Annotated in this window: 101 protein-coding genes, 5 pseudogenes and 1 riboswitch (1 of these 107 only partly in view); of the genes and pseudogenes, 44 read left to right on the forward strand and 62 right to left on the reverse strand. The window is 64.6% G+C overall.

Annotation, left to right across the window (positions count from 1 at the left end; genetic code table 11):
* The 8 genes from CAF78_RS20170 to CAF78_RS20210 form a co-directional block, all read left to right on the forward strand.
* A partial coding sequence (locus tag CAF78_RS20170) for a muconolactone Delta-isomerase family protein (RefSeq protein ID WP_305881761.1) occupies nt 1–99 on the forward strand: 99 nt, incomplete at its 5' end.
* Between the two features lie 39 nt (nt 100–138).
* The gene (catA, locus tag CAF78_RS20175; protein WP_085677427.1) at nt 139–1,053 is read left to right on the forward strand and encodes a catechol 1,2-dioxygenase; all 915 of its coding nucleotides are present in this window, start codon (nt 139–141) and stop codon (nt 1,051–1,053) included.
* Between the two features lie 158 nt (nt 1,054–1,211).
* Complete coding sequence (locus CAF78_RS20180) at nt 1,212–2,411, forward strand: benzoate/H(+) symporter BenE family transporter (protein ID WP_085677428.1); 1,200 nt, start codon at nt 1,212–1,214, stop codon at nt 2,409–2,411.
* Between the two features lie 54 nt (nt 2,412–2,465).
* The gene (locus CAF78_RS20185) at nt 2,466–3,716 is read left to right on the forward strand and encodes an OprD family porin (RefSeq protein ID WP_085677429.1); all 1,251 of its coding nucleotides are present in this window, start codon (nt 2,466–2,468) and stop codon (nt 3,714–3,716) included.
* Between the two features lie 200 nt (nt 3,717–3,916).
* Nucleotides 3,917–5,002 (forward strand): metal-dependent hydrolase, encoded by a 1,086-nt coding sequence (locus tag CAF78_RS20195; RefSeq protein ID WP_085677431.1) that lies wholly within the window; start codon nt 3,917–3,919, stop codon nt 5,000–5,002.
* 3 nt (nt 5,003–5,005) lie between these two features.
* Nucleotides 5,006–5,680, forward strand: a complete 675-nt coding sequence (locus CAF78_RS20200) for a TraX family protein (protein ID WP_085677432.1) — start codon at nt 5,006–5,008, stop codon at nt 5,678–5,680.
* A 63-nt stretch (nt 5,681–5,743) separates the two neighbouring features.
* A complete protein-coding gene (locus CAF78_RS20205; RefSeq protein WP_085677433.1) occupies nt 5,744–6,655 on the forward strand; it encodes a LysR family transcriptional regulator in 912 nt (303 codons plus the stop codon).
* Between the two features lie 99 nt (nt 6,656–6,754).
* Complete coding sequence (locus tag CAF78_RS20210) at nt 6,755–7,735, forward strand: LLM class flavin-dependent oxidoreductase (RefSeq protein WP_085677434.1); 981 nt, start codon at nt 6,755–6,757, stop codon at nt 7,733–7,735.
* 143 nt (nt 7,736–7,878) lie between these two features.
* Here CAF78_RS20210 and CAF78_RS20215 read toward each other — a convergent pair whose 3' ends face one another.
* Nucleotides 7,879–8,976, reverse strand: coding sequence for an alkene reductase (locus tag CAF78_RS20215; RefSeq protein WP_085677435.1), 1,098 nt, complete (start codon nt 8,974–8,976; stop codon nt 7,879–7,881).
* A gap of 214 nt (nt 8,977–9,190) precedes the next feature.
* Complete coding sequence (locus CAF78_RS20220; protein WP_085677436.1) at nt 9,191–10,201, reverse strand: aldo/keto reductase; 1,011 nt, start codon at nt 10,199–10,201, stop codon at nt 9,191–9,193.
* 262 nt (nt 10,202–10,463) lie between these two features.
* On the opposite strand from CAF78_RS20220, the gene CAF78_RS20225 reads away from it, so the two are divergent.
* Both CAF78_RS20225 and aldA read left to right on the forward strand, forming a co-directional pair.
* Nucleotides 10,464–12,629 (forward strand): PQQ-dependent dehydrogenase, methanol/ethanol family, encoded by a 2,166-nt coding sequence (locus tag CAF78_RS20225; protein ID WP_085677437.1) that lies wholly within the window; start codon nt 10,464–10,466, stop codon nt 12,627–12,629.
* A 7-nt stretch (nt 12,630–12,636) separates the two neighbouring features.
* Nucleotides 12,637–14,070: an aldehyde dehydrogenase gene (gene aldA, locus CAF78_RS20230; protein ID WP_085677438.1), complete on the forward strand. Its 1,434-nt coding sequence runs from the start codon at nt 12,637–12,639 to the stop codon at nt 14,068–14,070.
* Nucleotides 14,071–15,004: 934 nt separating this feature from the next.
* On the opposite strand, the gene CAF78_RS20235 is transcribed toward aldA, so the two are convergent.
* The 3 genes from CAF78_RS20235 to CAF78_RS20245 form a co-directional block, all read right to left on the reverse strand.
* On the reverse strand, nt 15,005–16,903 hold the full coding sequence (locus tag CAF78_RS20235; RefSeq protein ID WP_085677439.1) for a sigma-54-dependent Fis family transcriptional regulator: 1,899 nt from the start codon (nt 16,901–16,903) through the stop codon (nt 15,005–15,007).
* A gap of 85 nt (nt 16,904–16,988) precedes the next feature.
* Nucleotides 16,989–18,509, reverse strand: a complete 1,521-nt coding sequence (locus CAF78_RS20240; RefSeq protein WP_085677440.1) for an FAD-dependent oxidoreductase — start codon at nt 18,507–18,509, stop codon at nt 16,989–16,991.
* A 134-nt stretch (nt 18,510–18,643) separates the two neighbouring features.
* Nucleotides 18,644–19,972, reverse strand: a complete 1,329-nt coding sequence (locus tag CAF78_RS20245) for an MFS transporter (RefSeq protein WP_085677441.1) — start codon at nt 19,970–19,972, stop codon at nt 18,644–18,646.
* Nucleotides 19,973–20,135: 163 nt separating this feature from the next.
* Between CAF78_RS20245 and CAF78_RS20250 the strand changes: the two genes are divergently transcribed.
* The gene (locus tag CAF78_RS20250) at nt 20,136–21,233 is read left to right on the forward strand and encodes a sugar diacid recognition domain-containing protein (RefSeq protein WP_085677442.1); all 1,098 of its coding nucleotides are present in this window, start codon (nt 20,136–20,138) and stop codon (nt 21,231–21,233) included.
* A 112-nt stretch (nt 21,234–21,345) separates the two neighbouring features.
* Nucleotides 21,346–22,491 (forward strand): glycerate kinase, encoded by a 1,146-nt coding sequence (locus CAF78_RS20255; RefSeq protein WP_085677443.1) that lies wholly within the window; start codon nt 21,346–21,348, stop codon nt 22,489–22,491.
* Nucleotides 22,492–22,627: 136 nt separating this feature from the next.
* Here the strand turns inward: CAF78_RS20255 and CAF78_RS20260 are convergent, their stop codons facing one another.
* The 5 genes from CAF78_RS20260 to CAF78_RS20280 all read right to left on the reverse strand — a co-directional run bounded on the left by CAF78_RS20260 (nt 22,628) and on the right by CAF78_RS20280 (nt 31,504).
* Entirely contained in the window at nt 22,628–23,611 is a 984-nt protein-coding gene (locus CAF78_RS20260; protein ID WP_218189748.1) for a site-specific integrase, read from the reverse strand.
* Between the two features lie 155 nt (nt 23,612–23,766).
* On the reverse strand, nt 23,767–24,639 hold the full coding sequence (locus tag CAF78_RS20265; RefSeq protein WP_085677445.1) for a phosphate/phosphite/phosphonate ABC transporter substrate-binding protein: 873 nt from the start codon (nt 24,637–24,639) through the stop codon (nt 23,767–23,769).
* Nucleotides 24,627–26,954 (reverse strand): bifunctional diguanylate cyclase/phosphodiesterase, encoded by a 2,328-nt coding sequence (locus tag CAF78_RS20270; RefSeq protein ID WP_085677446.1) that lies wholly within the window; start codon nt 26,952–26,954, stop codon nt 24,627–24,629. The genes CAF78_RS20265 and CAF78_RS20270 overlap by 13 nt, the downstream gene beginning before the upstream one ends.
* An 80-nt stretch (nt 26,955–27,034) precedes the next feature.
* Complete coding sequence (locus tag CAF78_RS20275; RefSeq protein WP_085677447.1) at nt 27,035–28,021, reverse strand: SCO family protein; 987 nt, start codon at nt 28,019–28,021, stop codon at nt 27,035–27,037.
* A gap of 90 nt (nt 28,022–28,111) precedes the next feature.
* A complete protein-coding gene (locus tag CAF78_RS20280) occupies nt 28,112–31,504 on the reverse strand; it encodes an Ig-like domain-containing protein (RefSeq protein ID WP_085677448.1) in 3,393 nt (1,130 codons plus the stop codon).
* A 251-nt stretch (nt 31,505–31,755) separates the two neighbouring features.
* Nucleotides 31,756–31,870, forward strand: a riboswitch (TPP riboswitch).
* 31 nt (nt 31,871–31,901) lie between these two features.
* On the opposite strand from CAF78_RS20280, the gene CAF78_RS20285 reads away from it, so the two are divergent.
* Nucleotides 31,902–32,549, forward strand: coding sequence for a TenA family protein (locus CAF78_RS20285; protein ID WP_085677449.1), 648 nt, complete (start codon nt 31,902–31,904; stop codon nt 32,547–32,549).
* Entirely contained in the window at nt 32,546–33,211 is a 666-nt protein-coding gene (tenA, locus tag CAF78_RS20290) for a thiaminase II (protein WP_085677450.1), read from the forward strand. The genes CAF78_RS20285 and tenA overlap by 4 nt, the downstream gene beginning before the upstream one ends.
* A gap of 101 nt (nt 33,212–33,312) precedes the next feature.
* Here tenA and CAF78_RS29100 read toward each other — a convergent pair.
* The 11 genes and pseudogenes from CAF78_RS29100 to tssB form a co-directional block, all read right to left on the reverse strand.
* Nucleotides 33,313–33,426: pseudogene (locus tag CAF78_RS29100) on the reverse strand (hypothetical protein); the annotation flags it as partial.
* Nucleotides 33,427–33,455: 29 nt separating this feature from the next.
* The gene (locus CAF78_RS20300) at nt 33,456–33,992 is read right to left on the reverse strand and encodes an Hcp family type VI secretion system effector (protein WP_085677452.1); all 537 of its coding nucleotides are present in this window, start codon (nt 33,990–33,992) and stop codon (nt 33,456–33,458) included.
* A 132-nt stretch (nt 33,993–34,124) separates the two neighbouring features.
* Nucleotides 34,125–34,988, reverse strand: a complete 864-nt coding sequence (icmH, locus tag CAF78_RS20305) for a type IVB secretion system protein IcmH/DotU (protein WP_085677453.1) — start codon at nt 34,986–34,988, stop codon at nt 34,125–34,127.
* Nucleotide 34,989: 1 nt separating this feature from the next.
* Nucleotides 34,990–36,327 carry a type VI secretion system baseplate subunit TssK gene (tssK, locus tag CAF78_RS20310; protein WP_085677454.1) on the reverse strand — a complete coding sequence of 446 codons (1,338 nt, stop codon included), beginning with the start codon at nt 36,325–36,327 and terminating at the stop codon, nt 34,990–34,992.
* Between the two features lie 52 nt (nt 36,328–36,379).
* Entirely contained in the window at nt 36,380–37,174 is a 795-nt protein-coding gene (tssJ, locus tag CAF78_RS20315) for a type VI secretion system lipoprotein TssJ (protein WP_085677455.1), read from the reverse strand.
* Nucleotides 37,171–37,728: an FHA domain-containing protein gene (locus tag CAF78_RS20320; RefSeq protein WP_085677456.1), complete on the reverse strand. Its 558-nt coding sequence runs from the start codon at nt 37,726–37,728 to the stop codon at nt 37,171–37,173. The genes tssJ and CAF78_RS20320 overlap by 4 nt, the downstream gene beginning before the upstream one ends.
* The gene (gene tssG / locus CAF78_RS20325; protein ID WP_085677457.1) at nt 37,725–38,741 is read right to left on the reverse strand and encodes a type VI secretion system baseplate subunit TssG; all 1,017 of its coding nucleotides are present in this window, start codon (nt 38,739–38,741) and stop codon (nt 37,725–37,727) included. Before tssG ends, CAF78_RS20320 begins: the two co-directional genes overlap by 4 nt.
* A complete protein-coding gene (gene tssF, locus CAF78_RS20330; protein ID WP_085677458.1) occupies nt 38,705–40,471 on the reverse strand; it encodes a type VI secretion system baseplate subunit TssF in 1,767 nt (588 codons plus the stop codon). Before tssF ends, tssG begins: the two co-directional genes overlap by 37 nt.
* Nucleotides 40,472–40,475: 4 nt before the next feature.
* Complete coding sequence (gene tssE, locus CAF78_RS20335; RefSeq protein WP_085677459.1) at nt 40,476–40,886, reverse strand: type VI secretion system baseplate subunit TssE; 411 nt, start codon at nt 40,884–40,886, stop codon at nt 40,476–40,478.
* A complete protein-coding gene (gene tssC / locus CAF78_RS20340; protein ID WP_085677460.1) occupies nt 40,883–42,373 on the reverse strand; it encodes a type VI secretion system contractile sheath large subunit in 1,491 nt (496 codons plus the stop codon). The genes tssE and tssC overlap by 4 nt, the downstream gene beginning before the upstream one ends.
* Nucleotides 42,374–42,389: 16 nt before the next feature.
* The gene (gene tssB / locus CAF78_RS20345; RefSeq protein WP_085677461.1) at nt 42,390–42,893 is read right to left on the reverse strand and encodes a type VI secretion system contractile sheath small subunit; all 504 of its coding nucleotides are present in this window, start codon (nt 42,891–42,893) and stop codon (nt 42,390–42,392) included.
* A 106-nt stretch (nt 42,894–42,999) separates the two neighbouring features.
* Between tssB and vasI the strand changes: the two genes are divergently transcribed.
* From vasI to tssM, 3 genes are read left to right on the forward strand one after another with little or no spacing between them, the layout of a single operon-like run.
* Nucleotides 43,000–43,842, forward strand: a complete 843-nt coding sequence (gene vasI, locus CAF78_RS20350) for a type VI secretion system-associated protein VasI (protein ID WP_256573957.1) — start codon at nt 43,000–43,002, stop codon at nt 43,840–43,842.
* Nucleotides 43,830–45,293 (forward strand): type VI secretion system protein TssA, encoded by a 1,464-nt coding sequence (gene tssA / locus CAF78_RS20355; protein ID WP_085677463.1) that lies wholly within the window; start codon nt 43,830–43,832, stop codon nt 45,291–45,293. Before vasI ends, tssA begins: the two co-directional genes overlap by 13 nt.
* The gene (gene tssM, locus CAF78_RS20360) at nt 45,293–48,832 is read left to right on the forward strand and encodes a type VI secretion system membrane subunit TssM (RefSeq protein WP_085677464.1); all 3,540 of its coding nucleotides are present in this window, start codon (nt 45,293–45,295) and stop codon (nt 48,830–48,832) included. Before tssA ends, tssM begins: the two co-directional genes overlap by 1 nt.
* Before the next feature lie 11 nt (nt 48,833–48,843).
* Here the strand turns inward: tssM and CAF78_RS20365 are convergent.
* Nucleotides 48,844–49,041, reverse strand: a pseudogene (locus CAF78_RS20365) (channel protein TolC); the annotation flags it as partial.
* A 10-nt stretch (nt 49,042–49,051) separates the two neighbouring features.
* Here CAF78_RS20365 and CAF78_RS20370 point away from each other — a divergent pair.
* Nucleotides 49,052–50,605: pseudogene (locus tag CAF78_RS20370) on the forward strand (calcium-binding protein); the annotation flags it as partial.
* A 121-nt stretch (nt 50,606–50,726) separates the two neighbouring features.
* Here the strand turns inward: CAF78_RS20370 and CAF78_RS20375 are convergent.
* From CAF78_RS20375 to galB, 3 genes are read right to left on the reverse strand one after another with little or no spacing between them, the layout of a single operon-like run.
* Complete coding sequence (locus tag CAF78_RS20375) at nt 50,727–51,839, reverse strand: 4-oxalomesaconate tautomerase (protein WP_085677465.1); 1,113 nt, start codon at nt 51,837–51,839, stop codon at nt 50,727–50,729.
* 2 nt (nt 51,840–51,841) lie between these two features.
* A complete protein-coding gene (locus tag CAF78_RS20380) occupies nt 51,842–52,558 on the reverse strand; it encodes a 4-carboxy-4-hydroxy-2-oxoadipate aldolase/oxaloacetate decarboxylase (RefSeq protein ID WP_085677466.1) in 717 nt (238 codons plus the stop codon).
* Nucleotides 52,555–53,289, reverse strand: coding sequence for a 4-oxalmesaconate hydratase (gene galB / locus CAF78_RS20385; RefSeq protein WP_085677467.1), 735 nt, complete (start codon nt 53,287–53,289; stop codon nt 52,555–52,557). Before galB ends, CAF78_RS20380 begins: the two co-directional genes overlap by 4 nt.
* Before the next feature lie 157 nt (nt 53,290–53,446).
* Between galB and CAF78_RS20390 the strand changes: the two genes are divergently transcribed.
* Nucleotides 53,447–54,634: a LysR family transcriptional regulator gene (locus tag CAF78_RS20390; RefSeq protein ID WP_085677468.1), complete on the forward strand. Its 1,188-nt coding sequence runs from the start codon at nt 53,447–53,449 to the stop codon at nt 54,632–54,634.
* 6 nt (nt 54,635–54,640) lie between these two features.
* Here the strand turns inward: CAF78_RS20390 and CAF78_RS20395 are convergent, their stop codons facing one another.
* From CAF78_RS20395 to CAF78_RS20405, 3 genes are all read right to left on the reverse strand, one after another.
* Nucleotides 54,641–55,888, reverse strand: coding sequence for an OprD family porin (locus CAF78_RS20395; protein ID WP_085677469.1), 1,248 nt, complete (start codon nt 55,886–55,888; stop codon nt 54,641–54,643).
* A gap of 109 nt (nt 55,889–55,997) precedes the next feature.
* Entirely contained in the window at nt 55,998–57,260 is a 1,263-nt protein-coding gene (locus tag CAF78_RS20400; protein WP_085677470.1) for a gallate dioxygenase, read from the reverse strand.
* 21 nt (nt 57,261–57,281) lie between these two features.
* Entirely contained in the window at nt 57,282–58,631 is a 1,350-nt protein-coding gene (locus CAF78_RS20405) for an aromatic acid/H+ symport family MFS transporter (RefSeq protein ID WP_085677471.1), read from the reverse strand.
* Between the two features lie 331 nt (nt 58,632–58,962).
* On the opposite strand from CAF78_RS20405, the gene CAF78_RS20410 reads away from it, so the two are divergent.
* Together CAF78_RS20410 and CAF78_RS28585 are read left to right on the forward strand one after the other, a co-directional pair.
* Complete coding sequence (locus CAF78_RS20410) at nt 58,963–59,946, forward strand: DNA-binding protein (RefSeq protein WP_085677472.1); 984 nt, start codon at nt 58,963–58,965, stop codon at nt 59,944–59,946.
* 56 nt (nt 59,947–60,002) lie between these two features.
* Nucleotides 60,003–60,173 (forward strand): DUF6021 family protein, encoded by a 171-nt coding sequence (locus tag CAF78_RS28585; protein ID WP_177408554.1) that lies wholly within the window; start codon nt 60,003–60,005, stop codon nt 60,171–60,173.
* Between the two features lie 46 nt (nt 60,174–60,219).
* Here the strand turns inward: CAF78_RS28585 and CAF78_RS20415 are convergent, their stop codons facing one another.
* Nucleotides 60,220–60,471, reverse strand: coding sequence for a hypothetical protein (locus CAF78_RS20415; protein WP_085677473.1), 252 nt, complete (start codon nt 60,469–60,471; stop codon nt 60,220–60,222).
* A 24-nt stretch (nt 60,472–60,495) separates the two neighbouring features.
* Nucleotides 60,496–60,996 (reverse strand): DUF4142 domain-containing protein, encoded by a 501-nt coding sequence (locus tag CAF78_RS20420; RefSeq protein ID WP_027917295.1) that lies wholly within the window; start codon nt 60,994–60,996, stop codon nt 60,496–60,498.
* A 162-nt stretch (nt 60,997–61,158) separates the two neighbouring features.
* On the opposite strand from CAF78_RS20420, the gene CAF78_RS20425 reads away from it, so the two are divergent.
* The gene (locus CAF78_RS20425) at nt 61,159–62,724 is read left to right on the forward strand and encodes a sensor domain-containing diguanylate cyclase (RefSeq protein WP_085677474.1); all 1,566 of its coding nucleotides are present in this window, start codon (nt 61,159–61,161) and stop codon (nt 62,722–62,724) included.
* Nucleotides 62,725–62,728: 4 nt separating this feature from the next.
* On the opposite strand, the gene CAF78_RS20430 is transcribed toward CAF78_RS20425, so the two are convergent.
* Entirely contained in the window at nt 62,729–63,235 is a 507-nt protein-coding gene (locus CAF78_RS20430; protein ID WP_085677475.1) for a GNAT family N-acetyltransferase, read from the reverse strand.
* Nucleotides 63,236–63,344: 109 nt separating this feature from the next.
* Between CAF78_RS20430 and dksA the strand changes: the two genes are divergently transcribed.
* Nucleotides 63,345–63,752: an RNA polymerase-binding protein DksA gene (dksA, locus tag CAF78_RS20435; protein WP_085677579.1), complete on the forward strand. Its 408-nt coding sequence runs from the start codon at nt 63,345–63,347 to the stop codon at nt 63,750–63,752.
* Here dksA and CAF78_RS20440 read toward each other — a convergent pair.
* Entirely contained in the window at nt 63,749–64,462 is a 714-nt protein-coding gene (locus CAF78_RS20440; RefSeq protein WP_085677476.1) for an MgtC/SapB family protein, read from the reverse strand. The genes dksA and CAF78_RS20440 overlap by 4 nt on opposite strands.
* A 384-nt stretch (nt 64,463–64,846) precedes the next feature.
* Between CAF78_RS20440 and CAF78_RS20445 the strand changes: the two genes are divergently transcribed.
* Nucleotides 64,847–65,320: a sterol desaturase family protein gene (locus tag CAF78_RS20445; RefSeq protein ID WP_085677477.1), complete on the forward strand. Its 474-nt coding sequence runs from the start codon at nt 64,847–64,849 to the stop codon at nt 65,318–65,320.
* Here the strand turns inward: CAF78_RS20445 and CAF78_RS20450 are convergent.
* Nucleotides 65,277–66,164, reverse strand: a complete 888-nt coding sequence (locus CAF78_RS20450; protein ID WP_085677478.1) for a bile acid:sodium symporter family protein — start codon at nt 66,162–66,164, stop codon at nt 65,277–65,279. The genes CAF78_RS20445 and CAF78_RS20450 overlap by 44 nt on opposite strands.
* Before the next feature lie 193 nt (nt 66,165–66,357).
* Between CAF78_RS20450 and CAF78_RS20455 the strand changes: the two genes are divergently transcribed.
* From CAF78_RS20455 to CAF78_RS20500, 10 genes and pseudogenes are all read left to right on the forward strand, one after another.
* Nucleotides 66,358–67,239, forward strand: a complete 882-nt coding sequence (locus CAF78_RS20455; RefSeq protein ID WP_085677479.1) for a Dyp-type peroxidase — start codon at nt 66,358–66,360, stop codon at nt 67,237–67,239.
* An 89-nt stretch (nt 67,240–67,328) separates the two neighbouring features.
* Entirely contained in the window at nt 67,329–68,237 is a 909-nt protein-coding gene (locus CAF78_RS20460) for an aldo/keto reductase (protein WP_085677480.1), read from the forward strand.
* Between the two features lie 4 nt (nt 68,238–68,241).
* Nucleotides 68,242–69,546, forward strand: a complete 1,305-nt coding sequence (locus CAF78_RS20465; protein ID WP_085677481.1) for an NTP/NDP exchange transporter — start codon at nt 68,242–68,244, stop codon at nt 69,544–69,546.
* 159 nt (nt 69,547–69,705) lie between these two features.
* A pseudogene (locus tag CAF78_RS20470) lies at nt 69,706–69,828 on the forward strand (general stress protein); the annotation flags it as partial.
* Nucleotides 69,829–69,890: 62 nt separating this feature from the next.
* Nucleotides 69,891–70,088, forward strand: coding sequence for a hypothetical protein (locus tag CAF78_RS20475; protein ID WP_085677483.1), 198 nt, complete (start codon nt 69,891–69,893; stop codon nt 70,086–70,088).
* A gap of 18 nt (nt 70,089–70,106) precedes the next feature.
* Nucleotides 70,107–71,429: an iron-containing redox enzyme family protein gene (locus tag CAF78_RS20480; protein ID WP_085677484.1), complete on the forward strand. Its 1,323-nt coding sequence runs from the start codon at nt 70,107–70,109 to the stop codon at nt 71,427–71,429.
* Nucleotides 71,429–72,382, forward strand: a complete 954-nt coding sequence (locus CAF78_RS20485) for a class I SAM-dependent methyltransferase (protein ID WP_085677485.1) — start codon at nt 71,429–71,431, stop codon at nt 72,380–72,382. The genes CAF78_RS20480 and CAF78_RS20485 overlap by 1 nt, the downstream gene beginning before the upstream one ends.
* Nucleotides 72,383–72,388: 6 nt before the next feature.
* The gene (locus CAF78_RS20490; protein WP_085677486.1) at nt 72,389–73,546 is read left to right on the forward strand and encodes a carboxylate-amine ligase; all 1,158 of its coding nucleotides are present in this window, start codon (nt 72,389–72,391) and stop codon (nt 73,544–73,546) included.
* Between the two features lie 52 nt (nt 73,547–73,598).
* Nucleotides 73,599–74,189: a nucleosidase gene (locus CAF78_RS20495; RefSeq protein WP_085677487.1), complete on the forward strand. Its 591-nt coding sequence runs from the start codon at nt 73,599–73,601 to the stop codon at nt 74,187–74,189.
* Nucleotides 74,190–74,287: 98 nt separating this feature from the next.
* Nucleotides 74,288–75,136 carry a Ku protein gene (locus tag CAF78_RS20500; RefSeq protein WP_085677488.1) on the forward strand — a complete coding sequence of 283 codons (849 nt, stop codon included), beginning with the start codon at nt 74,288–74,290 and terminating at the stop codon, nt 75,134–75,136.
* 254 nt (nt 75,137–75,390) lie between these two features.
* Here CAF78_RS20500 and CAF78_RS20505 read toward each other — a convergent pair whose 3' ends face one another.
* Genes CAF78_RS20505 through ligD form a run of 5 tightly spaced genes read right to left on the reverse strand, consistent with a single transcriptional unit; the run spans nt 75,391 to nt 80,918 of the window.
* On the reverse strand, nt 75,391–76,038 hold the full coding sequence (locus tag CAF78_RS20505; RefSeq protein WP_085677489.1) for a glycosyltransferase family 2 protein: 648 nt from the start codon (nt 76,036–76,038) through the stop codon (nt 75,391–75,393).
* A complete protein-coding gene (locus tag CAF78_RS20510; RefSeq protein ID WP_085677490.1) occupies nt 76,035–76,634 on the reverse strand; it encodes a bifunctional 2-polyprenyl-6-hydroxyphenol methylase/3-demethylubiquinol 3-O-methyltransferase UbiG in 600 nt (199 codons plus the stop codon). Before CAF78_RS20510 ends, CAF78_RS20505 begins: the two co-directional genes overlap by 4 nt.
* 11 nt (nt 76,635–76,645) lie before the next feature.
* Nucleotides 76,646–77,401 (reverse strand): PIG-L deacetylase family protein, encoded by a 756-nt coding sequence (locus tag CAF78_RS20515; RefSeq protein WP_085677491.1) that lies wholly within the window; start codon nt 77,399–77,401, stop codon nt 76,646–76,648.
* Nucleotides 77,398–78,441 (reverse strand): acyl-CoA dehydrogenase, encoded by a 1,044-nt coding sequence (locus tag CAF78_RS20520; protein WP_085677492.1) that lies wholly within the window; start codon nt 78,439–78,441, stop codon nt 77,398–77,400. The genes CAF78_RS20515 and CAF78_RS20520 overlap by 4 nt, the downstream gene beginning before the upstream one ends.
* Nucleotides 78,438–80,918, reverse strand: a complete 2,481-nt coding sequence (gene ligD / locus CAF78_RS20525; RefSeq protein WP_085677493.1) for a DNA ligase D — start codon at nt 80,916–80,918, stop codon at nt 78,438–78,440. Before ligD ends, CAF78_RS20520 begins: the two co-directional genes overlap by 4 nt.
* Nucleotides 80,919–81,045: 127 nt before the next feature.
* Between ligD and CAF78_RS20530 the strand changes: the two genes are divergently transcribed.
* Both CAF78_RS20530 and CAF78_RS20535 read left to right on the forward strand, forming a co-directional pair.
* The gene (locus tag CAF78_RS20530; RefSeq protein ID WP_085677494.1) at nt 81,046–81,513 is read left to right on the forward strand and encodes a phosphotransferase system, HPr-related protein; all 468 of its coding nucleotides are present in this window, start codon (nt 81,046–81,048) and stop codon (nt 81,511–81,513) included.
* A complete protein-coding gene (locus tag CAF78_RS20535) occupies nt 81,510–81,740 on the forward strand; it encodes a metallothionein (RefSeq protein WP_085677495.1) in 231 nt (76 codons plus the stop codon). Before CAF78_RS20530 ends, CAF78_RS20535 begins: the two co-directional genes overlap by 4 nt.
* A gap of 1 nt (nt 81,741) precedes the next feature.
* Here the strand turns inward: CAF78_RS20535 and CAF78_RS20540 are convergent, their stop codons facing one another.
* Genes CAF78_RS20540 through CAF78_RS20560 form a run of 5 tightly spaced genes read right to left on the reverse strand, consistent with a single transcriptional unit; the run spans nt 81,742 to nt 86,034 of the window.
* Nucleotides 81,742–82,170, reverse strand: coding sequence for a hypothetical protein (locus CAF78_RS20540; protein WP_085677496.1), 429 nt, complete (start codon nt 82,168–82,170; stop codon nt 81,742–81,744).
* 18 nt (nt 82,171–82,188) lie between these two features.
* Nucleotides 82,189–83,136 (reverse strand): lysylphosphatidylglycerol synthase domain-containing protein, encoded by a 948-nt coding sequence (locus tag CAF78_RS20545; protein WP_085677497.1) that lies wholly within the window; start codon nt 83,134–83,136, stop codon nt 82,189–82,191.
* Nucleotides 83,136–84,338 carry a cardiolipin synthase ClsB gene (gene clsB, locus CAF78_RS20550; protein ID WP_085677498.1) on the reverse strand — a complete coding sequence of 401 codons (1,203 nt, stop codon included), beginning with the start codon at nt 84,336–84,338 and terminating at the stop codon, nt 83,136–83,138. Before clsB ends, CAF78_RS20545 begins: the two co-directional genes overlap by 1 nt.
* On the reverse strand, nt 84,335–85,120 hold the full coding sequence (locus tag CAF78_RS20555; RefSeq protein ID WP_085677499.1) for an endonuclease/exonuclease/phosphatase family protein: 786 nt from the start codon (nt 85,118–85,120) through the stop codon (nt 84,335–84,337). Before CAF78_RS20555 ends, clsB begins: the two co-directional genes overlap by 4 nt.
* Nucleotides 85,117–86,034, reverse strand: coding sequence for a DUF72 domain-containing protein (locus CAF78_RS20560; RefSeq protein ID WP_085677500.1), 918 nt, complete (start codon nt 86,032–86,034; stop codon nt 85,117–85,119). Before CAF78_RS20560 ends, CAF78_RS20555 begins: the two co-directional genes overlap by 4 nt.
* Nucleotides 86,035–86,204: 170 nt before the next feature.
* Here CAF78_RS20560 and CAF78_RS20565 point away from each other — a divergent pair, with 170 nt between their 5' ends.
* Entirely contained in the window at nt 86,205–86,573 is a 369-nt protein-coding gene (locus CAF78_RS20565; RefSeq protein WP_085677501.1) for a low affinity iron permease family protein, read from the forward strand.
* Between the two features lie 22 nt (nt 86,574–86,595).
* On the forward strand, nt 86,596–87,147 hold the full coding sequence (locus CAF78_RS20570) for an ATP-dependent Clp protease proteolytic subunit (RefSeq protein WP_085677502.1): 552 nt from the start codon (nt 86,596–86,598) through the stop codon (nt 87,145–87,147).
* Between the two features lie 141 nt (nt 87,148–87,288).
* Here the strand turns inward: CAF78_RS20570 and CAF78_RS20580 are convergent, their stop codons facing one another.
* The gene (locus CAF78_RS20580; protein ID WP_085677503.1) at nt 87,289–91,050 is read right to left on the reverse strand and encodes a CheR family methyltransferase; all 3,762 of its coding nucleotides are present in this window, start codon (nt 91,048–91,050) and stop codon (nt 87,289–87,291) included.
* 312 nt (nt 91,051–91,362) lie between these two features.
* Here CAF78_RS20580 and CAF78_RS20585 point away from each other — a divergent pair, with 312 nt between their 5' ends.
* From CAF78_RS20585 to CAF78_RS20595, 3 genes are all read left to right on the forward strand, one after another.
* Complete coding sequence (locus CAF78_RS20585) at nt 91,363–91,578, forward strand: general stress protein (protein WP_027917370.1); 216 nt, start codon at nt 91,363–91,365, stop codon at nt 91,576–91,578.
* Between the two features lie 67 nt (nt 91,579–91,645).
* A complete protein-coding gene (locus CAF78_RS20590; protein WP_085677504.1) occupies nt 91,646–92,836 on the forward strand; it encodes a zinc-dependent alcohol dehydrogenase in 1,191 nt (396 codons plus the stop codon).
* 83 nt (nt 92,837–92,919) lie between these two features.
* Entirely contained in the window at nt 92,920–93,189 is a 270-nt protein-coding gene (locus CAF78_RS20595) for a DUF6555 family protein (RefSeq protein WP_027917368.1), read from the forward strand.
* A gap of 4 nt (nt 93,190–93,193) precedes the next feature.
* On the opposite strand, the gene CAF78_RS28490 is transcribed toward CAF78_RS20595, so the two are convergent.
* Together CAF78_RS28490 and CAF78_RS20600 are read right to left on the reverse strand one after the other, a co-directional pair.
* Nucleotides 93,194–93,364: a hypothetical protein gene (locus tag CAF78_RS28490; protein ID WP_158090050.1), complete on the reverse strand. Its 171-nt coding sequence runs from the start codon at nt 93,362–93,364 to the stop codon at nt 93,194–93,196.
* 150 nt (nt 93,365–93,514) lie between these two features.
* Nucleotides 93,515–94,129 carry a response regulator transcription factor gene (locus tag CAF78_RS20600; RefSeq protein WP_085677505.1) on the reverse strand — a complete coding sequence of 205 codons (615 nt, stop codon included), beginning with the start codon at nt 94,127–94,129 and terminating at the stop codon, nt 93,515–93,517.
* A gap of 116 nt (nt 94,130–94,245) precedes the next feature.
* On the opposite strand from CAF78_RS20600, the gene CAF78_RS20605 reads away from it, so the two are divergent.
* Nucleotides 94,246–95,907 (forward strand): hybrid sensor histidine kinase/response regulator, encoded by a 1,662-nt coding sequence (locus CAF78_RS20605; protein ID WP_085677506.1) that lies wholly within the window; start codon nt 94,246–94,248, stop codon nt 95,905–95,907.
* Here CAF78_RS20605 and CAF78_RS20610 read toward each other — a convergent pair.
* The 16 genes and pseudogenes from CAF78_RS20610 to paaF form a co-directional block, all read right to left on the reverse strand.
* Entirely contained in the window at nt 95,894–96,193 is a 300-nt protein-coding gene (locus CAF78_RS20610; RefSeq protein ID WP_085677507.1) for a hypothetical protein, read from the reverse strand. The genes CAF78_RS20605 and CAF78_RS20610 overlap by 14 nt on opposite strands.
* Nucleotides 96,194–96,399: 206 nt before the next feature.
* Entirely contained in the window at nt 96,400–98,448 is a 2,049-nt protein-coding gene (gene paaZ, locus CAF78_RS20615; protein WP_085677508.1) for a phenylacetic acid degradation bifunctional protein PaaZ, read from the reverse strand.
* Nucleotides 98,449–98,472: 24 nt separating this feature from the next.
* The gene (locus tag CAF78_RS20620) at nt 98,473–99,705 is read right to left on the reverse strand and encodes an OprD family porin (protein ID WP_085677509.1); all 1,233 of its coding nucleotides are present in this window, start codon (nt 99,703–99,705) and stop codon (nt 98,473–98,475) included.
* Between the two features lie 27 nt (nt 99,706–99,732).
* Nucleotides 99,733–101,301: pseudogene (locus CAF78_RS20625) on the reverse strand (cation acetate symporter); the annotation flags it as partial.
* A complete protein-coding gene (locus CAF78_RS20630; RefSeq protein WP_085677511.1) occupies nt 101,292–101,600 on the reverse strand; it encodes a DUF485 domain-containing protein in 309 nt (102 codons plus the stop codon). The pseudogene CAF78_RS20625 and the gene CAF78_RS20630, both read right to left, overlap by 10 nt.
* A gap of 153 nt (nt 101,601–101,753) precedes the next feature.
* On the reverse strand, nt 101,754–102,830 hold the full coding sequence (paaE, locus tag CAF78_RS20635) for a 1,2-phenylacetyl-CoA epoxidase subunit PaaE (RefSeq protein ID WP_085677512.1): 1,077 nt from the start codon (nt 102,828–102,830) through the stop codon (nt 101,754–101,756).
* Nucleotides 102,831–102,845: 15 nt separating this feature from the next.
* Nucleotides 102,846–103,379: a 1,2-phenylacetyl-CoA epoxidase subunit PaaD gene (gene paaD, locus CAF78_RS20640; protein ID WP_085677513.1), complete on the reverse strand. Its 534-nt coding sequence runs from the start codon at nt 103,377–103,379 to the stop codon at nt 102,846–102,848.
* Nucleotides 103,366–104,124, reverse strand: coding sequence for a 1,2-phenylacetyl-CoA epoxidase subunit PaaC (gene paaC / locus CAF78_RS20645; protein WP_085677514.1), 759 nt, complete (start codon nt 104,122–104,124; stop codon nt 103,366–103,368). The genes paaD and paaC overlap by 14 nt, the downstream gene beginning before the upstream one ends.
* A gap of 8 nt (nt 104,125–104,132) precedes the next feature.
* A complete protein-coding gene (gene paaB / locus CAF78_RS20650) occupies nt 104,133–104,414 on the reverse strand; it encodes a 1,2-phenylacetyl-CoA epoxidase subunit PaaB (protein WP_004374528.1) in 282 nt (93 codons plus the stop codon).
* Between the two features lie 25 nt (nt 104,415–104,439).
* Complete coding sequence (paaA, locus tag CAF78_RS20655; RefSeq protein ID WP_085677515.1) at nt 104,440–105,429, reverse strand: 1,2-phenylacetyl-CoA epoxidase subunit PaaA; 990 nt, start codon at nt 105,427–105,429, stop codon at nt 104,440–104,442.
* Nucleotides 105,430–105,642: 213 nt separating this feature from the next.
* Nucleotides 105,643–106,962, reverse strand: coding sequence for a phenylacetate--CoA ligase PaaK (gene paaK, locus CAF78_RS20660; RefSeq protein WP_085677516.1), 1,320 nt, complete (start codon nt 106,960–106,962; stop codon nt 105,643–105,645).
* A gap of 125 nt (nt 106,963–107,087) precedes the next feature.
* Nucleotides 107,088–108,308 (reverse strand): 3-oxoadipyl-CoA thiolase, encoded by a 1,221-nt coding sequence (pcaF, locus tag CAF78_RS20665; protein WP_085677517.1) that lies wholly within the window; start codon nt 108,306–108,308, stop codon nt 107,088–107,090.
* The gene (gene paaI / locus CAF78_RS20670) at nt 108,301–108,756 is read right to left on the reverse strand and encodes a hydroxyphenylacetyl-CoA thioesterase PaaI (protein ID WP_085677518.1); all 456 of its coding nucleotides are present in this window, start codon (nt 108,754–108,756) and stop codon (nt 108,301–108,303) included. The genes pcaF and paaI overlap by 8 nt, the downstream gene beginning before the upstream one ends.
* The gene (gene paaH, locus CAF78_RS20675) at nt 108,749–110,266 is read right to left on the reverse strand and encodes a 3-hydroxyacyl-CoA dehydrogenase PaaH (protein WP_085677519.1); all 1,518 of its coding nucleotides are present in this window, start codon (nt 110,264–110,266) and stop codon (nt 108,749–108,751) included. Before paaH ends, paaI begins: the two co-directional genes overlap by 8 nt.
* 2 nt (nt 110,267–110,268) lie before the next feature.
* Nucleotides 110,269–111,060 (reverse strand): 2-(1,2-epoxy-1,2-dihydrophenyl)acetyl-CoA isomerase PaaG, encoded by a 792-nt coding sequence (gene paaG, locus CAF78_RS20680; protein ID WP_085677520.1) that lies wholly within the window; start codon nt 111,058–111,060, stop codon nt 110,269–110,271.
* A gap of 38 nt (nt 111,061–111,098) precedes the next feature.
* Nucleotides 111,099–111,872: a 2,3-dehydroadipyl-CoA hydratase PaaF gene (paaF, locus tag CAF78_RS20685; RefSeq protein ID WP_085677521.1), complete on the reverse strand. Its 774-nt coding sequence runs from the start codon at nt 111,870–111,872 to the stop codon at nt 111,099–111,101.
* A gap of 278 nt (nt 111,873–112,150) precedes the next feature.
* Between paaF and paaY the strand changes: the two genes are divergently transcribed.
* Both paaY and paaX read left to right on the forward strand, forming a co-directional pair.
* Nucleotides 112,151–112,750 carry a phenylacetic acid degradation protein PaaY gene (gene paaY, locus CAF78_RS20690; RefSeq protein WP_085677522.1) on the forward strand — a complete coding sequence of 200 codons (600 nt, stop codon included), beginning with the start codon at nt 112,151–112,153 and terminating at the stop codon, nt 112,748–112,750.
* A gap of 77 nt (nt 112,751–112,827) precedes the next feature.
* On the forward strand, nt 112,828–113,529 hold the 5' portion of the coding sequence (paaX, locus tag CAF78_RS20695) for a phenylacetic acid degradation operon negative regulatory protein PaaX (protein ID WP_177408555.1). The gene runs 222 nt beyond the window's last position; only the first 702 of its 924 coding nucleotides appear in the window; the start codon lies at nt 112,828–112,830; its stop codon lies off the right edge, out of view.

Raw genomic sequence — 113,529 nt, forward strand, 5'->3', positions numbered from 1 at the left:
CACGACACGCTGATGCAGCTGCCGCTGTTCCCGTACATGGACATCGAGGTCGACGGCCTGTGCCGCCACCCCTCGTCGATCCACAGCGACGACCGCTGACCCCAGCCTTTTGCACAAGAACAAGATGAGGTAACCACCATGACCGTGAAGATTTCCCACACTGCCGATATCCAGAAGTTCTTCGAAGAAGTCGCCGGCTTTGGCAATGACGAAGGCAGCCCGCGCCTGAAACGCATCATCCAGCGGGTGCTGCAGGACACCGCACGCCTGATCGAAGACCTGGAAGTCACCGAGGACGAGTTCTGGCATGCCGTCGACTACCTGAACCGCCTTGGCGGGCGCGGTGAAGCCGGGCTGCTGGTGGCGGGCCTGGGCATCGAGCACTTCCTCGACCTGCTGCAGGATGCCAAGGACGCCGAGGTCGGTTTGACCGGTGGCACACCGCGCACCATCGAAGGCCCGCTGTATGTGGCGGGTGCGCCGCTCGCCCAAGGCGAAGTGCGCATGGACGACGGCAGCGAGGAGGGCGTGGCGACCGTCATGTTCCTCGAGGGCCAGGTGCTCGACCCTCAGGGCCAGCCGCTGGCCGGCGCCATCGTTGACCTGTGGCATGCCAATACGCGTGGCACTTACTCGTTCTTCGATCAGAGCCAGTCCGAGTACAACCTGCGCCGGCGCATCGTCACCGATGCCGAAGGCCGCTACCGCGCCCGCTCCATCGTGCCGTCGGGGTATGGCTGTGACCCGCAGGGCCCGACCCAGGAATGCCTGGACCTGCTCGGCCGCCATGGCCAGCGCCCGGCCCATGTGCACTTCTTCATCTCGGCACCGGGGCACCGCCACCTGACCACGCAGATCAACCTGGCCGGGGACAAGTACCTGTGGGATGACTTTGCCTATGCCACCCGTGACGGGCTGGTGGGTGAGGTGGTGTTCCATGAAGGGGCTGATGGTCCCCATGCCGAGTTGAAGTTCGACTTCCAGCTGCAGACAGCCCAGGCCGATGGCGATGAGCAGCGCAGCGGGCGGCCACGAGCCTTGCAAGAGGCCTGATACACCGCGCTGGTGCCTTCGCGGGCAAGCCCGCTCCCACAGAAGTATCACAGGTCTGTAAGTGACGCAGTCTCTGTGGGAGCGGGCTTGCCCGCGAAGAAAGCAACACAGAACAAGAGCCAGCCACCAAGGCCGGCCGCTGCCTTGCGAGAAAGCACATGAAAACCCTGATCAAGGACTGCTCCCTGTCAGCCCTGGTCGCCGGCTGCATCGCGACCCTGATTTCCTACGCCGGCCCGCTGGTGATCATCTTCCATGCCGCCGACGCTGCCGGCCTGTCCCACGGCATGCTGTCGTCCTGGGTCTGGGCCGTGTCCATGGGCAGTGCCGTGCTCGGCGCCTTGCTCAGCCTGCATTACCGGGTGCCGGTGGTGATCGCCTGGTCGATCCCGGGTTCGGCGCTGCTCGTTACCGCCTTGCCCCAACTCGGCCTGGAGCAGGCCGTGGGTGCGTATCTGGTCGCCAACCTGGTCCTGCTGTTGATCGGCATCAGTGGGGCCTTCGACCGCATCATCGCGCACCTGCCAGGTTCCATTGCGGCCGGCATGCAGGCTGGCGTCCTGTTCAGCTTCGGCTCCGAGGTGTTCCGGGCACTGCCGGTGCAGCCACTGCTGGTGCTGGCGATGTTCGCGACCTATGTGCTGATGCGCAGGCTGCAACCGCGCTACGCCGTGGCTGCAGTGCTGGCTGTCGGCACCATGGTGACCGTGGCCAGTGGTGCCTTTCGCAGCGAAGCGCTGGTGCTGGAACTGGCCTCGCCACAGTGGATCGCCCCGCAGTTCAGCCTGGCGGCAACCTTCAGCCTGGCACTGCCGATGGTGCTGGTTGCACTGACCGGGCAGTTCATGCCGGGCATGGCGGTGTTGCGCAACGCAGGCTACGCCACGCCGGCCAGCCCGCTGATCAGCGCCAGCGCGATGGCCGGTGCGCTGCTCGCGCCGTTCGGTTGCCATGGCCTGAACCTCGCGGCCGTTACCGCCAGCCTGTGCACCGGCCACGAAGCCCATGAAAACCCGCGCCGGCGCTATGTCGCAGCCGTCGCTGGCAGCGCGTTGTACCTGCTGCTGGGTATCGCCGGGGCCACCTTGATGTCGCTGTTCGCCGCGTTCCCGGCGGCATTGATCGGGGCGCTGGCCGGCCTTGCCTTGTACGGGGCCATCAGTGAGGCCCTGGCGCGCAGCCTGGCCGAACCCAGCGAACGCGATGCCGGGCTGTTTACCTTCCTGGTCACCGCTTCGGGGGTGTCCTTCCTTGGCCTGTCGGCGGCGTTCTGGGGGCTGCTGTTCGGCCTGCTGGCCCATGCGCTGCTGCGGCTGCGTCGCCCGCAACCTCGCGAGGTGCTGCGCCGTACCCCCTGAAAACCCGTGTTCCCCGCGCTTTATCCATAAAAACAAGATCAAGAGAGCTTCGGAATGAACCACACCCCCTGCGTCGCCATCGGGCTGACCTTGCTCAGCCCCTCCTTGCTCGCCGCCGAAGGCGGCTTCTTCGAGGATGCCAAAGCCAGCCTCAGTGCCCGCAATTACTACTTCAGCCGTGATTTTTCCGACATCGTCGGGGCCAACCAGCAATCGAAGGCCGAGGAGTGGGCCCAGGGATTCATCCTCGATTTCAAATCCGGCTATACGCCTGGGCCCGTCGGCTTCGGCATCGATGCCCTGGGCCTGCTTGGCATCAAGCTCGACAGCAGCCCGGACCGGGTCAATACCGGCCTGCTGCCGGTGCACGGTGACGGCCGCGCGGCCGACGAGTACAGCCGCATCGCGCCCACCTTCAAGGCCAGGCTGTCGAAAACCGAGCTACGCGTGGGTGAGTTGCAGCCCAACCTGCCGGTGCTGACCTTCAGCGATATCCGCCTACTGCCGCCGACCTACCAGGGCACCAGCATCAGCTCGGCGGAAATCGACGGGCTCACCGTGCAGGCCGGGCACCTGACCAGCACGCACCTGCGCAACGAGGGCGGCGACGGCAAGATGAACGCCATGCTCGGCCATGTGCCCCAGCGCCAGGCCGAGAGTGATGCCTTCAACTACGTGGGCGGTGACTATGCGTTCAACGCCAACCAGAGCAGCGTCAGCCTCTGGTACGGGCAGCTTGAAGATATCTACCACCAGGGGTTCCTTGGCCTCAAGCACAGCAAGCCGGTGGGGGACTGGGTGCTGAGCGCCAACCTTGGCTACTTCACCGCTCGCGAGGATGGCGATGCGTTGCTGGGCAGGATCGACAACCAGGCGTTCTTCTCGATGTTCACCGCCCGGCATGGCGGCCACAGCTTCCACGCCGGCTACCAGGGCATCTATGGCGACAGCCCGTTCCCGCGGGTGTTCGCCAACATCTCGCCGTTGGGCAACGAAGTGCCGACCTATGAGTTCGCCTATACCGACGAGCGTTCCTACCAGGTGCGCTACGACTACAACTTTGCGGCGATGGGAATGCCTGGGCTGACGGCGACGGTGCGCTACATCACCGGCAACAACGTCGACACTGGCCAAGGGTTTGAAGGCAAGGATCGCGAGCGTGATCTGGACATTGGCTATGCCGTGCAGAGCGGGGTGCTCAAGGGGTTGGGCATCAGGGTGCGCAATGCCATGGCGCGGTCCAACTACCGCAGTGATATCGATGAGAACCGGCTGACCCTGGTGTACACCTGGCAGTTGTTGTGAAGTATCGCCGGCCTCTTCGCGGGCTTGCCCGCTCCCACAGGTACTGCGCAGTTCTTCAATATTGCGAAGGCCCTGTGGGAGCGGGCAAGCCCGCGAAGAGGCCGGTGCAGGTGCTTGCTATCTGTTGTCACACTCCAGCATTTGCAACCGCCGGGTTTACAGGGTTAGGTTTCCCCATTGTTCCACCAGGAAGCTGACCCTTGGACTCGATCACCCAAGCCGTACTTGGCGCCGCCTTGCAAGGCACGGCACTCGGCCGTATCCAGGGCCGCCGCTCGCTCATCTATGGCGCCGCACTGGGCACCGTACCCGACCTCGACGTGGTCATCCGCTACGCCGACCCGGTGTCGCAGATGACCTATCATCGCGGCTTTTCCCATTCGATCTTCGTCCTCACCGGGCTGGCCTTGCTGCTGGCCTGGCTGGTCAATGGCCTGGCCCGAACGCGATGGCCCGACAAGGGTTACACGTTTCCCCGGCTGTTCCTGGCGTTCTGGCTGGTGCTGGTGACCCACCCCATCCTCGATGCATTCACGGTCTATGGCACCCAGCTGTTCTGGCCGCTGCCCTTCACCCCGCTGAGCTGGGCGGCAGTGTTCATCATCGATCCGGTGTATACCGTGCCGCTGCTGGTGGCGGTTATCTACGCCGCATTCAGGGGCATTCAGGGAAGGGCGATACGGTTGTTGAGCCTGGCTCTGCTGTTCAGCACGGCCTATCTGGGCTTCGGCCTGGCCGGTCGCATGGCTGCCGAACAGCGCCTGCAGGCAGCACTCGATGCGCAGGGCATCGTGGTGACGCAGGTGCGTGCAGTGCCGATGGCCTTCAACAGCCTGGTCTGGCGGGTGCTGGCGAAGACCCCGGACGGCGACTACTACGAAGGCATCAGCAGCGTTTTCGACCGCGAAGCGCCGGAAATGCAGCGGCTGCCGTTGAACCTGGACGCGGCGAAGCCATTGGCCGGTTCTGCGTTGCTCCAGCGCTTGCGCTGGTTCACCGACGACTGGTTGCGCTATGACCAGATCGGTGATGCGCTGGTGGTCACTGACCTGCGCATGGGCATCCCCGGCAATTACACCTTCCGCTTCAACATGGCCCACCGCGACAGCCAGGGCTACTGGATCGTCGACCGGCCGAGCATGTGGAGAAGCGCCGGCGCGGGCTCGATGTTCAGCAGCGCTGACCTGGCACTGATCTGGCGGCGCATCCTCGACCAGCAACCACCGTTGCCACTGGCAGCCTGGACCCGCAAATACCTCGGGCAGGCCAGCGAGCCAGGGCACTAGCGCGTGCGCTCGGCGGGGCTGGACCTGGTCAAGTGGGTGGCGATCGTGACCATGGTCGCCGACCATGTGCGGTACATCTGGCCCCAGGCGCAAGGCCTGTTCATCGTTGGCCGGTTCGCGTTCCCCTTGTTCTGCCTGGCCATGGCGGTCAACGTCGCCCGTGCTGGCAACATCAACCTGCGCTACCTCGGCTGGATGCTGGCGTTCGCCATACTCTCCGAAGCACCTTATCGCTGGCTGGACCCCGACTCGCAGACCTTCAGCATCATTCCTACGCTGAGCTTGGGGCTGCTGGTTGCATGGGGTGTGCAATATCAGCAGGCCGGGCTGCGCCTGGTCGGGCTCGCAGCCGTATTGCTAGGTGCAGGCTACAGCGAGCGCTTGATGTACGGACTGCCCGGTGTGTTGCTACCGGCCGGCTGGTTGCTGGCACGTCGGCTGGGTGGGCTGAACTGGTTGCTGCCGTGCCTGCTCGCCGTGGCGGGCAACCTGACCAACAGCTGGCTGCGCGAACATCTCGGGGCCCCGATGACCGTGCTCACCATGGCTGCTGCGGCGCTGGCGATTCCCGTGGGCTGCTTGCTGCTGCGGGTCGCGCACTGGCCGGTGCCGGCGGTGCGGCGTTGGGGCTACCTGTTCTACCCTGTGCACCTGTTGCTCATCAAAGTCCTTGTCTGAGCCCTTGCAATGGCGCCGATCGCACCCATCTAAGCGGGTCTTCCGTACCCGCAGGAGCCCACCATGGAACCCAACCGCTTCGGCGACATCGCCGCCTTCGTCAGTGCCGTGAAGGCCGGCAGCTTCACCGCAGCGGCGGCCAGCCTTGGCCTGACGCGCTCGGCGGTGGGCAAGAGCATCGCCCGGCTGGAAGCGCGCATGGCGGTGCGCCTGCTCAACCGCACCACGCGCAAGTTGAGCCTGACCGACGAGGGCCTGGTGGCTTATGAGCGCTGGCGGCAGATCCTCGATGACCTGGACGAGGTGGAAAGCACCATGGCCCAGCGCCGTGGCAAACCCACCGGAACCCTGCGCCTGACCGCGCCGCTGTCGCTCGGCCAGCGCCATGTGCTGCCGATTCTCGACCAGTACCTCAAGCAATGGCCCGAGCTGCGCGCTGATATCCGTTTCACCGACCGCTTCGTCGACCTGGTCGAGGAGGGCGTCGACGTCGCCGTGCGCATCGGCGCACCCAAGGAAGATTCGCAACTGTTGACCCGTACTGTCGCCTGGCAGCAGTTCGTCACCTGCGCCTCGCCCGGGTACCTCAGCCAGCACGGCGTGCCGCAGGTACCCGCGGACCTTTACGGGCATGACAAGATCGCCTTCCTTGCTGGCGAGAAGTCGATGCCCTGGCGCTTCCACACCGCCGAAGGGCTGCACCTGTGCGAAGAGCCCGGGCGGCTGAACATCGACAGTTCCGAGGCGATGCTCGATGGCGCGCGGGCCGGCTTCGGCCTGATTCATCTGCCGACCTACATCACCGGCGACGACTTGCGGGCCGGTACCTTGGTGGAAGTGCTGCACGACTACCGCCCGCCAGCAGACCCGATCCGCGTGGTCTACCCGAGCAAGCGGCACCTGTCGCCACGGGTGCGCGGCTTCATCGACCTGCTGGTGGCGACTTGGGAGCAGGGCGTGCCCTGGGAGGGCTGATTGGGGACTGCCAGGCCCGTATATGGGGCCTGAGTTCGGGTTTATCCCTGGCCAAGCAGCGCAGACACTGGCGTCACTGATAATCCCTCTGGAGAACCCATGACTGCCTTGTCCGTTCTGGATCTGGTCATGATTGGCGAAGGCAAGACCTTCGCCGACGCGATCGAAGAATCCCGCCAGCTGGCTCGCCACGTCGAGCAGCATGACTACCGCCGCTACTGGATCGCCGAGCACCACGACATGCCCGGCATCGGTTCGGCCGCCACCTCGCTGGTGATCAACGAAATCGCCAATGCCACGAAGCACATCCGCGTCGGTGCCGGCGGCATCATGCTGCCCAACCATGCGCCGTTGGTGGTCGCCGAGCAGTTCGGCACCCTCGACACGCTGCATCCGGGGCGCATCGACCTGGGCCTGGGGCGTGCGCCCGGTACCTCGGGGCCCACCGTTCGCGCCTTGCGCGGTGCCGCGCCGGAGCGTGATTTCAGCCAGGACATCGCCGAACTGCGCGATTACCTGGCCGACAACGGCAAGCGTCAGGTCCGCGGTGTGCCGGGCGCGCACCCGGTGCCGGTGTGGATCCTCGGCTCCAGCCTCTTCGGTGCCGACCTGGCGGCCAAACTGGGGCTGCCGTATGCCTTTGCCTCGCATTTCGCACCGCGTTACCTGCTGCAGGCGATTGCCCATTATCGGGCGAACTTCCAGCCTTCCGCGCAACTGGCCAAGCCGTATGTGATGGTGGGCGTGAACCTGTTCGCCGCCGACAGCGATGCCGAAGCCGATTACCAGGCCAGCTCGCACCGCAAGTGGATGCTGGACCTGCACGTCGGGCGCTTCGGCTTGCTGCCCAAGCCGCAGGAAGGGTATGTGCAGAGCTTGCCCGGGCATGAGCGGGCGGTACTGGAGCAGGTGATGGCCTGTTCTGTTGCCGGTGGGCCGGAGCGGGTGCGGGAAGGGCTGCGGTCGCTGATCGAGCAGACCGGGGCGGATGAGCTGATGATCGACTGCCGGATCCATGATCCGTTGGCGCGGTTGCGCTCGCATGCTTATGCGGCGCGGGCTCTGGCTGAATTGAGTTAAACCTCACTGGCCCCTTCGCGGGCAAGCCCGCTCCCACAGGTATCGCACAACGCTTGAACTTTGTGCGATACCTGTGGGAGCGGGCTTGCCCGCGAAGGGGCCATGGCGATAAATAAGGGAGCCTTGTGGCTCCCCTTTTCGCTTCAGGCCTGCTTCAGGAACGGATAATCCGTATACCCCTCAGGCCCATTGGCATAGTCGAACTGCGTACGATGCTCGTTCAACGGCGCTTGCAGCCGCAGCCGCTCCACCAGGTCCGGGTTGGCGATGTAGCTGCGCCCGAACGCCACGGCATCGATCAGGCCACGCCCGATCAGGTCTTCGCCTTTCTCGGCGGTATAGGCACCTGCAGCGATGATCACGCCCGGGTACGCCGCACGAATCTGCTCACGGAATGCGTCCCGCAGTGGCTTGCCACCCGCCCAGTCCGGCTCGGACAGGTGCAGGTAGGCGAGGTTGCGCTTGGCCAGTTCCTTGATCAGGTACAAGCCAGCGGCTTCCTGGTCTTCGCCGTTGTCCACGCCATTGAAGCCACCCAGCGGGAACACGCGGATGCCGATGCGCTCGGCGCTCCAGTTGGCGATCGCCGCGTCCACCGCATCGAGCACGATACGCGCACGGTTTTCCACGCTGCCGCCGTAACGGTCTTCACGCTGGTTGGCGCTTGGGGTGAGGAACTGGTGCAGCAGGTAGCCGTGGGCAGCATGCAGCTCGATGAAGTCGAAACCGGCCTCGCGGGCGTTGGCGGCGGCCTGGCCGAAATCGGCAACGATCGCGGCAATCTCGTCTTCGCTCAGGGCGCGGGGTGCGGAGGTCTCCACCCGCATCAGGTTGCCTTGTTCATCACGCAGGGTGGTGCGGGCATTGGCTGGCAGGGCGGATGGCGCGACCGGTGCCTGGCCATCCGGCTGCAGCGAGGTGTGCGATACGCGGCCGGTGTGCCAGACCTGCACGGCGCTGTGACCGCCTGCGGCGTGAATGCCTTGGTTCACGACTTGCCAGGCGGCGATCTGCTCGGCGCTGTGGATACCAGGCGAGCCGGAGTAGCCCTTGGCCTGGAAGGAGATCTGCGTGGCTTCGGTGATGATCAGGCCGGCGCTGGCGCGCTGGCGGTAGTACTCGGCCATCATCGGCGTTGGCACGTCGCCAGGTTCGAGGCTGCGCAGACGGGTGAGCGGGGCCATGAACACGCGGTTGGGCAGGGTCAAGGGGCCGATCTGCAGGGGTTGCAAGAGTTTCATTGCTGCTCCAGAGGTGGGAAAACCAATGGCGCGAACGATACCGGGATGATTGGGGAAAGGGGGGACCGGGACCCCGGCGCAGAGCTCCCCAATGGCTTTTACATGTACTGGCCTCTTCGCGGGCAAGCCCGCTCCCACAGGGTCACCACCCTCTTCAAGGCAGTGATACCCCTGTGGGAGCGGGCTTGCCCGCGAAGAGGCCAGTGCAGGAGACTCAGCGACGAGCCAACCGCCCACTGACAAAATGCGCGACATCGTTGAAACCGGGCGTCGACGCATGCCCTGGCGTCACCAGCGAATCGACGAATGCTTCATCTTCCGCCGTGATCTTCACGTCCAGCGCCCCGCCATAGGTATCCCACTGCGCCTCGGTGCGCGGCCCGACGATGGCCGAGCTGACCAGTTGGCTGTTGAGCACCCAGGCAATCGCGAACTCGACCAACCCCACGCCCTTGGCCTGCACGTAATCCTGCAACTGCCGGGCAATGGCCAGCGACTCCTGGCGCCATTCCACCTCCATGATGCGCTTGTCCTGGCGCGCCGCGCGGCTGCCGGCCTCGGGCTCGGCGCCCGGCGCGTACTTGCCGCTGAGCACCCCGCGGGCCAGCGGGCTGAACGGCACCACGCCCAGGCCGTGATAGGCGGCGGCAGTCATCTGCTCCGGCTCGGCCTGGCGATTGACGATGTTGTACAGCGGCTGGCTCACCACCGGCTTGGCCACACCCAGGCGCTCGGCGACGTTGCAGATCTCGGCGATGCGCCAGCCGCGGTAGTTGGACACCCCCCAGTAACGGATCTTGCCCTGCTGCAGCAGGTCGCCGATGGCCCGCACGGTCTCTTCCAGCGGCACCTTGTGGTCTTCGCGGTGCAGGTAGTAGATGTCCAGGTAATCCAGGTGCATGCGTGTCAGCGTGGCATCGATGCCATTGAAGATGTGCTTGCGCGACAGCCCGCTGCGGTTGGGCAGGCCATCGGTGGGCCCCATGCCGACCTTGGAAGCGACCACCCAGTCCTGGCGATGGCGCGCCACCGCCTCACCGACGATCTCCTCGGAGCGGCCGGCGTTGTAAACGTCGGCGGTGTCGATGAAGTTGATGCCCTGGTCCCAGGCCTTGTCGATGATCCGCAGTGCATCCTCGGTGCTGGTCTGCTCGCCGAACATCATGCTGCCCAGGGTCAGGGCGGAGACTTGCAGGCCGGATTGGCCAAGGGGGCGGTAGAGCATGGCGAGTGTCCTTTGCGGGGAATGATACGGTTGTTTTACACAGAACCGGCGGGGTTTGAAAGGCTGACACAGCTGTGTCAGCACTGCGCCAGGTGTGTCGCCGATGCGGCAACGCGCGCAACCCTGCGGTTTCTCTCGCGTTGGGTGCGGAACGCTCTAATGCGGCGGTTTCGTGGTGTTTTCCAGGCGCTGGCACAGCCGTTGCTCTGTTCGCAGTCGACGCCTGCCGCGGTGTCGCCATAACAAGAACGGAGAACCGAGCATGAACCGAACCGGCCCACACCGTTTCATCAGCTGCCTGGCCTTGGCCCTGGCCTGCAGCGCCCCTGCCTTCGCCGCCGAAGTCGACGGCAAGCGCATCATCGACGCCGACAAGGAACCCGGCAACTGGATGAGCCATGGCCGTACCTACGACGAGCAACGCTACAGCCCGCTCAAGGCGATCGACCAGAGCAACGTCAACCAGCTGGGCCTGGCCTGGAGCTACAAGCTCGACCTCGACCGTGGCGTCGAGGCCACGCCGATCGTGGTCGACGGGGTGATGTACACCACCGGGCCGTTCTCGGTGGTGTATGCCCTGGATGCCCGCAACGGCGCATTGCTGTGGAAGTACGACCCGCAGTCGGACCGCAACCGCGCCGGCGAGGCCTGCTGCGATGCGGTCAACCGCGGTGTGGCGGTGTGGCAGGGCAAGGTCTATGTCGGCGTGCTGGATGGGCGCCTGGAAGCGATCGATGCCAAGAGCGGCAAACGCGTGTGGTCGGTGGATACCCGCGACGACCACAAGCGCAGCTACACCATCACCGGCGCGCCTCGGGTGGTCAACGGCAAGGTCATCATCGGCAATGGCGGCGCCGAGTTCGGCGTACGCGGCTACGTGACCGCCTACGATGCCGAAACCGGCAAGCAGGCCTGGCGCTTCTTCACCGTGCCAGGTGACCCGAAGCTGCCGCCGGAAGACAAGGCCATGGCAATCGCCAGCAAGACCTGGCACGGCGATGCCTATGTCGAATGGGGCGGCGGCGGTACCGCCTGGGACTCGTTCGCCTATGACCCGCAGCTGAACCTGTTGTACATCGGGGTTGGCAACGGCTCGATGTGGGACCCGAAGTGGCGCAGCCAGGCCAAGGGCGACAACCTGTTCCTGTCGTCAATCGTCGCAGTGAACGCCGATACCGGCGAATACGCCTGGCATTACCAGACCACGCCCGGCGATGCCTGGGACTTCACCGCCACCCAGCACATGATCCTCGCCGAGCTGCCGATCGACGGCAAGCCGCGCAAGGTGCTGATGCAGGCGCCGAAGAACGGCTTCTTCTATGTGCTCGACCGCACCACCGGCGAGCTGTTGTCGGCGAAGAACATCGTGCCGGTAAACTGGGCCAAGGGCATCGACATGAAGACCGGGCGGCCGATCCTCGACGACGAGGCCGCAGCCTACTGGAAGGACGGCAAGCGCAAGCTGGTGACCCCGGCATTCTGGGGCGCCCATGACTGGCACCCGATGTCCTACAACCCGCAGACCGGGCTGGTGTACATCCCGGCGCACATCATGTCGGCCTATTACGAGCACATTCCCGAAGCGCCCAGGCGCAACCCGTTCAAGAGCGTGTACCAACTGGGCCTGCGCACCGGCATGATGCCCGAAGGCGCCGACGGTTTGCTGGACATGGCCAAGACCTGGTCCGGCAAGCTGATCGCCTGGGACCCGGTCAAGCAGGCTCCGGCCTGGGAAGTGCCCTACATCACCATCTTCAACGGCGGCACCCTGAGCACCGCAGGCAACCTGGTGTTCGAGGGCAGCGCCGATGGCCGGGTGATCGCCTACGCCGCCGATTCGGGCAAGAAGCTCTGGGAGTCGCCAGCGGCCAGCGGCGTGATGGCGGCGCCGATCACCTATTCGGTGGATGGCGAGCAATACGTGACGTTCATGGCCGGCTGGGGCGGCGCGTTTTCCACCTTTGCCGGAGCCCTGTCGCTGCGCGCCGGCGTGCAGCCGTTCTCCCAGGTGCTGACCTACAAGCTCGGTGGCACCGCCAAGCTGCGTGAACCGGCACCACCGGCGAACGCCCCCGAACCGCCGCCGCTCACCGCCGACGCCCAGACCGTCGCCGCCGGTGCCGCGCTGTACGACGGCAACTGCTCGCAATGCCACGGCATCCACGCTGTCAGCGGCGGAGTGCTACCGGACCTGCGCAAGCTGAGCGCCGACAAGCACCAGATGTTCCTCGGCATTCTCTATGGCGGCCGGGTGCCGGACGGCATGCCGTCGTTCGCCGACAACCTCAAGCCCGAGCAAGTCGAACAGGTACACCAGTACCTGATCAAGCGCGCCCATGACCTCAAGCGCGAGGGCGATGCCTGGCAGCAGTTCAGCGCCAAGCCGGCTGCCCAGCCGCCGCTGGCCGACAACCACCCACAGGAGTGAAACGACCATGACCGATTCGGTTTACCAGAACTTCATCGACAACGCGTTCGTTGCCAGTGAATCTTTGCTCGAGGTGTACAACCCGGCCAATGGCCAGTTGCTCGGCCGAGTGCCCGAGTCGCCCACCGAACACGTGGAGCGGGCCATTGCCGCAGCGCGCCGGGCGCAAAAGGGCTGGGCTGCGAAAACCGCCATCGAGCGTGCCGGCTATCTGCGCCAGATCGCCGCCAAGGTCAGGGCCAATGCCGACCGCCTGGCGCGCATCATTACCGAGGAAGGGGGCAAGGTACCCGCGCTGGCCCAGGTCGAGGTCAACTTCACCGCCGATTACCTGGATTACATGGCCGAGTGGGCGCGGCGCCTGGAAGGTGAGGTGCTGACCAGCGACCGAGCCAACGAGCACATCTTCCTGATGCGCAAGCCGCTCGGCGTGGTGGCAGGCATCCTGCCGTGGAATTTCCCGTTCTTCCTGATCGCCCGCAAGATGGCCCCGGCCTTGCTGACGGGCAACACCATCGTCATCAAGCCCAGCGAAGAAACCCCGATCAACTGCTACGCCTTTGCCAGGCTGGTGGCCGAGACCGACCTGCCGGCAGGGGTCTTCAACGTTATCGGCGGCAAAGGCGCAAGCGTTGGCCATGGCCTGTCGAGCCACGCCGGGGTCGACCTGGTGAGCTTCACCGGCAGTGTGACCACCGGCGCGCGCATCATGGCGGCGGCGGCGCCGAACATCACCAAGCTCAACCTTGAACTGGGCGGCAAGGCCCCCGCCATCGTGCTGGCCGATGCCGACCTGTCGCTGGCGGTGAAGGCCATCGTCGCGTCGCGGGTGATCAACACCGGGCAGGTGTGCAACTGTGCCGAGCGCGTGTATGTGGAGCGCAAGGTCGCCGATGCCTTCATCGACAAGGTGGCCCAGGCGATGGCGGCCACGCGCTATGGCGACCCGTCAGCGCAAGCGGATCTGGACATGGGGCCGTTGATCAACCAGGCCGGGCTGGACAAGGTTGCACAGATGGTACGCACGGCAACCGGGCAGGGCGCGCAACTGGTCACCGGCGGGCAGGTGGCCGATCTGGGCGCCGGCTTCCACTATCAGCCGACTGTGCTGGCGGCTTGCAAGGCGGACATGGAGATCATGCGCAAGGAGATTTTCGGGCCGGTGTTGCCGATCCAGGTGGTGGACGATCTGGATGAGGCCATTGCGCTGGCCAATGACAGCGAGTATGGGCTGACCTCGTCGATCTATACCCGCGACCTGAATGCGACGTTGAAGGCCTGCCGCGAGATCGACTTTGGCGAGACCTACATCAACCGGGAGAACTTCGAGGCCATGCAGGGCTTCCATGCCGGGGCGCGCAAGTCGGGGGTTGGCGGCGCCGATGGCAAGCATGGGCTGTATGAGTACACCCGGACCCAGGTGGTCTACATCCAAGGCTGAGGGGTAAGCCTGTACCGGCCCCTTCGCGGGCAAGCCCGCTCCCACAGGGAGTGCACAGCCTTCAAGTGCTGTGCATCAGCCTTGGCACAGGGTGCACAGCCTTCAAGTGCTGTGCATCAGCCTTGGCACAGGGTGCACCGCCTTCAAGTGCTGTGCATCAGCCTTGGCACAGGGTGCACCGCCTTCAAGTGCTGTGCATCAGCCTTGGCACAGGGTGCACAGTCTTCAAGGGCTGTGCATCAGCCTTGGCACAGGGTGCACAGCCTTCAAGTGCTGTGCATCAGCCTTGGCACAGGTTGCACAGCCTTCAAGTGCTGTGCATCAGCCTTGGCACAGGTTGCACAGCCTTCAAGTGCTGTGCATCAGCCTTGGCACAGGGTGCACAGCCTTCAAGTGCTGTGCATCAGCCTTGGCACAGGGTGCACAGCCTTCAAGTGCTGTGCATCAGCCTTGGCACAGGGTGCACAGCCTTCAAGTGCTGTGCATCAGCCTTGGCACAGGGTGCACAGCCTTCAAGTGCTGTGCATCAGCCTTGGCACAGGGTGCACAGCCTTCAAGTGCTGTGCATCAGCCTTGGCACAGGGTGCACAGCCTTCAAGTGCTGTGCATCAGCCTTGGCACAGGTTGCACAGTCTTCAAGGGCTGTGCATAGCCTTGGCACAGGTTGCACAGTCTTCAAGGGCTGTGCATCAGCCTTGGCACAGGGTGCACAGTCTTCAAGGGCTGTGCATAGCCTTGGCACAGGTTGCACAGTCTTCAAGGGCTGTGCATCAGCCTTGGCACAGGGTGCACAGTCTTCAAGGGCTGTGCATAGCCTTGGCACAGGTTGCACAGTCTTCAAGGGCTGTGCATCAGCCTTGGCACAGGGTGCACAGTCTTCAAGGGCTGTGCATTACCTGTGGGAGCGGGCTTGCCCGCGAAGGGGGCGGCACGGTCAACCTAGCTGGTTCGGCTGGACGATCCCGTAGCGCTTCATCTTGCGGTACAACGTCGAACGCGAAACCCCCGCTGCCTGTGCTGCCGCGCTCATGTTCCAGCGTTCGCGCCGCAGCACCTCCAGCAAATGCCGCGCCTCGACATCCTCGACCTGCTGTTCCAGTGCCGTCGGTTTGCTGAGCGTTGCCCGCTCCTGCAGGTCTTCTGGCAGGTCAGCCAGTTCGATCACTGCATTTTCTGCCAGCGCCACCGCCTGGCGCAACGCGTTGAGCAACTGCCGCACATTGCCGGGCCAGGCATGCTTGAGCAAGCAGTCCCGCGCCTCATCGCTCAAGCGCAAACCACTCGACAGCCCGGCCAGCAGCTGTTCGATCAGCTCGCGCCGATCACTGCGCTCGCGCAATGCCGGCAGGTGCATGCGCAGGCCGCACAGGCGGTAGTAAAGGTCTTCACGAAAGCGCTTGGCGGCGATCATTGCCTGCAGGTCCTGGTGTGTTGCTGAAATCACCTGAACATCCAGCGCCACCGGTGTTTCAGCGCCCAATGGCACCAGCTCGCGCTCGGCCAGCACCCGCAGCAGCCGGGTTTGCAGGTGCGTCGGCATGTCGCCTATCTCATCGAGGAACAGCGTGCCGCCGTTGGCCTGCTCCAGCTTGCCTTTCATCCCCTTGCGGTTGGCCCCGGTGAAGCTGCCTGCGCGGTAGCCGAACAGCTCGCTCTCAATCAGCGATTCCGGTATCGCGGCACAGTTGAGTGCCACGAACGGTTTGCCATGCCGCTGGCTGGCCTGGTGCAGGGCGCGGGCGAAGGCTTCCTTGCCGGTGCCGGTCTCGCCGCTGAGGAGAATGGCGATGTCCTTGTCGAGCACCTTGCGCAGCCGCCGCACGCCATGTTGCAAGTGCACGTCGTTGCCGGCCAGCTGCGCAAGGCCGGGGTGGCCACTGCCGGGGGCTGAAGGGCGTACGGCTGCGGGTTGGCGGTAGCCGCCAGGCACGCGCAGGCCGACGTCCAGCAACTGCAGCCGGTGATGGCTGCGCAGTTGCGTACCCTGGGCACCACCACGGGTGAGGTCGAGCAACTGGTCGATGTCGGCGGGTAGCAACTGGTCGATGCGCAGGCCCAGCAGATTGCCGTCAAGGGCCAGGAACGCCGCACGGTTGGCGCCAATCACCCGGCCGCCTTCGTCCAGCGCCAGCAACTGTTCGGCGGCCAGGTCGGTGAATTCGTCGCGCGGTTTCAGCGCCAGGGTCAGGCGATCGCGGTAGCGCTGGCGGAAATGGGTGTTCTCGATCAGCCGGGCATACAGGGTCACCAGCTGCAGGGTCAGGTGCTGGGCCTGCTTGGGGCCATCGTTGTACAGGCAGGTTGCATTGAGGCAACCCAGCAATTGGTTGTGGGCGTCGAAGATGGGCGAAACCGAACAACTGAGGCGGGCGTTGGCGGCCAGGAAGTGTTCCTGGCGGTGGATGGTCAGCGCCTGTTGCGAGGCGAGCGCAGTGCCTATGCCGTTGGTGCCGGCGATGGATTCGTCCCAGCGGGCGCCGACGATCAGGCCGGAACGGGTGTAGCGCTGCTGATCGGCTGGCAGGCGGGCATCCAGGGTGATGCCCTCGGCGTCGCTGAGCAGCACCGCGAAACCAGCATCCACCACGCGCCGGGCCAGGCCGCTGACGCCCTGGCTGGCGATTGCCAGGTAGGCTTCGTGCTGGGCCTGGTGCTGGCGGATTTCGCCGGCGCTGAGGATGTTGTCGACATGGCGCAGGTCAGGGTCGAGGTGGTGCTGGTTGATGCTGCGGTACCAGGATTCGGCAATCACGGTTTCCGGCACCAGGCCTCGGTTGGCGAAATGGCTGTCGACGAAGGCGGCCAGTTCCCTGGCGCGAGTCTGAGCGGACATGGGCGCTCCATGGGTTCTTGTTATTGGGTGTGGGGAAACCATAGCTGGTTTTGCGTGGGCAGGGCCGGCCTCTTCGCGGGTGAACCTATCCAATCAACTCAAGGGCGTCATCCAGGCTCAAGGGCCGCTTCATGCGTTGCGAGAGCATCGCCATGGCATCCGAGTAACCCTTGGCGATCACCGCCTCGACCTGTTTCCCAACGCATTGCAAGGCAATGAAGTCACCTTTCTCCGGCTCCCCGACAAACTCGATGTGGTCCCAGTCGCGTGCATGGCCCAGCACCTCATAGGTGCGCCCGTGCTGGTAGGTCCAGAAGAACGGCACATCGTTGTACCGGCGTTGTTCACCCAACATGTTGGCCGCCGCGATCACCCCGTGCTGCTGGGCCAACCGCCAGTGCTCGATGCGCACCGGCCGGCCTGCATGGGGGAAGGTGGCGATGTCGCCGGCAGCCCATAGACCATCAGCGGCATGCAGTTCGGCATCGACCGCCAACGACTGATCCTTGGCCAGCGGCACGCCCTGCACGAAGGCAGTGGCGGGTTTGACCCCGGTGCCGAGCAGCACCAGTGCTGCGTCCAGTTTTTCGCCATTGGCCAGTTGCACGGCTTCAACCTTGTCTTCGCCCAGGAAGCGTTCGACCTCGGTCGGGCCATGAAAGACCACGCCCTTGCGTTCATGCAGGTCGCGAATGCAGCGACCGATACGCTCACCGAGCTGTTTGGCCAACGGCACTTCGTGACGGGTGACCACATGCACCTGCGCGCCGTACTTGCGCAGTGCCGAGGCGGCTTCCAGGCCAATGAACCCGTCGCCGACGATCACCACCGGCTGCCCAGGTTCGGCGGCATCGAGCAGGCGAGCGGCATCCTCGCGCGAGCGCAGGGTCATGATGCCGGGCAGGTCGACACCTGGCAGGTCCGGGCGCAGCGGTTTGCCGCCGGTGGCCAGCAGGGCGGCGTCGTAGTCGATGTGCTGGCCGTCGGCGAGGGTGATCTGGCGCTTTTTCGCATCCAGTGCACGTACCTTGCCGAAGCGTCGATCCAGATGACCTTTGCGCAGTTGATCAGGCTCGAGCAATGCTGATACTTCGTCCGGCGCCATCTCACCGGCGATGACGAATTTGCTCAGGGCAGTGCGGTCGTAAGCCGGCTGCCGCTCCTGGTCTAGCCAGATCAGGCGCCCGCCAAAGCCGTGGTCGAGCAGCGTGGCAACTGCCGCCGAGCCGGCGGCACCGGCACCGATCACCACGAAGGTACGGGCATCGCTGTGCCGAGGTGGCTCGCTCTTCGGCAACGGCTGGTCATCGACCCACACGTCACCGTCCTTGACCCACGCCCGGTACCGGCGCAGGTCGGTCAGCGCCGGGGGCTCGCACACCGCACCTTCATCGACGGCAAACGCGGCTTTGTGCCAGGGGCAGACCAGCAGGCCGCCGCAGATCACGCCTTCTTCCAGCGGCGCGCCTTCGTGCGGGCAGTTGCCCTGGTAGGCATGGACCTGATCGCCCTGGCGGACGAGGATCATCTCTTCGTTGCCGGCCTGGACGCGCAAGGGGCGCTTGGGATCGAGGTTTTCGAGGCGGGCCACGGCGTGCTGGGTCATGGGGCATCTCCAAAGGGGCTTTGGAACCATTTGACGCCTGAGGTGGGAGGGGGATGCGTTGATCTGACGATCGGCGGGGGTAGGGGATCTGCCGCTATCGCGGCGGTTCGGTGCGCCGAACCGCCGCGTATGCCTTAATTGGCCCGAGCAGTATTCAGTGCACCGGCCCGGGTAACCCGCAGGGCCACCAGGCTACCCAGCACGATCAACGCCGCCAGAGAGTACAACGCGGCATCGGTCGAACCGGTCTGGTCCTTGATGAAACCGACCAGGTACGGGCTGAGGAAACCGGCCATCTGGCCCACCGAGTTGATGATCGCCAGGCCCGCCACCGCCGCACTGGCGCTGAGCAGCGCGGTCGGCATCGGCCAGAACATCGGCAGGCCGGTGAGGGCGCCCATGGTGGCGATCGACAGGCCGAGGATGGCGATGCTCGGGTTGCCGGCGAAGTTGACTGCGATCAGCAGGCCGACGGCGCCCATCAGCATCGGTACCACAAGGTGCCAGCGGCGCTCGTTGCGCAGGTCTGCCGAGCGCCCGCAGAGGATCATGAACACGCCGGCCAGCAGGTACGGAATGGCGCTCAGCCAGCCGATCAGCAACGGGTTGTCGAAGCCCATGTTCTTGATGATCGACGGCAGCCAGAAGTTGATCGCGTACACGCCGCTCTGGATGCAGAAGTAGACGAAGCCGAAGGTCCAGATCAGCGGGTTTGTCAGCACGGCCAGCACGCTGTCGCCGGTGGTGTTCGGCTTGCTGGCGGCGTCGGCTTCAAGGTCGGCGGCGATCAGCTGGCGTTCGGCCGGGCTCAGCCAGGCGGCCTTCTGGTAGCCATCGCTGAGCAGCTTGATGGCCAGCACGCCGAGGGCCACGGTCGGCACGCCCTGGATCAGGAACATCCACTGCCAGCCGGCCAGGCCATGCTGGCCAGCGGCGAAGTGTTCGAGGATCCAGCCGGAGAACGGCCCGCCGAGCAGGCCCGACACCGGGATCGCCGACATGAACAGGGCCATGATGCGGCCACGGCGGTCAGCCGGGAACCAGCGCGAAAGGTACAGCACCACGCCGGGGAAGAAGCCTGCCTCGGCCGCACCGGTCAGCAGGCGCAGGCCGTAGAACTCGGCAGGGGTGGTGACGAACAGCAGGCAGGTCGACAGGCTGCCCCAGGCGATCATCATCGCCGCGATCCAGCGCCGCGGGCCGAAGCGGTTGAGGGCCAGGTTGCTCGGCAGGCCGCAGAGCACGTAGCCGATGAAGAAGATGCCGGCGCCGAGGCCGTACACGGTTTCGCTGAACTTCAGTGCATCGAGCATCTGCAGCTTGGCAAAGCCGACGTTGACGCGGTCCAGGTAGTTGAACAGGTAGCAGATGAAAATGAACGGGATCAGCCGCAGGGTGATGCGCCGGTACAGCGCGTTGCGGGTGATGTCGGTGCCTTGGTCAGGGGCAGGGCTGTGTGCCATGATCGTGGTCTCTGTTGTTATGGTTGTCGCCGCGTCGCCTGTGCCGGCGCTCGCCCTGACGAGTCTCGGGGAGTGCGACGCACCTGTCTTTGTGCGTTTGCACAGCGTATCGTGCACGGTGCTGTGCCGTAGTACAAAAGCTGACACGATTAAGGATCGCTGAATGTTCGAACTGGACCATGACCTGGCACAGGATATCGTCGATCGGGCGATGGCCATTTTGCCGTGCAACGTCAACGTCATGGACAGCCAGGGGCTGATCCTCGGCAGTGGCGAGCCGGAGCGCATCAACACCCGCCACGAGGGTGCGCAGCTGGTGTTGGCCAATGGCCGGGTGGTCGAGCTGGACGTCGACGCGGCCAAGTGCCTCAAGGGCGTGCAGCCTGGGGTCAACCTGCCGTTGATGCTCGATGGGCGCCTGATCGGAGTGCTCGGCCTGACCGGCGATCCGCAGCAACTGCGCACCTACGGCGAGTTGGTGCGCATGACCGCCGAGATGCTCCTGGCGCAACGGCACCTGCAGGTCGAGCAGCAGTGGCGGCGCCAGCGTTGCGACGACTTGCTGGCGCTGCTGCTCGGCGGCAGTGGTGATTCGCCGCGGCTGCTGGACGAGGCGCAGCAATTGGGCCTGAAACCTCAGCTGCCACGGGTGCCGTGCCTGTTCGAGCTGCAGTCCGGGCCGCCGGCCGAAACGCTGTCGGCCTGGTTGATGAGCCGCTACCCGGAAAGCTGGTGCGTGAGCCCATCGCGCGAGTCACTGCTGTGGTGCCGGCCGGCGGGGCTGGTGCTGGATGAAGCGCGCCTGATCGAGCGCCTGCAGCGCCATGGCTGGGAGGTCGAACGCCTGGCGCTGGGCAGCGCGGCGCAGAGCCTGGAGCAATTGCGCCGGGGTTACCGACGGGTGCGTGACTTGCTGGCCTACGGCCGTGAGGTGCTGCCGAAAGTACAACTGCTGAGCCTTGGCCGCTACCGCCTGCCGGCCTTGCTCTGGCGCCACCGCAACGAAGATGCGCTGGATGAACTGCTCGAGCCGCTGCAGCGCATTCGCGCCCGCGATGCCAGCGGCCAACTGCTGACCACGCTACGCGCCTGGTGCGCGCACGATGGCCAGAGCCAGGCCTGTGCCGACGCCCTGGGCATCCACCGCAACAGCCTGCGCTACCGCCTGGAGCGCATCGCCGAACTGGGCGAAGTAGACCCGTTGCGCCTGGAGGGCATGCTCAGCCTGTACCTGGGGCTGCAACTGCTGCCGGCCGATTGAACGCCGCCAAAGGCATTTGCCCAAACAACGCCGCCGGCATTTTGTGCATTCGACCGAGGCCGGCGCGCCACACAGCTGTCAGCATGCCAGGCATCAGGACAGGAGAATCCCCATGAAAATCGTCATCGCCCCCGACTCGTTCAAGGACAGCCTCGACGCTGCCGGTGTCGCCCGTGCCATCGCCCTTGGCCTGGGCGAGGCGTTGCCCGCCGCCGAACTGGTCGAATGCCCGATGGCCGATGGTGGCGAAGGCACCATGGAAGCGATCGTGGCGGCCAGCCATGGCGAACTGCGCCGGTTGACCGTGCGCGGGCCGCTGGGGCAGCAGGTGGAAGCCGGCTGGGGCTGGCTGGCAGAGAGCCGCACCGCCGTGATCGAAATGGCCCAGGCCAGCGGTATCCAGCTGGTACCCAGCGGCCAGCGCGATGCTTGCCGCAGCAGCACCTGGGGCACCGGCGAGCTGGTTGCCGCCGCCCTGGCGGCCGGGGCACAGCGTATCGTCCTGGCCATCGGCGGCAGTGCCACCAACGATGGCGGCAGCGGCATGCTGCGCGCCCTGGGCCTGCGCCTGCTGGACGCCGACGGGCAAGCACTGGAGGAGGGTGGCCTGGCCCTGGCGCGGTTGGCCCATATCGACGCCAGTGACCTGGACTCGCGCCTGGCCGAGGTGCAGGTCGAGGTGGCGGCCGATGTCGACAACCCGCTGTGCGGCGCCAACGGCGCCTCGGCGATCTTCGGCCCACAGAAGGGCGCCAACCCCGAGCAGGTGCTGGCACTGGACCAGGCCCTCGGCCATTTTGCCGACCATTGTGCGCAGCTGCTGGGTGAGGACGTGCGCGACTTCCCGGGTTGTGGTGCTGCGGGGGGCATGGGCTTTGCCGCCAAGGCCTTCATGGGCGCGCGCTTCCGCCCGGGCGTGGAGGTGGTCGCCGAGCTGGCCGGCCTGGACGCGCTGGTGCAAGGCGCCGACCTGGTGATTACCGGTGAAGGGCGCTTCGACGCCCAGACCCTGCGCGGCAAGACCCCCATGGGTGTCGCCCGGGTAGCCAAGCGTCACGGGGTGCCGGTGGTGGTGTTGGCCGGGACCTTGGGCGAAGGCTACCAACAGTTGTATGCCCACGGTATCGACGCAGCCTTTGCCCTGGCCAATGGGCCGATGACCCTGGAGCAGGCGTGCGCGAATGCTGCGCAGCTATTGCAGCACCGTGCCGGTGATATCGCCCGTGTCTGGCACTGTGCCGGGCAGCATCGCGGGTAGGCTGCAAACCTCCTGCATCGGCGGGTTGTGCAGGGTATCGGCAAAGCGCCGCAGCGCGCCTTGCTCGAGCATGCCAATGAAGCTGCTCAACGCCGGTGAGGCGTTCCGGAAGTGGGGGGCATCCCACGGTTTGCCTTCAAGGAATGAGTGCCTGCACCTGATGGCTGGCCGGCAGCACGGCCAGTTCGCCAAAGCGTTGTGCAGCATCGATATAGCGCAATGCCGACTTGGCGTCTTTCCAGCCGACGTAGCTCATCAGGGCCTTGAGCTCCCAGCCATTGGCCGTTGCCCAGGTGGCAAAGCCGCGGCGCAGGGAATGGCCGGTGTACAGGGCCGCGGGCACGCCGGGACGTGCCAGCATGCGCCGCAGCAGGCCGACCAGGCTGTTGCTGTTGAGCGGCGTGTCGCTGAGGTTGCCCCAGCAGTCGATTTTGCGAAATACCGGGCCATGGGCGATGCCTGCCACCTCGATCCATTGCAGATAGGCAGTGACCGGGCACAGCGTCTTCAGTGCCGGGGTGCGGTGCTGCACGCCAAGTGCTTCACGGTCGCCCTTGCTGCGCGGCAGGAACAGGGTAATGCCGACGCCGGCTTCGGCCCGGATGTGCTCCACGCGCAGGCGCGCCAGTTCATCGCCGCGAAAGCCGCGCCAGAAGCCCAGCAACAATAAGGCGGTGTCACGCCGGGCGCGACGCAGGGCCGGCAGGTCATGGCATGCGCGGGCCTGGGTGGCTTCTGCTTCAAAGCGTTCGACGGCCGTTTGCAGGTGTTGCAGCAACAGCGGGGCGGCCTGCCTGGGAGGCGTCGGGTGCAGCGTGCGGATGCCGCGCAGCACCTGGCGCACCAGCGGCGCCTTGGTCGGGTCGGGGAAGCCCTGGCTGATGTGCCACTGGCTCAGTGCTGCCAGGCGCTGGCGCAGGGTGCTGACCGCGTGCTGTTCGGCGTGGTCGGCCAGGTAGCGGGCGATGCTGTCGGCGGTGGCCGGCAGGAATCCGCCCCAATGGGCCTCGAAGTGTTCGATGGCGGCCTGGTAGCTGCGCCGGGTGTTGTCGCGGGTGGCGGCGCGGACGTAGCGCTCGATGTCGGTCATGGCTGGCAGGTTGGCGAGAGACAGTGACACGATAAAGCTAATTGGTTCGCCTGTCCCGGCCTCTTCGCGGGCAAGCCCGCTCCCACAGGTATAGCGCCGCATGCATGGGCTGCGCCCTACCTGTGGGAGCGGCGGTTCGGCGCCCCGACGTGCCCGCGAAGAGGCCGGGACGTGTTAAGGAGATTTCAGCGGGGCAACGAGGCATCCATCAATTGCCGCAGCGGTGCATACTCGGCCTGGCTCACCGGCACCAACCCGCTGGCGTCCTGGGACGCGATAAAGGCCGCCATGCCCTTGGGATCGTCCAGCATCGCCGCACGAATGCGTTGCTTCAACGCCGGGCACAGGCTGGCACTGAACACATACGGGTCGTAGTAGATCGGCCGCGAGCGCCATTGCACCTTGAGTGCCGCGGGGCTCAGCGCATGCCGGGCGAGGTAGGCATCGGCCCGCTCGCTGGCGACGAAGGCGGCATCGACCCGGCCATCGAGCAGTGCCTCCAGGGCCTTGTCATGGGTCCCGGCATACACCATCGCGCCGAAGAATTGCGCCAAGGGCGAGCCGACTTCGGCCGGGAACTCGACACTCGGCACCAGGCTGCCCGAAGTGCTGGCCGGGTCGCTCAGGGCCACCCGCTTGCCGCGCAGTTGCTCGATGCTTTCGGCGCCATTGCCACGGGTCAGCAGCAGCGCCTGGTAATGGCTGCCGGCCGGCGTGTAAGGGCCAGCGCTCAAGGTGAAGGTCGCGAACGGTTCGATCCCGGGGTCGCGACGGTTGGCCAGCACATAGGACGCCGGGCCAAGCCGGGCGATATCCGCGCCGCCGGAGACGATGGCATCCACCACGCTTTCGTAGGAAGCGGCAATCACCAGCTCCACCGGCACGCCAGCTGCCTGGCTCAGGCGCTGCAGCAGCGGCTGGTGTTCGCGGATCATGTCCTCGCTGCTCTTGATCGGGATCACCGCCAGGCGCAGGCTGCGTGGCGTGCACTCGGCCTGTGCGGCATTGGCCAGCAGGTTGGCCAGCAGCACCGCGGCCAGGGCCTTCACAACACGCATGGCTTTTCCTCGACACCGTTGAACGGCGGGTAGTCACGCAGCTGCGCCGGCGACAGCGGCCGGCTGAAGTGATAGCCCTGGGCGATATCGCAGCCGGCGAGCTTCAGGCACACCACCTGCTCGCGGGTCTCGACGCCTTCGGCCACCACTTCCAGGCCCAGGCGCTTGGCCAGGATGATGGTCGAGGACACGATCGGGCTGTCGTCGTGGCTGTTGGACAACGGTGCGATCAGCGAGCGGTCGATCTTCAGCTTGCTCAGCGGCAGCGACTGCAGGTGGGCGAAGCCTGCGTAGCCGCGGCCGAAGTCGTCCAGGCTGATGCCCAGGCCTGCTGCACGCAGGCGGTGCAGGTGATCGACGGCGGTGCCTTCCGGGTCGAGGATGGTGGTTTCGGTGATCTCCAGTTCCAGGCGTTGCGGGTTGATGCCGTACAGCTGCAGCTTGGCCAGCAGGCGGGTGCTGAAGTCGGCCTGGCGCAACTGCATGGCCGAGACATTCACGGCCAGGTTCGCCTCACGGCCATGGGCGTCCCAGCGGGCCAGCTCTTCGCAGGCCAGGCGCAGCACCTCCCAACCCAGCTCGATGATGAAACCGCTGCGTTCGGCAAGGCCAATGAAACGGTCCGGGTAAAGCAGCCCGAATTCGGGGTGATCCCAGCGCACCAAGGCTTCGTAGCCCAGCACACGGTGGCTGTCCAGGCGGATCTGCGGCTGGTAGTGCAGCACGAACTGGCGCTCGGTCAGGGCCGTGCCGAAGGCTTGCTCGAGGGTGAAGGCCTGGATGTCGGAGAGGTTGAGCGAGGGGTCGAAGAAGCGGTACTGGGCGCGCCCGGCCTGCTTCGCCGAGTACATGGCGGCATCGGCGCAGCGGATCAGGCTGTCGATGCCCTGGCCATCGCGCGGGCAGATGCTGACCCCGACACTGGGGCTGGTGTTGACCTCCTGGCCGTCCAGGGCATAGGTGGCCGAGAGCTTCTGCACCAGTGTGCGCACCCAGCTGTTGATCTGCTCCTCGCTGCGCTCGCCGGCCAGCAGCACGACGAACTCGTCACCGCCAAAGCGCGAGGCCTCGTCGCCAGGTTCGAGCAGGCGCTGGATGCGCCCGGCCACGGCCTGCAGCAGCAGGTCGCCGATCTTGTGCCCGAGCGAATCGTTGATCGACTTGAACCGGTCCATGTCGATGAACAGGATCGCCATCAGGCGGCGCTTGCCGCGTTGCCGGGTCAGCGCCTGCCCGGCGACTTCGACGAACTGGCGGCGGTTGTGCAGGCCGCTGAGGTGGTCGGTGGCGGCGGCGTGGCTGCTGCGCCGGTGTTCGTCCTCCAGGCGGCCGATCAATTGCTGGTTGACCTGCTGCGCGTGTTCCAGGGCGCTGAACGCCTCCTGGCGCTTGCGTAGCAGGCGCAAGGTCCAGGCCAGGCTGGCGAGGATCATCAGGGTCATGCTCAGGTTCAGCCAGAACTGCCGCGAATAGGCCAGTGCGGAAGGGGCCAGAATCTCGTCATAACGCTGGCTGACCACCACGCTGAAGCCCCGCTCGGGCACCCGTCGGTACAGGCTCTGGTAAGGCAAGCCGGCCGCGTACTGGGTCAACTGCCCGGACGCATCGTCGGTATCGGTCATGTCCGGTTCGAAGCTGTCGCCTGCCACCACGACGCCGCTGGTATCGATGCGCAGGCGTTCCTGGCCATCGTCCTGGATCAGGCGCATCAGGCCACTGTCACCGAGGTCGATGTGCTGGAACAGCACTGCCAGGTAGCCGATGTCCAGCTGCACCACGAGAATGTTGTCGATCTCGCGGCCCGGCAGGTCGGTCAACGGCAGCAGAAAAGGCAAGCGCCAGGTGGGCAGGGTCGGCGCCGAGGTGCCTGGCGCGACCCGCGGCAGGAAGGGTTTGAAACCGTAGTGGGCCACATGCACCTGCAGTTGCTTCAGCCAGTCGCCCGGCAATGCGGCGGCTTCATCGCTGTGGCTGGCGGACAGCAGCCGGCCCTGGCGGTCGTAAAGGCTCATACGCTTGAACACCGGGTCTTCGGCCAGCAGCCTGGCCAGGCTCTGGCTGCCCTGGCGCAGCGTCTTCATGTCGTCCTGGGTCACCCGGCCCACGGCCTGGGCGCGGTCGACCAGCTGGCGCAGGCTCTCGGCAACGATACTGGCCAGGTTCAGGTGCTCGGCCGCCTTGGCTGCCAGCGCATCCTGGCGCGAGGCGGCCTTCTGGGTGATGTGCAGCCCCCAGAGGAAGGTCAGGGTGGCTGCACAGAGCATCAGGATCAGCAAGCGCAGAAGGCTTGCGGAAGAGAGAGAGCGGCGGATCACTGCTGGTATTCCCGACCCTGGGTGATGGTCGAAAAATACGACAGTCAGATGACAGGCTCATGACTGCTGGCTAATTGCCTTTAAGGTTTCCCCCGATCAGCCAGGGGCGCCTGTATGCGCGTGGTCTCTTCCTGCAGGTAGGTGATCAGTGCGGTGATCTCGGTATCGCCCAGGCGCATGTTGGGCATGGCCAGGCGGTTGTACTGCTCGAAGAGCAGGGTGGCCAATGGCTCTTTCTCGGCCAGCATCTGGTCCGGCTCCTTGAGCCAGCGTATCAGCCAGCTGGGGTCGCGTTGCTGGGTCACACCGAGCAGGTCGGGGCCGATGCCGGGCTGGCCGGGTTCGGTGTTGCCCACGGTGTGGCAGGAGGAGCAGCGGGTGCGGAAGATCTGTTCGCCGCTGCTGGGCGGGCGGATTTCCGGCGCGCTGGCGTAGTCGTTGGCCATGGCGCTGGCCTGCTTCCAGTTGTGCAGGCTGTTGCCCAGGCGGTCGGCAAGGATGTACGGGTTTTCGAAGGGTGAGGCCTTCATCCAGCGGCCCGTGGCCTGGTTGCCGATGATCAGGCTCAGGTTGTGGTCCTTGGAGCGGCCGTTCTCCAGGCCTTCGATATACAGGCCCAGGCGCCGGCGCAGCTGTTCGATATCGTCAGGTTCGCCGGTGAGCAGAGTCCAGCCGGGGCCGATGCCGAATTTTTCGGCGTAGCGCTTGAGGGTGGCGGGGGTGTCGTTATAGGGGTCGATGCTGATCGAGTAGAGGAAGATGTCCTTGCCGACCCGGTCACCGAGGATTTTCTGCACCTGGCGCAGGCGGGCGGTTTCCACCGGGCAGGAGTCGGAGCAGCCGGTGAAGATGAAGTTGATCGCCACCACCTTGTCCTTGATCAGGTCGTCGAAGAAACGCACTTTCTTGCCGTCCTGGGTCACCAGCGGTGTGTTGGGGAAGTAGCTGGCGCCCCAGGGTGTGGCGGCTTCGGCCGAAGGTGCCGATTGGGCGGGTTTGATCGGCCAGTAGTGGGTACCGGCGGCGAACAGGGTGAGGGCAAGCAGAACACGCCATGACACGGCCATGATTTACGTCCTCTGAGTTGCGGTGAGGGCCGCTGCAGGAGCGGCCTTTTATCGCGAAAGGGCCGCAAAGCGGCCCCTCTGCAACGCGTATCACTTGATGCTGATGGGCGCCGTCACGCTCTGGCCCAGTGCCGACTTCACGGTGATCGTCGCCGGTGTCGCCGGGCCGTTACCGGTGGTGGTCACCGACAACCGCCAGCGCGCCCCGCTGGAAGCCGTCGTCAGCGTCGCCGTGCCCAGGTTCAGCGGGCCACCGGTGGTGGCTGCGGTCACCGTGATGCTGTTGCCGCTGGCCACCGAGGTGGTGCCGGAGATGTCCCAGGTGTAGCGGTTGTTGCTGCGCACCTGCACCACAGCGCTGCTGACTTCGATCTGGTCCGCGACCACGGCAGGGCCCACCGCAACACTGACCGTGGCCTGGTTCAGCGAATCGGCACCTTTGGCGTCACGCGCCGTGTAGGCGAAGCTGGCGGTGAACGGGGTGTCGACCGTGGCCGGCGGCGTGTAGGTCACGGTGGTGCCGTCGGTGCTGACCGTACCCTTGCCGGAATCAGGCTGGTTGAGGCCTTTCACGGTCAGCGGCAGGTTGCCTTCAGGGTCGGTGTCGTTGGCCAGTACGTTGATCACGATCGGTTTGCCCGCCGTGGTCGCGGCACTGTCGTTCACCGCCACCGGTGGCTTGTTGGCCGGGTCCTGATTGTTGTTGCTGGCGGTGCGGAAGGTCGGCAGGCCCACCGAAGCCATGTACTGAACGCCATCCCAGCCCGGCAGCGGCGTTGGCATCACCTGGAATTGCCCAGGGTGCTCGATGTCCCAGCGCAGCAGCATCGAGTTGTCTTCGTGCTGGGTGTTGTGGCAGTGCTCCATGTAGGTACCGGCGAACTCGCGGAAGTGAATGGCCATTTCCACTTCGCTCGAGGAGTCGGCGTCCGGGCCGATGCGGTAGACGTCCTTGCGCGCCCATTTTTCCCATTCCGGTGGAGCCTTGCCATCACGACTGAGGACCACGCCTTCCTCGAAGTGCACATGCACCGGGTGGCTCCAGCCGCTGCCGCCGTTCTTGATCTTCCACACTTCCAGGGTACCGTCTCCGCTGAAGCCACCTTGGGTCGCTTCGTTGGCCAGTTGCGCTGCCGCGGAGATGCGCCGAGGGTCCATGCTGTAGCCGAAACCACCGTCGGTCTTGATGGTCCAGGGAGTGGTGTCGGTGCCGTCGGAGCGACCGAAGGTGAACTCGCGGTGCCGTGCGGCCTTGAGCTTGGCCTGGTCGGCGACGGCCGTGCGGTCGATGGTCAGCGGGATCATCTTCAGGCCTTCGGCCTTGCCCGGCTTGGCCGGTTCGTAGGCGCTCGGGTCCATGCTCACGTCGGTGCCGTTGTAGGGCTGCACGACCAACTGCATGACCTTGCCGACTACCGGGTCGCCTCTGTCCCATTCAGGCCCGTTGCTGGTCTGCTTGATCACCGCCTTGTACTTCTCGGACAGCACGTCGGCCAGCGAAATAGCCTGTTTCGGGCCCTTGCCGGTTTCGTGCTCCATGATGTTGACGATGTACAGCTTGTCGCCGACCTTGATCCCGTTCTTGGCGAAGTTGATGATGATGTCGTAACGCTCGGCGATGCCTTGCAGCGGCAGGATGGCGTTGTTGTCGTCGGTCTTGCCGTCGCCGTTGAGGTCCATGGTGCCGTCGAACGGCACGGCGTGTTCCATGATGTTGCCGTCGTTGGCGATCATGTGGAACGGCACCCGGGCGTACGACACGTTGGAGCCGGACGGCCCCTTGAACTCGCCACTGTTGCCGGCGATTTCACGCACCACGGCAAACTTGAAGTAGCGCGACACCGAGCCGTTGAGGATACGGAAGCGGTAGCTGCGGGCGCGAACCTTGAGCTTGGGCTGGTACTGCCAGTTGACCAGCACCTGGTCGCCGAGGAAGCCGTCGGTGTTGAACGGGTTGAACCACAGCTGGCCGTTCTGATCCCAGGCCTTGTCGGCGATCACCAGGTTGACGTCGTAGTCGCGGTTGCCCCACGGCATGGCCGTACCGCTGGGGAAGCGCAGGTTGACGCCGTCCTGCAGCGCTTCGTTGCCGCGGTCGATGGCGCTGTAGTAGTTCATCATCACGGCGTTGCCTTTGTAGACGTTCTGCGCCGTGAAATCCATCATGTGGTCGTGGAACCAGTGGGTACTCATGGTTTCGTGCCAGTCGCCACGAATCTTGATGCTGCCGTTCTCGCAAGTCTTGAGCCCTGGGTTGGCGTCGTTGACGAACAGGGTCTCGCCCGGCGAGCAGGGGAACGCGGCGCGCGGGTCTTCGGCGCGGGTGTTGATGGTGTCGTAGCCGGCCAGCTGGATCGGCCAGCGATAGTCATAGTACTGGCCTGGGAAGAAGTAGGCGTTGGCAAAGCCATCGCTCTCGGCTGGCGAGTGACCGTTGTGCTCGTGGGTGGAAATGGTATGCAAGCCAAAGCCTGCGTTGGCCGCCGGGTCGATCGGCAGCGCGTTGTAGTGGCGCATCAGCACCGGCTGGCCATAACGAACCATCAGCAGCTTCGGCGGGAAGGTGCCGTCGAAGGTCCACAGCGATTTGTGGTTCTGCTGCGGGAAGTTCGGGTGGAAGCGGGGGTCGATGCCCTTGGTGGTGCCGAGGGTGGTCGGGATGTCCGAGGTCTGGTAATACAGCCCGCCCGGCGCGAACTCGCCAACGGCATAGTTGTGCAACTGCTTGCGGTCACGCAGCCCCTGGTTGATGCGCGCACCCGCCTGTGCGGTCTTGAACGCCGCCTGGGGGTAGAACTCGTTCCAGCGCTGGTGCGACCAGCCTTTTCCTGGTGGCCGGCCTTCCGCCGGCGAGCCGACCGAGTTGCGGTTGAGGAACATCTCGATCTGCGCCTTCCACGGGTTGCGGTCGAGGGTGTTGGCGTACTGGGTCGGGAACGGGTAAAGGCCCGGTTGTTTGAGGAAGGCTTCCAGGGCGTTGCCGTTGGGGCTGCTGCGGGCCACCACGTCCGGGTCTTGCGCCGGGGCTGCGCCCAGCGTGGGGACCGGGAAGGTCAGGTTCGGTGGCGGCAGGTTGGGGTCGAGTTTCTCCGGGCCGAATTCCTCGAACAGCAGCAGTTGCTGGGTGAACGGCTGCGCACCGAACAGCGGGCTCGGCTTGCCATTGGTAGGGTAATTGCGTGAGGTCTGCAGGGCGGGCGGCAGCACGTTGTCGACGCGGTTGGTAGCACGGTCGCCGTATACCCCGTTTTGCAGTTCCAGCGAGCCCTGGTTGGCCTCGGGCAGGTTGAACAGGTTGAGCAGTGCCGGGCCCGGGTCGGCCGGCTGGTCATCGTAATGCGACGGGTCCGTCGGCGGTGGCTGGCTGACGTCATCCAGCGAGGAGGCCATGGCTGAGATCAGCCCAAGGCTGAGCATCAGCGCGGTCACGGCGGACAATTTGAAGGCGTGGCTGTTGGGGTGGATCACGGCAGGGGTTTTCATTGCCTGTTGCCTCGCTCACGGCTAAATGGCTATGGGCCATCAATGGCGTATTGCCGGGTTTTTATGGCCTGAGCAACGGCTGTGCCAACAGATGTTTCGGTAATGCTTTGTTAAACAATTCCTTGTGGCGCCTGAGGTGCGCTAAATAACGGGGTGTCAAAGACCGGGTGTAGGCCCCCAAAACTGGGCAGTGCTGGGCCCAACTCCGGTGATGGGAGTGGTGACAATTCGTGATTGGCGCTGTATACCTGTTGCCCACCAAGGGGAGCCCGGCAACGGGCTGAGAAACCGCTGGCAGCAGCAGCGCGGTGACCCTTCGAACCTGATCCGGATAATGCCGGCGAAGGGATGGGACTGCCGGACCTGCCTTTTGCCGGCCTCACTGTGAGGCCACACCATGAACGAACGCTTCAGCGAAACCCTGCAACGCCAGAACCAACCGACCTGGTCGGCCGCCGTCGGCCACCGTTTCGTCAGCGAACTCTGCGCGGGCAGCGTGGCCGACCCGATCATGGTTCGCTACCTGGTCCAGGACCACCGCTTTCTCGACAGCTTCCTGACCTTGCTCGGCGCCGCCATCGCCACCGCCGACACCTTCGAGGCCCGCCTGCGTTTTGGCCGCTTCGCAGGGATGATCTCCAGCGACGAAAACACCTATTTCCTGCGTGCTTTCGAAGCGCTGGACGTCAGCCCGGCGCAGCGCAACGAGCCTGCAGACACAGCACCTACCGCCGGTTTCAAGGCCATCATGCGCGAGGCCGCAGCCAGCCGTTCCTACGCCGCCGCACTGGCCGTGCTGAACGTTGCCGAAGGGCTGTACCTGGACTGGGCGATCAAGGCCCCCAAGCCATTGCCGGCCAACTTCGTCTACGCCGAATGGATCACCCTGCACGACAACCCGGCTTTTTGCGATTTCGTCGCTTTCCTGAAGTCCGAGCTGGACCGGGTCGGCCCCCAGGAGGCCGCATTGGCCAGTGATTTCTACGCACGTACCGTTGAGCTGGAGCTTGCCTTCTTCGACGCCGTCTACACCGAGGAGGCGTGAGCATGGATATTTTCGAGCGTTTGAAGGCTGCGACTGCCGGGCAGTGGAACCGCTATGTCGACCACGACTTCGTGCGGCAGATGGGCGAGGGCACCCTGCCGGAAGAAGCCTTCCGCACGTACCTGATCCAGGACTACCTGTTCCTCATCCAGTTCGCCCGCGCCTGGGCCCTGGCCGCCTACAAGAGCCGCCTGCCGGCGGATATCCGCGCCGCCCAGGCAGGCCTGGCGGCGATTCTTGACGAGACCGAGCTGCACCTGCGCTTGTGCGCGCGCTGGGGCTTGTCCCAGGCCGATATCCAGGCCGCGCCGGAGCACCAGGCGACCGTGGCATACACCCGTTACGTGCTCGACTGCGGCGCGGCCGGTGACCTGCTCGAATTGCATGTGGCCTTGGCACCGTGCGTGATTGGCTACGCCGAGATCGGCCGCACGCTGGCGGAGCGCATTGGCGACCTGAGCGAGCACCCGTACCGGGAATGGATTGGCGAATATGCTGGCGAGGCTTACCAGGGCGTGGCTGCAGCGGCGCGCAAGCATCTGGATGAACTGGCGGCGCGGAGCATGACCGAGCAGCGGTTTGTCGAGCTGGCACAGATCTTTGGCCAGGCTTCGCGGCTGGAGGCTGATTTCTGGCAGATGGGGTTGGATGGCGTGGCCTGAGGCCGGGCCGAGCCTTCAATCGCGCGTCTTGAGGGAGGTTTTGTAAATCGCCGTGCACATGAACCGCACGGCGATCCGTCACGTTCGGACAACGTGAGGGTCTGCAGGTTGCCCAACTCGTCGTATTGGTACCGCAACAACCCGGCACTGTTGGTTTCGCTCAGCAGCTGCCCTCGTGGCCTGTTTCGCTGATCTGAACGTTGAAGTCCGAGCAGGAAGTTCCACTTGGAACTGCATTGTCAAATCAGGCAGCTGCTGCCGCTCCCGTTCCTGTTCCTTTGCGCCAGTCATCAGAGCCAGCGGTGCTTGCAGTAATGTGCTCCCATTCAATGCCACGGTAGGCCATCGATACTTTGAAGAACTGTGTGAATTCCTTATTGTCCGTGTCTTGGATATGCGGCATTTCAAGATCGATATCAGTAATTACAGCGTCGATCAGCTTGGTAGTGAAGAAGCGCTCCTGAACGCCTTCGATCGAGGTCCGATACCAGCTGAGCTCGACTTCAGGCAGCATTTCTCCACTGGAGAGCGCGCCGTACAGCAGAGGTACCGCCTTGTTCAGAGTGCATGTGAAGATCAGCGGTCCATGCACCCGCTCGCCGGTCGGCTGACCGCTCTGTGGATCCGTGGGCAAGGTGATGCGATGTTTGACTTCTTGAACGAGAATTTGATCTTCGTGGCCTTCCCGGTAAATGTTGCCAACGGAGTCAGCGGTGAATGCGCCAGCGGTGATGTTGCCTTGTTTTTGACCAGTGATACTGATGTAGGCGGGTGTTGGCATGGCAGTTCTCCTGCGTCCATGTGGATAGAGCACGCGCACTCGGGGTGGCGTGGCCATCGGGAACGATGGGCTTGTCAACGAAGCAAATGCCTCGTCAATTCGTAGAGTTCAGTGGTGCCAGTTCTTGGCGCTTTACTGCTGCAAAATGCCGTTGAGCGACTCCAGCACCTCGGTGGTAATCAGGTGCAACCGGTAGCTGTAGATGCCGTAGGCCACCGCCATGGCGAGGGCGCAAATGACCAACGGGCTCCACCACGGCCATTGCCGGCTCATGCGGAAATTGCGCGGGGCCACGTTGGTGTAGGGATCGCCGACCGACTCCGGCACGGGGCCGCGCAGTTCGCGGATGATCCCGTGCAGCTGGTGAATGAGCTGGTTCAGCGACTCTTCACCTTTCGTTGCGATGGCGTATTTGCCCTTCAAGCCAAGGCAAAGCGCGAAGTACATGAACTCCAGTACGTCCTGGTAGCGTTCGGGCTCCTGCATCAGGCGGGCGAGCACGGTGAAAATCTTCTCCCCACCCCAGGTTTCGTCGTGGAAGATGCTCAGCAGGGGTTCCTGGCTCCAGCAGCTGGTCCGGCCCCAGGGTGTTTCCATGACCGCTTCATCGATGTACAGGCACAGTCCGTATGAGTAGGCCAGTAGTTGAGTGTGCTCGTAGCCGTGCTGGCGCATCTCTTCCCTGATGTTGTCGACCTGGTTGCGCACCTGTCGGTGCACGTCCTTGATGTTGGGCAATTCGTCCAGTGTGCGCAGGCGCATGACCAGGCCGAACAAGGGGGCCGCCGCATCCAGCATCAGGTTTGCGAAGCCGCCTCGCAGCTGGAAGTCCGGGTCGGCTGCGTAGCCTGCTTGCACAGGCTCTGGCTTGGGCTTCTGTTCGGCGCTTTCTGCTTCTGCGGGCGAGTCGCCGGACAATGACGCCTCGATGATCGTCTGCAGTTTTTCGTTCTCAACCTGTGCCGCATCAGTGGGGGCGGTGTTGTTTTCTTTCACGTCACTCGCTCCTGATTGCCCAGAACTGCAGTTCAAGGCCCGGGAACTCGCCCGCGACATGAACACCGAAGCCATTGGACGTCTTCATGTCCGCCCAGCTTGGGTCGCGGCGGTCCAGTTCGAAGTAGGTGAAGCCTGCATGGAAGGGCAGATCCCGAGGCGCCACGGGCAGCGGCACCAGTGGAATACCGGGCAGTTGCAGCGGCACGGCCTCGTTCAACGATTCCAGCGAGACGATTTTTGCCTTCTGCACGAACATCTGGCGCAAGGTTGGCGGTGGCACATTGGCGCGCACTGCCAGGATGAAGTCGGCTTCATCGATCAGGCGACGGTCTTCCAGTGTGGTGGTCATGAGCCCGAACTCCTGCGTCTTCAGCGGCAGCGAGACGGCGCGGGGCTGCAGCACCGTGCTCAGTGCCCGGCGCAAGGTTTCTTGCAGAGGCTTGAACGACGTGCGTAGCGCGGTGTGGTGATAGGCGGGGTACTCCTGTGGCAACCGGCTCTCGTCGGTGAAGGTGACGAACTCGCCACACGCCTGGCTCATGCACAGGTACAACTGCTCGGGGTGTGTCTGACCTTGCCTGGCCAGATGCTGAAAACACGGCCACCAACGGTTCATGGCTTGCAGCAGGTTGAAGTCGCGGATGTCGGCGATACCGGACTGCCCAGAAGCGCCAATGCGGGCGGCGAGGTTGCGCGCGCGCTCGCGCAGGCTGTTGGTGATTTCCTCAAGAAAGCGTTGCAGTGCCGGTACGGCACGCACCGAGACGCTGGTCGGATAGAACCCCTCATCCAGCTGCAGGCTGCCATCGGGGCGCCGCTCCAGAATGCGGGCCAGGGCCAGGCGGGTATAGGCACTGCTGTCGTCGGCCTTGCGTTTGAGCTGCAGGTTGGGCACCGCCAGGTCGACCTGCACCAGGTCACCGTCGGTGCTATGGGTGTCCTTGATTTCCAGGGCCTGGGCGCTGTAACGGAAATTGGCGGCGTTGTCGGGCCAGCTCACCTCGCGGCCACCCTCGGTACGCAGCGGCAGGCACAGGTAGATTTCGCTGTCCTTGGCGCCGTCGTCATCGATTTCCAGCGGTGGGGGTGGTGGCAGGTCTGCAGGGATATCGAACACCGTGCCGTCTGGCATGATGCCCCGCGCACGGGTGATGGCGATCTTGCCCAGGCTCAGGTATTCGTCGTTCAACTGCAGTTCACTGAAGCCATAAAAAGCTGCGTTCAGGCTGCCGAGACGTTGATGCAGGGCTGCTTCGGCAGCGCGGGCAGCCTGTTGGAAATGCTGCGGTTTGACGAACAGGCCTTCAGGCCACAGGACGGGGTTTCGTGAGCTCATGAGCGCTCCGTGTCAGCGTGAGTCAGTGAGAAGGGCAGGGTTGCAGGCGCCATCAGTCTTCTTCCTTGAGCAGGACTTGCGTGTCGTTGAGCAACACCGACAGGACGATTTGCTGGCCGTGTGGAGGTATGCGCAGCACGTCGCTCCACTTGGCGTCTTCCTTGTTCCGGTAATTGGCGATTACCGCAACGAAACGTGTTTCCGGCTCGATGGGCGCAAAGGGAATGAACTTGAACTGGCCTGGGCGCAGCATGTAATCGTCATCGCGGATGTAGGTGCTGCGCAGCGCCTTGGCAGGGTCCTCGTCCAGCAGTTCGTAAGCGCTGTTGTGCAGGAAAGAGTCGTCGCGCAGTTGCAGGATCTTGATGGCCATGGGCGTAGCGAGCGCCTCGGTGCCCCCGGTGGTGCTACGCGGCAGGCTCAGCACCACTGTCGGGTCGTCGTAGTTGCCGGGGGTACTGTCTTCCATTGGGGAACGAGGCGGATCCTCGCCATCGTCCATTGGCAGCGGCACGGGCGACATTGCCGGGAACTGTTCCTGGAGGTAATCGAACAGGTTCCCGACTTTCTCGGTGAGCAGGTAGGGGTCGGCTGCACTCAGGTTGACCGCGTAGGGGTTGGGCTCGAGCGCGCCTTCCTGTTCAGCTGAGGCCTCGACGCTGCTGGGGTTGCTGTTGAGCGTGGGGCTGGCGTTGATGCTGAACGCGACCTGGGTGGGGTGTGCCTTGGGCGGGCCGACGGGCAACGAGGGGTCCATGATCACTTGGCCCACTTTGCTCAGGGCCGTACAACCCGAGATCCCGATCAGCGCCGTCAGCAGACTGGCCGTGAATGAATGACGGGTCATGGGCGTTCTCCTGCAAACAGGCGTTCCAGTGAGCTCTCTGGCGCAGGCCTCGTCACTGTATCCAATGCCGCCAAGGGGTCGTTGCCCATGCCCGGCTCGAAGACCGAGCAGATTTCACCAGCGAGCTCGCTGCTGGCCGAAGCGGGTTGCCACGCCTGGGCTGGGCGGTCGAGTAGCCATTGATCAAGGGTGCTGTGGTCAGGGCTGACCAGATCCGCCAGTGAGCGCACTTCGGCTTGTGAAAGCTGCACTTGCAGCCGACAGGCGCCAATGCGCAGTCGGTCACCCTCGCGCAGCCGCCTGGCGGTGAGCGGCTCCAAGCTGGCGAGGCTGTCGTTGAGGAAGGTGCGTTGGCAGCGGTCGATCACGCAGAAGCCGTCTTCGATCCATCGAATCTCGCAGTGGAGCGGCGCAACCGCCCGTTCACGATCGTTGATCAGCCAGGTGGTTCCCACGCTGCCGATGGTGCCGCCTTCGCTATCGAACTGGTGTCGGGCAGTGTCCGTGTGTTGCAGCTGGCCGAGGTTGGTGATGCGCAAGGTCAATGTGTTCATGAGCGCCCCCGAAACCGCACGACAGGGCTGATCTGGCCGTGACGGTCATCGACAAAACTGGTCCAGCCCAGGTAGGCGCCTTGGCGGGCGTGCAGGCAGAAGGGCGACAATGCGTTCTGCTTCAGGCGCAACTCCAGGTCGTAGGCCAGGCCATCACGCAGTAGAAAGTCGATGAGCGCGCGCACGCGATTGAAGTTGATGCCGCGGGGCAGCAGGGCGCGTAGTTGGTCCTGGTCGAGTTCACTGATGACCAGGGTGAACTTGCTGCTGCGGGTTCGTGTGCGGCTGCCGACCGTGAAGGAGCTGCCCAGCTGGCCATTGCTGCGGCCAAGGCTGACCCATTGCCTGACTGTGGTGGGGACCGAGCGGGTTTCGAACTCGCGGATGTGCACCTGCTTCAAGTCGAAGCAGTGGGCGATGATGCCGGCGACGGTGCCCGGCGCACGGCTGCGACTGGCGATGACCCCGGCGAAACTGAGCAGCCGGCTCCAGGGCAGCGCGGTGTCGCCGCGCAGCTGTTTGTCATTCAACCCGAGCAGGGCAAAGATGTACTGCGAGAAGCCATCGGTCGCGCCCGGCTGGAAGCGGATGTAATAGCGGTATTTGCGCCAGATGCGATGCAACAGGCTCAGCAGGTAGTGGTTGAAGAAGTCGAAGAAGGCCGGCCGCACGCCGATGCCGTGGGCGTGCTCGTAGGCCACTTCTTCCAGGTAATAGGTTGGCAAGGGCGAGTCGGTGCCGTGCAGCCCCATGAAGGTGGTGCACACGCGATAGCGGTCGTCTGTTTCAGGCATGCGTTCGGCCTTGTACACGTCGGACACGGGAAAGGTCAGCCGCGGATCGCTGGCAAGCCGCACGCGCAGCCGGGTGGCGTGGTCCGGCCAGCGGGGCTCCAGGTCATCCCCGTGCAAGCCGTGCAGGCGCTCCAGCAACTGATAGAAGTTGTACTGATGCGCCTCGGCGAGCAGCTTGTCGGCTAGATCAGCGGTTGTTTGCCGGTCTGGATGGGCCATGTGTAGTGCTCGTTGTTGGTGGTGTTGATCACTTCCAGTTGGTGGAAGGAGTTGATGCTGGCGTACAAGGCGAAGAAGTGCGCAAGCACGCAACCGAACAGGTACAGGTCGCCTTCGCAGAGAAATGCGCCTTGATCCAGCTTCAGCCGTGTACGCAAGCCGCGGATGGGCTGGCCCTTGATCAGCCAATCCAGGGGTTCTGTTTGAACATCCTGAATGCCATCGAGGCGTTTGCGGGTGGTGCGGGTTTGCTGGATGTCATGCAGGGCGGCGAAGTCATAGGCATTGATGACCGCTTTCAGCGGCTCGGCCGAGAGCAGCGACAGGTAATTGAGCGACATGTTGGAGATCAGGGCCCATTGCAACTGCCCGTCCAGTACCGGCCGACAGGGGCGGGTGGGCGGACGAAGGTTGGTGTAGGTGGCCAGGGGAGGCGTGACTTCGGAAATCACATTGATGTCATCGACGGCTAACGCCAGCGGCAGGTCGCGGTTGGTACAAGTCAGGTCGATGGACGCTGTTTCCAGTTGGCCGATGTAGGCGTTGGCGTCGGCCCGCACGAACGCGATGCGGTGCGTGACACCCTCGCCCTGCAGGGATTCTTCCAGTGTGTGGCGGTAGTACAATGCCGTGCGCCCTTGCACATGCTCGATTTCATGGGCGAACGATTCGAAGGGACGGAAGGTTCGCAGGTGTTCGCCGGTACTGCCGTCAGTTGTCGTGCGGGTGCTGATGACCTGATCGACGCTGAAGATTTCATAGGCGTGACGCTGCTCACCTCGGGGCGTAAGCGCGGCCTGGGCGGACCGGCTGGACAGGTCGATAGGCTCGGCGCTGTGGCTGAACAGGTTTACCGCAGGCGTGCAGAACAGGCTGAAGTCGGCGCTGCTGACACGCAGCGAATCAGGTAACTGGCGAGTGAAATGAAATGCCAGGCCGACCTGCTGAGACGCCTGATCGGGCCAGGTCTTCTCCAGCCCGGTTACACTGAAGAAGTGGAAACGCTCGGGAAATACAAAGTATTCCTGCAGGATCCGATAACCGTCGAAGACGTTCTTTGGGTAAGGCAGCAGCGCTTCGCCTGGGCTGAAACCCGGGAAGACGATGCTGCTGGCCGGCAGCCGGCGAACCTCGCCATTGATGGTCACGCTGACCTGTTCAAGGTACTGGGACAACCACAGATACAGTGTGCGGGCAGTTTGGGTATCACCACTCAGATGAAAATCGAGACCGGCGCAGCCCAGAGTGTTCAATGGCCGCTCGACCAAGGTCCGCAGGTCAAGCCGCACCACCGAACTGCTGAGTGTCTGGGTTGCACCCACCGCGTCGATCTCGAACGGATGAATGTCCACCGCCGTGCAAGTGCGAAACTCACAGGGCACTCCGTCCACGGGCTTGGAAAAGAGCCGTGAGCCCTTGGGGATAGATTGCGACTGGCTGAGGGCCTGCTTGCGAGGCGTGAACTGAATGATCGTGGCGCTTGGCAGGGGCCGCAGGTAATTGGGCCACAGCAGCTGCAGCATCGGGTGCGTCAGCTCCGGCAGGTCGTCTTCCAGCTTGAGCCGCAGCTTGGCCGTCAGGAACGCAAAGGCCTCGATCAGGCGTTCGACATCCGGGTCGCTGCCACCCTTGCCGAGCAGTCGGGCAAGCTGTGGGCTGTCCTGGGCGAAGTCGTTTCCCAGTTCGTGGAGGTAACGTAACTCTTCGCTGAAACGATCCTTGAGTGACATGGGGTCACCTCACGCGGGTGTGGCGGCTATGGCCGTTGACCAGCAGCTCCAGTTGCAGCTGCTCCGTGTGGTTGTTGACCTGCACGAGGCAGTCCAGCCTGAAATGCAGCTCCAGGGGGGCATGACAACCGGGCACGGCCTTGAGCGTTCGCACCTGCACACGCGGCTCAAAGTGTTGAAGGGTGCGGCGGATGTCCGCGCTCACTTGCTTCAGGAGGTCGCCACTGCTGACGTCGTGCCCGTTGAAGTCACGCAGGCCCAGCTCAGGGCTGCTTTGTGAGCAACCCTGGCGAGCGTTGAGCAGCGTTTCCAGATGAAGCTTGATGGCAGCTAACTTCTGGGTAGCGTTCTCTTGCCTGGACGGCACACGGCTTGCGAACTGATTCGTCACCAAGCCATCGAAAAATCCACTCATTGGGTATCAAGCCTGCCCACCAGGGAGATTTCGAAATTCGCCCCCATGTACTTGAAGTGCGGGCGCACGGCGAGCGAAACCTGGTACCAGCCCGGATCACCGGCAACGTCCGAAACCTCGACCCGCGCAGCACGCAACGGGCGACGGCTGCGTACATCGGCTGACGGGTTTTCCTGGTCGGCAACGTACTGCTTGATCCATTTGTTCAGTTCGGACTCAAGGTCCTTGCGCTCTTTCCAGCTACCGATCTGCTCGCGCTGCAGCACTTTGATGTAGTGGGCCAGCCGGTTGACGATGAACAGGTAAGGCAGCTGCGTGCCGAGCTTGTAGTTTGTCTGGGCTTGCAAGCCTTCCGGGGTCTTGGGGAAGTGCTTGGGTTTTTGTACCGAGTTGGCTGAGAAGAACGCGGCGTTGTCGCTGTCTTTGCGCATGGTCAGGGCGATGAAGCCCTCTTCGGCCAGCTCGAACTCCTTGCGGTCGGAGATCAGCACTTCGGTAGGGATCTTTGCCTGCAGTTGACCGAGCGACTCGTACAGGTGCACCGGCAGGTCTTCGACGGCACCGCCCGACTGTGGGCCGATGATGTTCGGGCACCAGCGGTAGCGGGCAAAACTGTCGTTGATGCAGCTGGCCAGCAGGAAGGCGGAGTTACCCCACAAGTAGCGCTCGTGCTTCCCGTCGATGTGTTCTTGGTAATTGAAGCTGGTGATCGATTGTTCCTGAGGGTGATAGGCCGAGCGGAGCATGAAGCGTGGCCCGATCAGCGCGGTGTGGCGGGCATCTTCGCTTTCGCGGAAGGCACGCCACTTGGCATGGCGTGGGCCGGCGAAAATGTCCTTGATCTCCTTCAGGTTGGGCAGCTCTTCGAAGCTGCTCAGGTTGAAGAACTCAGGGGAGGGCGCGGCGAGAAAAGGCGCATGTGACATGGCACCGACCGAGGCCATGTAACTCAGTAGCTTGATATCGGGGGAAGAGGGCCCGAAGTTGTAGTTGCCGACCATGGCCGCAACCGGCTCGCCACCAAACTGGCCGTAACCCGCAGTGTAAACGTGCTTGTAGATGCCACTGCAGGTAATGTCGGCCGCATTCTCGAAATCATCGAGCAAGTCGTCCTTGCTGACATGCAAGACTTCAAGCTTGATGTTCTCGCGAAAGTCCGTACGGTCGACCAGAAACTTGAGGCTGCGCCAGGCGGATTCAAGTTGCTGGAAGTCGGGCTGGTGCAGGATGGCATCCATCTGCTTGCTGAGCACCCGGTCCAGCTCCGCAATCATCTGGTCAACGCGATGTTTATTGATTAATTGATCGGGATCATGGCTTTTGAGTATTTCAGCAATAAAGGCAGTTACACCCAGGCGAGCAACTTGGTAGCCCTCTTGTGCGGGTGTCAGTTTGGTTTGGGCCATGACCTGGTCGAGCAAGGTGGCATTGCTGGGTGTCGCGCCAGTTGTTTCAACGGCGACAGGAGTGCTGGTTGGTTTTGGCATGGGACGCTCCGTTGTCTCAATCTTCTTTTGGCGCCTCAAGCACCAGGTCCAGTTCTTCGGCGAGTTGTTTGCGCGCTTGCTCGTTGTTCAGCAGCTGCTGCAGTTGCTTGCGGAACGCCGGCACGTTGCCCAGGGGGCCTTTCAGGGCAACCAGCGCTTCGCGAAGTTCCAGCAGTTTGTGCAGCTCCGGGACCTGGCGGGCGATGCGGTCTGGCCCGAAATCGTTGATCGAGTTGAACTGCAGGCTGACCGCCAGCTCCGCATCGGGGGCAGTGCCGAGCATCGAAGGCACAGACATGGCCAGGCTGACACCGGCGTCGTTCAATACGTTGTTGAAGCTGTGTTTATCAATGCGCATGACCGAACGGTCTTCTAGCGCACGGGCCTCACTGAGGCCGAAGTCGCCCAGCACCAACATCTTGTGCGGTAGCTCTACTTCGGCCTGTACGTCGCCAGTGGCGGGTACATATTTGATGTTGATGCGTTCTTTAGGTGCAACCGATCCAGTGGGCTTTGACATCACAGAACCTCTCCTTGGTTTGTAGGGTGTTGTTCCTGGTAGTTGTCTCTTGGCTTAAAGCGACATGTAGGAAATTCCCGCAGCATTGCCATGAGGCACAAACAAAATGGCGGGACTTTTTACTGGCCACCTAAAAACCATGCCGTCGGTGTTGCTGTTCGTCGAGAGCGAAAATGCCACAAAATATTTACTTGTGGCACTTTATTTTTATGGGCTAGGCTCATTTCGCTTTTGGGTCATGGAGTGCCTGGAAGTGGTCTTGCAAGTCCGCCGATCAAATAGGATGCATGTATTATTGACAGGAAGTTTTCTTGCGATGATTGGTAAAAAAACCTACAAGTTAAGTCTTTCGCTGATACTCGGTTTCCTTTCGATAACCGTCTATTCCGATGAAGATTGCCAGCGAATCGTATCCAACCTTGAGCGCTTGGCTTGTTTCGACAAATCAGCCGGAACGCCTGCGCACCTCGCGCCGATGCAATGGCCTGCGCCGGAGCAAGAATCGCCCACGTTGCGGCGCGTGATGGCGCATCAGGCGGGACGACTCGCAGAGGACCTGACTTTTCGCCTCAAGTCTGCAGAGGACGGGCTGATGATCTCGGCGCCGGCAATCGCTTCAGCCGCACCACATCCCTACCTGGTGATCAGCTGTGTGCAGAACATTTCCAGATTGCAGTTGATCGCTGCACAGCCCATCCAGGCCGGCCGAGTGGAGGTGCGATTGATGGGGGATCGTGGTTCGACCGTGCCTACGCCATGGCAGGTGACGGAGAACGGCCAGGTGCTCGATGCCGGCAGGGGCTTGCCGGGCATCGAACAGATCAAGCCATTGATCGGGGCTCGTCGTATTCAGGTCGAGAGTGACAACCCGGCCGTCAATGGGTTGATTTTTGATGCTCAGGGACTCGACCCGCTCATCGACGAGGCGCGCAAGACATGTCGTTGGTAGCAGAGGTCACCGCGCAGGACATTGCCTGGCTGCTGGCCCCCATCGACGCCCAAGCACCGGCAGGTCTGTTCGATGTGGAGGACGAAACCTACCAGGCCATAGACCAGGAAATGGTCAAGCTCGGCGGGTTGCAGGCATCTTCAATCGACTGGTCCTACATCGAGGAAGCCTCCCGACAGTACCTGGGCCAGCAGTGCAAGCATTTGCGCATCGTCGCGCACCTGAGCGTGGCGTGGTTGCGAACTGGCTGCTGGGAACGCTGGGGATACACCTTGGCATTGCTGGGCGGCATCGTCGAAGGCTACTGGGAGACCGCTCATCCAAAGCCTGGCCCCAAAGGCTTCCTCGGCAAGCGCAAGCTGGTGGGGATGGTGCTCAACCGATTGATCGAAGCACTGCCGCGCCTGGATCGCTTCACGTATGGCCCGGCTCACGCCGCGGCGGCTCAGCATGCGATGCAACGCCTACGACAGCAGCAGGCCATCGCACAGCTGGATGAAGTTGTAGTGAGCGAGCTGGAGCGCCAGCTGGGCAAATACGTGGAACGTGCCAGCGGCGCGGGCGAACCGGCTACAGCCAAGGTTTGTGCGACACGCACCAAGCCTGAACCCCTGGCCGAAGTCGTTGCCACACCGACGCCCCGCGTGTCACTGGGAAACGAGCGCGAGTCACGCCGGGCCGTGCTGACCATGGCCGAGCTGATCAATCAGCAGGATCCCTACGACCCGACGGGTTATCAGCTACGTCGGTTCGGCTTGTGGGCCCACATCCAGGTGGCACCCCACATCAAGCAAGGCAACCGTACCGAGCTGATGGCCGTGCCACAGGATATTGCCGGTGATTATGAAGATGCCGTTGCGGGCACCGCGGTTGACGCAGCCATGCTCCAGCGGATCGAAAAAAGTGTGACGGCCAGCCCCTACTGGATTCGCGGCAGCTTCCTGGCGGCGGCTGCCGCAACGCGGCTGGCGATGGGTGAGGTGGCTGAGGCCATTCGCGCTGCGACCGCACGGTTCGTGCAGCGTATGCCAGCACTGCAGCAACTGTGCTTCAGCGACGGCACGGTGTTTGTCGACGACCAATGCCTGGCATGGCTCAAGGCTGCGCAAGGGCCATCAGCCGAAGTGGGAGCCGCCCATGAATTTGCCAACCTGCGCGAAGAGATGATCAACCAACTGGAAACCGGCGGCGTTGAAACGGTTTTGCTCAGGTTGCAGGGAATGCAAGCGGATTTCCGTGCCCCGCGTGAGCGCTGCCATACCACCGTGATTGCTGCCGACCTGTTGGCAGCAAGGGGCGTGTCGTGGTTGGCCCAGGAGCTGTGTGCAGGCGTTGCCCGAACGATGCAGGAAACCACCGCCAGCGCCTGGGAACCTGAGGTGTTTCAACGTCTTCAGCTGTATGCGACAGCGCACATGCAGGCTGACTGGAACAAGGAACGGGAGTCTTGATGAATCAACCATGGAAGTACTTCAAACGTTGGGGCTTGCCCCTGGTGACCCGTATCGGTCTGGCCATGCCGTTGCTGCTCGGACTGGGTGCTGCACTGATGCTGACGGCTATCTGGTGGCTCGGTCCGCAATGGACGTGGGGTGAGCAGCAGCCGTTGGCCAGTATGGCCCATCGGGGGCTGGCAAGCCTGGTGCTGGTGCTGGTACCCCTGCTGGGCTGGCTCGTTGTGTTGCGCAGGCGTAATCGCCACCTGCAGGCTGAACGCAATCAGGCAGTGGCCGCCGAGCTGGACCGCACGTTGCCGTTCGTTCAAGCACAAGAGAAGGCGTTGGATCAGGAGCTTTCGCGGTTTTTGCACAATGCCGGCGGGCGACGCGCCTTGTACCGATTGCCCTGGTATCTGGTGTTGGGCGACCAGCATGCTGGCAAGACCCTTTTCATCGACCATACCGAACAGAACTTCTCGCTGACCCGCATCGACAAGGTGCAGAGGCGAGGCCAACAAGCGCAAGCACTGGCCTACCCGATAGGCTGGTGGGTCAGCAACGACGCGGTGATCATCGATCCGCCGGGCGCCTTCATCAATGCAGCGTCGCAATCAGGCTCACCCGCCGAGGAGCCAGGTACATCGCAACTGCCACCCGATACCTCGGCCAGGTTGTGGCAGCACCTGCTGGGTTGGCTGGTGCGCAATCGCAGTCAGAGAGCCCTCAACGGCGTGGTACTGGTCGTCGACCTGCCTGCGTTGTTGCATGGCACACCTGAGCAGCGCGTTGCTCAGGCACAGGTCTTGCGCACCCGCTTGTATGAGGTGGGTAGCCAATTGGGCGCGCGCCTGCCGTTGTATGTGGTGCTGGCCAAGTTCGACCTGTTGGACGGGTTCGATCAGCTCTACGCAAAGCTCCCCACAGCCACGCGGGAGCAGATGCTGGGTTTTACGTTCAAGCTGGATGCGCTCGGTTCTTTTGACGCGTGGCTCGATGAATATGGTGACCACTACGATCGGTTGCTCAGCGAGCTGTTCGAGCAGGTGGTAGAGCGGCTCGATGCACTGGACGGTGCACCACTGCGAGCGCGCCTGTTTTCGTTGCATGCCCAATTGATTGGCCTGCGCCCGATACTGCTGGGGTTCTTGAAAGAAGCACTGGCAAGTGACTGCTACACAACGCCTGCCTTGGTACGTGGCGTGTACTGGTCCTCGGTGGTGCAGCAAGGCGACATGCTCAATGCCTTCGTTCGCGAGGCGGCACAGCCATACAAGACGAAGCTGCCATTGCTTGAGGGCAAGGCGCAAGGCAAGGCGCTGACCTACTTCATCCAGCACGCGTTCAAGCGTGTCATCTATCAGGAAGCCGGGCTTGCCGGGGACAACATCAGCGTGGCGCGCAGCAAGCGCAACCTGCTCTGGGTAGGTTCAGGCGTGGGCGTACTGGCTATATGCGTGACCATCGCCAGTTGGCAACGATATTTTGATATCAACTCCGCCAAGGCCGCCAGCGTCCTTGCCAAAAGCCGGGAGTACAGCCACCACGAAGTGGACCAGCGACTGGACCCTAGCGGGCGCAACCTGTTGGGGCCACTGGACCAGATCCGCGATGCCGTGTCGGTGTTTGGCGACTATCGTGCCGCCTGGCCGGGTGTTGCCGATCTAGGCCTGTATCAGGGGCGTGCCATTGGCCCCCGCGTCGATGAGGCCTACCTCAACTTGCTTGCCAAGCGCTTCCTGCCGGCCCTGGCCAGTGGGGTAATCAATGCCATGGAGACGGCGCAGCCTGGCAGTGAGCAGCAAATGGCTGCGCTCAGGGTTTACCGGATGCTGGAGGACCGCCAGAACCGCCGGCCCGAATGGGTCGAGGACTGGATGGCCCGCCAGTGGCAGCAAACATTCCCGGGCCAGGGGCAAATGCAACGTGACCTGATGCAGCACCTGAAGTATGCCATGGCCTATGCCGATGCCGATCTGCCGCAGTATCGCCAGCGTGTTGCCCAGGTGCAGCAGGTACTGCGCAAGGTGCCGCTGCCCGAGCGGGTTTATGCGAGCCTCAAACAGCAGGCCGGGGAACAGTTGCACACTGGTTTGGACCTGCGCCATCAGGTGGGGCCGGCCTTCGATGTGGTGTATCAGTCGGCTGACGGCTCCAGCAAGGGCGATGATGTCTTGCTGGCGCCCATGCTTACCGCCAAAGGCTCGAGGGAGTACTTCGAGCCACGCAGGCAGCGGTTTGCAGAAATGGCGATGATCGACCAGTGGGCACTGGGCGAGCGCGACCAGCTCGATTATTCGAATGCCGACCGGGAGGCGCTGAGCGAACGGCTGCATAACTTGTACAGCGCCGACTTCATCGACAGTTGGCGGCGTGCATTGAACGCCTTCTCGGTGGTCGACTTCCGCGATCTGGACCATGGCGTCGCGGTCCTGCAGCGGTTCACCGGGCCGGCGGCCCCCCTGCATCGGCTGTTGGATACAGTGAAGGAAAACACTTCGCTAACATCGACCGTGGGTGTCGAGGTCCCCGAGCAACCTCAGGCGGGGGCCATTCAGCGGGCCTTTTCCGGGCTCAGCGCCATGCTGCAGGCAACGGGTGAGAAACCCAGCAACTACGATGAAACCCTCGGCGCCATTGCGGCAGTACACGATTATGCCAAGGCGGTGCAGGACAGCTCGGACCGTGGCAATGCCGCACTTCAGGCCGTGCATCAGCGCTTCTCGATGACCGTGCACGACCCGATCGGCACCTTGCAGCGGGTGGCAACCCGCTTGCCAGAGCCGATCAACCGCCAAGCCAGCAAGCTGGCCGATCAAACGGCGCGGGTGCTGAATATTGAAGCCCTGCGCGAGCTGGAGCGCCGCTGGGATGCCGAGGTGTACAGCTTCTTCCAGCAGCGCCTGGCCGGGCGCTACCCCTTCGTGGTGAAGGCGCCCGATGCCTCCCTGGATGACTTCGAGGCGTTTTTCGGGCCGAAGGGGCGACTGCAGCAGTTCCATGACCAGTACCTGAAGGTGTTCCTGAAAGAAAACCTCGAAGCTTTACAGGCGGGGGAGCAGGGGCAGTCACTGATCCGCGGCGATGTCCTCGAGCAACTGGACCTGGCAGAGGCAATCCGCGAAACCTTCTTCGATCAGCGCGGCAACCTGAGCGTGCAGTTCAGCATCGAGCCATTAGGGCTTAGTGCCAACCAACGCACCAGCGTCCTTAACCTGGATGGCCAGTTGATTTCCTACACCCATGGGCCGAGCCAGATCACCGGTATCGTCTGGCCCAATACCTTGGGGCCGCAGGTTCGCAGCAACCTGACCTTGCTCAGGCACAATGGCAACAGCAGCAGCCTGGAGTACCGGGGCCCCTGGTCGATGTTCCGCCTGCTCAGCCGCGGCGCGCTGAACGGCCGCACGCCGACCAGCGTCGACCTGAGCTTTGCAACCGGCGATGGCGTGGTGCGCTATCGGCTGAATGCCGAAAAGGCGTTCAACCCCATCACCCAGCAACCCTTCAAAGGTTTCAAGCTGCCGCGGGGGCTGCTACAGAACCCTGGTTGATCAGCTTGGGGTCAGTTGCTCACCATCAGCTCTGGCCCCAGGTAATCATTGATCAAGTCAATGTCATCATCCCCCAGGCTCCCGACCGAAGAGGCCAGCCGCAACCGCGACATCAAGTACCGCAACTTGGCCTCGAACAGATCATGCCGAGCCTCGAACAACAGTTCCTCGGCATTGAGCACGTCCGAATTGGTACTGGTGCCTCCTTCTGCCGGGCTTGCCGACCTCGACGGGCTGGGGGCCTTCAGCTTCCAGTGGCAGCAGGGTACGGGCGGCACCTTCACCGACATTGCCGGCGCCACCGCTGCGACCTTCACCCCGGCGTTTGCCCAGGGCAACCAGCAACTGCGGGTGGTGGTGCGCTACACCGATGGCTTCGGCACACTGGAGTCAGTGACCTCGGCGGCGACCGCGCCGGTAGTGGTACCGCCTGGCGTGGTCCTGGTCGGTACCAATGGGGCCAACACCCTGACTGGCACCATTGGCAGCGATACCTTGTCCGGGCTGGGTGGCAACGATACCCTCAATGGCCTGGCCGGCATGGACCAATTGTTCGGTGGTGCGGGTAACGACACCCTCAATGGCGGCGCCGACAACGACCTGCTCAACGGTGATGACGGCAACGACACCCTGGACGGTGGCACCGGCGTGGATGTGATGAACGGTGGCGCCGGCGACGACACCTTCGTGGTGGATGTCGCGGGGGACAGCGTGATCGAGGCGCTCAATGGCGGTACCGATACGGTGCGGACCAGCCTGGCCAGCTACACCCTGGGGGCCAACGTTGAAAACCTGACCTACACCGGCAGCAGCACCTTCACCGGCACCGGCAATGCGCTGGCCAACACCCTCACCGGCGGTGCCGGCAATGACCTGCTCAATGGCGGTGCAGGTGCCGACCGGCTGGTGGGTGGCGTGGGCGATGACACCTACGTGCTCGACAATGCCGGTGACGTGGTGGTGGAGGCGACCGGGGCCGGCACCGATACCGTGCAGACCTCCCTGGCCAGCTACACCATGGCCGCCAACGTCGAGGTGCTCACCTTTACCGGTGCAGGCAACTTCACAGGCACCGGCAACGGGCTGAACAACACCCTCAACGGTGGTATCGGTAACGATACCCTCAACGGTGACGGTGGCAATGACATCCTCAACGGCAACGCTGGCAACGATACGCTCAATGGCGATGCCGGCAACGATCAGCTGTTCGGTGGCCTGGGCAACGACAGCCTGAACGGTGGCGGCGGGGATGATAGCCTGGATGGCGGCGCCGGCGACGACGCCCTCAACGGCGGCAACGGCAACGACACGCTGCAGAGTGGGGCGGGTAACGACAGCCTCGATGGCGATGTGGGCAATGACCTGTTGGTGGGCGGTGATGGCAACGACACGCTGTTCGGCGGCGTTGGCAGCGACACCCTGCAGGGGGGCGCCGGCAACGACTTCGTCAATGGTGCCGAGGGTAATGACACGGTCAACGGCGGGGCCGGCAACGACACGATGGTGGCGACGGACGGCAACGATGTGTTCCAGTTCTCCGCCGGGTTCGGGGCCGACCTGATCATCAACTTCGATGCCAACCCGTCGGGGGGCCAGGACCGCCTGGATATCACCGGGCTCAACATCACGGCGGCGAACTTTGCCGCGAACGTGCACATTGCCGATGTCGGTGCGGATACGTTGGTCAGCATTGGAGCCGCTGATTCGATCCGGCTAGTCGGCGTGGCCGATGCCACGACGGTGACGGTGGCGGACTTCATCCTCGCTGGGTGAGGGGGCGTCTGCTGAAAGGGGTCGCATTGCGGCCCTTTTTTTTTTTCATGCCTGCCGTAAGGTATTTGGCGCCTGTGAGATCGAGCGCCGCCCGCGCGGCGCATCGCGGATAAATCCGCCCCTACAGTTTATTTCGGGCCAATCTGTCCTGTGACAGAGGGTTTGACCATAGCGCCCGGGGCACGCACACCTGGCCATCGAACAGCAGGCGGGCCGTGCGTATCAGCCCGCAGCCGGTTAACGTGCCCTTTCGCAGCGCGACTTCGATACTGAACTCGCCGCTGGGGTGCTCCACCGACAGCCGTTGGTGGTCGCCGCTGCCGATCACCGCAATGCCTTGCGCCACCGTGCCTTCGTTCAGGCAGGCGGTGGCGGCGCTGACTGCGCCGAACACGCCGATCGAGGCATGGCAGCGGTGCGGAATGAACGAGCGGGTGCTGAGGGTGCCGCCTTGGCGTGGCGGGGAGACCAGGCACAGTTTCGGCACGTTGCGCTGGCTGACGTCGCCCAGGTTCATGCGCGGCCCCATCTGCAGGCGGATCGACTCCAGGCGTGCCTTCAACGCCTCATCGGCATCCAGCGTTGCGGGGCTTTCCTGGCCGTTCAGGCCCAGGTCCTCGGCGCGCAGCAGGATGACCGGCATGCCATTGTCGATGCAGGTCACCTCGACGCCGTCTACTCGGTCGCGGCGGTTGCCGGTCGGCAGCAGCGCGCCGCAGCTGGAACCGGCAATGTCGGCAAAGTTGATCACCAGTGGTGCGGCGTGGCCAGGCACGCCGTCGATGCGGGTGTCGCCGGTGTATTCGACCTGTCCGTCAGGTGTGGGTACCTGGGCAATCGCCAGTTGGCCGGTGTTCTCCATGAAGATGCGCACAGGCGTCACCGGGCCACTGGCCTTGACCAGGCCGCGTTCGATGGCGAACGGCCCGACCCCGGCCAGGATATTGCCGCAGTTCTGGCCGTAGTCGACGCGTGCTTCAACCACCAGCACCTGGGCGAACAGGTAGTCGACATCGGCATCTGTGCGTTGCGAGGGGCGGATGATGGCCACCTTGCTGGTCAGTGAGTCCGCGCCGCCAATGCCGTCGATCTGGCGGCTGTCGGGCGAGCCCATGACGGCCAGCAGCACGCGATCGCGCAGGGCGCTGTCGGTGGGCAGGTCGTCATGCAGGAAGTACGCGCCTTTTGAGGTGCCGCCGCGCATGAGCAGGCAGGGGATGCGGGTCTGGCTCATGCTCATTGGTCCAGGTCGGCAAGCTGGTCGACATAGCGCAGGCCTTTGGCGGCCAGGCGTGGGCGCATCTCGTAGAGGTCCAGGCCCAGCTCACCGGCCGCCAGGCGCAGGCGTTTGCGTTCTTCCAGCGCGGCGCGCTCGGTAGCGGCGTGCAGCACGCCTGCAGCTTCGCCATGGCGTACCACGACCACACCGTCATCATCGGCAACGATGATGTCGCCGGCAGTGACCAGTTGCCCGCCGCACAGCAGCGGCAGGTTCACCGAGCCCAGCACTTCCTTGACCGTGCCCTGGGCATTGATGGCCCGCGACCAGACGGCGAAGCCCATGTCGCGCAGGGTCTGGCTGTCGCGCACGCCGGCATCGATCACCAGGGCGCGCACGCCACGGGCCTTGAGCGAAGTTGCCAGCAGGTCGCCGAAATAGCCGTCGCAGCAGGGGGAGCTGGGCGCGACCACCAGCAGGTCGCCCGGTCGGCACTGTTCGACGGCGACATGGAACATCCAGTTGTCACCCGGTGCCACCAGCACCGTCACGGCCGTGCCGGCCAGGGCGACGCCTTGCTGGATCGGGCGCAGGCCACAGTCGAGCAGGCCTTTGCGGCCTTGGGCCTCGTGTACCGTTGCCACGCCCAGGCGGCCCAAGGCGTCGACCACTTCGCCGGGTGCCCGGGGAATGTTGCGCACGACGACGCCGGTCTTGCCGATCAGCGCGCTCATGCCAGGTGCTCCGTCACACGCGGGAAGACACTCTGCAGGCCCTCGGCGTAGACGATGTTGCGGGCGCTGGTGATGCCGACATTGCGCTTGGCCTGCACGCCACGCTGCAGGGCGACGCGGGTGTAGTACTCCCACAGGTGTTCCTGGCCGGCCATGCACTGGATGGCGGCGTACTTCTTGTCCCACACCGGGGTGATGTCGAGGAAGGTGTCCGGGCGCCATTCGCACTGCTCCGGTTGGTGTGGCTCGAAGGCGTACACCGGCGGCGCGCCAACGATCTGCTCACCGGGCTTGTAGCCTTCGGCCTGGGCAATGATGCGGGCTTCCTGGGCCAGGTTCATGGCCAGCGGGTGGTCATAGTTGTACGGGTCCTTGAGCGAGTGGCTGAGGACGAATTCCGGCTGCACCCGGCGATAGACATCCGCCAGGCGCAGCAAGGTGTCGCGGTCGGCGCGCATCGGGTAGTCGCCGATGTCGAAGAACTCGACGCTGGCACCGAGGATCTCGGCGGCGGCCAGGGCTTCATCGCGGCGCGCGGCCTTGACCTTGGCCTCGGTCATCTCACCCTTGCGCCATAGCTTGGCGGACTCGCCGCGCTCACCGAAGGACAGGCAGACCACGTGCACGGCATAGCCTTGCGCGGCGTGAAGGGCAATGGCGCCGCCGGCGCGCCAGACAAAATCGGCGGAATGGGCGCTGACCACCAAGGCGGTTTTTTGTACTGCGTTCATGGGGTTTGGCTCCTGCGAGGGGTGAACGGCAGGATGTCACTGGCGGGTACGGCGGACTAATGCGTTCAAGTGGTTCAGGTATACGTTTTACTTATTGCCGGGTGGCGACAGGCTGGGCATAGTCGCCACAATAGCGCCCCAACTAGCGGAACTGCCCATGAACGAGCTGGAATTGCCCAACCTGATGCAGGTGCGTGCCTTTGTGCGTGTAGCTGAGGCGGGCAGCGTGTCGCGTGCGGCGCAGCTGTTGTTCAGGGCGCAATCGGTGGTCACCCGGGCGATCGCCGAGCTGGAGTCACGGCTGGCCGCGCCACTGTTCGAGCGCCATGCCAACGGTATGCGCCTGACTGATTACGGCCACTGTGTGTTACCCCGGGCGCAGCGGGTGCTGGCGGAGCTGGGCAGTGTGCCGCAGGTGTTGGATGCCCCGGCGGTGGAGCCGCTGTATCTGTTCCAGGCACGCCGGCTGGAAGTGTTCGTCAAGCTCTGTGAAACCCGCCACATGCAGACCGTGGCCAGCCATTTCGGGCTGAGCCAGCCAGCGGTCAGTTCGGCACTCAAGGTGCTCGAGGGCGGCTGCGGGCAGCCCTTGTTCGAACGTACTCCGCGCGGGCTGCAACCGACAACCGCCAGCCAGGAAATCCTGTTCCCCATTCGCCGCGCACTGAACGAACTGCGCCATATCGACAGCGACCTCAGTGCCATGCATGGCAGCCTGCAGGGTGTGGTGCACGTGGGGGCGTTGCCGCTCGGGCGTTCGCGCATCCTGCCAGAGGCCATCCTGCGTTTTACCGCCGAGCACCCGCAGGTGCAGGTAATCACCAATGAAAGCCCGTTCGACCTGCTGGCGACCGAGTTGCGGGTCGGCGATGTGGACTTCGTGCTGGGTGCATTGCGCCCGGACGACTATGCCAGCGACCTGATGGGGGAGCCGTTGATCACCGAACAGATCGTGCTCCTCGCCAGGCGTGGCCACCCGCTGTTGCAGCAGCCGTTGAGCCTGGCCGCCGTGCGCGAGGCGCGCTGGGTGTTGCCGCGCTCGGGCTCGCCGGCCCGCTACCAGCTGGATGCCTGTTTCGCCGCAGCCGGCCTGGCCGGCCCACGGCCGGTGGTGGAGAGCGCGGACCTGGCGATCATTCGTGGCCTGTTGCTGCATTCGGACATGCTGGCAGCGGTATCCGAGCATCAACTGGCCCACGAGATCGCCAGCGGCGAACTGCAGCGCTTGCCGCTGGCATTGCCCGATACCGAGCGGGCCATTGGCCTGACCTGCCGCAATGGTTGCCTGCATTCACCGGCGGCGGCGGCACTGATGGCGTGCATCCGCCAGGTGATTGCCGATTGACGCGGCTTACAGCAGGTTCAGCGGGTAGCTGACGATGAGCCGGTTCTCGTCGAAGCTGTTGGTGCTGCCCCAGTTGCGACGCTGGCTGGAGTTGCGCCATTTGACATTGAGCGCTTTCAGCGGCCCGGACTGGACCACGTAGGCCAGTTCGGTTTCGCGGCCCCACTCGGTGCCGTCCTGGGTGCTGGCGTTGTGCACGTTGTCGCCGTGGATATAGCGGTTCATCAGGGTCAGGCCGGGGAGGCCGAGCACCACGAAATTGAAGTCATGGCGCAATTGCCAGGAGCGCTCCTGGGCACTTTCGTAGCTGGAGCCGAACGCATCGTTGGCCAGCGTGCCGCCACTGGCGCCGTTGACCCGGAACCATTCGTCATCGCCCATGACCTGCTGCAGCCCGAGGTAGAAGGTGTTGCCACCGTACCTTGCGGAAAACAGCCCGGAGGCGGTGCGGTTGTCCAGTTCACCGGCCTTGGCGCTGCCATCGTCCTTGCCCCAGAAGTAGCCGAGGTTGGCGCCCAGCACCCAGTCGCCCATGGGTTGCTGATGCTGCAACTGGACGTAATTCTGCTGGTAGATGTCTTCGAGGCGGGCGTGCCACAGGCCGAGCAGGGTGTTTTGCTGGTTGAAGCGGTACTCGCCGCCAGCGAAGTCGAAACGGTCAGAGGTGAACGCCGTGCGGGTGAACAGGCTCATGTTCTGCATGCTGGCGTCGTTGCGCGGGCTGTTCTGGCGGAACTGGCCGCCATACAACGTGAGCCCGGCCCACTCGTTGGAGGTGAGCTGGGCGCCCTGGAAAGTTTGCGGCAGGGAGCGGCCATCGTCGGCACGCAGGACGGGCAGGGCCGGTGACCATTCCCCGACCTTCAGCTCGGTCCTGGAAACACGCATCTTGCCGGCCACGGCCATACGCCCGAAGTCGTCTGCCGGGCGCCCGTCATCGTGAACCGGCAGCAGTTGCGTGCCGGCGGTACCTTTGCCGCCATCGAGCTTGATGCTGTAGAGGCCCAGCACGTCCACGCCGAAGCCGACGGTGCCGGGTGTGAAGCCGGACTTCAGGTCGAGGATGAAACTCTGTGTCCATTCCGCTGCTTTGTTCTGGCTGGCATCGCCGGTGTAGTCGCGGTTCATGTAGAAATTGCGCAGGGTCAGGTTGGCCTTGGCGTCGTCGAGCAAACCTTCGGCACCCGCCGCCAAGGGCAGGCTGGCAGCCAGGGCGACACCCGGCAGGATGGGGTGGAGCTTGCGAGATTTCATTATTGTTGTTTCTCTTTTTGTTGGGCAAAGCGCGGCCAGCCAGCGGCATGGAAGCGCTGGGGCGTGGAGTTGTGTCAAAGGTTGCGGGGCCAGGAATGGCCCCGTTGGGTCAGCGGCTGGCTTTACCGGCTACTGAATAGCGCACGGGCTGGTTGCGGGTTTTCATGAAGTCTTCAAGGCTCTGCCCGCGCATGGCCGCGTAGATATCCAGGTTGGAGACACCCAGTACCGCGCCGAGCTTCTCCAGCACGAAGAAGATCACGCCGTAGTGGATCAGCCCGCGCCAGTCGCGGCGCCGCAGCAGGTCGCGCTCCTCCTCGCTGAGCCCGGCTTGCTCATACAGCGCCTCGGGTTCGGCCAGAAAGCGCTCACGCCACTGCGGCTCGATCAAACGGTGCAGGAACTTGTTGAGGCGATAACCCCGGGCACTGCGTTCGAGGGTATAGGGGTAGGTCCCTGACAGCCGCTCGACCCCCGCCAGCTGATGCTGCATGTGCTGGCGGTGGCGCTCGTTGACCGGTGCCGGCAGGCCCTGGTCGAGGTTTTCCAGCAGCAACGTGGCGATGCCGGTCATCGACGGCAGGTAGTAGCTCTGGTGCTTGCGCTCGACCTTGGCCGACAACGCGCCGCGCATGATCAGCCAGGTGATCACCTCTGCGCCTTCCATGCCGCCGAGGGTGGCGTACTCGGCCAGGGTCATCTCGGTGAGTTGCTGCGGATCGTTGACCAGCAACTCGATGAACTGGGCATCCCACTCTGGGTTGTTGAAGCCGCAGCGCTCGCCATGCACCTGGTGCGACACCCCGCCAGTGGCGACGATCGCCACCTTGAGGTCCTCCGGGTAACTCTCGATGGCCCGGCGCAGGGCCTGGCCCAGCTTGTAGCAGCGCCGCGCCGTGGGGATCGGCAGCTGCAGCACGCCTACCTGCAACGGCACGATCTGCACCGGCCAGCCCTCGTCGCACGGCAGCAGCGCCGACATCGGCGAGAAGAAACCGTGGTCCAGCGGCTTGTCGCGGAAGAAGCTCATGTCGAACTCATCGGCCATCAGGCTCTGGCCGATGTGCCGCGACAGTGCCGCATGCCCGCCGACTGCAGGCAGATCGCGCGGGTTGCCACCTTCATCGGCAACGCCGTACTGGTCGTCGACCCCCAGGGTGAAGGCGCTGTAGTGGTCGAAGAAGAACGAGGTGACGTGGTCGTTGAAGATGTAGAACAACACGTCTGGCTGGTTCGCTTGCAGCCACGTGCGGATCGGCTCGAAGCTCTGGAAGATCGGCGCCCAGGCGGCGTCCTGCTGTTTGTCGTGATCGACGGCAAAGCCGATGGTCGGGGTGTGGGAGACGGCCAGGCCACCAATGATGCGAGCCATGTAAAAGTCCTCTGTTTCAGGTTATTGCGCGGCAACGGCCGGGTGGGTGCGGCGCCGGGCGTGTCCGTTGGCCAGGATCGCCACGGCGGCGACGAACGCCGGCAGGCCAAGGAAGGTGAACAACAGTGGCAAGCCCAGGCCCAGGCTGAGCACGGCGCCACCGATCAGCGAGCCGAAGATGGCGCCGAAGCGGCCGATGCCGAGCATCCAGCTTACACCCGTGGCGCGGAACTCCGTCGGGTAGTAGCCCGGGGCGAAGGCGTTCAGGCCGGTCTGCGCGCCACTCATGCAGAAGCCGGCCACTGCCACGCCGAGCACCAGCAGGCTCGATTCCAGGCTCAAGGCGCCCAGGCCGACGATGCACAGCCCGCCCAGGGCGTAGGCGATGGCGATGACCCGGTTGGGGTTGCGCCGGTCCATGATCCAGCCGACCACGATGGCGCCCACGGTGCCGCCGATCTGGAACAGGCCGGTGATGGTCGCGGCGCGTTCGATCGACAGGCCGCCATCGCGCAGCAGGGTCGGCAGCCAGCCCATGGTCAGGTAGATCACCAGCAGGCCCATGAAATAGGTCGCCCACAAGGCCAGGGTGCCGAAGCGGTAGCGTTCGCTGAACAACTGGCGCGCCGGGGCCTTGTGCGGCACGGCCGGTTCGCTGACGGTAAAGCGGGTGCCTTCGGCGAAGCGCCCGCCGAGCTTGCCCAGGGCGGCGGCAATCTGTTGTGCCGGCGCCTGGCGGGCCGCCAGGAAGCGCGCGGATTCCGGCAGCAGCCACAGCAACAGCGGCAGCAGCGCGAGCGGGAGCACACCGCCGGCCATCAGCACCGACTGCCAGCCATGCTGTGGGATCAGCCAGGCCGCGAGGAAACCGCCCAGCCCTGAGCCCATGTTGAAGCCGGTGAACATGATGGTGATCAGCAGTGAACGGCTGCGTTCAGGCAGGTATTCGGCCAGCAGGGTGGTGCTGTTGGGCATGGCCGCGCCCAGTGCGATGCCGGTCAACAGGCGCAGCACCGCCAGCTCATAAGGGTTGCGGGCGAAGGCGCAGGCAAGGCTGAGCAGGCTGAAGCCGGTGACGGCGACCAGCAGCACCTTCTTGCGCCCCAGGCGGTCGGCGTAGGGGCCGGCCGTGAGTGCGCCGATGGCCAGGCCGACCATGCCAGCGCTCATCACCGGGCCGAAGGCTGCACGCGACAGCCCCCAGTCCTGCATCAGCGACGGGGCGATGAAGCCCATGACGGCCACGTCGAAGCCATCGAACAGCACGATCAGAAAGCACAGCGACAGGATCAGCCACTGATAAGGCGAGACAGGGCGGCTGTCGATCCAGTCTTTGACGTCGACGCTGGCGTCGACTGAGGGCTTGAGCATGTGTGATCACCTTTTGTTCTTGTAGTGGTGAGTAGTCCTGAAGGAGAACCACCTTGCCGAATGTCGGCGGCAGGTGACTGTACGGCGCGCCCGGCAGCGGGCGCCTCTGGGAAATGCTTAATGGGATATCGAATCTGCTTATCGGCCGGCTTTCGTGCCTGGCGTACTGGCTGCATCGACCAGCGACGGTAAAGCGTTCATTTTCATCATTCACATGCGATAAGTCGTGATTATTAAGCCTTAGATTTCACTTGAAATTTTGCCTGGCAAGGAACAAAATCCACCTGTAATTACATAGTACGTATCATGTTACGAAATCGTAGGAGCAGACATGGCCCGGGGCGGTATCAACAAGGCGGTAGTGCAGCAGGCGCGGCAGGTGCTGATCGCCCGGGGCGAGTACCCCAGCATCGATGCGGTACGTATCGAACTGGGTAATACCGGTTCAAAGACCACCATTCACCGCTACCTTAAAGAGCTTGAAGGGGCCAAGCCCGTGGCGCTGCAAGGCCAGGCTGCGCTCAGCGATTCGCTGACCAGGCTGGTATCGCAATTGGCCGCACAGGTACAGGAGGAGGGGGACGCCCGGGTCGAGCAGGCCGAAGCTGCGTTCAACGAACAGCGCGGGCAGCTGGAGGCGCAGTTGCAACTGGCACAGCAGGCACTGGCAGCCGCTCACCAGCAACAGCAGATCCAGGCTGCTGCGTTGACGGCCGAATCGGAGCGCCTGGCGACCGCCTTGAACTCGCTTCAGGCCGAGCAGTTGCGCAGCGCCAGCCTGAATCAGTCACTGGGTGAATTGCAGGTGCGCCTGACCGACAAGGACGAACAGGTGCGCTCGCTGGAAGACAAGCACCGCCACGCCCGTGAAGCACTGGAGCATTACCGCAGCGCCAGCCGCGAACAGCGCGAACAGGAACAGCGTCGCCACGAAGCGCAGACCCAGCAGCTGCAAGTGGAACTGCGCCAGCTGCAACAGGGCATGATCGTCAAGCAGGACGAGCTGACCCGCCTGCACCGCGACAATGAGCGAATGCTCGGCGAGCACCGCCAGGCCAGCGGCGAGTGCAAGGCATTGAACGAATTGGTCGAGCAGCGCGACGCGCAGATTCAGGGTTTGCGTACGATTCTCGCGCAAGCCCAGGGCGCCAGCGATGAGATGCGTCGGCAGCTGCAGGCGCAAACGCAAAGCCTGGAAGACAAACGCGGCCTGTGCGCCGAGCAGGGCAGGCAGTTGCAGCACCTGCAGGACGAACTGTTGAAACGCGACGACGCACTGCAGGCCTGTCGGGCACAGCTCGCTGCGAGCAATTGAATCAAACTTCCCGAGGTATCTGCGTTCTTCCGTAGACATTCCCGGGAGAGCGCAACATGAACAAGCCAGAGCAACATCGACAGGGGCCGCATTCTTCAGAGCAGGCCAACCGCAAGGATGACCTCGGTTTCGACCCTGACTCACCGGACCTGGACGATCCGCAAGTCGATCCGCAGGGGCCGGCGAAGCCGCCAAGGGACGATGAGAAGGCCAAGAACAAGCACTGATGCGGGTCGCCCCATCGCCGCCAGCGCGGCGATGGCGCGCTGCACCTCAACTCTCCAGTTGCTTGGCTGCCTCGACCCCCGCCGATGACAGCTTGATCGGATAGCTCATGCTGATCTGGTGATCAGCGTCGACCGCCACAGCGCCATCCTGGATCAGGCCGTGTTCCTGCAGCGTCTTGAGCATGCCCGCCACGGCCTTCTCGCCGCGGTAGTTGTCCAGCAACTCCTTGCCCAACCCTTGTGGGTGGGCGTGCAGCAGGCGGGTGAGGATTTCGCTTCGCAATGCATCGTTAGTCATGTGTGGCCTCGTGTCGTGGGTCGGTCACTTGCCGTGGGTGGCCTGGAGTGCCTTGGCCTGCTCCAAGTGGTGTTCCAGGGTCGGCAGGGTTTCGCTGGCAAAGGCTTTCAGTTCAGGCTTGTCTGAGGAAGCCGCTTCCTTCTTGAACAGCTCCACGGCTTTTTCGTGGGCGTCGACCTGGTTGTTGACGTACGACTTGTCGAAGGACTCGTCGCGCCATTCGAGGATCATCTTCTTCACTTTATCGGTCAGCGCGGCCTCGTCCGGCACGCTGATATCCAGTTTGCGGGCAATGTCGCCGAGTTTCTGGTTGGCCTTGGTGTGGTCGGTGACCATCTGCTGGGCGAAGGTCTTGATCTCGGCATTCTGGCTTTTTTCCATGGCCAAGTTCCCGGTGACCGTCTCGGCGATCCCGGCCTCGGTGGCGGCCTCGACAAAATCATCGGAAGTGGCGGCCAGTGCCTGCAGCGATGCCATGCCGAGTACCAGCGACAACCCGGCGCGTTTGATGAACAGATTGCTCATGCCTGACTCCTTGTAACCGTTGGCGCGACCTCAGTGTCGCGTACGGTTGAGCCGGGCCCGGCGGCAAAGGTTTCGTTTTTATTGGCGCCGGGCGACCACCGTGAGGCACCTCGGCGCTGAACTATAGTCATAGGTGGCATACGCTTGAGGGCAAGGACTTCCATGGGTGCGGCCAGAAAGCAGGACGAGGACGGGCTATTCACAGTGAGCGGCGAGGGGCGTGCCGTGGCGCTGTTTCGCCTGGTGCTGTCGTTCATGGCCGTGGTGATGCTGGTATTCGTGCTGGTCGAAGGCTGGCGTACCTGGCGTGACTACCGGCTCGCTTTCAGCGCTGCCGAGAACATGGTCACCAACCTGGCCAGGGCCACCAGCCAGCATGCCGAAGATGCCATACGCCAGGTGGATGCGATCACCGCGGCACTGGCCGAGCGCCTGGAGGGTGACGGCTTCGACCACCTGGACCGGCCCCGCTTGCATGCCCTGCTGGCCCAGCAGATGGCGATCATGCCGCAGCTGCACGGTTTGTTCGTCTACGGGCCGGACGGCAGTTGGCTCGTGACCGACCGCGACGCGGTCCCGCCCAATGCGAACAATGCTGACCGCGACTACTTCATCTATCACCGTAACCATACCGATCGCAGCGTGCACATCGGCTCGGTTGTGCGCAGCCGTACCACCGGTGACCTGGTCATCCCCATCTCGCGCCGGCTCGATAACCGCGATGGCAGCTTTGCCGGGGTGTTGCTCGGTACCATCAAGGTGGATTGGTTCGTGCGCTATTACGGCGATTTCAAGATCGATGAACGTGGCGCGTTGGTACTGGCCAAGCGCGATGGCACCATTCTGGTCCGGCGGCCGTTCGTGGCGCAGGTGGTGGGGCGCAGCCTGGCCAACAGTGAAGTGTTCCGCAATCACCTGCCGCATGCCAACGAGGGCCTGGCCGAAGCGGTGGCGGTGATCGACGGCACCCCGCGCCTGTATGCCTACCGGGCATTGTCGAGCTACCCCCTGGTGGTGGAGGCGGGCTTGTCACGGGAATCGATCATCGCGCCCTGGCGGCACGATGTGATCAAGTCGGTCGCGGTCCTGTTGCTGCTGCTGGTCGGCCTGGCCGCGTTCGGCTGGGTGGTGCTGCGCCAGTTGCGCGAGCGCATCGCCATCGAGCGAGCGCTGCACCAGGCGCACCAGACCCTCAAGTCGCTGGCCCTGACTGACAGCCTGACCGGGCTCGGCAATCGCCGGCGCCTGGATGCGGTGTTCGAGGCCGAGTTCAAGCGGGCCCGGCGCCAGGGCTACCCGATCGCGCTGGTGATGCTCGACCTGGATTACTTCAAGCTGTACAACGATCGCTATGGTCATCCCGCCGGGGATCAGTGCCTGCGGCGCTTTGCCGAGTTGTTGAAAACGGCACTGAAGCGCCCGGCAGACCTGGCTGTGCGCTACGGCGGCGAAGAGTTTACCGTGCTGCTGCCCGACACCGATGAACCAGGTGCCGAGCTGGTCGTCGAGGACATCCTGCAGGTCCTGTGTCGGCAGGCGATCGTGCATGCCGGCAGCCCGTTGGGGCGGGTGTCGGCCAGCGCCGGGATCGCCGTTGGCCATCCGGCGCGTGATGCCAGCACGCCGGAAAGCCTGATGGCGGCGGCCGACGCGGCGTTGTACCAGGCCAAGCGGCAAGGGCGTGACGGCTACACGGTGGCAGCGGCCATGGCGGAACCTACCGAGTGAGCGGTCATGTCAATGGCAGGCGCATTGCGCAGCGCCCTGACAAACCATGCGCGCGCTCTGTGGCCAGAATGCCCTGCAGCCTTGCCCCGAGTTGCGGTTCATCGAGCACTTCGAAGCCGTAACGCGCGTAGAAGGGGCCATTCCAGGCCACCTGCGCAAAGGTGGTCAAGGTTACCTCCCGCGCACCCCGATGCCGCGCCTCGGCACACGCCTGGTCAAGCAATTGCCTGCCGATACCTTGCCCTTGTGACCCCAAGCCAACCGAAAGCTCGTGAATGTGCAGTGCCTGGCCTTCCAGGCGCAGGCACACAAAGCCCAGGACCTGCCCCTGGTCATCCTCGGCCAACCAGCTGCCTTGGCAGTCGATGAAGGCCTTGTGCGCCTTTTCATCCAGCCCCTCGGCGCGTGCCAGCCAGGCCAACTCGGGCAGCCGCAGAAATGCTTGAGCGGCGGATTGCTCGACGGCAATCAGCTGGGTGATGTCATCGAGCTGGGCGGGGCGTATGCGCATTGAATGCTCTCCATGGACTGGCAATAGTCTGCGGCGAGATGAGCGGGGCTTGCAATGAATGAGTTATAACGTAACATTTGTGGATTCCCAGCCACGCGAGACTGCCTTGATGACTGAAGAGGAACTGCTGCGCCAGGCGCCTGCAGCCTATATGAACGAGGTGCAACAGCAATTTTTCCGCACGTTGCTGCTTGGCCAGCGCTTCGACCTGCAAGCCCGTATCGATGTGGACTTCCAGGGCTTGCGCGAGCAGGAAGTGCACAGCGACCCGGCCGACATCGGCAGCGCCGAGGAGGACCGACAGTGGCGGCTGCGCTCGCTGGAACGGGAAAAGAAGCTGCTGGACAAGATCGACCAGGCGCTGGAGCGCCTGGCACGAGGTGAATATGGCTGGTGCGAGGAAACCGGCGAGCCGATCGGCCTGCGCCGCCTGCTGCTGCGCCCCACGGCAACGCTGTGCATCGAAGCCAAGGAGCGCCAGGAGCAGAAGGAGCGGCACCTGCGCGACGAGCGTTAGTCCGCTGCCAGTGCCTGTGGCTGCAACTGCCAGCGCACCGAGCTGACGCCTTTTTCCAGGCTCACGCGACCGACCAGCCGCTCCAGCTGCGCCGGTGCCTGGGGGTTGCCGACCAGTTCTGCGCGCACTTCCAGGCGGGCCGGGTTGGCCAGGTCTTCACTGTGCAGCGATTGCAGGCGCAACTCTGGGTCGCCCAGGCTGTGCAGCATCAGGCTACGCACCTGGATCTCATCTTCGGCGCGGCAGACGATGCGCACCTCGAAGCGTTGTTCGACCTCGCTGGCTGGCAGCACCTCCTGGCGGTCGAGGCGCTGAGCGATATCACGCAGCAGGATGTTGGCACACAGCACCATCAGGCTGCCAATTGATGCCTCGAGCAGCAGCCCGAGGCTGCACAGCACACCGACCGCTGCGGTGCACCAGAGCGTGGCGGCGGTGTTCAGGCCACGCACGTTGAAGCCATCGCGCATGATGACCCCACCCCCGAGAAACCCGATACCGGACACCACGTAAGCGGCCACCCGCGAGGCATCGTTGGGGGCCATGCCCGGCACCGCCTGGGTCATCAGCACAAACAGGCAGGCACCGGTGCTTACCAGTGCGTTGGTGCGCAGCCCGGTCAGGCGCTGACGCAGTTGGCGCTCGGCACCGATCAGGGCGCCAAGCAGCAGGGCAATGCCGACGCGCAGCAGAAAGACTTTCCAATCCATAGCAAACCTCTTCCACGGGCACACGCCCGCACGGTTGAATAACCAGAAAATGCGCAGGACCACGAAAGGGAAAGAGGAGGACAGCCTTCAAAGGCTGGGGAATTCCACCGTCTGGCTAATGGCGAGACAGTGGCAGGTAGCTGCCGGACTAGCTCGCCGTGTGGGCCTGTCGCAAGCGACTGGGGCTACTGTCCAAAGCAGGACTCCTGTTCAGGGATGCGAAATTGCGTCGCGGACCTTACGCCGCCACCCACGCAGGGTCAAGGGCAAAAACATGACAAGGGATTCATCCGGAAATGCCCTACAGCCGGTCACGCCTGCATGGAAATAAACCTGGGTAATCGGTACCCTTGCGCCATTCTCCGCCATACCCCGGACCGTTACATGCTGTTCAATATCGCCGTGCTGCTCGGCACCCTGGTGGCCATGGAAGGTGTCGGCACGCTGGCTCACAAGTACATCATGCATGGCTGGGGCTGGTGGCTGCACCGTTCGCACCATGAGCCGCAGCTGGGCATGCTGGAAACCAACGACCTGTACCTGGTGGCGCTGGGCCTGATCGCCACAGCGCTGGTCGCCCTGGGCAAGGCCGGCCATGCGCCACTGCAGTGGGTGGGGGCGGGCGTGGCCGGCTATGGGCTGCTGTACGTGCTGGCCCACGACGGCTTCTTCCACCGGCAGTGGCCGCGCAAGCCACGGCCGGTCAACCGCTACCTCAAGCGCCTGCACCGTGCCCATCAGCTGCACCACGCCGTGAAGGGCCGTACCGGCAGCGTGTCGTTCGGCTTTTTCTATGCGCCACCGCTGAAGGTGCTCAAGCGCCAGCTGCAGGCGCGGGTGCCACGCGACCGCGGCTGACCCACCAACCGAACCCCGCTGCGGTGAAGAACATGATCAGGCTGTACAGCGCGGCCGGCACGGCCATGGTGGCGTTGTTCAGCAGCGATGGGCTCAGCGCCAGGGCGATGGCCAGGGTGCCGTTGTGGATACCGATTTCCATGCCGATGGCGATGGCCTGGGGCTTGGCAATGCTCAGCAGGCGCGGCACCCAGTAGCCGAGTGCCAGGCTGATCAGGTTGAACAGCAAGGCGGCCAGGCCCACCACCGGGGCATATTCGACGACGGTCTGCCAGTCCTTGGCCAACGCCAGGACGATGGTGAACGCCAGGAACAGCGCTGCCACCAGTTTCATCGGTTTTTCCATGCGCGCGGCAAAACCCGGCGCCCAGTGGCGGATCAGCATGCCCAGGGCCACCGGCAGCAGGACGATGGCGAACACCTGCATGACCTTGGCGAATTGCAAGGGGATGGCCTGGTCCGATTCCATGAACCAGGCCAGGGACAGGTTGACCAGCAGCGGCATGGTCAGGATCGCGATCAACGAATTGACCGCAGTCAGGGTGATGTTCAGCGCCACGTCACCGTGGGCCAGGTGGCTGAACAGGTTGGCGGTGGTGCCGCCGGGGGACGCCGCCAGCAGCATCAGACCGACCGCCAGCGCTGCCTCCAGGCCAAAGCCGTTGGCGATCAGGAAGCACACCAGCGGCAACAGCAGAATCTGGCAGCACAGGCCGATCACCACCGGTTTCGGGTATTTCACCACGCGGGCGAAGTCGGCCAGGGTGAGGGACAAGCCGAGGCCGAGCATGATGATGCCCAGCGCCAGGGGAAGGAACGCAGTCAGCAAGGGTGAGGCGGTCATGGGCAGGCACTCGGGCAAAGGATGCAAGCAGTCTAGGTCGGGCTTGCGGGCTGGCTAATCGCAATGCGCCAGTACTTGGTAACCGTTTGTTACCGGGCACCTTTCAAACCCTGTCACGTTGCGCCTGCATGCCGCGTTGCGGTAGGCGCCCCAGCGCAGTAGCATTCTCGCTTTTGCCGAGGATTAGCCTGTCATGCCGTTCCAGCAAGGTCTGCTTGCCACCCCCGTGCCGGCCCACGCCCGTCACCTGTTCTTCGCCCTGCAGTCGCCCGAGGCGCTGCCTGCCGTACTGGATGCACTGCTGCCGCAGGTGAATGGCCAGAACCTGATCCTCGGCATCGGCGCCCCGTTGGTGAAAGCCCTTGGCCGTGACATTGCTGGCCTGCGCGCCTTCCCGCAGCTTGACGCCGCGGTGGAAAACCCGAGCACCCAGCACGCCTTGTGGCTGTGGCTGCGCGGCAACGAGCGCGGCGACCTGTTGCTCCAGGCCCAGGCCCTGGAACACGCGCTGGCCCCGGCGCTGCGCCTGGCCGACAGCGTCGATGGCTTCCTGCACCGCGGTGGCCACGACCTGACCGGTTATGAAGACGGCACCGAGAACCCGGTGGACCAGGCTGCGGTAGATGCCGCCATTGTCGCTGGCGGGCAGCCAGGGCTGGCCGGTTCCAGCTTCGCCGCCTTCCAGCTGTGGAAGCACGACCTGGAATACTTCAAGTCACTGCCCCAGGCCGACCAGGACAATATCATCGGCCGCCGCCTGAGCGACAACGAAGAGCTCGAAGACGCCCCGGAATCCGCCCACGTCAAACGCACCGCCCAGGAAAGCTTCGCGCCGGAAGCCTTCATGGTGCGCCGCTCGGTAGCCTGGGCCGACAGCCGTGGCGCAGGCCTGGCGTTCGTCGCCCTGGGCCACAGCTTCGATGCCTTCGAAGTGCAACTGCGGCGCATGAGCGGCCTGGAAGACGGCATCATCGACGGCCTGTACCGCTTCAGCCGGCCGCTGACCGGCGGCTACTACTGGTGCCCACCGATGGCCGAGGCGGGTCTGGACCTGAGCGCGCTGCTGCAGGCCTGATCACTAAACATCCAGATACAGAATCACCCGCCAGCGCGGGGTAGAGCGGCTAGCCTTGAAAGTTTCCGACTTATGACGGGAGCTTTGCCATGTACAAGCGTCGCGATGTCCTACGCGCTGGTGCGGCTTTGGGCCTTGTGGCCGCCAGCCCCTGGCTGCATGCCGCCGGCTCCGCCGGGTTGCTGACGCGCAAGGTCCCCGCCACGGGCGAGGCCTTGCCGGTGATCGGCGCCGGTACCTCCGGCAGCTTCGAAGTCGAGGCCGGTTCCGCCGCTTACCAGCAGCTGAAGGTGGTGCTCAAGGCATTCTTCGACGGTGGCGGCAAGGTCATCGACACCTCGCCCAACTATGGCGGCGCCGACAGCATTCTCGGGCAGTTGCTGGAAGAGGGCGGCTGGCACCGGCAATGCTTCATCGCCACCAAGATCGCCGCCGACAGCCAGGCCGATGCCCAGGCGCAATGGACCGGCACGCTCAAGAGCCTGCGCACCGACAAGGTCGACCTGCTGCAGATCCACAACCTGCGCGACTGGCAGACACAACTGCCTTATGCCCGCGAGCTCAAGCAGCAGGGCAAGACCCGCTACGTCGGTATCACCCATTACCTGAACAGCGGCCACGATGATGTGGCGCGCATCGTGCGCAGCGAGCCGCTGGACTTCATCCAGATCAACTACTCGGTGAATGCCCCGCAAGCGGCACGCGAACTGTTGCCGTTGTGCCAGGACAAGGGCGTCGCCGTGCTGATCAACCGTGCCTTCGATGATGGCCGGCTGTTTGCCAAGGTCAAAGACCAGGCCCTGCCGGCATGGGCCGCCGAAGCCGGTATCGGCAGCTGGGCGCAGCTGTTTCTCAAGTTCGCCATCAGCCATCCGGCCGTGACCACGGTCATCCCCGCGACCGGGCGCCCGGACCGCCAGCTCGACCAGCTCAAGGCCGGGCATGAGCCCTTGCTCAGCCAGGCGCAACAGCAAGCGCTGATCAAGCAGTTCGCCTGAAGCCATGGGTAACTGGCGCAGGCGCCTCGACCAGGGCTTGAACATCCAGCCGGGGGAAGGGCCTGCGGTGATCGCCGGGTTGTTGCTGTTCTACCTGCTCTTTACCGGCTATTTCATGCTGCGCCCGGTGCGCGAAACCATGGGGGTGGCGGGTGGCGTCGACAACCTGCAATGGCTGTTCACTGGCACGTTCATCGCCACCCTGGCCTGCCTGCCCGTGTTCGGCTGGCTGGCCTCGAAGGTGCGTCGTCGCCACATCCTGCCCTGGACCTACGGTTTCTTCGCCAGCAACCTGCTGCTGTTCGCTGGGCTCCTTGCCCTTGATCCAGACGACTTGTGGACTGCCCGGGCCTTCTACATCTGGTTGTCAGTGTTCAACCTGCTGACCATCTCACTGGCCTGGAGCGTGCTGACCGACTTGTTCTCAACCGAGCAGGGCAAGCGCCTGTTCGGCCTGCTGGCCGCCGGGGCCAGCCTCGGTGGCCTGAGCGGGCCAATCCTGGGCACGCTGCTGGTTGCGCCGTTGGGGCATGGCGGGTTGGTGCTGCTGGCCGCGGTATTGCTGTTGGGCAGCGTGCTCGCGTGCGCCTTCCTGCAAAGGTGGCGCGATCGCAACCCATTGCCTGCTTCCAGTGAGCAGCCGGCATCGCAGCCGTTGGGCGGCAACCCGTTCGCCGGTGCGACGGCGGTGATGCGTTCACCCTATCTGCTGGCGATTGCCGTGTTTGTCGTGCTGCTCGCCAGCGTGAGCACCTTCCTGTATTTCGAACAGGCGCGCATCGTCAGCGAAACCTTTACCGACCGCACACGCCAGACCCAGGTGTTCGGCCTTATAGATACAGTGGTACAGGCGCTGGCGATCCTCACCCAGGTGTTTCTCACCGGTCGGCTGGCCAGGCGCATGGGCGTCGGCGTGCTGCTGGTGGCGGTACCGCTGGTGATGGCTGCCGGGTTCGTGTGGCTGGCCCTGGCGCCGGTGTTTGCCGTGTTCGTGGTGGTGATGGTGGTGCGCCGGGCTGGCGAATATGCCCTGGTACGCCCGGGGCGAGAAATGCTGTTCACCGTGCTGCCCGCCGAGGACAAGTACAAAGCGAAGAATTTCGTCGACACCGTGGTGTACCGCGGTGGCGATGCCCTGAGCGGCTGGCTCAAGCGCGGGCTGGACCTGCTGGCCGAGCATGCCCAGCTGGCGATGCTCATTGGCGCCGGGCTGGCCCTGGGCTGGGCATTGACCGGCACCTGGCTGGGCAGGCGCCAGCGCGAAGCCGAATCGGCTGTCGCACCAAATAAACCGCCGCCGCTTATTTAACGCCACCGGTCCGAACCTGTCGCAATAAAACGAATCCCCCGATATCGCCGAACTCCGACCTTATGTACGGCGCAGCGCCGTGCACACTTCGAAAGCCACAAGAGGTTAGAGACCATGGCCAACAAAGAGAACAGCCGCACCGGCAGCCAGGGTGGCAACAAGAACCCAGGCAACTTCGCCAATGATCGCGAGAAGGCCTCCGAGGCCGGCCGCAAAGGCGGCCAGCAATCCGGTAGCGGCCGCAACAGCACCGAGTCGGGCCGCAAGGGCGGCCGTTCGTAAGTGAGGCACATGCAGTGCCGGGGCGACCTGGCACTGCAGTCAACCAGGACAGGAGGTTTTCAATGCGCATGACGCCCCTGATCGCGTTGCTGGGCAGCTTGACCCTGCTCGGCGGCTGCTTCGATAGAGACAACAACCACCCAGGCAAGGACAGCGACCCGAGCAAGCCCTCGGTACAGATGCAGCAACACGATGAAAAACCAGCGCCACAACCTGCGCCCGACCCGGAACCCATGCCGCAGGACAACCAGCGCCAGTAAGTGGATGAGGAGCAAGGCATGACGGCGATGACCTGTGACACCGTTGCACCGGCCCGCACTGGCGACAGCGACCTGGCCAGGCGCTACCAGGCGTTGTTGGCGGGGGAAGATGAGGGCATGCGCCAGTGGTTGGCAGCTCGGTTGGCCGAGGTGAGTGTCATCGACGATGACCTGCCGGATGAGCCTGGGCAACTGGATGCCTGGAGTGCACGGCATGCCGAGCAGGTTGCCCATGAGCATGCGCATTATCTGGAGCAACGCCGCCAGGGTGCCCCGCGGCGCTACTTTGCCAACCGCTCGCAGGCCCTGTGGTTCCTGCAGCAAGTGGCGCCGACCAAGGCCGTGGACGGCGCCTGGCTGCACGCCACCTTGCGTCACTGGCACGACCCGCGCTACCACGGCCTGATCCGCACCTACCTTGAAGAACTGGGCGATGGTGACCCGCGCAGCAACCACGTGCTGATCTACCAGCGCCTGCTGAGCCGGCTGGGTTGCCTGGAACCGCTCGTACTGGACGACGACCGCTACCTGCAGGGCACCTTGCAGCTTGCCCTGGGCCAATACGGCGACAGCTTTCTGCCCGAGGTGATCGGTTACAACCTCGGCTATGAACAGCCACCACTGCACTTGCTGATCACCACCCATGAGCTGGCAGAGCTTGGCATCGACGGCCATTACTTTCAGTTGCATGTGACCATCGACAATGCCGCCAGCGGCCATGCGCAAAAAGCCATCCACGCCGTGCAGCAGCTATGCCCGGCGCAGGATCCCGAGGTGTTCTACCGCCGGGTGCGCCACGGCTACCGGCTCAATGAGCTGGGCATCGCTGCGCCTGACCTGATCAGCCGCTTCGACCTTGAGGCCGAACTGTTGTCAGCCCTTGAGCGCAAACGCGCGTTCGGCCAGTTCATGCACGCCGACCGTTGCCGCCTGCAGCAGCGCACGGTCAACCAGTGGCTGGCTGAAGCGGGTACGTTGCCGGCGTTTCTGCAGGCATTGCAGGCCCAAGGCTGGATCAGGCGTGGCCAGAACCCGGCCGACAGCCGCTGGTGGTCGCTGATCGAAGGGCCGAGTGCGCCCATGTTCGGCGTGTTCAGCGCCTATGAAAAGCAGCTATGGCACGACTGGATTGCCGCCGACTGGCAGGCACCGGTGCAGCGCGTCCTGCCCGGTAGCTGGTTGCCAGCCCTGCAGGAGCCACCCGGCAGCGAGCGGGTGGACGAAAGTATCGACAGCCTGATCACCCACATGGCCGGTAATGGTCATGCCCAGCCTCGAGGCCTGCGCGCCACACGCGCCTACCTGCGTGCCACCGGCCTGGCCCAGGAGGGCCCGCACTGATGATGCTCAACCCACAACAGGTACAGGCCGACGAGGCCTTGCTGCAGCTTGGTCGCCGCCTGCGCGCCGATGGCTACCGTTTCACCTGCGTCACGCCGGCCACCCAGGCACGCAACAACGCCCGGCCAGGTGCCGAGCAGGCCAGCAACCTGCGTGATGTGTTCGGCTGGAGCCGGCCGTTCTCGCCGTCGCTGGTCTCCCAGGACGAGCTGGAGCAGCTGCGTGCCGCACAGGTGCTGAGCGAGGAGGGCGACCGGCTGCGCAGCCGCGTGCGCTGGTCGAGCCTGGACGACCTGCTGCTGGTGCATTCGGCCTATCCCACCGAGGCCAGCGATGCGGTGTTCTTCGGCCCCGACAGTTACCGCTTCGCCCAGGTCATTCACGATCACCTGCAGCGCAGCCCGACACGGGTCCAGCATGCGGTCGATATCGGCTGTGGCAGCGGCGTCGGCGCCCTGGTGATCGCCCGCGCGGCGCAACATGCGCAGGTCAGTGCGGTCGACATCAACCCGTTGGCCCTGCGCTACACGGCCATCAATGCGGCGCTGGCCGGTGTCAGCAATGTGTCGGTCGAACCGAGCGACCTGCTCGACGGCATCAGCGGCGCCTTTGACTTGATCGTTGCCAACCCGCCGTACATGCTCGATGCCGGTCAGCGCACCTATCGCCATGGTGGTGGTGCACTGGGCGCCGAACTGTCGCTGCGCATCATCGAGCAGGCCCGCGAGCGCCTGAGCCCAGGAGGCTCATTGCTGTTGTACACCGGGGTGGCCATCGTCGAAGGCTGCGATGCCTTGCTCGAAGCCATTCGCCTGCGCCTGGCCGGGCCGGAGTGGGCCTGGGTGTACCGCGAGATCGACCCGGATGTGTTCGGCGAGCAATTGCTGGCGCCAGGCTATGAACGGGTCGAGCGCATCGCCGCGGTGTCGCTGACCGTCAACCGCAGCGCCTGACACTGTATGTACAGGCCCTGTACGTTCGGCATCGAAGAGGAGTATCTGCTGACGGATCTGGCCAGCGGCCGGGTGCTGACCACCCCGTCGCCGACCGTGGTCCGGCGTTGCCGCGACGTGGTGGGCGAGTACTTTGCCGAAGAGATGTTCTGCAGCCAGATCGAGATCGCCTCGCCGGTTTTCACCAACCTGCACCAGGCCCGCCAGTTCTTTCTCGACTACCGCCAGCGCCTCAGTGCAAGCCTGGCCGAGGAGGGCGTCGGCCTGTACTGCGCCGCCAGCCACCCCAATGCGCCCTGGCTGCGCCAGAAGGCCAGGCCGTCGCCGCACTATCGCCAGGTTTTCGACGATTACCAGCACGTGGCCCGCCGCAGCCTGCTCAATGGCCTGCACATCCATGTAGGTGTACCGCCGGGCTGCGACCGCATGCAGCTGATCAACCGCCTGCTGTACTGGTTGCCGTTACTCTTGGTGCTGAGTACTTCATCGCCCTTGTGGGCCGGGCAGACGACCGGCTACATGAGCTACCGGCGGGTAATCTGCGGCGAGTGGCCACACATGGGGCTGCCGGAGGCATTGCCCGACTGGGCGGCCTATGAACGCTACCGGGCGTTGCTGCAACGTACGGGTTCATTGGCCGCGGAAGGTGACTTCTGGTGGGCGATCAGGCCGTCGCGGCGCTTCCCTACGGTAGAGCTGCGCATCTGTGATGCCTGCCCCGTGCTTGAGGATGCGCTGTGCCTGGCCGGCCTGTTCCGCCACCTGGTGGAGCACAACCTGCAACCTCATTACGACCCTGGCTCACTCAACCGCGAACTGCGCTGGGTTACCCAGGAGAACTACTGGCGCGCCATGCGCCACGGCCGCTTCGCCGAGTTCATCGGCCTGCATGACCAGCAGCCGGTCACGGCACTGGGCTGGCTTAGCCAGTTGCAAACGCGCTGGCCGACCGACACGGTGGACGCTGAGCGTTCCTACCGGCACGCGCAGCACATCCTGCAACAGGGGACCAGTGCCGACCAGCAACAGGCGGTGCTGGAGCAGGCACTGGCCAATGGCGCCACCACCGCTCAAGCGCTGCACGCAGTGACCGCCCAGGTGCTCGCGCAAGGCTGCGACGGTGCGCCAGCGCCGGTAACGGCGGCGGGGCTTGCAATCAGGTAACGAATGCCGAAAATGGCAGCGCCCCTCGCAAGCCATTCGGACCCCCTGCGCCATGATGCTGATCAAGCAATTCCCCGACATTTCCCTCGCCGATACGCTGTTTGTCTTCGCCCTGGAGGCAGAAGCAGGCGATGTGTTCGCCCACGTGAATACCGTGTTCACCGGCATTGGCAAGGTCAATGCCGCCATCGCCTTGACCAAGGCCATCCAGCAGCGGCGCCCCAAGCTGATCGTCAACCTCGGTTCGGCCGGCAGCCAGCGCCATGGCAAGGGCGAGGTGGTGTGCTGCACGCGCTTCGTGCAGCGCGACATGGACGTCACCCCGCTGGGCTTCGCCCGTTACCAGACGCCCCTGTCGGACATCCCGGTGCTGCTGGAGCATGGCCAGGCGATCCCCGGCCTGCCAGTGGAAACCTGTGGCAGCGGCGACAGCTTCGAGATCAACCATGGCGACGCGCCCTATGACGTGGTCGACATGGAAGCCTATGTGTTCGCGCTGATCGCCCGCGACGAAGGCATTCCGTTCGTGTGCCTGAAGTACATCTCGGATGACGCCGGCAGCGACGCCGCCGATGACTGGGCGGTGCAGGTGCATCTGGCGGCCGAGGCGTTCAAGCGGGTGTTGTTCACCGAGGTGGGCTGACCATCTGTCGGGCCCTTAGCCGTCCCGAACAAACCTTTTGCCAGGCAGCCGTCTCGAAAACGTAGGAACCCGCTTATCGGACTTGGGAGGTGCCAGCCATGGCCAGGGCTATCTGGAAAGGCGCGATCAGTTTCGGTCTGGTCCATATCCCGGTGTCGCTCAACACCGCCGTGCGCACCGAGCGCGTCGACTTCGACTGGCTCGACAAGCGCAGCATGGAGCCGGTGGGCTACAAGCGGATCAACAAGGTCACCGGCAAGGACATCGACAAGGACAATATCGTCAAGGGCGTGGAGTACGAGAAGGGCCGCTACGTGGTGATCAGCGAAGAAGAGATCCGCAAGGCGCGCCCCGAAGCCACCCAGACCATCGATATCTTCTCGTTCGTCGAAGCCTCGGACATTCCCCTGCAGCATTTTGACACGCCGTACTACCTGAGCCCCGACAAGCGCGGCGGCAAGGTCTATGCGTTGCTGCGCGAAACCCTGGCCAGCACCGCCAAGGTGGCGCTGGCCACGGTGGTGCTGCACACCCGCCAGCACCTGGCGCTGCTGCGCCCGCTGGACGAGGCGCTGGTGATGATCACCTTGCGCTGGCCCGAAGAAGTACGCGGGCTGGACAGCCTTGAGCTGGACAAGAGCGTGACCGAGGGCAAACCCGACAAACGCGAACTGGACATGGCCAAGCGGCTGGTCGAAGACATGAGTGGGCCGTGGGCGCCGGACGAGTACCACGATGCCTTCCGCCAGACCATCATGGACCTGGTGGAGGAGAAGGCCAGCAAGGGCAAGATCGCCGTGGTGGAAAAAGGCGAGGGCGGGGCTGCCGAGAAGGGTGCCGACATCATCGACCTTACCGAGCTGCTCAAGCGCAGCCTGGGTGGCAAGGCTGCCAACAAGGCCGGCCCTGAGAAGAAAACGGCCAAGCGGCCTCGAAAGGCTTCTTGAGTCCTGCGCTAGCAAGCGCCGCTTTACCCTGTGGGAGATCACCCAGCCCTTTGGGCTGCGCTGTCGCGCAGAGAACAAAGCCTCAGCATGCGCCGCTTTACCTTGTGGGAGCGGGCTTGCCCGCGAAGCATGCGACGCGGTGCATGGCACCGGCTTCGCCGGTGTTCGCGGGCGCGCCCGCTCCCACAGGACCTCAGCTAAATCAAAGAGTTATGTATTGTTCTGTGGGAGCGGGCGTGCCCGCGAATAGGCTGCTACAGACTTGCCAGATAATCCCCGAACCCTTCCCGAGCCCGGCTGTCGATCCGGCTGCTGGTCGCCACACTGTGCCTGGCCGTCCACACAATCTGTGCCCCGTCGGCCTCGAGATCGCGCACCAGCTGTACATCTTCATGCGCCGCCAATGGCTGAAACCCGCCGACCCGCGCATAGGCCCGGGCACACACGCCCAGGTTGGCCCCATGGATATGCCGATGGCCCTCCCGCGCCTCATAGCGGCTAAGGTACAGCTTGCGTAGCGCGGCCCGTTGCCAAGGTTGCCAGCGGGCCACATGCACCGTACCGCACACCACGTCAGCCGTGCAGGCCAGTTGCGACAGCAGCCAGTGCGCTGGCACCTGGCTGTCGGCGTCGGTGCAGGCCAGCCAGCTTGCGCCGCGTTCCAGCATCCACTCGGCACCCAGGCGGCGCGCCATGCCGACGCTGCCGGCCTCGACTGCAAGCACATCGACATCAAACCGGGCAGCCACCTTGGCGCTGGCATCGACACAGCGATCGAGCACCACTAGCACGTTGACGTAGTGCCCGGCCTGTTCAGCTTGCACGACGGCAGCGGCCATGGCTTTCAGGCAACGGCCCAGGCGCCGCGCCTCATTGTGAGCAGGAATCACCACGCCGATCATGGGCAGGTCTCGTCCAGGTCGACCACGCTGGGTTGGCACGACCAGTATTCAAGCAGGAAGTCGGCCTCCTCGTGCCGGTAGACCGGGAACAGTGGCAAGTGCTTGGCCAGCAACTGGTGCACCTCCCGGCCATCCTGCGGGCAGCCGGCGATCGGGTGCTTCCAGTGGCAGGCCAACAAACCGCCGTCGTAGGTCAGGCTGGCCACCGATTGTTCAATGACCTGCAACCAATCGGTGGGGTCGAGGTAATAGCCAATTTCACTGAGCACGATCAGGTCGAAACGCACACCCGGCCAGTCACCCGGCAACCTGGCGAGTTCGACCGACGCATTGGGCACGTCCGCCAGGCGCTCACGGGCCAGCCCCACAGCCGTTGGGTCGAGGTCCTGGCACAGCAGCTCGGCGCAGCGACCGGCCAGCAGGGCGCTGAGTTCGCCGTTGGCACAGGCAGGCTCGAACACCCGCTGATAGCACTGGCGCGGCAGGCTGGCCATGACCAGCTCGCGTTTGCGCTTTTCGTACCAGCGGGTGCGGAACGCCCATGGGTCTTCATTGGTGGCATACAGATCGGCGAAATACTGCGCATCGAGGCTCATGTCAACTCCGTTTACAGGAACACCAGTTCAAAAGGTTGCAGCAGACAATCCAGCAGGCGCGACGGCAGCACGGGTGGACGCGGACCATCGGGTTCCAGCTGGCTGGCGTGCGCGGCCAAGGCCTTGCGCTTGCGCGCCAAGGTGGCTTCGTTGAGCTCGAGGCGATGGGCGCGGGGCCAGGGCAGGCGCGGGTCATCCGGTTGCGCCCAATGCCAGGCCCACACCGGCACCTCGACCAACTGGGCCTTGCGCGCCAGCGCAGCCTGGGCAGCGGCTCTGCCGACGGCCTCATGGTCAGCGTGGCCATCGCCCCGCCAGGTTGCCATCAGCAGGTCATCGGGGCGCAGCACCTGGGACAGGTGATTGACCAGGAAGGCCTCCTCGCGCGGCAAGGCGCCGTCCTTGAGGTTCAACCGGCGCCAGTCCAGGCGGTTGAGGTTCAGTTCAAGCTGCTGCAGGGCCTGGCGGCTTTCCAGCGGGCGCTGGCGACGCAGGCGGTGCTCGCTCCACTGTTCGGAACCGGGGTGGCTACCCTCGCCATCGGTGGCGGAAATCAGCACCAGGTCGTCTTCGCGACCGCGAAAATGTGCCAGTAAGCCGCCGGCCATCAGGATCTCGTCGTCCGGGTGCGGCGCAATCAATACCAAGCGTCGCCCGGGCGGGCACAACTGCTGCGGGGTTATCCAGGTGGCGCGCGCCAGGTGCGCCGCGTGCTGCCACGCGGGCCAAGGGGTGCCGCTGCTGGCTTGAATCAGGTTGTCGCTCATAGCTTCCAGGCTCCTGCCGGCATTTGAGTCAATTGCTCGCCCAGCGCCGCCAGGTCGCGTTCGGCATGGCTCTGGCGCAGGTAGACCGGCAGGTCTGCGCTGAGCCTGGCGAAGTGGCTGTTGCGGCAGAACGGCGTGGCACCCAGCGCCCGCCCCACATGGCGGATCACCTGTTCGACGGCCTGTTCGACCTGGGCACGGGTGCGGCGCACCTCGAAGCTGGCGTCGGCGTCGGGTTGCCGGTCGATCCACGCGGCGCATTCGCGCAGGGCGGCGCGGGCGCCGTACAGGGCGGCATCCACGGCACCGAGGTGGGCATTGGCATGGGCGTCGGCGCGCGGGTTGCGGCAGTGTGCCCGCAGGTAGTCGGCCAAGGCTTCGGCGGCGCCGTACCAGCAGGCGGCGATGCCCGCGCCGCCATGCCAGAAACCGGGGCGCGACAGATACTGCCCGGGCTGGCCGATGGCAAGGCCAGGGGTGTTGTCGAACTCCACCTCGATGCTCGCCGTGGTGGCCATGCCCACGGCCTGCCAGCGGTCGATGCTCAAACCCTGGTTCGGCTGGGCCAGCTCGATTGCCACCAGTTGCGGTTGGTCGTCTTCGGCCCAGGCGGTGATCAATGCCCGGTCGATCTGCAATGCACCGGAGCACCAGGCCTTGCGCCCGCTCAGCTGCACCCGGTCGCCATGGCGCGCAACGATGCGCGCGCGGGCATCGGGCGGTTCTGCGGCCCAGACGCCCCAGGTGCCTTCACCCACCCGGTGCGCCGCGCCACACTCGGCCAGGATCGCCAGCGCGTCGGTATGGCCTTCGTAAAGCTTGGCCAGCGCCAGGTCGCAGCCGGCCACCCGTGCCAGGGTCTGCCAGCGACGCAAGGTGTTGCCTTGCCCCGGCAGTGGCAACAGGTCCAGGTGGTCGGCCTTGAGTGCCTGGATCAGCTGCGGCAGCTGGGTGTCGAGGTTCAGAGGCTGCGGCCGCTCACCAAAGGTGCGCAACAGCCGGTCGAGATTGTTGAGGTCGAAATCCTGGATGATGCTCATGCCATCCCCATCTGCTTGCGCATGCGTGCGGTGATCGATTGGCGGACCTTGGCCATGCCGGCCCAGGGGTCGTCGACCTCGGCCAGGCGCTCATGCAGGTTGCCGATATGCCACTGGTTGGCGCCCTTGAGCTGGGTCAGTTCTTCGCGCCAGATCGGCACCGACACCGGCAAGCCCTCGCGGGCGCGCAGGGAGTAGGCGCACACCGTGGTGGCGCCTTTGCCGTTGCGCAGGTAGTCGATGAAGATCTTGCCGACCCGGTTCTTCGGCCCGGACACCGCGCTGAGGCGGTCGGGGAACAACCTGGCCAGGTAATCGACGATGGCGTGGCTGAAGTCCTTGACCTCATCCCAGCCGGCGCGCCGGGTCAGGGGGACGACCAGGTGCATGCCCTTGCCGCCGCTGGTTTTGAGGAACACCTTCAGGCTCAGCTCGTCGAGCAGGGTGAGGGCCAGTTGGGTGGCCTCGAGCATGGCTTTCCACGGCAGCGCCGGGTCCGGGTCGAGGTCGAGCACGAAGCGGTCAGGCTTGTCGAAGTCCTTGTCGGTCGCGTTCCAGGTGTGCAGTTCCAGCATGTTCATCTGCACCGCGCCCAACAGGGTGTCGGGGCGGTTGATGACCATCGCCGCCTGGCCGGCTTCGGCTTTGTCGTAGGTGAGCACATGGGGGATGTGCAACTGGCCGGCGTTCTTCTGGAAAAACAGCTCGCCAGCCAGGCCGTCCGGCGCCCGCACCAAGGCCACGGGGCGGTCCTTGAGCTGCGGCAGCAGCCATTGGCTGACTGCGGCGTAGTACTCGGCGACTTGCCGCTTGGTGGCGCCGATGCTGGCATCGATCACCCGGTCGGGGTGGGTCAGGCGCAGCTCGCCGAGGTCGTCCGCTTGTTCGGCTTGCTTGCGTTTGGGCACAGTCTTGCCGGGCATGGCGCGCTCCAGGTCGATGGCGGTGGCCGGCTTGTCGTCGCGCAAGCCATGGAATACCGAGTGGCGCACCACGCCGTCGCGGGTCATCTGGGCGTAGGCAACCTCGGCCAGCAACTGCGGCTTGAGCCAGTGCACGCCACGGGCCTCGGCCCCGGTTGGCGGCTTGGGCAAGGCGGGCTTGGCGATTTCAAGGGGTTTGAGCCGGGCGTGGATGCTGGCCAGCGTGGTGGCGCTGAAACCGGTGCCGACCTTGCCGGCGTAACGCAAAGCGCCGCTGTCATTGTCGTGCAGGGCCAACAGCAGGGCGCCAAAGCCGTTGCGGCTGCCTTTGGGGTCGGTGAAACCGACGATCACGAACTCCTGGCGTTGCTTGCACTTGAGCTTCACCCAGTCGGCGCTGCGCCGGCCGACGTAGGGGCTGTCGGCACGTTTGCCGATCAAGCCTTCCAGTTCCAGGCGGCAGGCGCTGTCGAGCAGAGACTCGACGGGTTGGTCGAAGTCCTCGGAATAGCGGAGCAGGTCCGTTTCATGGTGCTCGAGCAGCTGCTGCAAGGCGGCACGGCGTTCTTGCAACGGCAGCTGGCGCAGATCCTGGCCGCCCAGATACGGCAGGTCGAACAGGTAGTAGCGGATCTGTTCGTCGTGGGCGGTATCAAAGGCGTTCTGCAGGGCCTGGAAGTCGGCCTTGCCGCTCTCATCGTTGACCACCATCTCGCCATCCAGCCACGCCGAATCGACGCCCAGCGCACGCAATGCCTGAACCTGGGCGGGCATCTTGGCGCTCCAGTCATGGCCGTTGCGGGTGAACAGGCGAATGTCATCGCCTTCGATGCGCGCCAGGATGCGGTAGCCATCGAATTTCACTTCGTAGCGCCAGTCACCGCTGGGAGGCGAGTCGACCAGGGTGGCCAGTTGCGGCTGCAGGTGCTCAGGCAGCGCGGCTTTCCGTGCACGGCGACGGGCAGGCGAACGTTTGGCTGGGGGCGCCTGCCGGGGCGGCAGTGTGCGGTCACTGAGCACGCTGTCGGGCTGGGCCTCGACGATGCTGTACTCGGCTTCGCTGCGTGCCTCGCCGTCGTGCGACTTGACCAGCATCCATTGCTCTTTCTTGCCGGCCAGGTGGGTGCGGAACAGGTTCCACACACCGTTGAGTTTTTCGCCCTGCAGACGAAAGCGCAGTTTGCCCTTGGCGTAGGCCTGGCGGGCATCGCCTTCCGGCTCCCAGATTCCCCGGTCCCAGACGATCACGTCACCGGCACCGTAGTGGCCCTCGGGGATATTCCCCTCGAAGTCGGCATAGTCCAGCGGGTGGTCTTCGACATGAACCGCCAGGCGCCGCACCTTCGGGTCGAGCGAAGGGCCCTTGGGGATCGCCCAGCTTTTCAGCGTGCCGTCCAGCTCCAGGCGGAAATCGTAGTGCAGGTGGCTGGCGTCGTGTTTCTGGATGCAGAACTGCAAGGCGTGCGCGCGCTTGCCCCGGCTGCGCTGGCCACTGGGCTCGGGCGTGGCGTTGAAGTCGCGCTTGCGCTCGTACTCTGCAAGGGGCTTGGCCATGGCGGGCTCCGGGGGTTTGCTGTCTGTAAATTGGGAGGCGGCCGCCCGCGCGGTAGTTCAAAAAAACTCTGAATCATCCGCAGCTTGCCAAGGTCGACCGTGTGTACCGATCTGATGGAGAGCTGCAATGAGCCGGACAGATGACCCCAAGCCCTACACACCGACTGAGATCGACGACACCGAAGACCGCATGGGCAGTGTCCACGAGCTGGACTTCAGTGACCGGCAAGACGATCGCGAAGGCCGTGCCGGTGATGAGCGGCCGGCCGAGGAGGTTGCCCAGGAGTTCCCGCCACGCCGCGTTGCCGAAAGCGGCATGACCGGTGGCGAAACCCTGAGCGACAGCCTGCATGAAGACAACGTCACCTACGACGACCTCAGCCCCGACACGCTGCTGGACGAAACCGGCGCTCGCGACCCGCATGAACCGGGCGGCAGCGGTGGGCCGGCGGACAAAACCTTGCGCCACGTGGATGCCGACGAAATTGGCGGCGGGATCGGCCTGGATGAGGCCGAGCTGGCGCGTTCCGCACCGCTGGACGGTGAACCGTGGACCGATGATGTCATCGAGGATGACGAGGGGAAAACACCATGAGCGAGCAACGTTGTGCCTGCAACCATTGCAGTTGTGCCGTCGATGCCAATGCCGTGCAGCAAGGCGGCAAGGCCTACTGCTGCGAAGCCTGCGCCAGCGGGCACCGCAATGGTGAGCCATGCCGCATGGCCGACTGCAAGTGTGGCGATACCGTGCAGCCGAAGGAGAGCACTGTAGACAATGCGCTGGACGAGACCTTCCCGGCCAGCGACCCGATTTCACCTTGAGTCAGTGCGTTTGCCAGATGCCCTCGTTACGTTCGCAGTCGGCGCGGGCCTGGCCGAGGCTGGGGGTGTCGTAGTAATAGGTGATCACCCTCGCATCCTTGGGCAGGGCCGGCTTCGATGAGGGCTGGTCGCGCCCGGCCGCCTTGGGGTTGGCCAGTGTTTCCTGGGTCAGCGGTGCGATGCAGCTGCCCGCGCTGCCATCGGCGCAACGCGGCACCTTGTGTTTTTCGGTGCTGAGCATGTCCTTGCTCTCGTTGCTGCACGACCAGTTGATCGCTTCGGCAGGCATGTTGCTGAAGCTGTAGCAGGTACGCTGCTCCACCGGTTTCACCGCCTCGCTGGAGGAGCGTGTCATCACTTCGCAGGCTTCTGCCAAGGCTTCGCCGCTGGCCAGGCTGCCGAGCAACATCATCATTGCGGGAACGCGCATGATTACCTCCCGGGCCTTCTAGGCCGGTTTGTCGCGCTGGCGCATGGCCCGCGCGCGCTTTTCCAGGATCAGGTAAGTGATGACCGCGACCACCAGCGGCACCAGGTAGTACAGCGTCCGGTAGCCCAGTAGCGCCGCTACCAGCGAACCCTGGCCGAGTTGCCCGTGGAGCAGGGCGAGGAACACCGTTTCGAGCACGCCGAGGCCGGCGGGGATATGGGCGACCACCCCCGCCACGCAGCTGATCAGCAGGATGCCGAGAATCGACGGGTAGAACGCCTCGCCCGGCAGCAGCCAGAAGATCAGCAAGGCCATCATCGCCCAGTTGCTTGCACCCAACGCCACCTGGCACAAGGCCAGGCGCAGCGAGGGCAGGGTGACTTCATGCTCACGCCAGCGCCAGGTGCGCTTTTTCGCCAGGCCACAGGCCAACAGGTAGCCGATGGCGATGGCCAGCAACAGCACACCGATCAGCCGCAGGCCACCGGCGCCGACCGCCCAGTTGTCCGGCAACTTGACCAGGCCCAGGGCGAACACGCTGCCGGCCAGCAGCATGTAGCCCATCCAGTTGGTCAGCAGGCCCAGGGTGAGGATGCGGGTGATGGTCGGTGTGTCCAGGCCCAGGCGGCTGTACAGGCGGTAACGCAGGGCCACGCCACCCACCCAGGTGGTGAAGTTGAGGTTGAACGCATAACAGACGAAGGCCACCGGCAGCACCTGCCGGGCGGGCAGACGGTGGCCGGTGTAGGCGCGGGCCAGCAGGTCGTAGCTGGCGAAGATCAGGTAGCTGCACAGCGCCAGGGCCAGGCCGATGAGCAGCGTGCCCGGCTTGTAGGCCAGCAACGACTGGCGCACCTCGTTCCAGTCCAGGTTGCGCGCCAGCACGTACAGCAGCACCGGTATGAGGATCAGGAATGCCACGGTGAACAGGCGCTTGCCCCAGACGTGCCAAGGTTTCTGTGCCATCAGGTGTTGCCCTCATGTAGATCGCCCTGGGCTTCGACCTCGGGCTGCACCGAGCGCAGGCGCTGGCGGTGCGCGGGGAACCAGCCGGCAATGCGCGGGAAATGCCGGATGACGTGGAAACACACGAAGATCAGGGGGGCGCGCCACCAGTAGCCGCGGATCATCCGCTCCAGCGTTACCGGTTTGCATTGCTCGTCTGCAAGTGCCCGCAGGTGGGCGTACAGCTGCTGGTTGAATGCCGGGTCACGGATGAACAGGTTGGCTTCCAGGTTGAACGACAGGCTCAAGGGGTCGAGGTTGCTGGAGCCGACCGTGGCCCAGGCGTCGTCGACCAGCGCCACCTTGCCGTGCAGCGGCCGCTGGCAATACTCGTGGATCCGCACGCCATCGCGCAGCAGGTAGTTGTAGAGCAGCCGTGACAAGGCGCGCACCCAGCGCATGTCGGGCTGGCCCTGGAGAATCAGGGTGACCTCGACACCACGCCGCGCGGCGTTGCGCAGCTCGCGCAGCAGGCGGTAGCCCGGGAAGAAGTAGGCATTGGCCACGACCACGCGCTGCCGCGCTGCGCGCAGCGCCTGCAGGTAATAGGTTTCGATGTCGGTACTACGCAGCCGGTTGTCGCGCTCGACCAGCACCGCTGTGCTCTGGCCCGTAGGCTGCGTCACGGGGCGCACCTCGCTGGGCGGCTCCAGCACCGGGGCCATCAGCCTGCGGCTGGCGGCATGCACCTGCGCCACCACCGGCCCGGTCACCTCCACGGCGTAGTCCTGTTTGGCCATGGGGCCGAAATCCCCCAGGTGGTCGGCGCTGTAGTTGATCCCACCGATAAAGGCCCGTGTGCCATCGATGACCACGATCTTGCGGTGCAGGCGCCGGAACAGGTTGGTGCGCATGCCAGCCAGCCTGGGTTGCGGGTCGAAGGCATGGAAGCTGACCCCGGCATCGGTCAGCGCCGAGACGAAATCATCCGTCAGGTCGGCGGTGCCGTAGCCGTCCACTGCCACTTCCACCCGTACGCCACGCCGTGCAGCATCGATCAGCACGCTCTGCAGCTGCTGGCCGACCTTGTCGTCGTAGATGATGAAGGTTTCCAGCAGGATCTCTTCCTGTGCCTGGGCCATGGCCTCGAAAACACGGGGGTAATACTGCTCGCCATTGATCAGCAGTTCGACGTGGTTACCGTCCACCCAGGGCCTGTTCACAGGTCGATCTCCGCAGCCAGTGGGGCATGGTCGGACAGGTGCGACCAAGGGTACATGGACAGCACCTGGGCCTTGGCCGGCATGGCATTGCGCAGGTAGATGCGGTCCAGGCGCAGCAGCGGCAGGCGGGCCGGGAAGCTGCGTGCCGGGCTGCCGAAGTGTTCGCCGAAGGCTTCGACCAGGCGCTGGGAGAGCACCGCATCGGCCTTCAGCCGCCAGTCATTGAAGTCACCGGCGATGATCACCGGTGCCTGCGCGGGCAGGCTGTCGAGCCGCTTGAGCAGCAGCTGAATCTGGCTTTGCCGGTGCGCCTCGCGCAGCCCCAGGTGCACGCAGATGGCGTGCACCTGCTCATGCCCCGGCACCTCCAGGCGGCAATGCAGCAGGCCGCGCTGTTCGTTGCCGTGGATCGACACGTCGAGGTTCTCGTAGTGTGCGATCGGGAATTTCGACAGCAGGGCGTTGCCGTGGTCGCCGTGGGGGTAGACGGCGTTACGGCCATAGGCGAACTGCGGCCACATGCTGTCGGCAAGGAATTCGTACTGGGGCGTCTCCGGCCACGCCGGGTGGCGCACGGCGTGCTGCTGGTGGCTGCCGTGCACCTCCTGGAGGAACACCAGGTCGGCGTTGGTGGCGCGCACCGCTTCGCGCAGTTCCGGCAGGATGAAGCGCCGGTTGAACAGGGTGAAACCCTTGTGCACGTTGATCGTCAGCACGTTGAGGCGGTGCACCGCCGTGACCTTGTCGATGATGCAGCGTGGCGCAGGCAGGGTCTTGTTCATAGCTGCACCTGCGGCGTCACGCCCGGTTCGGTGAGCAGGTGGTAATCGAGCTTGAGCTTTTCCAGCAGCCGCCGGGCATCGTAGGGCGCGTGGACTTTCTGATCGTTGTCGAAGTAGCAGTAGATGTCACGCGAGGCTCGCCGTGGCGGTGCCCCGGCCACGATCAGCTGTGCATCGTCGGCCTGGCCGCCCTCGGCCCAGGCTTGAATCCGTTGCTTCCATCGGCGCAGGGCCCGCGCCGTGTAGCCGCTGCTGTAGAGCTCGACGTCACCGTGCAGGCGCATGTAGACGAAATCGGCGGTGACATCCTCCACATACGGCCACTTGCCCGCGCTGTCCGCCACCACCAGGGCCACGCGGTGTTTGCGCAGCAGTTTGACGAAGGTTTCGCAGAGGAAGCTCTCGTGGCGGATTTCCACGGCATGGCGCAGCCGCACGTTGCCCTTGATTGCGGTGCCACCGTTATCCTTGAGGCTTTCGGCGCAGCCCATGGCACAGGCGCGTGCCGCCTTGCGGTCCTTGGGCAGCAACTGGAAGAAGCGGCTGAAACGCGCTTCGTCGAACTTCATGTTCGGTGGAAACTGCCACAGGAAGGGCCCCAGCTTGCCGCCCAGCAGCAAGGGGCCGGAGGCAAAGAAATTGGCCATGGGCTCTTCGATGTCCTTGAGCCGGCGCACATGGGTGATGTAGCGCGGGCCTTTGACCGCGAAAATGAAGTCGTCCGGCGCCTCGTCACGCCAGTTCTGGTAGCGTTCGGGCGTTTGCAGGCTGTAGAACGAGCCATTGATCTCGATGCTGTTCACCGCCCGCGAGGCAAACGCCAGTTCGCTGTCCTGGCGCAGGCCCTTGGGGTAGAAGTCCTTGCGCCACGGGCCATAGCGCCATCCGGAAATGCCGATGCGGATATCGCTCACGCTGCAGTCCTCATAGCCTGATCCTTTGAACGTCACTCAAGTTGCGACCGGAGCAAGGCTGCGAGGGTTCAGCGCAGTTGATCGAATGCTGCGCTGCGGCCCTGAGTTGAACTTTGTCGGCGCCAGCGATTCCACCGCATAGCGGATAGGCAGCACAGGAGATCGTCGGCATGAAATTCGATCGCTTCTGTCAGTGGTTGGCCAACTGGGCCGGGCGACCGCTGGCGTTTGGCGTGGCCTTCCTGTTGATCCTGGCCTGGGGCATCACCGGGCCGCTTTTCGACTTCAACGACACCTGGCAACTGGTGATCAATACCTCGACCACCATCATCACCTTCCTGATGGTGTTCCTGATCCAGAACACCCAGAACCGCGACAACGACGAGCTGCATATCAAGATCGACGAATTGCTGCGCACCACCCAGAAAGCGCACAAGGCGCTGCTCGATCTGGAGGACATGGCCCCGGCCGAGCTGCATGCCTTGCGCAAGCAGTACCAGCAGATGGCCGAGCGCAGCGACGAACAATCGAAGGAATGACCTGCCAAGACCGGAGGCAAGCATGGCCAGACATATCATCCACTTCACCGGGCCGATCAACTCATCCACCTGTGGCAACCTGATCAACACCTGCTCGCGCGCCCTGCAGCAGGGCGCTGACGTGCTGCAATTGAACATCGCCACCATGGGCGGCGAGTGCAGCTACGGCTTTACCCTGTACAACTTCCTGCGCAGCCTGCCGATCAGCGTGCACACCCACAACCTGGGCACTGTCGAGTCGATGGGCAATATCCTGTTCCTGGCGGGCGAGCACCGCACGGCGTGCAGCTACAGCAAGTTCCTGTTCCACCCGTTCCACTGGACGCTGCATGGCTCGGTGGACCATGCGCGCATGGCCGAATACGCCATGAGCCTGGATTATGACTTGCGCCTTTATGCACAGATCGTCGCCGAACGTACCGAAGGCAGCAGCGAAGTGCTGGACGTGCCGCGCTACCTGATGGCCTATCCACGGATCCTCGGGCCCAAGGAGGCGCTGGACAGCGGGATGATCCATGCCATCGACGAAATGCCGATCGAGGCCGAGGTCAACCAGTGGAGCGTGCATGCCTGAGCGCCGAACCCTTGTAGGAGCGGGCGTGCCCGCGAAGCAGGCGACGCGGTGCATGGCACCGGCTTCGCCGGTGTTCGCGGGCACGCCCGCTCCCACAAGTACAGCGCACGGCTGGAAGCGGGTGATAATCCTGCAAGCGGCTCAGCAGGGCACCGAGCCGCTGAGCGCTTCAATGGCCTCGACCAGCTCGTCGTAGCCCACCGGTTTGTTCAGATGGCGATCGAAGCCGGACTGGCGCGACTTGTGCTGGTCGGCGCTGGCGCCGTAGCCGGTAAGCGCAATGGCCGGCGTGTGACGCAGGTGGGCGAGGCCGCGCAGCGCCCTGATCAGCGCGTGGCCGTCCATGCCTGGCATGCCGATGTCCGAGATGATCACGTCATACTGGCCGCTGGCTGCCGCTTCCAAGGCTTTCAGCGGGTCGCTGTAGGCCGCGACTTCGGCGCTCTCCATCTCCAGCAGCTGTTGCATCACCTCCAGGACTTCGGCCGAGTCGTCGACCAGCAATACCGTTGTGCCCTGCAACCGCCCCTCGCTCAAGGGCTCAGGGGCATCGTCGCGCAGTTGCGGGCCGGTGTCGCACAGTGGCAGGCGTACGGTAAAGGTGCAGCCCTTGCCAGGCCCTGCCGAGCTGGCCTGGACGCTGCCGCCATGGGCTTCGGCAAGCTGGCGCACCAGTGACAGGCCGATGCCGAGGCCTTCACGGCCGTGGCTGGCCGACTGTGGCGCCTGGCTGAACAGGTCGAAGATATGCTCCAGGTTGTCCTGGCTCAGGCCCACGCCCTGGTCGATCACCTGCAGCCGTGCCTGGGTATCGTCGTGGCTCAGCACCAGGCGAATGTCACCACCTGGCGGGCTGAACTTCAGCGCGTTGTTCAGCAGGTTCCAGACGATCTGCTCCAGCCGCGTCACGTCACCCTCGATCATCAGTGGCAGGTCGTCGGCGGGCAGTTCCAGGCGCACCGGGCAAGGGTGCTGCTCGCTCTGCAGCACCGCATGGATGCCCCGGACAATGGCGCCGAGGTCCAGCGGCTCGGTCTTGAGCTTGAGCTTGCCGGTGCGAATACGCGCCACATCGAGCAGGTCGTCGATGATCCGGGCCTGGCTGGACACGGCTTCGCAGATGGTGCCAACGGCCTTGCTGGCAGCGCCGATGCCCTTGACCGTGGGGAGCCGGCGGAGGATTTCGGCATTGAGCTGGATCAGGTTGAGCGGGTGCTTGAGTTCGTGGGACATCACCGCGAAGAACTCGTCCTTCATGTGGCTGGAGCTCTGCGATTCGGCCAGTTGCTTGCTCAGGCGCTCTTCACCGAGGCGCACGCGCTCTTCGGCGGCGTGGTTCTTGCTGATGTCGATGAAGGTCAGCACGGTGCCGTCGATTTTCTGCTCGCTGGCGCGGTAGGGCAGCAGGCGCGCCAGGTACCAGTGGTTGTCCTGGGCTCCGATCTCCCGTTCGATGATGGTTTCACCCTTGGCCACGGCGCGGGCGTCGTCGGCCAGCGCCGGGTAATCGAGGCGGTGGGTGATGTCCAGCAGCGAGCGGCCGGTATCCACCGGCAGCATGTTGAACAGGTCGGTGGCGCGCGGGGTGAACCAGCGAATGTGCAGGTTGCGGTCGACGAACACCGTGGCTATATCGGTCGAGGCGATCAGGTTGCTCAGGTAGTCGTTGACCTTGTCGGTCTCCTCGACCTTGTTCTTGAGCTCGTAGTTGACGGTGAGCAGCTCCTCGTTGATCGACTGCAGTTCTTCCTTGCTGGTTTCCAGTTCTTCACTGGCCGAGCGCAGTTCTTCGTTGATGGCCTGCATTTCTTCGTTGGAGGCGGTCAGTTCTTCGCTGGAAATTTCCGACTGCTCGATGGTTTCCTGCAATTGCAGGCGGGTACGCTGCAGTTCGCGCTCCAGGTTGTGCAGGACCATGCTGTCGGTCTGGCGGATGACCCCGGGCAGCGGCAGCGCCGGGTCGGGCGCGCGCACCTCGAACACCACCAGCAGGCACTCGCCGGTGCTGAGCTCATCCTTGAAGGGTTGCACGGTGATCTCCACCTGCTGGCGGTGTTCACCGTCGCCCAGGTCGACCGGCCGCGAGGTGACGGCCTCGGTGCCCTGGCGGGCCTGGAACAATGTGCTGCGCAAGGCCAGGCGCAGGCTCGGCAATACCAGGTTGAGCAGGTTGCGGCTCGGCTCGCCAGCGGCCAGTTGCAAGTAACGCCCGACACCGTCGCTCATGTGCAGGATATTGCCGTCGCCGTCGATGATCAGGCTCGGCGGCGTGCGCCGGGCCAGGGCCCGATGGTGCATTTCGGCATAAGACGGCTTGCGCCCGGGCTTGGCCTTGGCCTGCAGCTCCTGGGCCAGACTGGCTACGCTCACACCGGGCAGCTGCCGGCCGGAGCTGCGGCCGGCCGGGCTGACGTCACGGGCGCGGAAGATCCGGTTGCGCTTGTCCACCGGGACGAACAGCTCGCCGGCCACATCGGCCGATTCGGACGTGCCCAGGAACAGGTAGCCGCCGCTGCGCAGGGCATAGTGGAACATCTGCAGGATGTCGTGCTGGATTTCGCGGTCCAGGTAGATCAGCAGGTTGCGGCAGACGATCAGGTCGATCTGCGAGAACGGCGGGTCGGACAGCAGGTTGTGGCGGGCGAACAGCACCTTCTCCCGGACCTCCTTGCGCACCCGGTAGTGCTGGTCTTCCTTGACGAAGAACTGGCGCAGCCGGGCAGGCGGCACGTCGGTGACGATCGCTTCGGGGTAGGAACCGGTGCGGGCGATGCCGATGGCGCGTTCGTCAAGGTCGGTGGCGAACACCTGGACCTTGCTTGTGCGTTGCTCCACGGCCAGTTGCTCACACACCAGCATGGCCAGGCTGTAGGACTCTTCACCGGTGGAACAGCCGGCCGACCAGACGCGGATTTCGCGATTTTCTTCGCCTTCGCTGACCAGTTGCGGCAGCACGTGGCGCTCCAGTGACTCGAACGCCTCTCGGTCGCGGAAGAAGTTGGTCACCCCGATCAGCATGTCGCCCAGCAAGGCGCTGGCTTCGCCGGTGTGTTGCTCCAGGTAGCGCAGGTAACCGCCAAGGTCGGTCTGCCCGGTCACGTGCAGGCGGCGCTCGATCCGTCGCAGCACGGTGGCGCGCTTGTAGTGCTGGAAGTCGTGGCCGGTCGCATTGCGCAGCTGCAGCAGGATTTCTTCGAGCAAGGGCTCCGCGGCCTGGGCATCGCCGGCGCGGGTACCCAGGGGTGGGGGCAGAGTATCGTCTTCGATGTGCGGCAGTTTCACCTGGCGCGCAGTACGCCACAGTTCCATCAGTTTCTGTGGCATCTCGGCAGCCGGCAGCACCAGGTCGACCATGCCGGTCTCGATGGCGGCGCGGGGCATGCTGTCGTACTGGGCGTCGTCCGGGGTCTGCGCCAGGGCCACGCCGCCCTGTTCCTTGATCCGCGACAGGCCCACCGCGCCGTCGGCACCGGTGCCCGACAACACCACGCAGAAGGCGTGGTCCTTGTGCACGTCGGCCAGGTCACGGAAGAACAGGTCGATGGCCACGTGGTCGCCGCGTCGGCGGTTGGCCGGGGTGACGCGCAGGTAGCCGTCGTTGGTGGAGAGGCGGTTGGCCGGGGAAATCACGTAAACATGGTTGCGCTCGATCGGTACCGGTTCGGTGACCTGGCGCACCGGCATCGGCGTCGCTTCCTGGATGATGCGGTCGGCCACGCTCTGATGGTCGGGCGACAGGTGCAGCACCACCACGAAGGCCATGCCGCAATCGCTGGGCATCTGCTGGAAGAACGTGCGGATGGCTTCCAGCCCGCCAGCCGAAGCGCCGATGCCGACCACAGGGAAGTCCAGGTGGCTGGGGCTCAGCGCGGGGTTGTGCGGCGATGCAGGTTGCTCAGTCATGGAGAAGCCTTGTGCAGACCAGAAGGGTGGCCCTTCGAAGCATCGCCGGGCAGCTGAGCGAGCATTATAGGCCGCTCGTCGGCTCTGCTGCGAGGCATTGCAGCATGGGGGCCGCTTGCAGTTGTGACCATGGCCAGGCAGAAAAATTGCCTGTGGCAAAACCCAGTGCACAAGCATTTGTATCGATGGCCTTTCGCGCCACCGGTCAGCCGCACGTAATCCGATTGAGCAGACCCTCCCATCGCCTGTTCGGAACTAAGGCATGGCACCGTTTCATGCGCCCAACCCCTCCGCATCGCAAGGAGAAACGACATGGCTGATGATCAACAACGGACCGGACAACGTGGCGGCACCAAGGAAACCAACCCGGGCAACTTCGCCAATGACCGCGAACGGGCCTCCCGTGCCGGCCACAAAGGTGGCCAGGCCTCAGGCGGCAACTTCGCCAACGACCGGCAACGGGCCTCGGAAGCCGGCCGCAAGGGTGGGCAGAACAGCCACGGCGGAGGCCGCCAGCATCAGCAGTAGCTGCGTTCGCTGAGGCCCGCCGGCGCGGCTGGCGGGCCGCCTACCTGCTCGTCAAGGAGACCGAAGCATGCGCGCATTGACCTACCACGGCGCGGGCGACGTTCGCGTCGACACCGTGCCAGACCCGGACCTGCAGGATGACGACGATATCCTGTTGCGGGTGACCGCCACGGCCATCTGTGGCTCGGACCTGCACCTGTACCGCGGCAAGATCCCCATGGTCGAGGCTGGCGACATCCTCGGGCACGAATTCATGGGCATCGTCGAAGACGTCGGCAGCGCGGTCACGGCGGTGCGCCCGGGTGACCGGGTGGTGATCCCGTTCGTGATCGCCTGTGGTGGCTGCTTCTTCTGCCAGCACCAACTGTTCGCGGCCTGCGAAACCACCAACACCGGGCCAGGTGCACTCCTTAACAAGAAGCTCATCCCACCGGGGGCGGCCCTGTTCGGCTACAGCCACCTGTATGGCGGCATCGCCGGCGGGCAGGCCGACTTTGTGCGGGTGCCCAAGGGCAATGTCGGGCCGTTCAAGGTGCCAGGCAGCCTGACCGACGACAAGCTGTTGTTCCTGTCCGACATCCTGCCCACTGCCTGGCAGGCGGTGCTCAACGCCGAAGTCGGTCAGGGCTCTTCACTGGCCATCTATGGCGCCGGGCCGGTCGGGCTGCTGTCGGCGGCCTGCGCACGCATGCTGGGCGTCGAACAGATCTTCATGGTCGACGAACACGGCTATCGCCTGGACTTCGCTCACCAGGCCTATGGCGTGATCCCGATCGACTTCGCCCACGACGACGACCCGGCCGACAGCATCATCCGCCTGACGCCCGGCATGCGCGGGGTGGACGCAGTGATCGATGCCGTAGGTTTCGAAGCCAAGGGCAGCGCCACCGAAACCGTGCTGACCGCGCTCAAGCTCGAGGGCAGCTGCGGCAAGGCCTTGCGCCAGTGCATCGCCGCCGTGCGCCGAGGGGGCGTGGTGAGCGTGCCCGGTGTGTATGCCGGCTTCGTTCACGGCTTCTTGTTCGGCGATGCCTTCGACAAGGGCCTGACCTTCCGCATGGGCCAGACCCACGTGCACCGTTACCTGCCTGAGCTGCTTGAGCATATCGAAGCAGGCCGGCTGAACCCTGAGGCGATCGTCACCCATCGTCTCGCACTGGAGGACGCGGTGCGCGGTTACGAACTGTTCGACGAACATCAGGAGCGCTGTCGCAAGGTCATCATGGTCCCCGGGGCGGCAGCTGATCCCTCCCTTTGAATTGTTCGACAATCTTTTTGAATCTTTCCCAGGCGCTGTCACTCAATGAGAGAGTCATCCATGGAGAAGAGGAGGGCCGCGTGATGCCTAGTCCCCAGCTGTACATTATCGATTACCTGCTGCACGGCCAGCCCCACAGCTTCATTATCCGGCTCGAGAAGATCGATAATGCCGAAGCTTGGCATTGGGCAAGTTGTGATGCCGGGATCGGTATCATCCCGAAATTCGGGCGAGAGAAGATCCGCAAAGTCAGCCGGCCAATGGCTGAGCGCTACGGGATAACCGCCGTGAGCTGGCGGCTATCCGGCAGCAGGCCCAGTCAGGCAGTCAGTGATTCGAGTGTGACCAGCTGATCAGTCATGCACCGGACTCGGGGTCGCTGGCAGGCACCCCGGGCCGGTTCTGTTCGTCATCGGTGAGGTTTGGATCGGCGTCCGGGTCATCTGCCCGATCATTGCCGTTGTCCGGGTCCAGTTCCGGCCAGTCATCCTGGGCGTTGCCGCCGCCCATGTGCAGTATCAGGTCCATGATGGCGCCCTCGCTCGTTGAAAAAAGGCCCACCCAAGGGTGGGCCAGGCACAGGAGTGAGGGGCGATGCCATTGACCACCCCTCATGAAGTGAGAGTGCGGTCGCCCCGGCATGATCAGTCGCAACCCCGTCGGCACCGACCGACGGTATCAGGTGCCGCTGTACTTCACCGCCGCCGCCGTGCGCGAGGTGACATTGAGGGACTTGAGCAACGACGACACGTGGATGCGCACGGTGAACGGCGAGATGTCCAGTGCGCGGGCGATCTCCTTGTTGGTCTTGCCTTGGGCGATCAGGCGCAGCACCTCGTGCTGGCGGTGGGTGAGCTGTTCCAGTTCGCTGGCACTGCCCAGGCTCGGTAACAACCCTGAAGGGCTGTACCTGACCAGCACTTCGCCGTCACGGATGGCCAGGATCGCTGCACCGAGCTCGTCGGGGGCGACGCTCTTGCCGATGAAACCATCCACGCCACTGGCCATGACCTGTTCGATCAGCGCCGGGTCGTCGACCATCGACACGATGATCAGGGTGGTACGGCGCAGGAGCTGGCGCACTTCGGCCAGCCGTTCGAGGCAATCGAGCCCCGGGAAGCGCAGATCGAGAATCAGCGTGTCCGGCACCTCACCCTGGCGGGCCACCGACAGCACCTGCTGCAGGTCGCCGGCTTCTTCGAGCTGCGCCTGTGGCAATACCCGCTGCACGGTACGGACCATGGCTTCCCTGAACAGCGGATGGTCGTCCGCCACGATGATGCGGCACGTCACGTCCTGACACTCCCTGTGAGCGACGGTTTTCCCGACCATGCTAACTTAGCAGGCGACCACGGCGAATGCTGCGCCAAGAGGGCGTTTATGCGACCCCGTGCACAAGGACGTCGACCATGGACTACAACAAGAACACCGAACTGGACCAGGCCAACCTGCGCGTCATCGTCGCCAGTTGCGCACTGGTCTACATCACCGTGCTGGGCTTCCTGCCGGGGGAATCGATCGACAGCTACCTGCCGGTGATCTACTACATCATCAGTTTCATCGTGCTGTCGATCGGCCTGCGCCAGGCCATCGCCCGCTGGCCGGGGCACTACCCGTGGCGGCGGGTGCTGGGCATCGTGCACGACTACACCGGCACCTGCTTCGGCCTGGTGCTTGGCGGCGAAGCGGCGCTGCCGCTGTATGCGGTGATGGTCTGGGTCAACCTGGGCAACGGCATGCGCTTCGGTACCCGTTACCTGGCCGTTGCCACGGTACTGGCGCTGACCGCACTGGTCGCGGTGTACCAGCTCAACCCTTACTGGCAGGCCAACCCGTTCATGGTGCTGATGCTGCTCACCACCAGTACGGTGATCCCGCTCTACGCCCATATCCTGCTGGAGCGCACACGCAAGGCCTCGGAGCTGGCGATGGCGGCCACCCGGGAGAAATCGCGCTTTCTGGCCCAGGCCAGCCATGACCTGCGCCAACCGATCCACTCCATCGGCCTGTTCACCGCGTGCCTGCGCGAAGCACCGCTGGCCGAGCAGGAGCGGCGCCTGGTGGACAGCATCGACCGCTCGCTGCTCAACGTGTCGCAGCTGTTTCGCTCGATCCTCGACCTGTACACCCTGGACAATGGCCGGGTGCAGCCGAAGTACGAGGTCTTTGCCTTGCATGAGTTTCTGGCCGAACTGCTGCGCCAGAACGCCGAGGCGGCGCGCTGGGCGGGCGTGGAAATGCGCCTGCGCCCCAGCCGTTACTGGACCCGCGCCGATCGCGGCATGCTCGCGACCATGGTGCAGAACGTGCTCTCCAACAGCTTCAAGTACGCCGCCGGGCGGCCGCTGCTGATCGGCGTGCGACGTCAGGGTCAGGCCCTGGCCATCGTGGTCCACGACCAGGGGCGCGGGATCGATGAGGCGCATCAGGGCCTTGTCTTCGAAGAGTTCTACCGGGTGCGCCAGGTACGGGACAAGGATGTCGAGGGGGTTGGCCTGGGCCTTTCGATCGTCAAGCGCCTGGGGCAGTTGATGGGGTTGCAGGTGCAGTTGCGTTCGCACGTGGGGCATGGCACGGCGGTGAGCCTGCAGGGCTTGCCGCGCCTGGCGGCACAGCCGGTGGCCCGCAGCAGCGACCAGCAGGTGTTGCAAGGCGCGATGCTCAGTGGCCTGAAGGTGTGCCTGGTGGAGGATGATCACAACGTTCTGCGTGCGACTTCGGCGCTGCTGCAGCGCTGGGGCTGCGAAGTTGAAGCGCATGCTTCCCCCCTGGGGCTGGTCAGCGCGTGTGACGTGATTGTCGCCGACTACGACCTGGGCCAGGAGGCCACCGGGGTCGATTGCATCGACAACCTGCGTGCACAGCGGGGCTGGGAGGTGCCGGCATTGATCATGACCGGGCATGACCTGGAGAAGATCCAGGCGATCGTGCAAGGGCTCAATATCGAGCTGCTGGCCAAGCCGGTGCGCCCGGCGCAATTGCGCGCGGCCCTCTGGGCCTTGCGCGAGGTGCCGGCGGCGCCGGAGCGGGAGCGTGGCGCCGGGGGCAGGGGCGGCATCACTGCAGGATGATCGCCTGGCCTTCCTTCAGGCAGGACGGGGTCGGCTCATAGAGGCCCATGCTGCCCACCGCGACGATGGCACCACTGGGCATCTGGCAGTTGTACTCGCCCTTGGCGGTGGTGGCGGTGTAATAGGTGAGGGTGCTGTCGCTGCGCACGTTGGTGACCTTGCTGACCGGGGTATTGAGTGCGAATTCGGCGCGCTCCTTGAGGGTCTGGTCAGAAGGTTTGATGGTCTGGCAGCCGGCGACGGTGAACAGGACAGCGGCGCTGAGCAGGAGCTTGGCGGGTTTCATGGTGGATGGCTTCCTTGGCGTGGGGTGTGGCGGGTGGCCGGACTATAGCGCCGAGGAGCGGGCAGGGCATTAGGGCAGATGTACGAGGTGGCTATGTGCCTTTATGTGTTGCCAGCTGGCGTGCGCTGTACAGGTGGGAGCCGCGCTTGTCGTGGCGACGAACCGCGTCGACAAGCGCGGCTCCCACAGGGGGGGCCGCGTACAGCTTACTTTTTCAGGACCAGGGTCAGAATGTCATAACTGGCCACCAGCTCACCGAGCTGGTTGGTCACCTCCACATCCCAGGCCACCACACCTTGCGGCTGCCCCAGCGGGCTGGTCTTGCCCTGGTCGATCTTGCGCTTGCAGGTCAGCCGCGCCTGGATGGTGTCGCCGATCCCGACCGGGTTGATGAAGCGCAGGGTGTCCAGCCCGTAGTTGGCCAGCACCGGCCCGGCACCTGGCGAGACGAACAACCCGGCGGCGGCGGAAAGCACGAAGTAGCCATGGGCGATGCGCTTGCCGAATTGCGATTCCTTGGCCGCGATCTCGTCGAAGTGCATGTAGAAATGGTCACCCGACAGGCAACCGAAATTGACCAGGTCGGCTTCGGTCACGGTGCGGCGGTGGGTCAGCAGCGATTCACCGATGCGCAGGTCGTCGAAGTAACGGCGGAACGGGTGTACCTCGGTCTCGATCACCTCGGCGCCACGCACGTATTCGCCGGTGACGGCCGTCAGCATGCTTGGCGAGCCCTGCACCGCCGCGCGCTGCAGGTAGTGCTTGACCGCACGCAGGCCACCCAGCTCCTCGCCACCCCCGGCGCGGCCCGGGCCGCCGTGCTTGAGCTGCGGCAATGGCGAGCCGTGGCCGGTGGATTCCTTGGCGGCTTCACTGTCGAGCACCAGCAGGCGCCCGTGCCAGGCGGCGGCCGCAGGAATGGCCTTGGCGGCTACGGCGCGGTCGGCGGTGACCAGGGTCGCCACCAGGCTGCCTTTGCCGCGGGCGGCCAGGGCCAGGGCTTCGTCCAGATCGTCGTAGGCCATCAGCGTGCTGACCGGGCCGAACGCCTCGATGTCATGGGCACCGCCTTCGGCATGCGGGTCGCGCGCCTGCAACAGGGTGGGGGCGAAGAACGCGCCTTCGGCAACGCCTTCGCCACGCGGGGCAAAGCCGTCGCTGGCGCCGAACAGCTGGTCGCAGCTCTGCAGCAGGCTGTGCACGCGCTCGCCAACGTCGCGTTGCTGGTCGTGGGAGGCCAGGGCACCCATGCGCACGCCTTCCACCGAAGGGTCACCGACCACCACCTTGCTCAGGCGCTCGCGTAGGCGGGTCGCCACCGCATCGATGTGCCTGGCCGGGACGATGGCACGGCGGATGGCGGTGCACTTCTGCCCGGCCTTGGTGGTCATTTCCCGCGCCACTTCCTTGATGTACAGCTCGAACTCTTCGCTGTCCGGGCTCACATCCGGGCCGAGGATGGCGCAGTTGAGCGAGTCCGCCTCGGCGGTGAACGGCACCGAGTTGCGAATCAGGTTGGGCGTGACGCGCAGTTTCGCGGCCGTGTCGGCAGAGCCGGTGAAGGTCACCACGTCCTGGCCTTGCAGGCGGTCGAGCAGGTCGCCGGTGCTGCCGATCACCAGTTGCAGGCTGCCCGCCGGCAGCAAGCCGGAGTCGTTCATCAGGCGCACCACGGCTTCGGTCAGGTAGCTGGTCGAGGTGGCGGGCTTGACGATGCACGGCATGCCGGCCAGGAAGGTCGGCGCGAACTTCTCGAGCATGCCCCAGATCGGGAAGTTGAAGGCGTTGATGTGCACGGCCACGCCGGCACGCGGCACCAGGATGTGGCTGCCGGCAAAGTGGCCCTGCTTGCCCAGCGGGATCGCCGGCCCTTCGTGCACCAGGTTGCCCGATGGCAGTTCACGGCTGCCGATGCCGGCGTAGCTGAACAGCGTGGCGTTGCCGCCCTCGATGTCGATCCAGCTGTCGGCGCGGGTGGCACCGCTGTAGTGCGACAGGGCGTAAAGCTGTTCCTTGCGCTCGGCCAGGTACAGGGCCAGGGCCTTGAGGCGCTGGGCGCGTTGCTGGAAGTCCATGGCCATCAGCTCGGCCAGGCCGCGCTTGCGGGCAAACGCCACGGCTTCGGCGAAATCCGGGCGTTCTTCGTGGCTGTAGGCCAGGACATGGCCGTCCAGGGCGCTGCGCAGGGCCTGGGCGCCGTGCTGGCCGATCCAGCGGCCGGCGATGAAGCTCTGCAGGGTTGGGGCGTCAGACATGCTGTTTTCCTCTTGAGGGCGCTGTTACCACAGCGCCAGGGTGTAGCCGATGATCAGGCGGTTTTCGTCCACGGCGTTGGTCAGGCCATTGCCGGAACGGAAGGTGACGTTGCGCCAGCGCAGGCTGACATCCTTGAACGGCCCGCTCTGGATGACGTAGGTGAGGTCGCTGTCGCGTTCGCGCTCACGGCCATTGCTGAGCGTGGCGGTTTCGGCGTGGCGGCCATCGGTGTAGCGGGTCATGAAGCTCAGGCCGGGGATGCCCAGGGCGACGAAGTCGTAGTCGTAGCGCAGCTGCCACGAGTCCAGCCCGGCGCGGGTGAAGGTGTTGTAGGTCACCAGGTTGACGGTGAACGGGTCGCCGCCGTTGACGAACGGGAAGGCGCTGTCGCCGGACATCTGTTGCCAGGTGGCGGTGAACTTGTGCGCCCGCACGCCGAGGGTGAACATGGCGTTGAAGTTGCGGTTGTCGATGTTGCCCGCGCGCTCGGCGCCATCGTTGCGGCTGTCGAAGTAGCGCAGGTCGCTGCGCAGGCTCAGGCCTTCGCCCAGCGGGCGGGTGTCGACCAGGCCGACGAACTGCTGGCGGTAGATGTCCTGCAGCTTGGCGTAGTAATAGCTGACGCTGGTCTGCGCGGTGAGCGCGTAGCTGCCACCGCCGAAGTCGAGGTGGTCGCTGGTGGCGGCGCCATAGCCCATGTCGTCGCGGCCGGACGAATCGCGCAGGTTGACCTTGCTCAGGCGCCCGGCGTTGACGGTCAGGCCGTCGATGTCCTGGCTGGTCAGCTGGCCACCCTGGAAGGTCGAGGCCAGCAGGCGGGTGTCGTTGTACACCACCACCGGCAGGATCGGCTGCAGGGTGCCCAGGCGCAGGGTGCTCTTGGACACCCGCACCTTGCCGGTCAGCCCCAGTTCGCTGTAGTCGTCGACCGGTTCGTGGCTGCTTGCGCCGAACGGCAGCAGGCCGGTGTTGCGCCGGTCGGCGCTGGAGTCGAGCTTGACGCCCAGCTGGCCCATGGCATCGACGCCAACACCGACCATCCCCTCGGTGAAGCCCGATTCCACTTTCGCGGTAAAGCCCTGGGCCCATTCCTCGGCCTTGGCCTGGGGCGCGTTGCTCTGGCGGAAGTCGCGGTTGATGTAATGGTTGCGCAGTTCCAGCCGAGCGTGGCTGTCGCCGATGAAATCCGCCAGCGCCGGCAAGGGCAGGGCGAGGGTGGCCAGCCAGGCGGCCGATTTGAGGTGCATGCGGTTCATTGTTGTTATACCCGACATTGTCAAAGATCAGTGCTTGCTGGCGCCGGCGGCGCCGATACCGGTCATGGAGCGGATGAACTGCGCCAGGTAACGGCCGCGCTCTTGCTTGGCCCGCTCCGAGCTGTCGCTGACCGAGAACGCCCAGGCGCCGAAGAACGCCAGGCTCATCGAGAACAGCGCCGGGTTGCTGTAGGGGAACAGCGCCGTTTCGTTGTGCAGCACGTTGACCCACACCGCAGGGCCGAGCACCACCAGCACCACCGCCGACACCAGCCCGGCCATGCTGCCGCACACCGCGCCACGGGTGGTCAGGCCCTTCCAGAACATCGAAAGCAGCAGCACCGGGAAGTTGACCGAGGCTGCGACGGCCAGCACCAGGCCGGACAGGAAGGCGATGTTCTGCGACTCGAACACCAGGCCCAGCACCACGGCGAGCATGCCGATCACCAGAGTGGCGATGCGCGACACGCGCATTTCCTCCTGCTCGCTGGCCTGGCCCTTGCGCACCACGCAGGCATACAGGTCGTGGGACACCGCCGAGGCACCGGACAACGCCAGCCCGGCCACCACGGCCAGGATGGTGGCGAAGGCCACGGCGCAGATGAAGCCGAGGAACAGGTTGCCCCCCACGGCCTGGGCCAGGTGCACGGCGACCATGTTGCCGCCACCGATGATCGCGCCCGCCGCGTCGCGGTACGCAGGTTCGGTACCGACCATGACGATGGCGCCGAAACCGATGACGATCAGCAGCAGGTAGAAGTAGCCGATGAAGCCCGTGGCATAGAACACGCTCTTGCGTGCTTCCTTGGCGTCGCTGACGGTGAAGAAGCGCATCAGGATATGCGGCAGGCCGGCGGTGCCGAACATCATGCCCAGGCCCAGCGAAATCGCATCCACCGGGTTCGACAGCAGGCCACCCGGGGCCATGATCGCCTGGCCCTTGGCATGCACCGCCACGGCACTGGCGAACATCGCTTCAGTGCTGAAACCAAAGTGTTTGAGCACCATGAAGGCCATGAAGCTGGTACCGGACAGCAGCATCACCGCCTTGATGATCTGTACCCAGGTGGTGGCCAGCATGCCGCCGAAGGTCACGTAGACCACCATCAGCACGCCAACCAGCATCACGGCGTACAGGTAACTGATGCCGAACAGCAGTTCGATCAGCTTGCCGGCGCCGACCATCTGCGCCACCAGGTACATCAGTGCCACCACCAGGGTGCCGAACGCCGAACTCAGGCGCACCGGAGTCTGTGCCAGGCGGTACGACACCACATCGGCGAAGGTGTACTTGCCCAGGTTGCGCAGGCGCTCGGCGATCAGGAACAGGATGATCGGCCAGCCGGCCAGCACCCCCAGGGCATACAGCAGGCCGTCGTAGCCGTTCATGAACATCATTGCGGAAATGCCCAGGAACGACGCCGCGCTGACCATGTCCCCGGCAATCGCCAGGCCGTTCTGCATGCCGGTCAGGCCGCCGCCGGCGGTGTAGAAGTCACTGGCCGAACGGGTGCGCAGGGCTGCCCAGCGGGTCACCAGCAAGGTGAAGCAGACGAACACCATGAACATCGAGATGGCGGTCCAGTTCATTGTGCGCACTCCTGCTTGACCTTGTCGTTGAGCGGGTCGAGCACGTTGTTGGCGCGGTGCACGTAGATGCCGGTGAGGGCGAACGACAGCAGCACCATCAGCACGCCGACCAGCATGCCGACGGTTGTCACGCCGCCACTCAGGGACTGGCCGAGGGTGCTCGGGGAGAACGCCACCAGCAGGACGAAGCCGTAGTAGATGACCAGCATCGCCAGGGTCAGGCCGCCATTGAGGCGGCGCTTGCGCTGCACCAGGTGCTGGAAGTCGGGGTGGTTGGCGATGCTTTCTATGTGTTCGGGGGTCATGGCAAGCGATCTCTTTGGTTTTGTAATTGTTGTAATCAGGTCACTTTGGGTGCTGCTAATGGCCTCTTCGCGGGCAAGCCCGCTCCCACAGGCACTTGAGGGCAATGCAATTCCTGTGGGAGCGGGCTTGCCCGCGAAACAGGCGACGCGGTGTCAGAGTTGGTCGAAGTCGAGCACCACCTTGTCGCTCACCGGGTAGGTCTGGCACGACAGCACATACCCAGCTGCCACTTCGTAATCCTCCAGGGCATGGTTGCTGTCCATCTCCACCTCACCCTCGATCACCCGGCACTTGCAGGTCGAGCACACGCCGGCCTTGCACGAGTAGGGCAGCTCCGCGCCGATGGCATTGCCGGCATCCAGCACGTTCTGGGTGTTGCGCGGCAGGTCGAAACTGAGCGCGCGGCCGTCGCTGATCACGGTGATGTGGCTGAGCGCCGAGTCCACCTGGCGTGCGGCCTCACGGGCTTCGCGGCGGGCCTCGTTGCCGGCGGCGGCGAACAGTTCGAAGTGGATACGCTCCTTGGCCATGCCGTTGGCCTGCAGGCTGTCGCGCACGGTCTCGGTCATCGCCTGCGGGCCGCAGATGAACGCGGCATCGAGGCTGGCCACGTCCATCCAGCGCGAGAACAGCTGGCCGCACTTGTCGGCGTCGATGCGGCCGTTGTACAGGTCGACATCCTGCTGCTCGCGACTGAACACGAAAATCAGGTTGAGGCGGTCGAGGTAACGGTTCTTCAGGTCCTCGAGCTTGTCGCGGAACAGTGCGCCGGAGCTGGAACGGTTGCCGTACAGCAGGGTGAAGCGGCTGTGCGGCTCGCTGGCCAGGGTGGTGGCGATGATCGACAGGATCGGCGTGATGCCGCTGCCTGCGGCCACGCCCAGGTAGTTGCCCTGGCGCGCCGGGTCCAGCGGCACGAAGAAGCTGCCCGACGGCGGCATCACTTCCAGTTGCTGGCCGGCCTTGAGCACTTCGTTGGCAAAGGCCGAGAAGCGCCCGCCGGGCACGCGCTTGACGGCCACCCGCAGTTCGCCGTCCTGCACGGCGCTGCAGATGGAGTAGGAACGGCGGACTTCTTCGTTGTCCAGCTGGGTGCGCATCACCAGGTACTGCCCTTGGGTGAAGCGGAAGGCCTCCTGCAGGTGCGCCGGTACGTCGAAGGCGATCGACACGGCGTCACGGGTTTCGTTGCGCACTTGCTTGATGGTCAGGCTGTGAAACTGGCTCATGGTGGTCTCCACGGCTCAAATGCATTTGAAATAGTCGAACGGCTCCAGGCAGTCGCGGCAGCGATACAGCGCCTTGCAGGCCGTGGAGCCGAACTGGCTGAGCAATTCGGTGTGGCGGCTGCCGCATTGCGGGCAGCACACCTCGGGGGCTTCGCCGAGCAGGCTGCGCTTGCTGGCGCTGCCGTGCGGCGGGGCGATGCCATAGGCGCGCAGGCGCTCGCGGCCCAGCTCGCTGATCCAGTCGGTGCTCCAGGCCGGGGTCAGCCGGCGCTCCAGGTCTGGCGCAGGGAAGCCGGCCTGTTCCAGTGCCTGGCGAATATCGCCCTCGATCACCTCGGTGGCCGGGCAACCGGAGTAGGTCGGCGTGACCACCAGGTGCAGGTGGCCGGCACGCCAGTCCAGGTCGCGCACGATCCCCAGGTCGACCACGCTGACCACGGGCACTTCCGGGTCCATGACCTGGCCCAGTACCTCCCAGGCCCGGGCCAGGTCGCCGCCTTGCTGGGCGCGGGCGCCGCGGTCGCCGGCGATCAGCTCACCAGGTTGCATCGGGGTAGGCCCTTGGCAGGAACTGCATTTCGGCCAGCAGCAGGCCCAGGTGCTCGGTGTGCAGGCCCTGGCGGCCGCTGAGGTAGAAGTGGCTGGCGGCCTTGGGCAGCGGCAACTCGACCGATTCGAAGATGGCGCTCACCTGCTTCAGCCAGGCCGCACCGACCGCCGCCGGGTCGGCGGCAATGCCCGCCTGTGCCAGCTGCACCTCGTTGTCGCTGCCGGCGCTGAGCTCGACGGTGAAACGCCATACGGCAGGGATCGCATCGAGCATGCGTCGGCGGCTTTCTTCGGTACCGCCACCCAGGCGCTGCACCCATTCGGCGGAGCGGCGCAGGTGATAGGTGACTTCCTTCAAGGCCTTGGCGGCGATGCCGGCGATGCGTTCATCGTTCGATGCGACCAGGCCCTGCAGCACGGCATGGTGCCAGGCGTCGTAAAGGAACTGTTTGGTCATGGTCACGGCGAAGTCGCCATTCGGTTGTTCGACCAGCAGCAGGTTGCGGAACGCGCGCTCATCGCGGCGGAACGCCAGGGCATCGGCGTCGCGGCCGTCGTCCAGCAGCTCGGCGGCGTATTCCAGCCAGTTGCGTGCCTGGCCCACCAGGTCGAGGCCGACGTTCATCAGCGCCAGTTCTTCTTCCAGCGCCGGCGCGTGGCCGCACCACTCGCACAGGCGCTGGCCCTGGACCAGGGCGCTGTCGCCCAGCAGCAGCAAATACGGGATCAGATCGTGCTTGTGCATGGCCAACCTCACATGTGCCCGACTTCGTCGGGCAGTTCGTAGAAGCTGGCGTGGCGATAGACCTTGTCGTCCGAGGGGGCGAACAGCGGGTCTTTCTCGTCGGGCGAGGAGGCGGTGATCAGTGCCGAGGGCACCACCCACAGGCTCACGCCTTCGCTGCGGCGGGTGTACAGCTCGCGGGCGTTCTCGATGGCCATGGCGGCGTCGGCGGCATGCACGCTGCCGACATGCTTGTGGTTAAGGCCGTGCTTGCTGCGCACGAACACTTCGTAGAGGGTCCAGACAGACATTTTCGATCTCCGCATCAATCGCCGCTCAGGCGGCGTTCTTGTTCTGTTGCTTGCGTGCATAGGCCACGGCCGCCTCACGTACCCAGGCACCATCCTCGATGGCCTTGCGCCGGGTGGCGACGCGTTCCTGGTTGCACGGGCCGTTGCCCTTGATGACTTCGTAGAACTCGTCCCACTGGATCTCGCCGAAGTCGTAGTGGCCGCGCTCGGCGTTCCACTTAAGGTCCGGGTCGGGGGCGGTGCAGCCGAGCAGCTCGAGCTGGGGCACGGTCTGGTCGATGAAGCGCTGGCGCAGCTCGTCGTTGGTCTGGCGCTTGATTTTCCAGGCCATCGACTGGGCGCTGTTGGGGGAGTGCTCGTCGCTTGGGCCGAACATCATCAGTGCCGGCCACCAGAGGCGGTTGATGGCGTCCTGGACCATGTCCTTCTGCGCCTGGGTGCCCTCGCGCATCATGGTCAGCAGCAGCTCGTAGCCCTGGCGCTGGTGGAAGCTCTCTTCCTTGCAGATGCGGATCATGGCGCGGGAGTAGGGGCCGTAGGAGGTGCGCTGCAGCACCACCTGGTTGACGATGGCGGCGCCATCGACCAGCCAGCCCACGGCGCCCATGTCGGCCCAGCTCAGGGTCGGGTAGTTGAAGATGCTCGAGTACTTGGCCTTGCCGCTGTGCAGCTTGGCGATCTCCTCGTCGCGGTCGGCGCCGAGGGTTTCCATGGCGCTGTACAGGTACAGGCCGTGGCCGGCTTCGTCCTGGATCTTGGCCATCAGCTGCAGCTTGCGCTTGAGGCTGGGGGCACGGGTGACCCAGTTGCCTTCGGGCAGCATACCGACGATTTCCGAGTGGGCGTGCTGGGAGATTTGGCGGATGAGGGTCTGGCGGTAGGCCTCGGGCATCCAGTTCTTGGCTTCGATCTTGATTTCGGCGTCGATCTTTTCCTGGAAGTTGCGCTCTTCGGGCGACATCTCTTCCAGCGACTTGACGCGCTTGACTCCGGTTTCCACTAGCTGTGCGTACATGTTCCGACTCCTGCTAAGGCATGCGTCATTTGTAAGCGATACAAAACATAACGTCAAACAGTTTTACGTGTATCGAATATTATTTGTGTATCGCTTTGGTGTTTCGCTTGAGGTGGGTGGAGGGGCGGCGCTCGGTCTCACAGGCGCAGAAACCCTTGCGCCGGACAAAAAAAAGCCCCGGACGATGCCGGGGCCGAAAAGGCAGCCGATGACTCAGCAGGCCAACCGTTTGTCGAACACATGGCAAGCCTTGCCTTCGGAGCGCTTGAGCGTGCCGCAAGGCTGCAGCAGCACCTGGGTGCTGATGCCGATATAGGTCTTGATCTGCTTGCTCAGCTCGCCGACAACCAGCTTGCGCTGCGACTCATCGAAGTGCTGGCATTCCGCACGCAACTCCACATGCACCTCGACGCTGTCCAGGTTGCCATTGCGATACAGATGAATCTCGTAAAGCTCTGAAAGCTGTTTTATTTTCAGGACCTGCTCCTCGATCTGCGTCGGGAACACGTTCACCCCCCGAATGATCAGCATGTCGTCACTGCGCCCGGTGATCTTGCCAATGCGCCGCATCGGCCGCGCCGTGCCCGGCAGCAGGCGGGTCAGGTCGCGGGTTCGGTAGCGCACCATCGGCAGCGCCTCCTTGCTCAGCGAGGTGAACACCAGCTCGCCCAGTTGCCCGTCCGGCAGCACCGCGCCGGTCACCGGGTCGATGATCTCGGGGTAGAAGTGGTCTTCCCAGATGGTCGGGCCATCCTTGGTCTCGATGCACTCCATGGCCACACCCGGGCCCATGATCTCCGACAGCCCATAGATATCCAGGGCATCGATGCCCAGGCGCTGCTCGATGGAGCGGCGCAGCTCGTCGGTCCACGGTTCGGCGCCAAAGATGCCCAGGCGCAGCTTCAGGTCATGAGGGTCGATGCCCTGGCGCTCGATCTCGTCGGCGAGGTTGAGCATGTAGGACGGCGTGACCATGATGATGTCGGGCTGGAAGTCGCGGATCAGCTGCACTTGCTTTTCGGTCTGGCCGCCGGACATGGGGATCACCGTGCAGCCCAGGCGTTCGGCACCGTAGTGGGCACCCAGGCCGCCGGTGAACAGACCATAGCCGTAGGACACATGCACCTTGTCGCCCTTGCGCCCGCCGGCGGCACGGATCGAACGGGCGACCACGTTGGCCCAGGTGTCGATGTCGTTCTGCGTGTAACCGACCACGGTCGGCTTGCCAGTGGTGCCGCTGGAGGCGTGCAGGCGTACCACCTCTTCCTGGGGCACGGCGAACATGCCATAGGGGTAGTTGTCGCGCAGGTCGTTCTTGCCGGTGAAGGGGAACTTCGCCAGGTCGTCGAGGGACTTCAGGTCATCAGGGTGGGCGCCGCATTCGTCGAAACGCTTGCGGTACAGCGGCACGTTGTCATAGGCGTGCTTCAGGCTCCAGCGCAGCCGCTCCAGCTGGTGCTGGCGCAGGGCGTCGATACTGGCGGTTTCCATCGGGTCCAACAGGGCACGATCGGCATCATGGTACATGTTCATGGCTTCACTCGAATTGTTCTTGTACGTCGGCCGCTGGCATTAGGCCAGGCGGCTTACCGTGAGTGTCATGGACGCAGCATAACTGGCGGCGTCGCGTTCGGTAACAAGCCGATGGTCTGAACCGCTCAGAGGCGTTCGATGACCATGGCAATGCCTTGGCCAACGCCGATGCACATGGTGCACAGGGCGTAGCGGCCGGCGGTTTGTTCCAGCTGGTGCAGGGCGGTGGTGACCAGGCGTGCGCCGCTCATGCCCAGCGGGTGGCCCAGGGCGATGGCGCCGCCGTTGGGGTTGACCCGCGGGTCGTCGTCGGCCAGGCCCAGCTCGCGCAGTACCGCCAGGCCCTGGGCGGCGAAGGCTTCGTTGAGTTCGATGACGTCCATGTCGGCCAGCGACAGGCCGGTCAGCGCCAGCACCTTGCGGGTTGCCGGCACCGGGCCGATGCCCATGATGCGTGGCTCGACCCCGGCGACCGCCATGCCGACGATACGGCCACGGGCCTTGAGGCCATGGCGGCGGGCCGCATCGCTGCTGGCCAGCAGCAGGGCACAGGCGCCGTCGTTGACGCCCGAGGCATTGCCGGCGGTGACGCTGCCGCCCTGGCGGAACGGCGTGCCGAGTTTGGCCAGCTGTTCCAGGGTAGTGTCGGCACGCGGGTGCTCGTCCTGCTCCACACGGATGGCCGGGCCTTTGCGCTGGGCGATTTCAACCGGCACGATTTCCCGTGCCAGGCGGCCATTGGCCTGGGCCGCCGCAGCCTTGTGCTGGCTGCGCAAGGCAAAGGCATCCTGGTCGGCGCGGGAGATCCCGTACTGTTCAGCGACGTTCTCTGCCGTTTCCGGCATCGAGTCGATACCGTAGGCGTCTTTCATCCGCTTGTTGACGAAACGCCAGCCGATGGTGGTGTCGAACAGCTCGGCGCTGCGGCCGAACGCCTGCTCCGACTTGCCCATGACGAACGGCGCCCGGGACATCGATTCGACGCCACCGGCCAGCATCAGCCCGGCTTCGCCACAATGCAGGGCGCGGGCGGCGTTGCCGATGGCGTCCAGGCCCGAGCCGCACAGGCGGTTGAGGGTGGTGCCCGGCACACTGATCGGCAGCCCGGCCAGCAGGCCAGCCATGCGGGCGACGTTGCGGTTGTCTTCACCGGCCTGGTTGGCGCAACCGAGGATCACGTCGTCGATGGCCTGCCAGTCCAGTTCCGGGTGGCGGGCGATCAAGGCCTTGATCGGCACGGCGGCCAGGTCGTCGGCACGCACGCTGCTCAGCGCGCCGCCGTAACGGCCGATGGGGGTGCGCACGGCATCGATGATCAGGGCATCGAGGGGCTTGGCTTCAGTCATCTTCGGTCTCCTGCGCGAGCACGGTGCCGCGCACTTGGTAGGATTTGCCGCGGAACAGGGCAATCAGCTCGCCGCGCTGGTTCTGGATGCGCACGTCGTACACGCCGGTACGGCCTTTACGGCTGAGTTCGGTGGCTGCAGCGGTGAGCACGTCGCCTGGCAGCGCCGGGGCGACATAGTCGATGCTGCAGCCCTGGGCCACCGTGGCCTTGTCGTGGCTGTTGCAGGCAAAGGCGAACGCCGAGTCGGCCAGGGCGAACAGGAACCCGCCATGGCAGGTGCCGTGGCCCTGCAGCATGTCGGCGCGCACCGGCATGCTCAGGCGCGCCCGGCCCTGGCCGATGTCGAGCAAGGTGATGCCCAGGCCCTGGGTGGCCGGGTCGCGGGCATACATCGCATCGGCGCAGGCCCGGGCCAGCTCATCGGGATGGCGCTGCAGGTCAGTCATGCAGGTTCGCTCCTTGTTCGCGGCAGCGCCGCAGCAGCAGGGAAGGCCGGTAGCGGCTTTCGCCGTAACTGGCTTGCAGGTGTTCCAGCACGCGCAGGGTGTAATCGACGCCAAGCTGCTCGGCCCAGGCCAGCGGGCCACGCGGGTAATTGACCCCGGCGCACATGGCCAGGTCGATGTCGGCGGCGCTGCCAACACCCTGCAGCACCGCATCGGCCGCTTCGTTGGCGAGCATGGCCACGGTGCGCAGCACCACCAGGCCGGGCAGGTCGGCGATGCCGGTCACCTTCAGCCCGGCGCGCTGCAGCAGCGCCACCGCCTGGTCGCGGGCCTCGGCAGAGGTGTCGGCCGACCAGCTGATGGCGATGCGTGTGGCGGCCTGGTAGTCCAGCGCGAGGTCGACCAGCACCAGGTTGCGCAGGCCATCTTCACGGGCACGCTGGCTGGCCAGGCGGCCGTCGGACAGGGCGAGGGTGGCGTCACCGATGCGCAGCAGGCCCTTGCCGGCCCGCTCGGTGATGGCCAGGCCGTTTTCGCGCAAGCGCGCTACCAGCGGTTGCAGGGCGCCGAGGTGGCCTTCGACCACGCAGCGTTCGGCGCTTGCCTGGCTGTGCAACTGCGCGACCGGCGGGCGTTCGGCACCCTCGGCATAGCTGTAGAAGCCTTGGCCACTCTTGCGTCCCAGGCGCCCGGCGTCCACCAGCTCTTTCTGCACCAGCGAGGGCTGGAAGCGGAAGTCACCATAGAAGGCTTCGAAGACCGAACAGGTAACGGCGTAGTTGACGTCATGGCCGATCAGGTCGGTCAGTTCGAATGCGCCCATGCGAAAACCGCCGGCATCGCGCAGCAGGGCATCCAGTGTCGCGCAGTCGGCGGCGCCTTCCTGCAGCAGGCGCAGGCTTTCGGCATAGAACGGCCGGGCCACGCGGTTGACGATGAAGCCAGGGGTGGAGCGCGTGTGCACGGGCTTCTTGCCCCAGGCTCTGGCGGTGTCATACAGCGTGCTGGCAATCGCAGGCTCGGTTGCCAGGCCGGAAACGATCTCCACCAGCGCCATCAGGGGCGCCGGGTTGAAGAAGTGCATGCCGACCACCTGTTGTGGCCGTTGCAGGCCTGCCGCGAGGCTGGTGATCGACAGCGACGAGGTATTGCTGGCGAGGATGCAGTCCTGGCCGCACAGGCCCTCCAGTTGCAGCAGCAGCTGCTGCTTGACCTGCAGGTTCTCGACGATGGCCTCGATCACCAGCTTGGCGTCGGCCAGGGTTTCGATAGCGTCTACCGGCTGCAGCCGTGCGCTGATCGCTTCGCGTGCGTCTGGCTGCAGTTTGCCTTTTTCCACCAGGCGGCCCAGTTGCCGATCGATGCCGGCTACCGCCTGGGCCGCAGCGCCAGGGCGGTTGTCATAGAGCTTCACCGGGTGACCGGCCTGGGCTGCAACCTGGGCGATACCGGCCCCCATGGCCCCGGCGCCGATCACCGCCACCAGGGCGTTGCTGTCGAGTGGGTTCATGTTCAACGGCCTTTGAATGCAGGGGTGCGCTTGTTCATGAAGGCGCTGACGCCTTCGCGGTAGTCCTCGCTGCGCCCGGCCAGCCGCTGGAGGTCACGCTCAAGCTCCAACTGCTGGTCGAAGCCATTGTCGAAGCTGGCGTTGAGGCTGCGCTTGATCAGGGCCAGGCCGTAGGTTGGCTGACTGGCCAGGTGGCGGGCGAGGGCAAGGGCCTCGTCGCGCAGCGCGGCATCGTCGACCACGCGGTGGATCAGCCCCCAGTGTTCGGCCTGCTCCGCGCTCAGGCGCTCGCCAAGCATGGCCAATGCCTTGGCCCGGGCCATGCCGACCAGGCGTGGCAGCAACCAGGTGCCACCGGAGTCCGGCACCAGGCCGATCTTGCAGAACGCCTGGATGAAGCTGGCCGAACGGGCAGCCAGCACCAGGTCGCAGGCCAGCGGAATGTTGGCGCCGGCACCGGCGGCCACGCCATTGACGGCGCAGATCACCGGCAGCGGCAGGTCGCGCAGGGTGCGCACCAGCGGGTTGTAGAACCGCTCGATGGATTCGCCCAGGTCGGGCATGGCCGCACCGGGCGCGACGTTACGGTCGGACAGGTCCTGGCCGGCGCAAAAGCCGCGGCCCTCGCCGGTCAGCAACAGGACCCGCGCCTCGCTGCTCTGGCGCACCTGCTTGAGGGCCTCGCGCACTTCCAGGTGCATCTGCGTGTTGAAGCTGTTCAGCTGCTCGGGGCGGTTCAGCGCGAGGAAGGCCACGCCGTCCTCGATGGAAAACACAATGTGCTCGAAAGTCATGACGGACTCGCTCGATCAGTCGATGGGAGGTGGGCGGCTCAGCAGCCTTTGAACCGGGCTGGGCGTTTTTCCTGGAAGGCGCGAATGCCTTCGTCGCGGTCGGCGGTGCCGGCCAGCAAAGTGAAGGCGTGGCGCTCGAAGCGCAGGCCAGTGGCCAGGTCGGTGTCGCCGGCCTTGAGCAGGGCTTCCTTGGCCAGGCGCACCGCCAGCGGGGCCTTGGCGGCAATGCTGCGGGCAACCTGCAGCGCGCGCTCGACGGCCAGTTCAGGCTGGCTGATCTCGCTGATCAGGCCGGCCTGCAGGGCGTGGCGGGCGGTGATGGGCTCGCCGGTCAGGACCATCTGCATGGCCAGCGGCTTGCCCACGGCACGCAACAGCCGCTGGGTGCCACCGGCGCCCGGGATGATCCCGAGGTTGATTTCTGGCTGGCCGAAGCGGGCGTCGTCACCCGCGATGACGATGTCGGCGCACATCACCAGCTCGCAGCCGCCACCCAACGCGTAGCCGTTTACCGCCGCGATCAAAGGCTTGGTGAAGGCGGCGATACGTTGCCAGTGGGCGACCCGTGGGTCATTGAGAATGCCGACCAGATCGCGCTCGGCCATCTCGCGGATGTCGGCACCGGCGGCGAAGGCCTTGCGGCTGCCGGTGATGACCACGGCGCAGGTCTGTGGGTCGGCGTCCGCATCGGCCAGGGCTGCGGCCAGCTCTGCCAGCAGTTCGGTGCACAGGGCGTTGAGCGCTTCCGGGCGTTGCAGGGTGAGCAGGCGAACGCCGTGTTCAGGGGCCTGCACATCGATGAAACGAGGCATGTCGGGGTCCTCAGGCTGCTCGCACGGCACTTCAGGGGCCGGCATTTATTGGAATTGTCTGCAGGGGCGGCGAGGTAGCCTGCCCAGGTGCGATCAGTATAAGCATTATGTGATACAGCAAAGCAATAGCAATTGTGTTTTTACGTATCTCGTTTTATGTTGACGGCTAACAGATGATGGCTGGAAAGCAGAATTCATAAGGCTTTTGCTCGATTCTGCAGGTCGTCAGATTGCGATACACAAAAATTTTTTAGCGCACACATTAATGGAGAAAAGACATGCCTTGCTATCGTCTCGACGGCCTGACCCCGGTGGTCGACCCCAGCGCTTATGTGCACCCGAGTGCCGTGCTGATCGGTGATGTCATCGTCGGCCCGCGCTGCTACGTCGGCCCGCTGGCATCGCTGCGCGGCGATTTCGGGCGCATCGTGCTGGAAGAAGGCGCGAACCTGCAGGACACCTGCGTCATGCATGGCTTCCCGGGCGGTGACACGGTCATCGAGCGCAACGGCCATGTCGGCCACGGCGCGGTGTTGCATGGCTGCCGCGTGGGCGAAGACGCGCTGATCGGCATGAACGCCGTGGTCATGGACGGCGCTCGCATAGCGCCACGCTGCATCGTCGGCGCCACGGCCTTCGTCAAGGCAGGCTTCGAGTGCCCGGAACAGAGCCTGGTGATGGGCGCGCCCGCCCAGGTCAAGCGCCCGCTGACCGAGCAGGAACTGAGCTGGAAGCAACGCGGCACTGCCGAGTACCAGCACTTGAGCCAGCGCTGCATGGCGACGATGGTGGAGTGCCCGCCGCTGACCGCAGCCGAAGCACAGCGCCCACGCATGGGTGACGGTGGCTTCAGGCCCAAAGGCGAGGCGGGCGCATGAACTTGCCGGCGTCGCGCCATGGTCAGGCGACCCGTCGCACAGGTATAGTCGGTGCTTTCAATGCGCGCAGTTCGTCCATGAGCAACCTCGTTCCGCTGAACAACCTGATCACCCGCTTCCAGGAGCAGACCCCGATCCGCGCCAGTTCGCTGATCATCACCCTCTACGGTGATGCCATCGAACCCCATGGCGGCACGGTGTGGCTGGGTAGCCTGATCAATCTGCTGGAGCCGATCGGCATCAACGAACGGCTGATCCGCACCTCGATCTTCCGCCTGACCAAGGAAGACTGGCTGACCGCCGAAAAGGTTGGGCGGCGCAGTTACTACAGCCTGACCGGCACCGGGCGGCGGCGGTTCGAAAAGGCCTTCAAGCGTGTCTACAGCCCAAGCCAGCCTGCCTGGGACGGCGCCTGGACCCTGGTGTTGCTGTCCCAGCTGGACGCCGGCAAGCGCAAGGCCGTGCGCGAAGAGCTGGAATGGCAGGGTTTCGGTGCCATGGCGCCGAACCTGCTCGGTTGCCCCAGGGCCGATCGCGCTGACCTGGCTGCCACCTTGCGCGAGCTGGAAGCCAGTGACGACAGCATCGTCTTCGAAACCCACACCCAGGAAGTGCTGGCGTCCAAGGCCATGCGCGCACAAGTGCGGGAAAGCTGGCGCATCGACGAGCTCGGCCAGCAATACAGCGACTTCATCCAGCTGTTCCGGCCGCTGTGGCAGAGCCTGAAAGAGCAGGACGAGCTGGATGCCCAGGATTGCTTCCTGGCGCGCACCTTGCTG

Origin of the sequence: Pseudomonas sp. R28(2017), assembly GCF_002112505.1 — a bacterium.
In the GTDB taxonomy this organism is placed as follows: Bacteria; Pseudomonadota; Gammaproteobacteria; order Pseudomonadales; family Pseudomonadaceae; genus Aquipseudomonas.

Bases quoted from the DNA above. Each gene is read 5' to 3' on its own strand.
- catA (WP_085677427.1), top strand. From the start codon at position 139: ATGACCGTGAAGATTTCCCACACTGCCGATATCCAGAAGTTCTTCGAA.
- CAF78_RS20180 (WP_085677428.1), top strand. From the start codon at position 1,212: ATGAAAACCCTGATCAAGGACTGCTCCCTGTCAGCCCTGGTCGCCGGC.
- CAF78_RS20185 (WP_085677429.1), top strand. From the start codon at position 2,466: ATGAACCACACCCCCTGCGTCGCCATCGGGCTGACCTTGCTCAGCCCC.
- CAF78_RS20205 (WP_085677433.1), top strand. From the start codon at position 5,744: ATGGAACCCAACCGCTTCGGCGACATCGCCGCCTTCGTCAGTGCCGTG.
- CAF78_RS20210 (WP_085677434.1), top strand. From the start codon at position 6,755: ATGACTGCCTTGTCCGTTCTGGATCTGGTCATGATTGGCGAAGGCAAG.
- CAF78_RS20215 (WP_085677435.1), bottom strand. From the start codon at position 8,976: ATGAAACTCTTGCAACCCCTGCAGATCGGCCCCTTGACCCTGCCCAAC.
- CAF78_RS20220 (WP_085677436.1), bottom strand. From the start codon at position 10,201: ATGCTCTACCGCCCCCTTGGCCAATCCGGCCTGCAAGTCTCCGCCCTG.
- CAF78_RS20225 (WP_085677437.1), top strand. From the start codon at position 10,464: ATGAACCGAACCGGCCCACACCGTTTCATCAGCTGCCTGGCCTTGGCC.
- aldA (WP_085677438.1), top strand. From the start codon at position 12,637: ATGACCGATTCGGTTTACCAGAACTTCATCGACAACGCGTTCGTTGCC.
- CAF78_RS20235 (WP_085677439.1), bottom strand. From the start codon at position 16,903: ATGTCCGCTCAGACTCGCGCCAGGGAACTGGCCGCCTTCGTCGACAGC.
- CAF78_RS20240 (WP_085677440.1), bottom strand. From the start codon at position 18,509: ATGACCCAGCACGCCGTGGCCCGCCTCGAAAACCTCGATCCCAAGCGC.
- CAF78_RS20245 (WP_085677441.1), bottom strand. From the start codon at position 19,972: ATGGCACACAGCCCTGCCCCTGACCAAGGCACCGACATCACCCGCAAC.
- CAF78_RS20250 (WP_085677442.1), top strand. From the start codon at position 20,136: ATGTTCGAACTGGACCATGACCTGGCACAGGATATCGTCGATCGGGCG.
- CAF78_RS20255 (WP_085677443.1), top strand. From the start codon at position 21,346: ATGAAAATCGTCATCGCCCCCGACTCGTTCAAGGACAGCCTCGACGCT.
- CAF78_RS20265 (WP_085677445.1), bottom strand. From the start codon at position 24,639: ATGCGTGTTGTGAAGGCCCTGGCCGCGGTGCTGCTGGCCAACCTGCTG.
- CAF78_RS20275 (WP_085677447.1), bottom strand. From the start codon at position 28,021: ATGGCCGTGTCATGGCGTGTTCTGCTTGCCCTCACCCTGTTCGCCGCC.
- CAF78_RS20280 (WP_085677448.1), bottom strand. From the start codon at position 31,504: ATGAAAACCCCTGCCGTGATCCACCCCAACAGCCACGCCTTCAAATTG.
- CAF78_RS20285 (WP_085677449.1), top strand. From the start codon at position 31,902: ATGAACGAACGCTTCAGCGAAACCCTGCAACGCCAGAACCAACCGACC.
- CAF78_RS20300 (WP_085677452.1), bottom strand. From the start codon at position 33,992: ATGCCAACACCCGCCTACATCAGTATCACTGGTCAAAAACAAGGCAAC.
- tssK (WP_085677454.1), bottom strand. From the start codon at position 36,327: ATGAGCTCACGAAACCCCGTCCTGTGGCCTGAAGGCCTGTTCGTCAAA.
- tssJ (WP_085677455.1), bottom strand. From the start codon at position 37,174: ATGACCCGTCATTCATTCACGGCCAGTCTGCTGACGGCGCTGATCGGG.
- CAF78_RS20320 (WP_085677456.1), bottom strand. From the start codon at position 37,728: ATGAACACATTGACCTTGCGCATCACCAACCTCGGCCAGCTGCAACAC.
- tssG (WP_085677457.1), bottom strand. From the start codon at position 38,741: ATGGCCCATCCAGACCGGCAAACAACCGCTGATCTAGCCGACAAGCTG.
- tssF (WP_085677458.1), bottom strand. From the start codon at position 40,471: ATGTCACTCAAGGATCGTTTCAGCGAAGAGTTACGTTACCTCCACGAA.
- tssE (WP_085677459.1), bottom strand. From the start codon at position 40,886: ATGAGTGGATTTTTCGATGGCTTGGTGACGAATCAGTTCGCAAGCCGT.
- tssC (WP_085677460.1), bottom strand. From the start codon at position 42,373: ATGCCAAAACCAACCAGCACTCCTGTCGCCGTTGAAACAACTGGCGCG.
- tssB (WP_085677461.1), bottom strand. From the start codon at position 42,893: ATGTCAAAGCCCACTGGATCGGTTGCACCTAAAGAACGCATCAACATC.
- vasI (WP_256573957.1), top strand. From the start codon at position 43,000: ATGGCGGGACTTTTTACTGGCCACCTAAAAACCATGCCGTCGGTGTTG.
- tssA (WP_085677463.1), top strand. From the start codon at position 43,830: ATGTCGTTGGTAGCAGAGGTCACCGCGCAGGACATTGCCTGGCTGCTG.
- tssM (WP_085677464.1), top strand. From the start codon at position 45,293: ATGAATCAACCATGGAAGTACTTCAAACGTTGGGGCTTGCCCCTGGTG.
- CAF78_RS20375 (WP_085677465.1), bottom strand. From the start codon at position 51,839: ATGAGCCAGACCCGCATCCCCTGCCTGCTCATGCGCGGCGGCACCTCA.
- CAF78_RS20380 (WP_085677466.1), bottom strand. From the start codon at position 52,558: ATGAGCGCGCTGATCGGCAAGACCGGCGTCGTCGTGCGCAACATTCCC.
- galB (WP_085677467.1), bottom strand. From the start codon at position 53,289: ATGAACGCAGTACAAAAAACCGCCTTGGTGGTCAGCGCCCATTCCGCC.
- CAF78_RS20390 (WP_085677468.1), top strand. From the start codon at position 53,447: ATGAACGAGCTGGAATTGCCCAACCTGATGCAGGTGCGTGCCTTTGTG.
- CAF78_RS20395 (WP_085677469.1), bottom strand. From the start codon at position 55,888: ATGAAATCTCGCAAGCTCCACCCCATCCTGCCGGGTGTCGCCCTGGCT.
- CAF78_RS20400 (WP_085677470.1), bottom strand. From the start codon at position 57,260: ATGGCTCGCATCATTGGTGGCCTGGCCGTCTCCCACACCCCGACCATC.
- CAF78_RS20405 (WP_085677471.1), bottom strand. From the start codon at position 58,631: ATGCTCAAGCCCTCAGTCGACGCCAGCGTCGACGTCAAAGACTGGATC.
- CAF78_RS20410 (WP_085677472.1), top strand. From the start codon at position 58,963: ATGGCCCGGGGCGGTATCAACAAGGCGGTAGTGCAGCAGGCGCGGCAG.
- CAF78_RS28585 (WP_177408554.1), top strand. From the start codon at position 60,003: ATGAACAAGCCAGAGCAACATCGACAGGGGCCGCATTCTTCAGAGCAG.
- CAF78_RS20415 (WP_085677473.1), bottom strand. From the start codon at position 60,471: ATGACTAACGATGCATTGCGAAGCGAAATCCTCACCCGCCTGCTGCAC.
- CAF78_RS20420 (WP_027917295.1), bottom strand. From the start codon at position 60,996: ATGAGCAATCTGTTCATCAAACGCGCCGGGTTGTCGCTGGTACTCGGC.
- CAF78_RS20425 (WP_085677474.1), top strand. From the start codon at position 61,159: ATGGGTGCGGCCAGAAAGCAGGACGAGGACGGGCTATTCACAGTGAGC.
- CAF78_RS20430 (WP_085677475.1), bottom strand. From the start codon at position 63,235: ATGCGCATACGCCCCGCCCAGCTCGATGACATCACCCAGCTGATTGCC.
- dksA (WP_085677579.1), top strand. From the start codon at position 63,345: ATGACTGAAGAGGAACTGCTGCGCCAGGCGCCTGCAGCCTATATGAAC.
- CAF78_RS20440 (WP_085677476.1), bottom strand. From the start codon at position 64,462: ATGGATTGGAAAGTCTTTCTGCTGCGCGTCGGCATTGCCCTGCTGCTT.
- CAF78_RS20445 (WP_085677477.1), top strand. From the start codon at position 64,847: ATGCTGTTCAATATCGCCGTGCTGCTCGGCACCCTGGTGGCCATGGAA.
- CAF78_RS20450 (WP_085677478.1), bottom strand. From the start codon at position 66,164: ATGACCGCCTCACCCTTGCTGACTGCGTTCCTTCCCCTGGCGCTGGGC.
- CAF78_RS20455 (WP_085677479.1), top strand. From the start codon at position 66,358: ATGCCGTTCCAGCAAGGTCTGCTTGCCACCCCCGTGCCGGCCCACGCC.
- CAF78_RS20460 (WP_085677480.1), top strand. From the start codon at position 67,329: ATGTACAAGCGTCGCGATGTCCTACGCGCTGGTGCGGCTTTGGGCCTT.
- CAF78_RS20465 (WP_085677481.1), top strand. From the start codon at position 68,242: ATGGGTAACTGGCGCAGGCGCCTCGACCAGGGCTTGAACATCCAGCCG.
- CAF78_RS20475 (WP_085677483.1), top strand. From the start codon at position 69,891: ATGCGCATGACGCCCCTGATCGCGTTGCTGGGCAGCTTGACCCTGCTC.
- CAF78_RS20480 (WP_085677484.1), top strand. From the start codon at position 70,107: ATGACGGCGATGACCTGTGACACCGTTGCACCGGCCCGCACTGGCGAC.
- CAF78_RS20485 (WP_085677485.1), top strand. From the start codon at position 71,429: ATGATGCTCAACCCACAACAGGTACAGGCCGACGAGGCCTTGCTGCAG.
- CAF78_RS20490 (WP_085677486.1), top strand. From the start codon at position 72,389: ATGTACAGGCCCTGTACGTTCGGCATCGAAGAGGAGTATCTGCTGACG.
- CAF78_RS20495 (WP_085677487.1), top strand. From the start codon at position 73,599: ATGATGCTGATCAAGCAATTCCCCGACATTTCCCTCGCCGATACGCTG.
- CAF78_RS20500 (WP_085677488.1), top strand. From the start codon at position 74,288: ATGGCCAGGGCTATCTGGAAAGGCGCGATCAGTTTCGGTCTGGTCCAT.
- CAF78_RS20505 (WP_085677489.1), bottom strand. From the start codon at position 76,038: ATGATCGGCGTGGTGATTCCTGCTCACAATGAGGCGCGGCGCCTGGGC.
- CAF78_RS20510 (WP_085677490.1), bottom strand. From the start codon at position 76,634: ATGAGCCTCGATGCGCAGTATTTCGCCGATCTGTATGCCACCAATGAA.
- CAF78_RS20515 (WP_085677491.1), bottom strand. From the start codon at position 77,401: ATGAGCGACAACCTGATTCAAGCCAGCAGCGGCACCCCTTGGCCCGCG.
- CAF78_RS20520 (WP_085677492.1), bottom strand. From the start codon at position 78,441: ATGAGCATCATCCAGGATTTCGACCTCAACAATCTCGACCGGCTGTTG.
- ligD (WP_085677493.1), bottom strand. From the start codon at position 80,918: ATGGCCAAGCCCCTTGCAGAGTACGAGCGCAAGCGCGACTTCAACGCC.
- CAF78_RS20530 (WP_085677494.1), top strand. From the start codon at position 81,046: ATGAGCCGGACAGATGACCCCAAGCCCTACACACCGACTGAGATCGAC.
- CAF78_RS20535 (WP_085677495.1), top strand. From the start codon at position 81,510: ATGAGCGAGCAACGTTGTGCCTGCAACCATTGCAGTTGTGCCGTCGAT.
- CAF78_RS20540 (WP_085677496.1), bottom strand. From the start codon at position 82,170: ATGCGCGTTCCCGCAATGATGATGTTGCTCGGCAGCCTGGCCAGCGGC.
- CAF78_RS20545 (WP_085677497.1), bottom strand. From the start codon at position 83,136: ATGGCACAGAAACCTTGGCACGTCTGGGGCAAGCGCCTGTTCACCGTG.
- CAF78_RS20555 (WP_085677499.1), bottom strand. From the start codon at position 85,120: ATGAACAAGACCCTGCCTGCGCCACGCTGCATCATCGACAAGGTCACG.
- CAF78_RS20565 (WP_085677501.1), top strand. From the start codon at position 86,205: ATGAAATTCGATCGCTTCTGTCAGTGGTTGGCCAACTGGGCCGGGCGA.
- CAF78_RS20570 (WP_085677502.1), top strand. From the start codon at position 86,596: ATGGCCAGACATATCATCCACTTCACCGGGCCGATCAACTCATCCACC.
- CAF78_RS20580 (WP_085677503.1), bottom strand. From the start codon at position 91,050: ATGACTGAGCAACCTGCATCGCCGCACAACCCCGCGCTGAGCCCCAGC.
- CAF78_RS20585 (WP_027917370.1), top strand. From the start codon at position 91,363: ATGGCTGATGATCAACAACGGACCGGACAACGTGGCGGCACCAAGGAA.
- CAF78_RS20590 (WP_085677504.1), top strand. From the start codon at position 91,646: ATGCGCGCATTGACCTACCACGGCGCGGGCGACGTTCGCGTCGACACC.
- CAF78_RS20595 (WP_027917368.1), top strand. From the start codon at position 92,920: ATGCCTAGTCCCCAGCTGTACATTATCGATTACCTGCTGCACGGCCAG.
- CAF78_RS28490 (WP_158090050.1), bottom strand. From the start codon at position 93,364: ATGGACCTGATACTGCACATGGGCGGCGGCAACGCCCAGGATGACTGG.
- CAF78_RS20605 (WP_085677506.1), top strand. From the start codon at position 94,246: ATGGACTACAACAAGAACACCGAACTGGACCAGGCCAACCTGCGCGTC.
- CAF78_RS20610 (WP_085677507.1), bottom strand. From the start codon at position 96,193: ATGAAACCCGCCAAGCTCCTGCTCAGCGCCGCTGTCCTGTTCACCGTC.
- paaZ (WP_085677508.1), bottom strand. From the start codon at position 98,448: ATGTCTGACGCCCCAACCCTGCAGAGCTTCATCGCCGGCCGCTGGATC.
- CAF78_RS20620 (WP_085677509.1), bottom strand. From the start codon at position 99,705: ATGAACCGCATGCACCTCAAATCGGCCGCCTGGCTGGCCACCCTCGCC.
- CAF78_RS20630 (WP_085677511.1), bottom strand. From the start codon at position 101,600: ATGACCCCCGAACACATAGAAAGCATCGCCAACCACCCCGACTTCCAG.
- paaE (WP_085677512.1), bottom strand. From the start codon at position 102,830: ATGAGCCAGTTTCACAGCCTGACCATCAAGCAAGTGCGCAACGAAACC.
- paaD (WP_085677513.1), bottom strand. From the start codon at position 103,379: ATGCAACCTGGTGAGCTGATCGCCGGCGACCGCGGCGCCCGCGCCCAG.
- paaC (WP_085677514.1), bottom strand. From the start codon at position 104,124: ATGCACAAGCACGATCTGATCCCGTATTTGCTGCTGCTGGGCGACAGC.
- paaB (WP_004374528.1), bottom strand. From the start codon at position 104,414: ATGTCTGTCTGGACCCTCTACGAAGTGTTCGTGCGCAGCAAGCACGGC.
- paaA (WP_085677515.1), bottom strand. From the start codon at position 105,429: ATGTACGCACAGCTAGTGGAAACCGGAGTCAAGCGCGTCAAGTCGCTG.
- paaK (WP_085677516.1), bottom strand. From the start codon at position 106,962: ATGAACATGTACCATGATGCCGATCGTGCCCTGTTGGACCCGATGGAA.
- pcaF (WP_085677517.1), bottom strand. From the start codon at position 108,308: ATGACTGAAGCCAAGCCCCTCGATGCCCTGATCATCGATGCCGTGCGC.
- paaI (WP_085677518.1), bottom strand. From the start codon at position 108,756: ATGACTGACCTGCAGCGCCATCCCGATGAGCTGGCCCGGGCCTGCGCC.
- paaH (WP_085677519.1), bottom strand. From the start codon at position 110,266: ATGAACCCACTCGACAGCAACGCCCTGGTGGCGGTGATCGGCGCCGGG.
- paaG (WP_085677520.1), bottom strand. From the start codon at position 111,060: ATGACTTTCGAGCACATTGTGTTTTCCATCGAGGACGGCGTGGCCTTC.
- paaF (WP_085677521.1), bottom strand. From the start codon at position 111,872: ATGCCTCGTTTCATCGATGTGCAGGCCCCTGAACACGGCGTTCGCCTG.
- paaY (WP_085677522.1), top strand. From the start codon at position 112,151: ATGCCTTGCTATCGTCTCGACGGCCTGACCCCGGTGGTCGACCCCAGC.